This window comes from Gordonia soli NBRC 108243, from assembly GCF_000334455.1.
Classification (GTDB): Bacteria; Actinomycetota; Actinomycetes; order Mycobacteriales; family Mycobacteriaceae; genus Gordonia; species Gordonia soli.
In genome coordinates this window covers 57672-142426 of sequence record NZ_BANX01000025.1, presented here as the reverse complement: position 1 = coordinate 142426, position 84755 = coordinate 57672, and the positions used below count along the sequence as shown (strand labels likewise).

Sequence of the window (84755 nt, the reverse complement as noted above, 5' to 3'; positions counted from 1 at the left end):
GCGGGTGCGGCCGGGGCCGGCCGCCGACCTCGGCGAGAGGTCGGGGCAGCGGCGGCGCCGCCGCGCCGCGCACCCCCGGGCCGACGCCCGTCGAGCCGGTCACGCAGCTGCTCGGCACGTGTCTTGCTGTACGGCACCGGCGTCGGGAGCCGGAACAACCGGCTGAAACGGCCCGGATGGCCGGTTGCCAGTGCGGCCACCGCTTCCGGCTCGTGACGTGCGGCGTTGGCCATCAGGCCGAGCATCGCCAGGATCGTGAGCGTCGAGGTACCGCCCGCGGACAGCAGCGGCAACTGGATGCCGGTCACGGGGAGCAGGCCGACGACGTAGGCGATGTTGATGAATGCCTGCGCGGTGATCAACACGGTGATCGTCGCGGTCATCAGCCGGAGGAACGGGTCGGTGGAGCGGTGCGCGATGCGCAGTCCCACGAACGCGAGGATCGCGAACAGGATCACCACCAACAGTCCACCGATGAGGCCGAGTTCCTCGCCGATGATCGCGAAGATGAAGTCGTTGTGCGCGTTGGGCAGATAGTTCCACTTGGCACTGGACTGACCGAGGCCGACGCCGAACACCCCGCCGTTCGCCAGCGCGTAGGTGGCCTGCCGCGCCTGGTATCCGGCACCCTGCGGATCGTTGATGTTGCCGAGGAAGCTCATCACGCGCTGCGACCGATAACCCTCGACCAGCGCGAGGACGACCGCGATGGCCACGCCGGCGGCGGCGAAGGTGAGGAACACCCGCACCGGGAGACCGGCGAACCACAGCAGCGCGCCGACGATGATCGCGATGGTGATCGTGGTGCTCAGGTTCGGCTCGAGGATGATCAGCACGCAGATGAGGAACGCCACCGGCAGGAGCGGGATCAACAATTCCTTGAGGGAGGCATTGTCGCGTCGGCGCGATGCGAGCAGGTGTGCGCCCCACACGCAGAGCGCCACCTTGACCAGCTCCGAGGGCTGCACGGACAGGCCGGAGATCACGAACCAGCGGCGGGCGCCCTGACTCAGGGTGCCGATGCCGGGGACGAGGACGAGCGCCAGCAGGATCGTGGTGATCACGATCATCGGCGCGGCGGCACGTCGGATCAGACGCACCGGGACACGAAGGGCCAGATAGAACACGACCAGGCCCATGAGGGCGAAGGTCAACTGGGTGGCGAACAACCCGTAGGCCGAACCGTCCTTGGAATAGCCTTCGACCGACGATGCCGACAGCACCATCACCAGACCGAATGCCGTCAGGAGGAAGGCGATGGTGAGGATCAGGTGGAACGACGCCAGCGGTCGGCGCAGGAGGCTGCGCACGCCTTCGAGCGCGGCGGCCGGCCAGGCGGCCAGGTCCGTCTGCACGGCCCGTGCAACCGACGACGCGGGAGTCCGCGTCCGAGCGGTCCGTCCGGTCCGGCTCCGCGATCCGCTGTCGCGGCGGGATCGCGCGGTGCGAGTGGACGATTCGTCATCGTCCTCCCGCTCCTCGCCCCCCGCGGCGTCTTCCCACCCGGCATCATCGTCCCGATCGAGGTCGTCGGGGTCTGAGCCGTCCGCCCTGGTGTCTTCCGCGGTGGCGTCGTCGGCAGTCGAGTCGTCTGCGGTCGATTCGTCTGCGGTCGCGTGGTCCGCGTCGAAACCGTCGCGGCTCACCGGCCCGCCCCCGGCCGCGTCGCGCCGGGCAGTGCGAGCGCGGCGCCCGCGAACGCGTCGCCGCGGGCGCCGTAGCCCGCGAACATGTCGAACGAGGCGGCGGCCGGCGCGAGGAGTACCGCGTCCGGGCGGTCGTCGGCACCGACCGCGAGAGTCCACGCCTCGGCGACCGCTGCGTTCATGACGGATTGCGACGGATTCGTGCGATCCACATCCGTGACCGCGGATGTACCGGTCACAGGCGGGTCGGCGGGCAGCGGTGCTGCCCCCGGAACGGCTACGGCGGTGCGCTGGATCGTCACCCGGCCATCGTCCCCTGTGAACAGTGTGACTGTTGGGACTTCTGGGGCGTGTCGCGCGATCGCGTCGACGATCTGCGTGCGGTCTCGGCCGATTGCGACCACACCGGCGAGGCGATCTCGCGTGCCGATCACAAGGTCGGTGACGTCGGCACCTTTGAGGAGTCCGCCGGCCACCAGCACGACCCGTCGATGGCCCAGGACGGCCGCCTGGGCGGCGTGCGGGTTGGTGGCCTTGGAGTCGTCGACGAACGCGACTCCGTCGATCACCGCGACGACCTCGCCGCGATGAGCGGCCGGCCGGAAGTCGGCCAGGGCGGTACGGATCGCGTCGGCACCGACTCCGATGGCGGCGGCGAGTGCGGCAGCCGCCACGGCGTCGGTGCGACCCGACGGACCCGGCGGATGGATCACCTCGACATCGGCGAGGTCGTCGCCCGCGTCGAAGGCACGGTCGACGATCCGACCGTCGACGATGCCGACCTGGCCCTCTCGAGGTTCCGCGAGCGTGATGCCGACGCGCCGCGCACCGGCCGGCGAGGCGAGTCCGGAGGCGACCTCGTCGTCGAGGCCGACGATCGCGACCTCGCCGCGCAGCGCTCCCGCCTTCGCCTCGGCGTAGGCGGCGAACGTCCCGTGCCAATCGAGATGATCGGGTGCGACGTTCAGCACCACGCCCGCAGCCGGATGCACCGACGGCGCCCAGTGGAGCTGAAACGACGACATCTCGACACACAGCACCTCGACGCGCGGTGTCCGACGGAGGGCATCGAGGACGGGCAGACCGATGTTGCCGCAGGCCAACGCCTCTCGACCGCCGGTGGTGACGATCTGCTCCAGCATCGATGTGGTGGTCGTCTTGCCGTTGGTCCCGGTGACCACCAACCACGTCCGCGGCGGCCCGAGGACGCCCGCGGAGTCGACATGCCAGGCGAGTTCGACCTCACCCCACACCGGCAGCCCGTGCGCCTGCGCCAGCTCGGCCAGCGGGTGGGTGGGTGTGAACCCGGGCGACACGACCACCAGGTCGGTGTCGACGGTCCAAGAGGGATCGTCGGTCAAGGCATCGATCGACACCAGTCGGGCGCCGCGCTCATGCAACGGTGCGACCGGATCATCCGCGACCGGTCGATCCACGGCGGGGCCGTCGGCCGCCGATCCGAATCTGGTGTCGGCGAGGACCACCCGAGCACCCACCGCGAGCAGATGGTCGGCCGCCGACCGGCCGGCCGTGCCCGCACCGGCGACCACGACGGTTGCCGTCGACAGGTCCGGCACGGTGGCGCCCACCGGATCAGCCACTGACCGCGAGGAACTCGCTGTAGAACAGCGAGAGCCCCAGGGCGCAGGCGATCGCGGTCAGCAACCAGAAGCGGATGATGACCGTCGTCTCCGCCCAGCCACCCAGTTCGAAGTGGTGGTGGAACGGGGCCATCCGGAACACGCGGCGTCCGGTGGTCCGGAAGAAGGCGATCTGGATGACCACGGACACGATCTCGGCGACGAAGAGCGCGCCGAGAATGACCGCGAGCAGTTCGGTACGAGTGGTGATCGAGAGTCCGGCGAGCATGCCGCCCAGCGCCAGCGACCCGGTGTCGCCCATGAAGATCTTGGCCGGCGCCGCGTTCCACCAGAGGAATCCGAGACATGCGCCGCCGCCCGCGACGGCGATCAACGCGAGATCGAGCGGATCGCGCACGACGTAGCAGCCAGGCGTGATGTCACCGGCGGCCTTGGGTCCGCCCGCACATGCGTTGCGGTACTGCCAGAAGGTCACCAGCACATAGGAGCCCAACACCATGGCCATCGAGCCGGCAGCCAGACCGTCGAGACCGTCGGTGAAATTGACCGCGTTGGACCACGCGGCGACGACCAGCCAGCAGAACACCACGAATGCGACCGACCCCATCGAGATGGCGTCGATGTCACGGACGTAGGACAGGTGGGTGCTCGACGGTGTGTAGCCGGAGTCGTTGCGGAACTGAAGGACCAGGACACCGAACAGCAGCGCGGCGATGAGCTGACCGATCGACTTGGCCGTCTTGTTCAGCCCGAGGTTGCGGTGCTTGCGGATCTTGATGATGTCGTCGAGGAAGCCGACCACGCCGAGAACGGTCGCGAGGCCGAGAACCAGCAGGCCGGACGCCGACGGTCCGGTGCCGTCGAAGAAGTAGCCCGCGATGTGTGAGCCGCCGTAGCCGGCCCACAGCGCGATGATGATGGCGACGCCGCCCATCGAGGGCGTGCCGCGCTTCGTCTGGTGACTCTGCGGCCCCTCGACCCGGATCTCCTGCCCGAAGCCCTGCCGGGAGAACACCCGGATCAGGACCGGTGTCAGCAGGATCGACACCGCCAGTGCGATCGCCCCCGCGATCAGGATCTGAGTCACCGCTGTATCTTCCCCTTCTCGTCCTGCTCGGTCACATCGGCGTCCGCGCGCCCGCTCGTCGCGTCGGCGTCCGCGTCGCATGAACCGACCGCACCGGACCCGACCTCCCCCGGCCCGATCTCGTGTAGCTCGGCCCCGGACCTGTCCCGGAACGCGTCGGCCAGGACCGCCCGGTCCCCGACCGAGCCGGCGATCAGCACGACGTCACCGCCGCGGGGCAACCACGACTCGTCCGATCCGATGAGCTCCAGAGCCGCACCGATGTCGGCGACCGCCAGGGCCTCGTCGCCCCAGGAGCCCTCCATGACGGCGCCCTGGTAGGTCGCTCGGACCGCGCGAGATGTCCCGATGCACAAGGTCTTGTCGATGGCCAGGCGCACGGCGAGCCGACCGATCCGATCGTGTGCGACGACCGTCGCGTCAGCCGTCGGCGCATCCGGGACCACCAGGTCACCCAGGATCGCGAAGGTACGCGGTCGAGCGCCGCGATCGGCACCGCGCGGCGTCGACGCGAGTTCGGCGACCCGGCGCAGCAGATCACGGATGTCCGCGTCGGTGGCGTCGACGCGCGAACTCAGCACCGTCAGCGCGGTGTGATCCCCCGCCATCACGGCGCTCCCGCCGGGCTCGACCCGCCACCGACCCGCGCAATGATGGCCTCGGCCGCGACCACCCGGTCGTCGAACGGATGCTTGACGCCGTCGATCTCCTGGCCCGTCTCGTGTCCCTTGCCGGCGATCAGCACGATGTCGTCGTCGTCCGCCCACGCGACGGCGGCTGCGATCGCGTCGGCGCGGTCGCCGATCTCCCGGATCTCCTCCGCGGCGGGTGGACGCTCTGCGGCAGGCACCTCGCGGGCACCGGCGAGCACGGCCGCCCGGATGTCGGCCGGGTCCTCGGTCCGCGGGTTGTCGTCGGTCACGATCACCAGGTCGGCGCCCCGTGCCGCGACCGCACCCATCAGCGGTCGCTTGCCGCGGTCGCGGTCGCCTCCGGCGCCGAGGACCACGGCGACCCGCGCACGCGCCTGGGCCCGCAATGTCTCCAGGACCGCTTGCACGGCCGCGGGCTTGTGTGCGTAGTCGACGACGGTCAGGAACGGTTGTCCCTCGTCGATCCGCTGCAGACGTCCGGGCACCGACACCGAGGCGATCGCGTCGACGGCCGTCGTCGTCGGGACACCGGCAGCCACCGCGATGGCCAGCGCGGTGAGCGAGTTGGCCACGTTGTATCGCCCCGGCAACGGCACGCGCAGATCGGCGTGCACGCCACCGGGACCGGTCACGTCCGCGCCTTGCGAGCCGTCGTCGCCGACACGCGACGGTCCGGCTCGCCAGGCCGCGGGGGTGCCCCCGGTGGCCACCGTGATCGGCTCCGACTTCCCGTCGGCGCCGGCGATCGCCGCCATCCGCCGGCCCCAGTCGTCGTCGACGCAGACCACCGAACGAACGGCCTGCGTCGACGATCCGGGCGCGAACAGCTGAGCCTTGGCATCGAAGTAGGCCGCCATCGTCTCGTGGAAATCGAGGTGATCCTGCGACAGGTTGGTGAAGGCGCCGATGGCGTAGTGCGCACCGTCGACACGACCGAGCGCGAGGGCATGGCTGGACACCTCCATCACCACCGCGTCGACACCGTCCTCGAGCATCGCGGCCAGCATCGCCTGGAGAGTCGGTGCCTCCGGGGTGGTCAGGGAGCTGGGTTGGGCGACCCCGTTGATGCGGGTCTCGACCGTCCCGATGAGCCCGACCGAGTGTCCCCCGGCGAGCAGCGCCGCCTCGGTCAGGTAGGCGGTGGTCGTCTTACCCGACGTCCCGGTGATGCCGATGAGCTTCAACCGCTGCGACGGGTAGCCGTAGATGCGGGCGCTCACGCCACCGAGCACGGCCCGCGGATTCGGGTGGACCAGGACCGCGCACGCCGCGTCCGGCGGCAGCACCTCGGACAGCAGGGAACGACCGGCATGGTCGGTGAGGATCGCCGTGGCCCCCGCCGCGATCGCCTGGTCGGCGAACTGGGCGCCGTGCGCACGACCGCCGGGAAGGGCAGCGAAGAGATCGCCCGCCGAGGCCTCCTGAGCCCGCAGGGTGACGCCCTGGACGGCGATGTCGTCGGCGGCGATCCCGATGAGGTCGACGCGGGCCCCCGTGGCTGTGGACAGGACCGACACCGGAGTCGGGTCGACATGGCGGGGGACCAGACGCCCGGTGCGGCGTCGTCCGGTGCCGGATCGGTCGGGACGTGTGGACGCCATGGGTCTCCGCCTCCTCGTCTCGCTCGGTCGCTGGGGTCGGTCGGGTGGGTCACGCACCCGGCCGAAGCCGGTCGAGCCACCGGCCCGGCCGAATGTGCACGGCCGCCCGGTGGGTGGCGCATGCCGGTCAGGTCACCGATTCGACCTGGTCGTCGTCTTCGCACACCGCGACCGGCGACGCCGGGCGGGCATGACCGACCCGCATCGGAACGCACTCACGATACCGTCAGCGCTCGGCTGCTCCCCCGCCGCACACCGGTGATCGTCGACTCACTGGGCCTGCAGTATCAACCTCGGCGTCGGCCTCGCCGACAGCGGCACCCGGTCGCGCTGCAACATCCACGACGCGATGGTGCTGAACAGCGGCGCAGCGGACTGGCCGCCCGAACCGTCGCTGCTGCGCCGCGGGTTGTCGAGCATGATGCCGATCACGTACCGCGGTGAGTCCGACGGCGCGATCCCCGCGAACGTGATGTTGTAGCGCGAATTCGAGTAGCAGCCGCAGGACGGATCGACCTGCTGGGCGGTGCCCGTCTTACCCGACACCTGGTAGCCGGGCACGGCGCCCTTGCTGCCGCTGCCCTGCTGCACCCCGGTCGGGTCGTCCTGGATCACCGCGCGGAACATGTTGCGCACCGTGGTGGCCGTCTGCGGGCTCACCACCCGCACCGGATCGGGCTTCGACGCCTCCTCGACGTCGCGTCCGTCGCGTTGCTCCGACATCAGGATCCGTGGCGGGACGCGCAGCCCGTCGTTGGCGATCGCCTGATACATGCCGGCCATCTGCAACAGGGTCATCGAGAGTCCCTGTCCGATGGGCAGGTTGGCGAACGAACCGCCCGACCATTGACTCAGCGCAGGCACTTCTCCGCCGCTCTCGGCCGGCAGGCCAACGCCGGTGCGGGCACCGAGGCCGAAGGCGGAGACCAGGTCAGCGAACCGCTTCTCCCCGACCTTCTGCGCGAGCATCAGGGTGCCGACGTTGGACGACTTGCCGAAGATGCCGGTGGTGGTGAACGGCTCCACTCCGTGCGCCCACGCGTCGTTGACGGTCACCCCGGACATCTGGATGCTCCCGGGAACGCGATGGACCTGCTCCGGGGTGGTGATCCCGTACTGGATCGCCGCGGCCGCGGTGATGATCTTGTTCACCGAGCCCGGCTCGAACGGCGAGGTGACCGGCCGGTTGCCCAGATCCGAGTCCTTCTGCTCGTCGATCGGCTTGGACGCGTTGAACGTGTTGTCGTTGGCCATCGCCAGGACCTCACCGGAGTGGGCGTCGAGCACGACCGCGGACGCGTTGCGTGCGCCCGACAGTGCCTTGGCCCGCGAGACCTGACTCTGGACGAACCACTGCGCGTCGGAGTCGAGCGTCAACCGCACCGTCGAGCCGTTGATGGCCGGATGGACGTTGCGGGTGCTGCCCGGGATCACCGCGCCGTCGGAGCCGCGGTCGTATGTCTTGGAACCGTTGGTGCCGGCGAGCACCGAGTCCATCGAGGCCTCGAGTCCGATGAGTCCGTTGCCGTCGTAGTTGACGTCGCCGATCACATTGGCCGCCAAGGACCCGCCGGGATAGAGGCGGATGTTCTGCGGGTCGGCACCGACCTCCGGGTAGTCCTCCATGATCTTCGCGGCCACGTCGGAACTGACCGACCGCGCGAGGTAGACGAAGGTGTCCTTGCTCGTCAGCTTCTCGCGGAGATCGTCTTCGCTGATCGAACCGCCCAGAGCCGATGAGACCCCTTTGGCGATGGCATCCAGCCGAATGTTCGCATCCGGGACGGAAGGGTCTTTGCGGTGTGCCTCGTCCAACGACTTGCGAACCGCCTGCGGGAGGAACGTCAATGCGCGCGCCTCGTCGGTGTAGGCCAGTGGCCGGCCGTTACGGTCCAGGATCGCTCCGCGTTTCGCGGTCATCACCTGGGTGTGTTCGCGTTGCTGTGCCGCCTGCGCCGAGATCGACGAGGCCTCGATGGTGTGCACCACCACCATCCGGACGGCGACGGCGACGACCGCGAGGATCACCACCACACCGGCGATGCGGGCGCGGAAGACGAACTTGTGCGGTTGCCGCGGATCCCGCATCGGGGTGAAACCGCCACCGCCGCCATCGGGACGCCCCGACGGCCGCGGGGGGCGGCCGCCGAGACGATGGAAATCGGCACGTGTCATGGTTTCCGATTGTTCCCGTGATCAGCGTGTGGGAGCCGCATTGGCGCCCGGCGAGTTGCCATTCGGCGGAAGGACGTTCGGCGCCGGGCGATTCGGATCGCCCTGACGTGCGGCCCCGGGGGCCACCGACGCACCCGGCGTGGTCCCGTTCGGTGCGGCGACATCGGGCGCCGGCGAGGTCGGAGCTGCCCCGCCGGGATCGATCGAGTCCTGCGGCGCAGCAGAATTGGCTCCACCGGGATCGGCGGCCGCGGAATCTCTCCCGGTACCGCCCGCGCCGGCAGCGGTGCCGTCGTCCGGATCGGCCGGCGCGTCGCCGCCCAGTCCACGCGAGTCGTCCACCTTCGAGGTGTCGATCGACTTCGCCGGATCCGGTTGTGTCGACGGGTTGATCGACCCCATCGCCTTGCCCTCCGCGGGGGTGGGGTCACCGATCATCCGTCCACGACCGTTCGCATCGACCACCATCCGGGCCGGATTCTGCGCCGGGATCATGCCGAGTCGCGAAGCCTTGTCCGACAATTCGGGCGCGGAGTCCCCGGAGTCGAAGGTTCGCTTGAGCGCATCGCGACGGTCGAGGAGCGATTGGTTCTGGTCCCGCTCGATGCCGATGCGGTACGAGTCCTGAGCCGACCGGGTGGACAGCCACAGGCTCAGACCGAGCCCGACGACCAGGAGCGCGATGACGGGGACGACGAACGGGACAGTCGAGACACGCTCGCGCAGAGTCGCTCTACGGACGCCGATCGCCCGGGTCGGACGTTCGGCCACCTGCGGTGCGGACATCGCAGCGCGGTGTTCGCGCTCGATCCGCCGACGCCGCCGGTCGATCGCCCGCTGCGCCGATCGAGAACGCGTCGCGCGATCCCGGTCGACCCGGGTGCGCTCACGCCGGCCGGCGCCCGGTCGGGCTCGGTCGAGGTCCGCATCGTCGAAACCCTCGTCGATGGTCGTGTCGTCGTACACGGTCGTCATGGCCGATCCTCCTCGACGCGTTCGATGGCCCGCACGCGCACCGGCGCGGACCTGGGGTTGAGTGCCAACTCGGCCTCCGTGGGCCGCTCAGCGCCCCGGGTGACGAGGCGGAATCGCGGTGCCGTCCCGGGCAGTTCCACCGGAAGGCCGGCCGGGGAGGTGGAGGTCGTCTGACGAGCGAACTCGCGCTTGACGATCCGATCCTCGAGTGACTGATAGCTCATCACCACGACCCGTCCCCCGACGGCCAACGCCGACAGCGCGGCGGGTAACGCGGCGATCAGTGCGTCCAGTTCGTGGTTGACCTCGATGCGCAGCGCCTGGAAGGTCCGCTTCGCCGGATGACCTCCGGTGCGTCGCGTCGCCGCCGGAATCGAGGCGTACAGCAACTCCACCAGACGTGCGCTGGTGGTGAACGGTTCACGTTCGCGTTCCCGCAGGACCGCCGAGGCGATGCGGCCGGCGAAACGCTCTTCGCCGTACTCCGACAAGACCCGCGCCAACTCACCGTGGGAGTAGGTGTTCAACACATCCGCGGCGGTCAGCTCGTCGTCGGAGTTCATCCGCATGTCCAGCGGGGCGTCGGTGGCGTAGGCGAATCCGCGTGCGGCACGGTCGAGTTGCATCGACGAGACGCCGAGATCGAAGAGGACGCCGTCGACGGAGGTGACGTCGGCGTCGACCAGAACCCGCGGCAACTCGTCGAATCGGGCCTGATGGAAGGAGATCCGGTCACCGTGGGCGCGGAGACGCTCGCGTGCGATGCCCAGGGCCGACTCGTCTCGGTCGACGCCGATCACCCGCGCGGACGGGAAGGTGTCCGCCACAAGCTCGGAGTGACCACCTGCGCCGAGGGTCAGGTCGACGAAGACGGGAGAGTGACGCTCGGCCGAACCGAGTGCAGGAGTGAGTAATTCGATTATGCGATCGGCCATCACCGGGATGTGGCCGTGCGGGCCCGATCGGCGCGGTTCGGCCGATTCGCCGTGCGCCTCCGCACCACCGTCGGCCGGCTGGTCGTCAGGGTCTGCGTTCACCGGCTTCTTCCTCGCACTGCACGACGCGCCGGATTCCTCCACTACGTCACGATGGTCACTCGGATGATTCGGGATGGGCGATCGGCCGCGGAGAGACGTCGGCGCGACGGCCGTCGGGGAAGGAGTCGACACCGCCTCGGCGCATCCGGTGTGGATCGTGGTTCCGCTGCGGCGATGGCGGAGGCGTCCGACGGATCGGGGTCCCGGTCCGGTTGCGCACCTGGCGTTGGGGAAGTACGCCAGGGTCGCACCGGGCCGGGGCCTCGTCCCGTCCGAAGCCCTCGTCACGTCTGCGTCCCGCTCGCTACAGCAGCGCGTCCAGCGCAGCCGAGCCCGCGGCCGAGAAGTTCTCCTCGTGCTCGCTCTGGTATTCGCGCCACCTCTGCGCGTCCCAGATCTCCAGATGATCGAAGGCGCCGATCACCACACACTCCTTGGACAGCTCGGCGTAGTCGCGGTGCCCCGCGGACAACGTCACCCGCCCCTGTCCGTCCGGACGCTGTTCGTCGGCGCTGGCGAAGTAATACCGCTGGTATGCCCGCGCCTCGGGATCGTTGCGCGATGCCGCCATCGTGTTCTCCGCCAACACATCGAACTCCTCGTTCCGATACACCGACAGGCTGCGGTCCTGGCCTCGAGTGACCACCACGCCTCCTGCCACTGCGTCACGGAACTTGGCGGGCAACGTGAGTCGCCCTTTGTCGTCCAACTTGGGCGTGTAGGTGCCGACGAATCGCACGGACATGTCGACACCTCCTGCCCACTGAGAGTGGAGTTCCGGATCTCCTCACCCAGTGCTGCCACTGTACCCCACTTTCCACCACTTTCCACCCTCTGACGCCCCCAGTTCCCCACCGCAGCACATATGTGCAGTTCACAGGGGTGCTGATCCGGAGTTCACCGCCGCCACACGGCGCGTCACGATCGATCATCTGCGATGCCAGAGGGATGTACTTAGACAAAAGTGGCTGGTGAGGCATGCGTATCGGCCACTGTGGGGCGAAGTGGGGATTGCCGTGGGTGACAGTGGGGATCGGGGTGGGTGACCGTGGGGATCGCAGGGGGTGATCGCGCGGAGATGGTGGCCACGTCCCGGCCGACTGGTCCCACTGTGTAGCGGAATGTCGTGCGTCGGACAGACAGAAGGGCCGCACATCGGATGCGATGTGCGGCCCTTCTGTTTGTATGGGTGTGCGAGGAGGGGGCGTCAGGGGCGCTCGGCGACGATCACCGGGCCCGGTCCGATCATTCCTGCTCGAACCGGCGGTTGAACCGCTCCTCCATGCGCTCGGTGAACTTACGCTTCGGCCCGGCCGCCCGCGGCGCCTTGCCACCAGAGGCGGCACCGCCCTTCGCGGCTGCTCGCTCGGCCGAACCGCCGCCCCAGAGCGCGAGGAGGCCGGCGCCGAACATGACCAGGAAGCCGACGAGGCTGATGATCGGGAATCCGCCGATGTGGACGTCGACGATGAGTCCGCCGATCAGCAGTACGAGGCCGAGGACGAACACGGCGACGGCCTGCAACCGCCGACGTCCGTTCGTCTTGCCGAGGCGCCGACGCTTGACGTTCGACGCGAACTTCGGGTCTTCGGCATACAGAGCGCTTTCGATCTGTTCGAGCATGCGCTGCTCGTGCTCCGAGAGTGGCACCGACCCTCCTTCTCCTCCTGATCTGCGGGACATCGCACGGTGGCGAACGCGGAGGTTCGGTGACGGGTGTCGGTGCCCCTGGCCGTCGTATACGGCCGGTCTGCCGTCAATGATACGAGGTGAATCACCCCGCGACCACCATTACCTCCGGTTACGTCGATTACCACCGTGCTGAGAACCGTCGGCACGTGGGCAGCATCACGCGGTTCGGTCGTGCCGAACGGTCTGATGGGCCAACTTGCCCTGCTCATAGGCGATCACGAGGCGCTCGACGAGATCCAGGAACTCGGCGACCTGCCGGCGCAATCCGACGACGGTCTGTTCGTCGACCGAACGAACGAGACCGGACTCGATGTCCATGCGCGTCCGCGACAGCGAAGCGAAACGGCCGGCTCGGTCACCGAGGGCCGGAACCGTCGTCGCGATACGACTCCAGGCGTCGCGTGAGCCGACCCGACGGGCAGGGCGCGTACGCGGCTCGTGGAGTGCGAGTGCCGCACCGGCCCCTCGCAGCGCCGCGAGGTAGTACTGCCGGAACCGCTCGGCGGAGTCCGGGACCCCATCGGCGTTCTCGAACAGGATGTCGGCGCGCTCGAGGAGGTCGCGGCCGCGCTGGACCACGACCGGATCGATGGTGACGGTCGTGTCTGCCATGTCCCCTCCTCGGTTCCCGCCCGGTGCTGGGGCGTCTTCGTGATCAACGCTGCGAGACGGGTGATCATGCCCGATCGCGGCCCGTCAGGGCGCCCGGCCCGGTGACGCACGCTTCCCTCGTCCACCACCGGACCGGACATCGTCGTCGGGGTGGGTCAGAACAGCTTGCGGAGGCTGATTCATCGAACACCCGTTCGACAGATTCAATATAGCTAGCGCAGCGGTCGGGTTCAAGGCGACCGAGGCGGCATCCGAGTGAACGATGCACGGCCACCGGTACGGGTGGTCGCGGGTTCGACGAGAGGACTGGCGTTCGGTGACCATCCGTCTCGTCGACCTGACCGCACAGGATGCCCGCATCTGGCTGGATCCCGCGCTCGACATCTACGTCACCGCGATGGAATACCCGCGCGGTACGGAGATCCACCGGTCGGCGTTGTGGCGCGATCACATCGCCCGGCCGGGCTGGCGCGCGGTGGGTGCCGTCGCAACCGTCGGGCCGGCCGCGCGAACGGCGCCGACCGCCGTCCGCAGGGTCCGCCCGCCGGTGGCGGTCGCCGACGACGAGGTCCTCGTGGGCATTGCCTACGGCTACCGCGGTGGTCGGGACCAGTGGTGGAATCAGCAGCTGCGCACCGGACTCCGGTTGTCGGGATATCCGGCCCACGCCATCGAGGACGTCGCCGACAACTACTTCGAGTTGACCGAGTTGCACGTCCACCCCACCGCGCAGGGCCGCGGCATCGGCCAGTGGCTGCTCACCCGACTCCTCGAGGGACGTGTCGAGCGTCGGGTCCTGCTCTCGACCCCGGAGGTCCCCGGCGAGGAGAACCGCGCATGGTCGCTGTACCGCCGCATGGGCTTCGGTGACGTGTTGCGACACTTCACCTTCACCGGCGACCCGCGACCGTTCGCATTCCTCGGTCGTCCGCTCCCCCTGCAGCCCGCGCCGCAGGCGCCCTCACTGCAACAGCCGCAGGCGCCCTCACCGCAACAGCCGCAGGCGCCCGGCCGGCCGGCCCCGTGGACTCCGGGGGCTGACCCGCGGTGACGCCCGCCGCCCCCGACCGTCGCCACACCCCCACACACCAGGTGTGGGACACCGTGGTGGTCGGCGCCGGTCACAACGGTCTGGTGGCAGCCGCCTACGTCGCGCGCGCCGGACGCTCGGTCCGGGTACTCGAACGCGACACCGTGCCGGGTGGTGCGGTGTCCACGGTCGAGCGCTTCCCCGGCCACCGGGTCGACCGCGGATCGTCGGCGCACCTGATGATCCGGCACTCCCCGATCCCCGACGAGCTGTCACTCGCCGACGGTGGATTGCGCTACCTCGACTGCGATCCGTGGGCGTTCGCACCCGCAACCGAATCGGCGCCACCGATCGTCTTCCGCACGGATCTGGACGCCACCTGTGCGTCCATCGAACGTGCTTGCGGCCCTGCGGATGCCGACGCCTACCGCCGGTTCGTCGACGTCTGGCGGCCACGGGCGCGAGCGGTGATGAATGCCTTCTACGAGCCCGCGACCCCTGGTCGCTTCCTCCGTGTCTTCGCCGGGTTGGGTACAACGGCGTCCACGGCGCGAACGGGCCAGATCGGCCGACGCGCGGGCGAACTGACGTCGGTGACCCAGGACCTGATGTCCTCCGGCGACGCCCTGCTCGACCGGTGGTTCCGGTCGGAGCACCTGAAGGCCGCCCTCGCATGGTTCGGCGCGCAGTCCGGGCCGCCGATGAACGCGCCCGCGACCGCACCGATGGTCGGGTTCGCGGCGCTGATGCACGATATCCCGCCGGGACGGGCGGTAGGCGGTAGCGGCGCTCTGACCACCGCCCTGATCGACCGGATCGAGGCGGCCGGTGGCGAGGTGCACACCGGTTCGCCTGCGACCGCACTCACCCGCTGCGGCGACCACTGGCGCGTTACCACCGGCGAGCCCGACGGCACCGGGAGCGGAACCCACTGTGCGCGGTCGATCGTCGCCGCGTGCCACATCCTGACCACCCTGGACCTGCTGGCAGCGGGCGGGCACGACCGCGACATGGTGGACGCCTGGAGATCGGCGATCATCGTCGGCAACGGGATCGGCATGGCGGTCCGCCTGGGCACCAGCGCGCTCCCCACCTACCGCGACCTCCCCGGCGATCTCCCCGCACACGGTGTCCACTCGGCACTCGGACTGCTCGTCACCGACCGCGCGCAGCTACGCCGGTCGCACGCGGCCGCCGAGGTCGGCGAGCTCCCCGACCGTCCGGCCTGCATCGCGATGAGCTTCTCGGCCCTCGACCCGACCATCTCTCCTCCCGGAACGCACCAGGTCTCGCTCTGGGCGCAGTGGCATCCTCGACGGCTCTCCGAGGGGCGGGACTGGGCCGATCTGGCCACCGAGGCCGGGGACGCGGTCCGCGCCGAACTCGAACGGCACGCCCCCGGCATCACCGCGGCCACCGACCACGTGCACGTCCAGACGCCCGCCGACCTCGAGTCCGAGCTGGGTCTGATCGGCGGCAACATCATGCACGTGGAGATGACCATCGACCAGATGTTCATGTTCCGTCCGCACCCCGACCTCGCCGACGCCCGCATACCCGGCGCCGACGGCGTGGTCCTGGCCGGCGCGTCGGCGCATCCCGGCGGCGGTGTGACCGGCGCCAGTGGTCGGGTCGCGGCGCAGCGGATCCTCGGCCGACGCGGCTTCCGGTCGGCAACACGCGGATGAGCGCGGGCACGGCGCACCCCGGGACACCGGGTCGGATCTGGCACGATGTCGGGGTGCGATCGTTCCCCCGCCGTCTCGGTCCCGTCGTCCTGGTCCTCGCGATGCTGTCCGCATCCTTCTTCCTGACCGGATGTCTGGAGCGCTCGACCACCGTCGGTGACCGGTTCTCGGGCAGCATCATCGTCGCGACGTCCCCGGACAATCCGCGTGGGGCACCGCGCCTGGACGTCCCGGAGTCGATGTCGAGTCGGGTCACGCTCAGCGACTACCGGGTCGGTCCCGGCGACGGCGATTCGACGAGCGGCTCGCCGTCGTCGACCGCGGAGTCGGAGGCACCCTCGGCCGGCGAGTCGGGGGCACCGACCTCGGGTGCCGACGACGCCCAAGGATCATCCGACGATCAGGATGCGGAGGAGCCCGCACGGATCGGCACCCGTGCCAGCTTCACCGACCTCACCGCAGGTCAGTTCAGTCAGCTCGGCGACATCGTCGCGGGAGCCTTCGGCGATTCGTCGATGAGCATGGACCTCACCGCAAAGCGCAGCGGCGACGTCGTGCGCTTCCGCGGGACCGCCGACCTCACCGAGTTGGTCCCCGGTCGCGATTACGTCCAGTTCTCGGTGGTCTTCGACGGCCCGGTGTCGGCGACCAACGGCGACCAGACGGGCGAGTACGCGGTCACGTGGACCCCCGAGCCGCGCAAGCCCTCCGACTTCAGCGCGGACTCCACCTACGCCGACCCGGCCACCGCCGCGGTCGGGAGCTGGACCTGGCTGCTGGCGATCATCTGCGTGGTCGTGATCGCCGTGATCGTGCGACTGGCGTATGTATCCCGGTACCGCGGTCCGCGGCCGGGGCGCCCGCGCGACGGCGGCCGCTCGACACCGAGCAAGCGGGACCCCGTCTCGCGCTGAGTGATCGGCGCGGTCGGCGAGCGGCGAGTCAGGAAGGGGTGGCCACCGGGACCGCCGCGCTGACATCGACACCGAGTCGCTGCAACACCTCGCTGGTCGCCTTGGCGAAGTTGAGGCTGCAGAAGTGCAGGCAGGGTGCACCTTCGGCGATGAGTCGCTCAGCCATCTCCGTCGCGAGGTCGATCCCGACCGCACGCACGGCTGCACGGTCCTCCTCGTCGCCGGGACCGGCAGCCGCCGCGAGACGGGCGTCGACGGACGGCGGGATGACCGAGTTCGACAGCTCGACCATGCGTCGGACACTCGCCAACGATGTGATGGGCATGATGCCCGGGATCAGTGGCTTGGCCGCCTGTTCGGGGTCTGCCGCGGCCAGTCGGTCGCGCAGGCGGAGATAGTGCTCGACATCGAAGAACATCTGGGTGATCGAGTACTCGGCGCCGGCCCGCAGCTTGCCGACAAGGGTCTCGGTGTCGTGGTCGAGGTCGCGGGCACGATGGTGGCCCTCCGGGAACGAGGCCACCCCGACGTGGAAGTCGCCCAGCTCGTCGATGAGCCGCACGAGTTCCTGGGCGTACTCGACGCCCTCGGGGTGGGCATGCCACTCGCCGAGCGGGTCACCGGGCGGGTCACCGCGCAGCGCGAGGATGTTGGTGATGCCTCGGTCGGCGTAGGAGCCGACCAGCGCACGCAACTCGTCTATCGAGTGGTTCACCGCGGTGAGATGGGCGACCGGCAGCAGGGTGGTCTGCTCGGCGAGTTCGCCGGTGATGCGCACGGTGCGGTCACGGGTGGAGCCGCCGGCACCGTAGGTCATCGACACGAAGGCCGGGCCGAGTCGTTCGAACACCCGCACCGCACGCCACAGCCGCATCTCGCCCTCGTCGTCACGAGGCGGGAAGAACTCGACCGAGAAAGGCACCGGACCGCGATGTGGCGCGGACAGCCGGTCCACGATCGACGGCGAGTGGGCAGCGGAGGTCACGGCAACAGCATACGGAGTTGCGCCGGAGCGGATCGGGCTGCACCGGCCGACCTCGCGCCCGCGGATGCGCGCGAGTCCCCTAGCCTGGCTGGGTGACCGCCCCGCACCAGCCGATCACCTCACTCGACGACGTTCCGACCGCTGTCGAGGCGGTGTTGCGCACCGTCTTGGACTCCGCGGTCCCGGCCGCCGGCATGGTCGCGCCGGTCGTCGGCGCCGCCGGAGAAGAGCTACGTGACTTCGTCCTGCAGGGCGGCAAGCGCATCCGGCCGGTCTTCGCCCATGCCGGCTGGCTGGCCGGGGTGTCCTCGCCGCAACGCAGCGGCCCACCGATCGCGGTCGGGGGTTCCACCGGGACGCCGGACGAGACGGACGTGCTGCGGGTCGGCGCAGCACTGGAACTGATCCAGGCCTGCGCGCTGATCCACGACGACATCATCGATCACTCCGACACCCGCCGCGGCCGTCCGACACTGCACCGACGGTTCGAGACCCGACATCGGGCGGCCGGCTGGTCCGGCGATGCCACCGATCACGGCGTTGCGTCGGCGATCCTGGTCGGCGACCTGGCGCTCGCCTGGGCCGACGACCTGGTGCACGGGATCGTGCCAGGGACCGAACCCGGCGCCGGGCGACGGTCACTGCCGGCGACGTCGGCTGCGGTCTGGTCGGCGATGCGGACCGAGGTCCTCGGAGGCCAGCTCCTGGACATCATCACCGAGGCCGACGGCGACGACACGGTCGAGGCCGCCTACCGGGTGATGCGCTTCAAGACCGCTGCATACACGGTCGTCCGGCCGCTGCAGCTCGGCGCGACACTGGCCGGGGCTCCGGAGTCGCTCATCGACGACCTGCGTTCCGCAGGTGAGGATCTCGGCATCGCCTTCCAGCTGCGTGATGATCTGCTGGGGGTGTTCGGCGATCCCGAGCGCACCGGCAAGCCGTCCGGCGACGACCTGGTCGAGGGCAAGCAGACCGTCCTCGTCGCGATCGGACTCGACCGCGCGGCCCGCCGCAACCCCGAACTCGCCGGCCGCCTGCGGACACTGATCGGTCGGCCCCTGACCGACGACGAGGTCGCGACCGCTCGCGGAATCCTCCACGACGTCGGCGCGGTCGACGAGATCGAGACGCGTATCGCGGGTCTGGTCGAGTCCGCCACCGCCACCCTCGACGATGCCGATCTCGGCGCCGACATCCGGGCCCAGCTGGTGGCGCTGGCCACCCGCATCGCACACCGGGAATCGTGAGCCTCGTGCCGCCGTCGGATGACGCGCCCGTCGAGGACGACCGCCAGACCACCCGAGGTGGGGTCATGGGAGGCTCGGCCCGGCTCGACCTGATCGTCGGCGCCGTCGGGTCGGTCCTCGTGGCCATCGGCGCCTTCGGGGTGGCCGACATCCCGCGCGCGCACCCGGTCGCAGCCGATGCCGGATTCGCCTGGATGTCGTATGGGCACGGGAAGACGTTGTCGGCCACGGTGTTCTGGCTCGGCGTCGCGGCGATGGTGATCGCGTGGATACGACTCGGTCGCCGACTCGCCGTCCGCCCGGAACGATCCGACGGACCGGCAACTGAGCATCCGACGACGCCGGCACCATCACTGCGCGCGTTGCGTTGGTGGGCGCTGATGTGGTCGGTGCCGATGCTGGTGACGGTCCCGATCTACAGTCGCGACGTCTATGCGTACCTAGCACAGGCGGCGGTGTTCCGCGCCGGGTTCGACCCGTACGCAGATGGACCGGCGCACTACCCCGGCCCGTTGCTCGACAGCATGGCGCAGGTCTGGGCGACCACCACCGCACCGTACGGACCGTTCTTCATGGCGCTGACCCGCGGCGTCGTCGAGGTGACCGGCGATCATGTGATCCTCGGCGTCATCGCGGTCCGCCTCGTCATGGTGCCCGGACTCCTGTTGGCGCTGTGGGCGATCCCCCGGATCGCCCGGACCTTCGGCGCGTCCGCCCGGATGGGGCTGTGGCTGGTGCTGTTCAACCCGATGGTGGTGATCCACCTCGTCGGAGGGCCGCATGTCGAACTCCTGCTGCTGGGTGTGGTCGTCACCGGCCTCGCCCTGGTGCTCGGGCGCCGACACGTCCTGGGCACCGCGGTCCTCGGTCTGGCCGTCTCGATCAAGGTCACGGCCGGCATCGCGATCCCGTTCGTGGTGTGGATCTGGTTGTCGCACCTCCGCGATCAGCGCACCGCTGCCGACGGCGATCCCGACGCCGCGGCGGCCGCCCACGCAGGGCCGGCCGACGGACAGGCAGCTGTCGGGGTGGCTGGTGGGGAGAAGCCGACCGGGATCTCGACACGCACGGTGGTCGGCGTCTTCGCCGCGGTGACGCTCATCCCCGTGGCGGTGTTCGCCGTCTGCACGGTGGCGCTCGGACTCGGGCTCGGCTGGCTGACCGGCCTGGGTTGGGCCGACCGGATCATCAACTGGTTCACGGTCCCCACGGTCGTCGCGCACGCCGTGACGCTGATCGCGGCACCGTTCACGGCGCTGAACATCCAACCGGTCCTGTCGGTCACCCGGCTCGTCGCGCAGGTGGTGCTCGCCGTCCTGCTGGTGTGGTTGTGGTGGCGGTATCGGCGCGATGCGCGGTCGGCGATGGTCGGGATGGCATGGGCGATGGCCGCGGTGCTGGTCCTCGAGCCGTCGACCCTGCCCTGGTACTACACCTGGTTGCTGGGCGTGTTGGTCGCCTTCACCCTCCCCCCTCGGGTTCGCGCCCTGATCGTCGGGGTGTCGACGTTCATGCTCATCGTGTTCCAGCCGGACGACTCGATCGTGTTCTACAAGGTGCCGGAAACGCTTCTGGCGCTTGCGCTCTCGGTCCTGGCGGCCTGGTCGGTGCTCCGTGTGGATCCGCTGCGGCTACGACGTTCGGTTGCGTGGCTGTGGGGTTCGCGCGCCGATGCGGCGGGTCTCGGAAACGAGAGGGACGGCAGCGCTGCGACCGAGGGCGTCGTCAAACGCTAGCCGTCGGACGCTAGTCGTCGGACGCTAGTCGTCGGAATCAGCCGTCAGGCGGCCGGTCGGGCGTCGGGCGTAGTACACCGGGGTGCCGTGGCGGTGGCGAGGTGACCGTCGGCTCAGAAGGCCTCGGCCTGCGCGCGCCGGATGACCTCGCGAGCGGAGTGCGTGTGCAGGGCCTGAGCGGGATGGATGCCGAGGTCGTCCTGCACCGTGAACAACCACGCGAGGGCGTCGTCCCGACTGAATCCGCCGTCGAGGAGGACGTCGACGAGGCCGTTGAAATGTTTGGTGATGCCGTGGTCGTCGAAGAACAGCGAGGGCACCGCCGGCGCACCGTCCTTGGAGACGGCGAGCAGATGATGGTCGTTGATCAGCGTACGTACCCGGCCCGGAGATACCCGGAGACGAGCCGCGACCTCGTCCACGGTGTATGTGTCGGCGTCGGCGGGCAGGACATTCGGAGACAGTGGCAGCGATCCCACGTCGGTCAGCTTACCGGCTCGGCCGCGCCACCGAAACGCTCCCGCCGGATACGCCGCAACCGTGATGGGGCGCAGCCCCGGGTCGGGTACGGCTCCCCGACACCTCGATCGGTGGACGCGACGGGCGTCGATCCCGCAGACCGGGCGGTGCGGCCGGTAGATTCGGGACTCGTGAACAGTCCTGTCGACGCGGTCCTGGGCACGGTCATCGAGGACCGGTACCGGATCGACGCACCCATCGCACGCGGCGGGATGTCGGCGGTCTATGTCGGCGAGGACCTGCGCCTGGGCCGGTCCGTCGCGGTCAAGGTGATGGATTCGCGCTACAGCGGCGACCCGACCTTCCTGCGGCGCTTCGAGTTCGAGGCACGTGCGGTCGCCGGGCTCAAACACCCGGGACTCGTCGCGGTCTACGACCAGGGCATCGACGGCGGAACCGCCTTCCTCGTCATGGAACTGGTGGAGGGTGGGAGCCTCCGAGAGCTGCTGCGCGAACGCGGACCGATGCCGCCGCATGCGGTCGTCGCGGTCGCCGACCCCGTGCTCGGCGGTCTGGGCACCGCGCACGCCGCCGGTCTGGTGCATCGGGATGTGAAGCCGGAGAACGTGTTGATCTCCGATTCGGGCGAGGTGAAGGTCGCCGACTTCGGGCTGGTGCGCGCCGTCGCCGAAGCCGGGGTCACGTCCGCGAGCGTCATCCTGGGCACAGCGGCATACCTGTCGCCGGAGCAGGTGCAGTCCACACACGCCGACGCACGCAGCGACGTCTATTCGATGGGCGTGATGATGTTCGAGTTGCTCACCGGACGAACACCCTTCCGCGGAGACTCCCCGCTGGCCCTCGCATATCAGCGATTGAGCTTCGACGTCCCGGCACCCGGCGACGTGATCGACGGTGTCCCCGAGGAATTCGACGAGGTCGTGCTGCGTGCGACCGAACGCGACCCGGCCGACCGCTACGCCGACGGCTTCGCGATGCGCGAGGCCCTGCTCGCAGTCGCCGAGGACCTTGATCTGCCGCCGTTCACGGTGCCCGCGCCGCGACGTTCGGCCGAGCGGTCCACCATGGCGCGGATGCGGGCCGAGGATCGGCGGCCGGTCGACACCCCACGCCAGACGCGGGTGCAGACCGATCCGGGTGCTCCCGGCGGTCCAGGGGCCGGCGTCGGCTCGGTCGACGAGCACGACGATCGGTACGACCACGACGGGTTCGGCGACCGCGAGGAGCACGACGGCGGAGGGCGGTACCGGCCACGGCCCGCGTTCGACCGCACGCGGTCGTCCGCGGTGGCGGTGTTCGACGAACCGTCGGGCGGGCGCGTCCGGGCGCTCGTCTGGATTCTCGTCGTCCTGCTGATCGCCGCCGCGGTCGGCGCGGCCGGTTGGTGGGTCGGCGCCACCGTGCTCAGCTGACGACACCCTGGCCTCGCGGATCGTCGGCTACCTCGCCGCGAGGAGTGGCGGGGTCAGCCGCGCAACATCTCCGCGACCAGGAACGCGAGCTCCAACGACTGCTGGGTGTTGAGTCGCGGGTCGCACGCGGTCTCGTACCGCCCGGCCAGGTCGAGATCCGAGATGTCCTGCGCGCCGCCGAGACACTCGGTGACGTCCTCGCCGGTGAGTTCGATGTGCACCCCACCGGGATGCGTGCCGAGTGCGCGATGGACCTCGAAGAATCCCTGCACCTCGTCGACGATCCGGTCGAAGTCACGGGTCTTGTATCCGGTCGACGACTCATGGGTGTTGCCGTGCATCGGATCGCACTGCCAGATCACCTTGTGGCCGGTGGCCTCGACCGCGGACACGATGCCGGGCAGCACCTCCCGGACCTTGCCGTTGCCCATGCGCGCCACCAGCGTGAGTCGGCCCGGGGTGTTGCGTGGGTCGAGCCGCTCGACGTACTCGACAGCCTGTTCGGGTGACGTCGTCGGGCCGATCTTCACGCCGATCGGGTTGTTGATCAGTTCTGCGAACGCGATGTGGGCACCGTCGAGTTGGCGGGTGCGCTCCCCGATCCACAGGAAGTGCGCCGAGAGGTCGTAGAGCACCTGGCTGTCGGGGTCGGCCGGATCGGTGGCGAGGCGGAGCATCGCCCGCTCGTAGTCCAGGACGAGCGCCTCGTGAGAGGCGAAGATCGCCGCACTCTCGAGACTGGAGTCGGTCACCCCGCAGGCATCCATGAAGCGCAGGCCGCGATCGATCTCGGCAGCGAGGGCCTCGTACCGTGCGCCGGCGGGCGAGGTGCGGACGAACTCGCGGTTCCAGACGTGGACCTTGTGCAGGTTCGCCTCCGAGCCGGTCAGCGCGCGCACGAGATTCATCGCCGCAGCCGCGTTCGCGTAGGCGCGGACCAACCGCGACGGGTCGTGTTCACGGACACTCGGATCCGCGGGGAACCCGTTGACCATGTCGCCGCGGTAGGACGGCAGCCCCAGGGCGTCGGTGTCCGACGACCGCGGCTTGGCGTACTGCCCGGCGATCCGGGCGACCTTGACCACCGGCAGACTCGCGCCGTAGGTCAGCACGACGGCCATCTGCAGCAACGTGCGGATGTTGCCCTTGATGTGCGGCTCGGTGTTGTCGGCGAAGGTCTCGGCACAGTCGCCGCCCTGCAGCAGGAAGGCTCGACCATGTGCGACCTCGGCGAGTTGCGCCGACAGCGACTCGACCTCGGCGGGCATGCAGATCGGCGGCACACTCTCCAGGACCGTGCGCATCCGGGCGGCGGCGTCGGCAGGCCAGGACGGCTGCTGCACCGCGGGCCGGCTGAGGGCATCGGCGAAGCGATGCTCGAGCTCGCCCGGCAGGGGCGGGAGCTCCGGGAGGTCGTCGATCGGTACGTCCACGGTCCAATTCACCACGCTCGTCAGCGTAGTCCGGCGGACCGCCGACAGGCCGTGAGGGGCCGCTGACCCGCGCCTTCGGTGGACCGCAGGCGGGATCAGCGGGCAGGACCACCGGGCGCGATCAGCGGGCGGTGGCCTCCTCGATCGCCTGCCACTTGCGGAGATTGTGACGAGCATCGCTGAGCGCGTCGTGGGCATCGCGTGGTGCGGGCGGCAGCGTGGGGCGTCCGGCGGCGTCCCAGTGCTGACGCAGCTCTCGCGTGTATCGCGGGATCACCCGTGGCAACGCGGTCATCGGACCCCACAGTTGGCACAGCACGACGTGGTCATATGCACCCACCCAGGCCCACAGTTCGATGTCGTCACCGTCGGCGGTGAGGAAGTCGAGGAGGTCGTCGCGAATCCGCCGCCGGTCCCGCCACGCAGGCGAGGACGGAGACGGCAGCTTGGGCAGGACGTTGGCCCGGACCCAGTCACCGGCCCGGCCCGGATCGAAGTCGGTGGACACCGCGTAGAATTCACGTCCGTCCTCCGCGACGACACCGATCGAGACCAGATCGATCGTCCGGCCGTCCTCGATAAACTCCGAGTCGTAGAAGAACCGCATACGGCAAGTATTCGTCACCGACGTTCCGGCCGACGGTCCGGGACGCCACCACGGCGCCCTGACCCGGATGCCGATGGCGACGCCCCCGCCGACACCCCGCCCGCCGAGAACCACCACGAGCAGCAAAGAGTGCCGACAATGCAGACACCGCTGGCCGCCGCCGACGCCTGGCTGCACCGTTGGCGTCCCACGGTCCGGGCCCGCGCGCTGATCGGGTTGGCGTTTGCCGTGTCGGCCGCCCTGCAGATCGTGGGGGTGCCGTTCACCTCGAGTTTCGGCACCCGCACACGCATCGACCTCGACGTCTACCGACTCGGCGGGCAGATCTGGCAGCAGGGGCAGAGCCTCTACGCGGACGGGTCGATGCCGTTCACCAGCGACGGCATCTGGCTGCCGTTCACCTATCCCCCGTTCGCCGCGCTCACCTTCGTGCCGCTCGGCGCGATGGGTCTGTTGATCGCGGGGATCGTCATCTCGCTCCTGACCACCGCACTGCTCGTGGTGGTGCTGCACATCGTCATGGGTGTCCTGTCGGTCGGCGACCGCGCGAACCGCTGGTGGCTCGCACTCGCCGTCGCGGCGCCCGCGCTGTGGTCCAACCCGATGTGGATGACACTGGGATTCGGTCAGATCAACGTCATCCTGATGACCTCGATCGTCGTCGACGTCTTCGTCGTCGGCCGCGGTCGGTGGGCGGTGACCGGGCCGCTCCGCGGGGTCCTGATCGGTCTGGCATCGGCGATCAAGCTGACCCCGCTCGTCTTCGTCGGCGTGTTCCTCGCCGCGCGGCGGTGGCGGGCCGCGGTCGTCTCCGTCGCGACCTTCGTCGCGGCCGGCGCGATCGCCTGGATCTGGTTGCCGTCCGACTCGCTCGGGTACTGGACGCACACCCTGTTCCACACCACCCGCATCGGTGATCCGGCGGGACGGATCAACCAGAACCTCAATGCGTTCTGGATTCGCCTGTTGCCCGCCGACGCGACGACCGAGCAGATCATGTGGCTGGTCAGTTCACTCGCGGTCACGGCCCTCGCGATCGTCGCCGTCCTCGCCTGCCGACCGGTCGCGGCCCTCGCCGCCGACGCCACACCCGGTCAACGGGTCGACGCGGTCCTCGCCCTCGCAGTCGTCGCCATCTGGGGGCTGCTCGTCTCACCGACGTCATGGGCACACCACTGGGTCTGGTCCATCCCGATCATCGTGGCGTTGGTGACCGTGGCGGCACGGTCTGCCCAGCGATCAGCGCAGACCGTCTATCTCGCACTTGCGCTGGTCGGCGCGGTCATCTTCACGGTCGGGCCGTTCCAACTGCTCCGTCCGGCCTTTCTCGGTTGGTCGCCGCTCGACCACGTCGTCGGGAACTCGTACACCCTGTGGGGGCTCGCCGTGCTGGTCGCGGTGTGGCGCCTACCGTTCCGCGCCAACGGGCCCGGACGTCGGGACAGCGCACCCGCACTGGCCGACGCCCGTTCCTGAGCGCGCGGCCCGATCCGCCCAGGCGGGCTACGGTGCCGGCGCTCGGTGGGTCCGGCGCTCGGTGGGTCCGGCGCTCGGTGGGTCCGGCGCTCGGTGAGTCCGGCGCTCGGTGAGTCCGGCGCTCGGTGAGTCCGGCGCTCGGTGGGTCCGGCGCTCGGCGTCCTGGCTCAGGCGGCGGGTGCGTCTGTCTCGCGCGTCGCGGGTCCCGACGCGGGCGCATCCTTGAGCGACGCAGCATAGATGTCGACGTACTGCTGGCCGGAGAGCTGCATCAGTTCGTACATGATCTCGTCGGTCACCGCGCGCTCGATGAACCGGTTGCCTTGCATGCCCTCGTACCGCGAGAAGTCCAGCGGCTTGCCGATCTTCACGGTGATCCGGGTCGGTCGTGGGATGGAGGTGCCGGGCGGGTTGAAGGTGTCCGTCCCGATCATCGCCACCGGGATCACCGGCACGCCGGTGTCGAGGGCGACGCGGGCCAGGCCCGTCTTGCCCTTGTACAGGCGACCGTCGGGTGAGCGCGTGCCCTCCGGGTACATGCCCATCAGCTCGCCGGCCTCCAGCTGTCGCCGCGCCGCGGTCAGTGCTCCGGCCGCGGCCTCGGCCCCCGTCCGATCGATGGGGATCTGACCGACCGCCGAGAAGAACCACCGCTGGAACCCGCCCTTGAGGCCGGTACCGGTGAAGTACTCACTCTTCGCCAGGAAGTAGATGCGCCGGGGCACCATCAGCGGCAGGAAGAAGCTGTCCATCACCGCGAGGTGATTGCTGGCGAGGATCGCCGGCCCGCGGTCCGGCAAGTTCTCCAAGCCCTCCACATGCGGACGGCCGGTCAGGCGAAGCAGCGGTCCCAACAGGATGTACTTGAACGTCCAGTACCACATCGAACACTCCGAACTCGCTGCGCGCCTTGGCGTCCCGGTCAGCGACCGGGCCCCGGACCGCCGACGGCGACCGAGGGTTACGACCCTTTCGAGGAGACCTTACCCGCGCCCGACTCTACCCACGCGATTCGACTCACGGCAGTGGATTGACCTCGCGCTCGGCGGCGAGTGCGCCGACCCCGCGGCGGGCGATCTCGGCGGCCCCGATCACGCCCGCGGCCTCACCCAACTGCGTGCCCCGGATGCGGGCGAGCTGTCGATGGCCGGCACCGGTCACCAGTCGCGCGTAGTGCTCGCGGGCTTCGTCCAGGAACAAGCCGGACGCCGCGCCGACACCGCCGGCCAGCACGATCAGATCGGGATCGAAGATGTCGGCGATCATCGCCAGGCCCTGCCCGAGCGATGCGGAGAACTGCGCGAAAGCCGCCACCGCGACCGCGTCCCCGTCCGCGGCCGCACGAGCCACGCGACGGCCGGTGAGCGAGCCCGGGTCGGCGGCCACGTCGGCCGCGAGCTGACTGCGTCCCCAGTCACCGTCCGCGAGGAGTTCGACGACGGTGTCCACGAGAGCCGTTCCACTGCAATACCGTTCCCAGCATCCCTGCTTGCCGCAGGAGCACTGACGGCCGTCGGGGACGATGGTGAGGTGTCCGAGCTCGGGTGCGACCCCGAAGCTGCCACGGTAGATCTCACCGCCCAGCAGCAGGCCGGCACCGATCCCGGTGCCGATCGCGAGGACCAGCGAGTTGCGGCCCCGCGCCGCCGCACCGAACCTCCACTCGGCGACCGCCGCGGCATTCGCGTCGTGTTCGGCGAACACCGGGATACCCACGCGCGCAGTCATCTCGGCAGCCACCGGGGCCTCCCGCCACGGCAGGTGCGGTGCGAATCGGATGACGCTGCGATCGGGGGTCAGGAAACCGGCGATGGCGAGACCGACCGCTGTGGCCGCCCACCGGGAGACCAGTTCTCCGACGAGTCGGTCGAGACAGTGCTCGAGCGCGTTCGCGGTCGGCGGGGTGGCTGCGCGCAGTGTGTCGAGCATCGCCCCGTGCTCGTCGACCACCGCGGCGCGAACGCTGGTTCCGCCGATGTCGATGCCGATGCTGAGGTCGGCCATCAGCGGTCTCCTTCCGGTTCTCCGACAGGAGTGCGGGTGGCGGCACCGACGTCGATGCGGACCGCGATGGGCTCGTAGCGCTGGTCAGGACCGGCCGACTCCCCGGGGCCCGGTGTCGACCGCAGGGCCGTCGCGATCGCCTCGAGCACCGCGATCACCGCTGCGATCAACCGTGCGATGAGATCACCGATCTCGGTGAGCAGAGTCGTGATCTCGCCCGGTACCTCGAGTCCCACCCGCTCGGTTCCGGCGGACGTCGCGGCACGCGGACCGGCGATGAGCCCGGCGAGCTGATCGATCTGCGCTGCCACACCCAACAGGAACTCCCGGATGGGGTCCACGCCGCCCGGACCCGCCTCGTCGGCGCGGCGGCCATCGGTGTGGTCGTCGGATGTCATCGGGTGGCTGCTCCTGTCCGGCTGCGTGTTCAGGCGGGACCGACGACCCCCGCGGGTCGGTCACCACCGACGGCGCCACGGAACGACCGCGACGCCGACACATGCGGTGAACGACGCTACCCGGTCGCCGGTTGCCACGCCATCGGCCCCCGGTGATCCGATCGTCGCGGTCGTGAGCTCGCTAAACGATGGTCGAGCCCGGTCAGCGGGCTCGCGGCCACACGGCCGGGTCCGGCGTGAATCGGACCACCATCACCGTGCCGTCCCAGGTGGCGTCGACCACCCGGCACCGCCGCAACACCGATGGCAAGGTGACCGGTTGCCGGAATCCGCCGACGGTGACGAGCAGGTCGTCGCCGACGCGCCCCAGTCTCAGCGAGCCCGGGTCGGGTAGTCGCTGACGCCAGCGCATCTCGTACTCGCCGTCCGGTCCCGGACCGCCGAGAGAGACCACCGTCGCGGCTGCGGCCCCCTGGGCACGACCGCTGGGGTCGCCGAGCTCGACACCCAGTCGCCGCAGTCGGGCAGCCCGATCGATCGGCTCCGGGATCGGATCGACGATCCGCAGGTCCACACCGGGGGGCAACTCACCGATCGCCGAGACCACCGATGCCTCGGCGCTCTCGGTGCCCTCGGCATCCCCGGTGGCCGAGGCGTCCTGGGTGTCCCGGGCGTCCTGGGTGGCCGACAGGCGGGAGTCGGCAATGGTCGAGGTACGGGCCCCGGTGCCGCGATTGACGATCACCGACCGCAGCGCCAGACCCATCATGTCGATGGTGCCGAGCAGATGCGGGGTCAGGCGCGTCCCGCGGGCGTCGTCGGGCACCACCAGGTGGACGGCGACCGCGTGCGCGTCGGCGAACAACTCAGTCACGTCGTGGCAGTCGCGATCGATGGTGTCGATGGCGGCGGTCAACTGCGCGACCACCGGGCGCTCGGCCGCCGCGGCCAACCGGCGGTGTCGCGGCCAGAGCCGGTTGAACGCCTGCCCGAGCACCGCGCCCGCCCGCAGGAACGTGAAGGGATCGGTACCACCGGAACAGTCCACGATGATCCGCCGCCAGCGTCCGCTGATCGCCTCGTCGCGAATCCGGCGGAGCGCCAGGAAGTCCTCGATCCCGGGCAGTGTGGTCAACTCGCCGGACGCGACCTCGGCCAGCGCCCCCACGCCGGGAATCACCGCGGCGCTCGAGGTCAGGGTCGCGGCCAGCACGTCGGTGAACACCTCCCAGGTGTTCTCCAACAGCTCGAGCCGATCCAGCGCGAGCAGATGCAGGTTCGCCGACACCGCGACCGGCTCGTCCGGTGCCCGGAACACACCCAGCATCTGGGTGGCGGGCGATGTGCGATCGATCGTGATCAGCAACGTGTCGTGTTCGGTACGTGTCACGGGAACGCCGGTCAGCCGCGTCGGAGTCCGTCCACCACCGTCGTTGCGCCGCCTGGTCGCGCGGGCAGGCCCCAGGGCCCCGGCAGCCGCGACGACGGACACGCCGGCGCCTCCGGGCCCGAGCACCAGGTGGATGGGCGTCAGATCGATCAGCCTTCGACTCGCTTCTTCAGATCGTTCAGCGCGGTCTCGGTGATCGCTTTCTCGGCCCGTCGCTTCAACTGGCCGATCATCGGCACCAGGAGGTCGACCATCAGCTCATAGGTCACTTTGGTCGAACCCGGAACCTGTTGGGAGAGAACATATCGACCACGCTGATCGCGTTGCAGATCGCTGCTGACCAACTGCCAGGACACGCCCGCGCCGTCCGCGTCCCACTCATAGGCCAGCACATAGGTGTCCTGCAGCACGCCCGCGTCGAGGACGAAGCGCACCACCCGCGGCCGGCCGTCGGCGCCGGATTCGGTGACCTCCACCTCGCGGGCGGCGGTCACCCACTCGGGATAGTGCTCGAAATCGGCGATCACGGACATGATGTCGGCGGCGTCGGCGTTGACGACGACGGACCGTTCGGTGTGGTCGGCCATCACACACCCACGCCGTCGGCGGTGACCGCTGGGGCGCCCGGGGCCCGGTCACCCTCCGCGCGGTCCTTGACCTCGAACGACATGCGCTTACCCGCCACCCGGCGAGCGTGGTTCAGCGCCGCCAGACGATCCATCCGGGCACGCGGCGCCGACGGCAACGCGTCGGTCGGCTCGGCGTGCATGAAGTAATGCAGCACCACGCCGTCGAGCACCGCCTCGGCCCAGATCTCCATGGTCCCGGTCACCGGCCCGGACACCTGCCAGCGCACGCCCTGCTCATGCCGGTCCTCGACGACCTCCAGGCGCAGGTCCGGCCACCAGCGTCGCCAATTGGCCCGCTCGCCGACCACCTCGGCGACCAGAGCGGGCGCAGCGGCGACGAACGTCTCGTCGGCAACCTGGATGCTCGTCACGCACCTAGCTTCACATACTCCCGCGAAACCTGGATAGGGTCCTCGGCGATACCATCGAGCCAAGGTGCCCCGGCCACGTGAGACGTACCGACATCTGTCGGGCCCACCCCAGATCCACCCGCCCAGGAAAGGGACTGCGATGACCGAGTTCAGTGTGCCGGCCCGGTTCTCGATAGCCGAGGACTCCGATGCCACCGGCATCCTCTTCGGCATCGCCGAGAACACCCCCCAGCGAACCGTGTTCCGCCACAAGGAAGGTGACGATTGGGCCCCGGTGTCGGCGAAGGATGCCGCCGATCGAGTGACCACTCTCGCCAAGGGGCTGATCGCCTCCGGCGTCGGCCCCGGAGACCGGGTGGCGCTGCTCTCCCGAACCCGCCTGGAGTGGTCGCTGCTGGACTTCGCGATCTGGTCGGCCGGCGCGACCACCGTCCCCATCTACGATTCGTCGTCCGGTCCGCAGATCGAATGGATTCTCAGTGATTCCGGGGCCACCACGATCATCGTGGAGGACGATTCGCACCGGAAGGCCTACGAGACCACCTCGGGTCCGTCCAAGGGCGTGCGGTTGTTCCAGATCGACGCCACCGACGGGGCGGGGGCCGTCGACGAACTGATCGCCGCCGGCGCCGACATCCACGACGACGAGGTCGCCAAGCGGCGCACCGCACTGTCGGCCGCCGACCCGGCGACGCTGATCTACACCTCGGGAACAACCGGCCGCCCCAAGGGCTGCATGCTCACCCACGCGAATCTGCTCTCGGAGATCTACGCCGTGCTCGAGGGCAACCTGAGCACATTGCTCGCCCCGGGACGTCGGATGCTGATGTTCCTGCCGATGGCACACGTGCTGGCCCGCGCGATCACCCTGGTCGCGATCGAGGCCGGTGTCGAGGTCGGCTTCACCAGCGACATCCCCAATCTCGTACCGGAATTCGCGGTGTTCAAACCGTCTCTGATCCTCTCGGTGCCCCGGGTGTTCGAGAAGGTCTTCGCCTCAGCACGGCAGAAGGCGCACGACGACGGCAAGGGTCGGATCTTCGACGCCGCCGCCACCACCGCGGTCGAGTACTCCGAAGCACTCGGCACCGACTCCGGACCAGGGATCGTGTTGCGCGCCAAGCATCGCCTGTTCGACGCCCTCGTCTACGGAAAGTTGCGCGCGGCCCTGGGCGGCGACTGCGAGCTGGCGATCTCCGGCGGCGCACCGCTGGGTGCGCGACTCGGGCACTTCTTCCGCGGCATCGGGATCCCGGTGTACGAAGGCTACGGACTGACCGAGACGACCGCTGCATTCGCGGTCAACACCCCCGGCGAACACAAGGTCGGAACCGTCGGCAAGCCGTTGGCGGGCAACTCCGTACGGCTGGGTGAGGACGGCGAGGTGCTGCTGTCGGGCGGCGTCGTGTTCGACGGTTACTGGCAGAATCCGGAGGCCACGGCCTCCGCGCTGGAGGACGGTTGGTTCCACACCGGCGACCTCGGCCGGATCGACGACGAGGGCTTCATCACCATCACCGGGCGCAAGAAGGAATTGATCGTCACCGCGGGCGGCAAGAACGTCTCCCCCGCCGGACTCGAGGACGTCATCCGCGCGAATCCCCTCGTGTCGCAGGCACTCGTCGTCGGCGACAACCAGCCGTTCATCGGCGCGCTGGTCACCATCGATCCCGAGACGTTCCCGGCCTGGAAGAGCCGCAACGGCAGGGCCGACGATGCCACGGTGGCCGATCTGGTCGACGACGCCGATCTGCGCACCGAGATCCAGTCGGCAATCGACGCGGCCAACGAGACGGTCTCGCACGCCGAGGCGATCAAGAAATTCCGGATCCTGCCTGCCGACTTCACCGAGGAGACCGGCGAGATGACGCCGACACTCAAGGTCAAGCGCAACGTGGTGGTCGACAAGTACGCCGACCAGATCTCGGCCATCTACGCCCGCTGAGCCACTGCACGATCAGGGCCCGCCGCGTCCGGCGACTGTCGCTACAGGAGTTGGACGAGGCGGCTCGCGATCGCGCGCCACTGCCACCGCTCGACCGCGAACTCGCGGCCGCGCTCACCCATACGTCGGGCGAGCCTGCGATCGCTGAGGATGTCGATCACCGCGAGGGCGACCGCATCGATGTCGGTGCCGTCCACGACCGTTCCGGTGACTCCCTCGATCACCGTCTCCGGCGCGCCTCCGGACTGCCCGGCCACCACCGGGACGCCGGTCGACGACGCCTCCAGGTAGACGATGCCGAGCCCTTCCACGTCGAGGCCGCGGCCTCGGGTGCGAGACGGCATCGCGAAGACGTCGGCGATGGCGTGATAGGCGGGTAGTTCGTCAGCGGGCACCGAACCGGTGAACACCACGTGATCGGCGACGCCGGTCTCCTCGGCGAGCCGGTGCAGCGTCTCGGCGTACGGACCGCCACCGACGATCACCAGCACTGCGTCGGGGATGCGCATGCGGATGCCCGGCAGGGCCTTGATCAACACGTCCTGGCCCTTGCGCGGGACGAGACGGGACAGGCAGAGCACCGTCGGCCGGTCGCCCAGTTCATGTCGGTCGCGGATGCGTTGTCGGGCAGCAGGGTCCGGCGCGAACCGATCGGTGTCCACACCCGGCGGCAGATGTTCGAGAGCGGCCTGCGCACCGAATGCGGCCGCGAACCGGCCACGGGTGTACCGCGAGACGAAGGTCACCACATCGGTGTGCGCTCCGATGTGCCCGAGGATCTGACGGGCGATCGGCACCATCGACCAACCGACCTCGTGGCCGTGGGTCGAGGCGATCACGCGCCGCGCACCGGCACGCCGCATCACCGGCGCGAGGACCGCCAGCGGTGCGGCTGCACCGAACCACACCGTCTCGATGTCGTGTTCGGCGACTAGACGGGCCGCTCGACGTGCCACCGCGGGGGTGGGCAACATCAGCGTGGTCGGGTGCCGGACGACGGTGTACGGCACGCTGCGATCGAACTCGACATGCGAATCACCACGCCACCTGGGCGCGTACACGACGACCTGCTCGGGCGGCAGAAGGTCGACCAGATTCTGCAGGTACGACTGGATGCCACCGGGGCGCGGCGGGAAGTCGTTGGTCACCAACAGTGTTCGCCGCATCAGCGGACCTGCTCGGTGAGCCACGCGCGCCAGCGCTCGACCAGTTGGGCGCGAGACATCTTCAGCGTGTTGGTGATGGCAGCGTCCTGACGGCCCACATCGTCGGTGCCCGCGACCCCGATGTACAGGCGACGCAGGACGGTCTCGTCGAAACGGTCGGCGACGAAGGCCGCGACCGACCAGGCCGACTGATAGGCGATCGTCGCCTGCTCCGAGTCGACCGCGAAGTCGGCGTCGGTCGGGAACGCGGTCGGCGCCTCGCCCGCGCGGACACGTGCCGCTAGTTGCGGTGCGGCGTCGGCGAACCGGGTGTAGGTGCCACGGCGACCGACGTATTCGGGCACGCCCTCGGTGATCCACAGCGGCGCACCGGGTGCCGTGGCCGTTCGCGCGGCGACATGTGTGAGCTCGTGTCTGAGGACCACACCCAGCGCAGGGGCAGACAGCGTCCCGGCCGCGGGCGTGAGCACCACACGTTGACCGGTGACGGTCCGTGCGGCGCTGTCGAGATCGGCATAGACGGTGGCGGCCGCCGCCGCAGCGACATCCGATCCGAGACTCCGGGTGAGCGCACCGAACTGGTCGTTGTCACCCGTGGCGACGACGACGGCCCGGCGCGGCCACGCATCACCCCAGAACTCGGTCACCGCGTCGACTGCGTTCGGCAACAGGCTTCGCACCCGGGTGACAGTGTCCGCGGTGTCGGGATAGGACGCGATGACCGATGCACCGCCGGCAGTACGAACATCTGCGGCACGGACCCCCGGGAGTTCCCAGAGCTGCACCGGGGGCGGCGCCGCGCCATCGCCCCGGTAGTCGCCGACCACCTTCCAGTCGTCGCCGTAGCGGGCCAGGATCATCGTCGTGGTGGACACGATCTCGGGCTCGTCGATGCCCGGGATCGCCGACCCGCCGAGCGCGTGGTGGATCTCGACGGGCGCGACCCAGGCATCCGAACTGCCCTGCTCGTCGAGTCGCGCCTGGATCTCCGGAGGCACCAGCGGCTCGGTCTCCTGAACGGGTGTCAGGCGATATTCCAGCAACCGCGGACGCAGACGACCACCACGCCGCTCGCCGGCGGAATCGGATTCACCGGCTGCCGGTGGGGCCCCGGTCTGCCCCGCCGTCGACGATGGGCGACCGGTGTCGGCGGGAGCCAGGTTGTCCACCGCGGTCGTCAGGGTCGCCCGGAAGCTCGGGGACGCCGACGGGTCGATCAGGGGGTCGAGACGACGACGGTCACCGTCCCGGATGGCCGGACCGAGCGCGTCGAGCAGTCGCTGGGCCCCCTCGCTGCGACTGACCTCGTAGGCGCTGCTCGGAGTCGCCGACTGAGCGGTGTCCTCGGAGACGGGCGGCGTGTCGGTACATGCGGTCAGCAGCGTCGCCGACACGACGAGAGCCAGGACGGCGGCCACGGTGGACGCACCGCGGAAGCGGTTGCGGGCGATCATGAGTCGACCGCCGAAGCGGCCTGCAGCGGTGTCACCGCGCGATCAGTACCGGCGCGCCGCGTTGTACGGACCGGCCTCGTCGATCGGCACGACCTTCACCGGGACCCCGAAGGTCGACGCATGGACGACGTAACCGTCGCCGACGTACATACCGACATGCGAGGCACCGGAGTAATAGATGATCAGGTCACCCGGTTTGAGGTCGTTGCGGGAGACGGCCTGGCCGCCGCCCAGCTGGGCCTCGCTCGACCGCGGCAGGGTCTTGCCGGCCTGCTTGAACGCCCAGACCATCAGGCCGGAGCAGTCGAACGAGTTCGGCCCGGTGGCGCCCCACACGTAGGGATCGCCGATGCGGGTCAACGCGGCCTGGACCGCGACCAACGCCGCGGAGGTGCCTTTGGGCACCAGACGCGGGTCGAAGTCGAACTTCGGACCGCGGAGGGCAGCGAGTTGCTTGCCTGTCATCGACTGGTAGACGGCGCGGATCTGTACCGCCTGCAGCTGCAGATTCGACTGTTTGGCCTGCAGATCACCTCGGGTGCGCTCGGCAGCAGCGACGGCCTTGGTGGCCGCTGCGGCGGTGCGCTCGGCCGAGTTCTTGGCCGCGATGGTCTTCTTGCGGGTCTCGCGGAGTCCGTTGAGATCCGCAGCCGATTGTCGAGAGATGAGCTCCAGCCCCGACATCTGGTCCAGGAGCGACTGTGGGGAGTCGCTGACCAACACGGCGTAGAGGCGGTTGACCCGGGCACCCTTGTAGCTGGCGCGGACCACGGCATCGACCCGGCGCTGGTAGCTGTCCAGCCGCGACTGGGTCGACGTGAGTGCGCGCTGCGCGTTCGTGGACGCCTTCTTGGCCCCGTCGACGATCGAACGTTGCTTGTCGTACTCGATCTGCGCGTTGTGCATGGCCTCGGCCGACTGCTCGGCATCCTGGCTCAGCTTCTTGTACTTGGTCAGCAACTGATCTGCCGACCGCACCGGCTCGGCCGACGCGTTACCCGCGCCGGAGACCGATGCACCGGGGGCGAGCGCGACGACGAACGCCATCAACCCCGCCGCGGCCATCGCCGGCACCGACCGCACACGTGCGGTCCTGGATGCGGAAACCACGGTGTCACCCACTCCTCTGCCAGGTCACAGCCACCCCCCGACCACCCGGTGGAGGTCGGGTCCCACTCTATGGCCGCCCACCGGGGTCGATGACTGGTTTGGGCGGATCACGCTGGTTCGCGCAATCCGCCCAAACTGGTATTACTTCGTCGCTGTGCGTCGACGCTCAGTAGCGCCGGACGCCCGTCAGCGACCACTCTTTGACGTTGCTCTTGGCCACCGGCGTCCCGTAGGTCGACGAGTGGACGAACTTGCCGTTGCCGACATAGATGCCAGCGTGGCCGCCACCGTTGAAGATGAGCACATCGCCGGGCTTGGCATCCTGGTAGGCAACCGCACGGCCGCCGCCCAGCTGGCCGTAGCTGTCACGCGGGATGTCCTTGCCGGCCTGCTTGTACGACCAGTAGACGAGTCCCGAGCAGTCGAAGGCGTTGGGGCCGGCAGAGCCGTACGAGTAGGGCGAACCGATCTTGCTCTCGGCGGCGCTGACGGCCTTCTCGGCCTGGGTCGGCTGTCCGATACCCGGCAGGGCGCCGCCACCACGGGGTGCGAACTGCTGCGGGATCTGGTCCTGGTTCAGCCCAGGAACCGTGAACTTGCCGAGATTCGGGATCTCGACCGAAGCTCCGGGAGCCTTCGCGGCCGGCTTCGGCGCGGCGGCGTCAGCGGCAGGCTTCTGCGCCTCGGGCTGGAATTCCTTCGGGATCTGCTTCTCGGCGACGCCGGGCAGTTCGAAGGTACCGATGTTGGGCACGTGGACCGGGGCGGCCAGCGCCGGACCCGCGGCGGCGGCGAGCGAGCCGACCGTAATCGACCCAGCGATCACCGCTTTCTTGGCGACCTTGCTGCCGCGGTTGGGCTGTTCCAAACGATGTTTGGCCACGAAGTGCGTTCTCCTTTAGTTCTCCCTACCGCCGACCGAGTTAGCTGTCGGGTTCGGGCCGAGAGAATGGCCCTACGCACGCACCATCGGGTAGAAGGCACGCGAGATTCACCCCAATTCGGATCGCTCCGAAATCTGTGGTTCCCCGGTTCGTCCAGATGGACGATTGAGCGGTGACCGATGCGGACCACTCCGGTTGGAGCGGGACGCTCCGCAAATGTCTCGGAAAGGTTACGAAATCAGATGCGGGTCTGTCCACCACAGCTGGCGGCAGGGTGTGGAGAACTCCGCTCAGCCAGCGCGCAGAACCGACAGATCAGGCCCCCTGCGACCCCTCTGAACTGGACCGATGTTGCTTCTTGCAGATACTGCAGTGGCGTTCGACACCATTGCAGCAGCGCTGAACACATCGATGGCAGAAGCGATCTCGTCGTCGGCCGTGACCATCGGCACAGCGACCGGTGGACGTGCGTCGACCCCATCGTTTCCGCTGTTGAGGGGGTCGAACAACACCTGCATCATGCATCCGTCGCAGGCACGTCGACGGCCCGGGCAGGAGTTGCAGTCGATATACATCTGTGATCTCCATCTCATTTGGGTGGGCGGGCATGTCGGGATGTCCGAGTCGCCGGGATCGGCGACGTCGAGCGTCGTGTCGAGCGAGGCCGACCCGACGGGCAGTTGCTCCGCACTGTCGGCTCGTCATGCCGGCTCCGCGGAGCCGATCTCGACCTGAGGCAGACAGTAGGAGTGGGTACCGACAAACTCGATGCCGCGACCGCGGGTCGAGACAAGATCCCATGCTTCCCGCCTGTCACACCCGACACTGTCGTTGCTTCGAACTAGTGTTCGTCTCGTGCAGCTGACGTTCGCCGATCTCGATGCCGACGGGGCGGAGTTCTCCGATCGCTCCCTGTTCGAGACCACCCTCGTCGTCGTCGACCTCGAGACCACGGGCGGCAGCGCGAAGGCCGATCAGATCACCGAGATCGGGGCGGTGAAGATCCGCGGCGGTGAGGTGATCGGCGAGTTCGCCACCCTCGTCGACCCGGGCTGCCGCATCCCTCCTCAGATCGTCACCCTCACGGGCATCACGCAGGCGATGGTCACCGACGCCCCGCGGATCGCCGAGGTGCTCCCGTCGTTCGTCGAGTTCGCCCGTGGAGCGATCCTGGTGGCGCACAACGCCCGCTTCGACATGGGCTTCCTCCGGCAGAACGCCGCCCGCCTCGGCATCGACTGGCCGTTCACCGCATCGCTGTGCACCGTGGCGATGGCACGCCGCATCCTCGACCGCGACGAGGCTCCGTCGGTCCGGTTGTCGGCGCTGGCCGACCTGTTCGACGTGAGCGTGCGTCCCACACACCGGGCACTCGACGACGCGCGGGCCACCGTCGAGGTGTTCCACCGGCTGCTCGAACGTGTCGGGAACCAGGGCATCACCAGCTACGAGGACCTGACCGGGTTCCTCCCCCGGCGCACCGACCCCCGCTTACGCGCCAAACGACACATCGCCGCGGGTGTCCCCGCCCGGCCCGGCGTCTATCTGTTCCGCGGTCCGTCCGACGAGGTCCTCTATGTCGGGACCGCGGTGGATCTACGCCGGCGCGTGATGTCGTACTTCACCGGGGCAGATCCCCGCCGACGGATGGGCGAGATGGTCGCGCTGGCCACCAGGGTGGACCACATCGAGTGCGCACATGCCCTCGAGGCCGGCGTCCGAGAGCTCCGATTGCTGGGGGCACACGCTCCGGCATACAACCGTCGCTCGACCCAACCGCATCGCGGATGGTGGATCGTGCTGACGGCCGAGCGGTTCCCGCGGTTCAAGGTCACCCGTACCCCGGAGCCCGAGTCGCTCGGCCCCATCGGGAACCGCACGACCGCGACGACCGTCGCCGACCTGATCGCACAGGCGGCCGGCCTTCGCAGTTGCACCATCCGACTCGGGTCCGCCACCCATCACTGGTGCCGGGCCGATGCCGCGGGAGGTCGGCTGATCAGCGGTTGTCACGCCGGATCCGTTCGACCGCAGACCTTCTCGGAGTACCTGCCCCGCGCGGTGGCAGCGCGCGAACTGCTACTCGGCGAGTCGGACCGGCTGATGGGCACGCTCACCGAACGACTGGAGACGTTGTCGGCGGCCCACATGTTCGAATCCGCGGCGCGGCATCGCGACCGGCTGACGACGCTCATCGACGTCGTCTCCCGATGCCAACGGTTGTCGGCGCTGTGTCGGATCGCGGAATTGGTCGTCGCCCGCCCCGACGACCGCGGCGGGTGGGAGCTCGCGGTCCTCCGGCACGGACGGTTGGCGAGTGCGGGCGTCGCGCGACGCGGAGTCGCACCGATGCCGGTCGCCGAAGCGCTCATCGCGTCGGCCGAGACGGTCATCCCGGGCGCCGGCCCGTTGCTCGGGGCGCCTACCGAGGAAGCCGCACTGCTGTACCGGTGGATCACCGAACCCGGAGCGCGGATCGTCGCCTGTACCGATTCCTTCGCCCTGCCCGCAGGCGGTACCGAACGATGGCTGACGTGGTCGGCCGGCGCCCGGCGAGCCCGCGAGATCACTGCACGCGCGAGCTGAGCGGCAGGCCGATCGCGGCGCACTAGGGTGAGACGCATGATCACCGCCATCGTCCTCATCTCCGCCGACGTCCACCAGATCCCGGAGACCGCGCAGGCCGTGGCGGACATCCCGGGGGTGGCCGAGGTCTACTCCTGCGCCGGCGACGTCGACCTCATCGCGAAGATCCGGGTGCGCGGACACGAGGAGATCGCGGATGTGGTGACCGGTCGGATCAACCGCCTGCCCGGCGTGACGCACAGCGCCACCCACATCGCGTTCCGCAGCTACTCCAGTTCCGATGTCGAGGGCGGCTTCTCTATCGGCGAGTGACATCGTCGACTGTGCGCCCGAAAGCGTCGACCGTGCGCCCGAAAACGTCGACCGTGCACTCAAGAACGTCGACCGTGCGCCCGAAAGCGTCGACCGTGCGCCCGAACTCGTTCATCGTGCATCCGCCACGATGATCACCGCACGATCAACGATCCAGCGCGCACGATCAACGATCCAGAGCGCACGATCGACGCGGTACTGCGAATCGGGAGACCGGCCGTCAGAGTGATCCGCTGAGCGCCACCCATCGGTCGAGCACGGATGTGGCCGCTCCCCCGTCGATCGCCTCCGCGGCCCGTCGCGCGCCGTCGGCCAGAGCGTCGCGGAGACCCTGATCGGTCAGTGGCGCGGCCTGTTCGGCGGCGACGATCGCCCCGGCCGCATTCAGCAGTACCGCATCACGGACCGGACCGGTCGCGCCGGCGAACAGACCACGTGCGATCTCGGCGTTGACCGAGGCGTCGCCGCCCTGCAACGCACTGAGTTCCACACGCTCGAACCCGAGATCGCGTGGGTCCACCGACAATCGGGTGACGGTTCCGTCGACGACCTGCCAGACCGTCGATGTCGAGGTGGTGGTGAGTTCGTCGAGTCCGTCGTCACCGCGGACGACGAGGACGGAGTCGCCCCGTTCGGCGAAGGCACGGGCCAGGACGGGCGCGAGATCGTCGAAGGCGCAACCGATCAGACCGCGGGTCGGACGGGCCGGATTGGTCAGCGGCCCGAGGACGTTGAACACCGTCGGGATGCCGATCTCCTTGCGCGGCGGTCCGGTGAACCGGAACGCGGGGTGGAACACCGGCGCAAAGCAGAACCCGATACCCAACTCGGCGACGCAGCGCGCCACGCCCTCGGCGCCGAGGGTGATGGTCACGCCGAGTGCCTCGAGGACGTCCGCGCCACCACTCTTCGACGACGCGGCCCGGTTCCCGTGCTTGACCACCGGGACACCGGCCGCCGCGATGACGATCGACGTCATCGTCGAGATGTTCACGGTGTGCGACCGATCGCCGCCGGTCCCCACGACATCGACAGCGGGCCGGTCGAGTTCGACGAGTGTCGCGTGCGAGAGCATCGCAGACGCCAGGCCCCGCAACTCGGCTGCGGCAGCGCCCTTCATCTTGACGCCGACCCCGAACGCTGCGATCTGGGCGGGTGTCGCGCTGTCGGTCATGATCTCGTTCATCGCCCAGGCCGCCTCGTCGGCGGTCAGGTCGACGCCGTCGGTGACCGTCCCGAGGATCTGGGGCCAGGTGTGCGCGGTCTGCGTGCTGCTCACACCCGAGAACCCTAGTGCGCCGACCGGCCCGGATCCCATTTGCGTCCGGCCGGCCGCGATGAGGAACCCGACCGGCTCAGCGATCGAGCGGCCGCTGCGCCACCTGCCACCCGAGAACCTGGCCCGAATGCCGCGACGCCAGGCTCGCCATCCGCGACCGCTCCTGGGAGAGATGCATCGGGTCGAGGGCCTGTACCCGCGCGAGCGCCACCAGCTCCGTCCCCGACGGTCGGTCCGCGGACCCGAGGTGCGCCGCGGGAGCGGAGTCGACTGCGAGGTATTCGTCGAGCCCGGCCACCTCGATCGCCGCCGCGACCCGATCGGCGGGGATCGCCAGCAGGTGTCGCACGATCACCTGGTCGTCGGGACGCCATTCCGAGCCCTCCAGTACCGACGAACTCGACGCCGCGTGGTCGGACGACTCGGCGACCACCTCGACCGTCTCCGTCAGCTCCAGCGGGGTGTCGGCGACTGCCTTGCGACGGAGCAGCCCCGCCATCCGTTCCCGCCGCCCGGGGCGGACCGGGCGACCGTTCAGATCGCGTCGCGATGGCGTCTCGGAGTGGTCGTCGGAACCCATGTGCCCAGCAAATCACGGCCACGGGACACGCCGGTGAGAGCACCGTCGTGGGCCGCCACCAGGGTCGCCGCAAAAAGTTCCCACGAATTCTGGACCCAAGTGGTCAGCGCTTACTACGAACCGTCATACTTCAGTGGTGACTAGCGCTGTGGGTACCACTGGGACAGCCATCACCTCGCGCGTGCACTCGCTGAATCGGCCCAACATGGTCAGCGTCGGCACAATCGTGTGGTTGTCCAGTGAGTTGATGTTCTTCGCTGGACTGTTCGCGATGTATTTCGTCGCGCGGGCGAACGCCAATCCGGCGGAGGGGTGGCCACCGCCGCCCACCGAGTTGAACCTCTATCTGGCCATCCCGGTCACCACCGTGCTGATCCTGTCCTCGGTGACCTGCCAGATGGGTGTGTTCGCCGCCGAGCGTGGCGATGTCTTCGGCCTGCGCCGGTGGTACATCATCACGTTCCTGATGGGTGCGTTCTTCGTCGCCGGCCAGGGTTACGAGTACTACCACCTGGTGCACGAGGGCACGACGCTGTCGTCCAGCACCTACGGCTCCACCTTCTACATGGCGACCGGCTTCCACGGCCTGCACGTCATCGGTGGTCTCGTCGCATTCATCTTCCTGCTGATCCGCACCAAGCTCTCGAAGTTCACGCCCGCCCAGGCCACCGCGGCGATCGTGGTGTCCTACTACTGGCACTTCGTCGACATCGTCTGGATCGGCCTCTTCGTCACGATCTACTTCATCAGGTAGTGCCCCCGGGCTCGACCTGTCGCACCAGTCCATCCGCTTAGTAGAGAGTCACAGATGAGTTCATCTCCACCGCGACCGTCGGATGGCGACGACGTGGCTACCGGCGAGAACGCCGCAGTGACACCGTCTGCCTCGGCCTCGGCGACCACCGCTCGCAAGGCCCGTTCGCGTCGCAAACTGCGTCGTCGCGCCAGCGGCACCGTCATGTTGCTCGCCGGCCTGCTCTTCGCCGGCGTGCTCGCGTCGGTGCTGACCCCCAAGCCACAGGTCGCCACCGCGGACGAGTCCAACGCCGCGCTGATCACCGACGGCAAGCGGCTGTACGAGACCTCGTGCATCACCTGTCACGGTGCCAACCTGCAGGGTGTGCCCGACCGTGGTCCCGCGCTGATCGGCGTCGGCGACGCGGCGGTCTACTTCCAGGTCTCCACCGGACGTATGCCTGCGGCCCGCGGCGAGGCACAGGCACTGCGCAAGCCGCCGAAGTTCACCAAGGCACAGATCGACCAGCTGGGTGCCTACATCCAGTCGCAGGGCGGTGGCCCGCAGGTGATCTACGAGCGCAACCCCGACGGCAGCGTGAAGAAGGAGAACGGCCTCCCGGTCGTCGCCTCCGACTCGCTGCGTGGTCAGAACCTGGGTCGCGGCAGTGAGCTCTTCCGTCTGAACTGCGCCTCCTGCCACAACTTCACCGGTCGTGGCGGCGCACTCTCCTCGGGCAAGTTCGCGCCCAACCTGGACGGCGTGACCGAGCAGCAGATCTACACGGCGATGCTCACCGGTCCGCAGAACATGCCGAAGTTCTCCAACCGTCAGCTGTCGCTGGACGAGAAGAAGGACATCATCGGCTTCATCAAGTACGTCACCGAGTCCAAGCCGCAGGGTGGCCTGGGTCTCGGCGGCTTCGGCCCGGTCAGCGAGGGCATGGTGATGTGGGTCGTCGGAGTCGTGGCAATCGTCGCCGGCGCTATGTGGATGGGATCGCGAACATGAGTGCAGCCGGCGACAAGGACAACCTGTCCAAGGAAGAACTCGACCAGCTGAGTTCGGAAGAGCTGGTCAAACTCGGCACCAATCTCGACGGTGTCCAGATCATCCATCGCGCCGAGCGGTTCCCGGAGCCGGGTAGCAAGGCCGAGAAGCGCGCCGAGCGCTCGGTTGCCGTGTGGTTCCTCATCGCAGGACTGTCGGCCATCGCGTGCTTCATCATCTTCATCTGGAATCACTGGGAGTTCGCACTCCCCGGTGACGACAACTACTGGCGTTACACGCTGAACACCCCGCTGCTGGGCGTGACCTTCGGACTCGCCGTGCTGGCCATCGGCATCGGCGCGGTGCAGTTCACCAAGAAATTCATCCCGGCCGAGCTGTCGGTGCAGGACCGTCACGACGGCGGCTCCACCGAGGTCGACAAGAAGACGATCGTCGCCGAGCTCGACGACTCGTTGAAGACCTCGACTCTGCCCCGCCGCAAGATGATCATCGGATCGGCGGCATTCGGACTCGGTGCGTTCGCGTTCACCGGTCTGATCGCGGCCCTCGGCGGCATCATCAAGAACCCGTGGGCCGAGCGCGGCAACTCACCGCTGTGGCACACCGGCTGGTCGCCGATCTACAACCCGGCCGGCGATCCGAACGAGACGGTCTTTCTCCGTCGCGACACCGGCAACCCGCTTCAGGTCGCCCTGGTCCGCCCGGAGGACCTCGACGCGGGTGCGATGGAGACTGTCTTCCCGTGGCGTGTCTCCGACGGATTCGGCGAGACCGAGGAGTCCCGTCACAAGTTGATCGAGGGGCTGCGCTACGTCAGCAACCCGGTCATGTTGATCCGACTGCGCACCGAGGACGCCGCGCGGGCGATCAAGCGCAAGGGCCAGGAGAGCTTCAACTACGGCGACTACTTCGCGTACACGAAGGTCTGCAGTCACCTGGGATGCCCGACGTCGCTCTACGAGCAGCGCACCAACCGCATCCTCTGCCCGTGCCACCAGTCGCAGTTCAACGCACTCGAGTACGCCAAGCCGGTCTTCGGTCCGGCTGCGCGAGCCCTGGCGCAACTGCCGATCACGGTGAACAATCAGGGTTACATGGTCGCTGCGGGCGATTTCATCGAGCCCGTCGGACCCGCATTCTGGGAGCGTAAATCATGACCATCGCCGACCGTCTCGGGACGCAAGCCGGAGAGGTGGACTCGCGGTACCACCTCGCGGCCGGCGTGCGCCGACAGATCAACAAGGTCTTCCCGACCCACTGGTCGTTCCTGTTGGGCGAGATCGCCCTCTACAGCTTCATCATCCTGCTGGTCTCGGGCACGTACCTGACCCTGTTCTTCGATCCGTCGATGAGCGAGGTCATCTACGACGGCGCCTACCAGCCGCTCAACGGCGTGATGATGACCAAAGCCTACGAGACCACCCTGAACATCTCGTTCGAGGTGCGCGGCGGCCTGTTCGTCCGCCAGATCCACCACTGGGCCGCCCTGCTGTTCGCGGCCTCGATCATCATCCACATGATGCGCATCTTCTTCACCGGCGCCTTCCGGCGGCCGCGTGAGGCGAACTGGATCATCGGCTGCTTCCTGCTGATCCTGGCGATGTTCGAGGGCTTCTTCGGCTACTCGCTCCCCGACGACCTGCTCTCGGGCACCGGCGTCCGCGCCGCGATGAGCGGCATCGTCCTCGGCATCCCGCTGGTCGGCACCTGGATCCACTGGGCGCTGTTCGGAGGACAGTTCCCGGGCGAGATCATCATCCCGCGCCTGTACATCCTGCACGTGCTGCTGTTCCCGGCGATCATCCTCGCGCTGATCGGCGCTCACCTGGCACTCGTCTGGTACCAGAAGCACACCCAGTTCCCCGGCCCGGGTCGCACCGAGAAGAACGTCGTCGGTGTCCGCATCCTGCCGGTGTTCGCCGTCAAGTCGGGTGCGTTCTTCGCGGTCACCACCGGTGTCCTCGCGATCATGGCCGGCATCTTCCAGATCAACCCGGTCTGGGTGCTCGGTCCGTACAACCCGGCCCACGTGTCCGCGGGCTCCCAGCCAGACATATACATGCAATGGACCGACGGTCTCGCCCGTCTGATGCCTGCGTGGGAGCTGTATCTGGGCAACTACACGATCCCGGCGATCTTCTGGGTCGTCGTGGTCATCACGATCATCTTCGGTCTGATGTTCGCCTATCCGTGGATCGAGAAACGACTCACCGGTGACGACGCGCATCACAACCTGCTGCAGCGTCCGCGTGACGTGCCGGTCCGTACCGGTATCGGTGCGATGGCCCTGTCGTTCTACGTCATCATGACGCTGTCGTGTATGAACGACATCATCGCGCTGAAGTTCCACGTATCGCTCAACGCGACGACCTGGGTCGGACGTATCGGCCTGATCGTCATCCCGCCGCTGGCGTACTTCATCGCCTACCGCTGGGCTCTCTCGCTGCAGCGCAGTGACCGCGCGGTCCTCGAGCACGGCATCGAGACCGGCATCATCAAGCGTCTGCCGCAGGGCGAGTACATCGAGGTCCACCAGCCGCTCGGCCCGGTCGACGACCACGGTCACCCGATCCCGCTCCCCTACGAGGGCGCGGCCATCCCGAAACGGATGAACAAGCTAGGGTCCGCGGGTGCGCCGGGAACCGGGTCGCTCATGGTGGCCGATCCGCCGGAGCAGCAGGAGCGCAACGTCGAGCTCGAGCACGAGAAGCACCTCGAAGAGCGCAAGGCCCTGCAGGAGTTGCAGGCCAAGGGAGGCAATCCCTTCGACTGACTCCTGGTCGGTTGTCCACGAGAACGGCTGTCGTCGCATCTGCGACGGCAGCCGTTCTCGTCTGTCCGGTCGACGATCCCGACCTGGCTCGCACGACCGCCGCCGGGCACCCACGACCTGACCGCGCTGCGATCTGCACTGCGTATCCGACGAGCACCCCGGCCCCGACGTTCTCGGTACCCGACTACGGTTGAGTGATGACGGCACTCCCCCGGCGACTCACCGGACTCCGCCAGATCACCCGCGGCCTGGGCACCCTGGACGCAGAGATCTTCGACTCGATCGCCCGCTCACCGAGCCCCCTCCTGGACGCCACGATGCCGCCCCTCACCCGCGCGGCCGACCACTCGAAACTGTGGATCGGGATCGCGGGCGGCATGGCGCTGACCGGACGGCCGACCGCACAGCGTGCCGCCGTCCGCGGCCTCGGAACCCTGGCGGTGACGAGTCTGGTCACAAATCAGGTGGCCAAACGCATCCGTCGACGCCCCCGACCCGGGGTCACCCTCATCCCGCTCAACCGCCGGGCCCGCCGCCGTCCGACCTCGAACTCGTTGCCTTCCGGACACTCCGCCAGTGCTGCCGCCTTCGCCGTCGCAGTCGGCGCCGAGCACGCACCCACCGGCCTGGTGTTGGGTGGGCTCGCCGGACTGGTCGGTCTGTCACGGGTGGTCACCGGCGCCCACTACCCCGGCGACGTGGTCATCGGTTGGGGCATCGGCGCAGCCATCGCGGTGGTCGGTGCACGGTTGGTCCCGCCGATAACCGTGCCGTCGGTACCGGTGGCCCCGGTGTCGATCGTCGACACCCCGGAGCGCCCGCGCGGCGCCGGGGCGATCGCGGTGATCAACCCGGCATCAGGCGACGGCACCGGCGCACGTATCGGCGACCAGATCCGAAAGCAGCTGCCGGACACCGAGATCATCGAACTCGGGCCCGACGACGACATCGCCGCGACGCTCGAGGCGGCCGCCGAACGGGCCGAGGTCCTCGCGGTGGTGGGCGGCGACGGGACGGTGGCGTGCGCCGCGGCCATCGCCGTCGGTGCCGGCATCCCGCTGGCCGTCTTCCCCGGCGGTACCTTCAACCACTTCGCGAAGGACCTCGGCTGTGCGTCGGCGGACGCGACCATCGCCGCGATCCGAGCCGGTAGCGCACACCGGGTCGATGTGGTGCGTCTGAACGACCAGACCATCATCAACACGGCCAGCATCGGCTCCTATCCGCAGTTCGTGCGTCGACGCACCCGACTCCAGGGGCGTCGTGTCCCGCGACCGCTGGCAACCGCGTACGCGACCATCCAGACGGCACGGCGCAGCGACCCCGTGTCGATCGTCGTCGACGGCAGGCGCATCGAGACCTCGCTCTTCCTCCTGGGCAACTCGCTCTACCGTCCGTCGGGATTCGCTCCGTCTCGCCGACTCCGCCTCGACGACGGGCTGATCGACGTACGCATCCTCGACCGCGGCGGACGATTCGCCACCCTGCGATTGCTCGGCTCGCTGCTGTCCGGCCGGCTGCAGCGGTCGGGTTCGTATCACGAGATGGCAGTACCCGAATTCGAGTTCACCGCCGTCGACGGCCCGACCCTCATCGCCCACGACGGCGAGCTCGGCGAGTACCGGGAGTCGGCCCGCTTCACGGTCGACTATCGGGCGCTCACCGTGTTCGCCCCGTCCCGCTGACAGTCGGGAAGACCTGCACACGCGGATACCCGCACACGCGAACGGCCGCATCCGGATCGGATGCGGCCGTTCGGCGGTCGTCCCGCGGGACGCCGAAAGAGCTTTCTCGTCAGTGCTTCTCAGGTCCGACGTGGTACTCGAACACCAATCCCGCGGCCGATGCGATGATCACCGCGGCGGCGAAGATGGCGAACCAGAAGTTGCCCGTCGCGAAACCGATTGCGAACAGCGCGGCACCGGCGGCGAGCAGCAACGGCCACCAGCTGTGCGGGCTGAAGAAGCCGAGTTCACCGGCCCCGTCCTCGATCTCCGCCTCTTCGTAGTCCTCGGGACGGATCTCGACGCGACGCGCGACGAACCGGAAGTAGGTGCCCGCGATGAGCGTCAGGCCACCGGTGAAGAACATCGCCGTCACACCGGCCCACTCCACGCCGCGGCCGGAGAAGAAGGTGCAGATCGTGTAGATGATGGCCGCGACGAAGAAGAACGCGGTCAGCAGCTCGAAGATCCGGGCTTCGATTTTCATCGATTGGCTCCTACCGTGCAGTTCGGCAAGGACGTGTTGTTGGCGTCACCCAGATCCTTCGGGGTGTCGCCCTTGGTGGCACGACGGGTGTCGAACGGCACCGTGGTCACCGACTGCGGGACCTCGCAGATGTCCTGCAGCGCCTGCGCATTGGTGGCCGACGGATTGTCGCGTCGGTACTGGATGTAGGAGTCGAACTTCTCCGGGCTGACCGCGCGGACCTCGAAGTTCATCATCGAGTGGTACGTGCCGCACATCTCCGCGCACCGTCCGACGAACGCCCCGGCCCGATCGATCGAGTCGATCTGGAATCGGCTGTCGCTGTGGTTCTGCTTCGGGAACGGCAGGACGTCGCGCTTGAACAGGAACTCGGGCACCCAGAACGAGTGGATCACGTCGGCGGACGCGATCTCGAACTCGATGCGCTTGCCGGTCGGGAGCACCAGCACCGGGATCTCCGACGACGAACCGACCGTCTCGACCTGGTTGAACTTGAGGTAGTTGCGGATGTCGTCGTCGCGACCGCCGGCCGGGCCAAGGATCTCGACCTTCTCGCCCTCGTGCTCGCGGTACTGCGGCACCTGCAGATCGAAGGGGCTGCCGTTGCGCTCGAATCCGTTGTAGCGCTCGCCGTCGGCGAGTGCGACCTCGCGGTAGCCGAACTTCCAGTTCCACTGGAACGCGGTCACATCGACCACCACCGACGGATTGTCGGTCTTGGCCTCGACGCGGTTCTGCACCACGACAGTGAAGTAGAAGAGCACGGCGATGATCACGAACGGGATCGCCGTGTAGGTGAGCTCGAGCGGCACGTTGTATGCCGTCTGGCGCGGGAAGACGTCGTCCTGGTTCTTCTTAGCGCGATGGAACGTGATGGTCCAGAAGATCAGCGCCCAGACGATGATGCCCATCACCAGGGCGGCGATGACCGACCAGGTCCACAGGTCACCCATCAGCTTGGCCTGCGGGGTGACGCCCTCCGGCCAACCGAAGCGCATCACGTCACGGGCATCGCAACCGGTCATAACGATCGCACCGACAGCGAGAGCGGCGACAAACCCGACCCGTTTGATCATCCGCGACGAGGTGCCCTCACCCCGCGTCCCGGGCCGTCCACCGTGTGTCAATTTCACGCCTTCCTGCTCGCTCGACGGCGGCACCCATCCACCGGTCGAGTCGCACGCCACATGAGCTGCACGGTGCAATTCTTGCACCTAGTACTACGCAGCGTAGACCAACACGGCGAACCTGTCGGAATTGGGGTTTGCCCTCGGGTGTCGGCCCGTCGACAGGGCCCGTGGGCGGTCGGGGCGAGCGTGCCGGGACACCCGCACCTGGGGCATACTCGGACCCGGCCGGAACCCCCGGTGACTACGGCGTCGATTGCGAAATGGAGCCCTGCCTGTGTGTGGTTTGCTCGGTCTGTTGACCGCGGACGGATCGGCGGCGGCTCACGCCGACGCCATCGCCGCGGCGTCGCACTGCATGCGGCACCGCGGTCCGGACGAACCGGGCACCTGGCACGACGACGACCTCGTGGTCGGGTTCAACCGACTCTCGATCATCGACATCGAGCACTCGCATCAGCCGCTGCGGTGGGGACCACCCGAGGCCCCGGACCGCTACGCACTGGTCTTCAACGGCGAGATCTACAACTACCTGGAGATCCGCGAGGAATTGAGCCGGGACGAGGGAACTGTCTTCGCGACCGAGGGTGACGGCGAGGCGATCGTCGCCGCGTTCCACCACTGGGGTCCGGACGCCGTCCGCCGACTCCGGGGCATGTTCGCCTTCGCCGTCTGGGACACCCAGACCCGATCGCTGTTCCTCGCGCGCGATCCGTTCGGCATCAAGCCGCTCTTCATCGCCACCGGACCGGCCGGCACGGCCTTCGGCAGCGAGAAGAAGAGCCTGTTGGAGTTGCTGGAGGGTCTGCGGCTCGCCGACGACCTCGATCCGCGTGCCATCGAGCACTACACGGTCTTGCAGTACGTCCCGGAGCCCGAGACGCTGCACGCGGCGATCCGCCGGCTGGAGTCGGGCTGCCACGCGACGATCCGTCCCGGCTCGGCGCCGGAGATCCGTCGCTATTTCACTCCCCAGTTCGGCGTCCGGCCGTTCGCGGCCGGATCGGAGCAGAAGCGCTACGACCAGATCGCCGACGTCCTGTCCGACTCGGTCGCCAAGCACATGCGGGCCGACGTCACCGTGGGTTCGTTCCTGTCCGGTGGCATCGACTCGACGGCCATCGCCGCGTTGGCGATCCGGCACAACCCCGACCTGATCACCTTCACCACCGGTTTCGAACGGGACGGGTACTCCGAGGTCGACGTCGCGGCCGAGTCGGCCGAGGCGATCGGGGCGCGCCACATCGTGAAGGTGGTCGGGCCCGAGGAGTTCGTGGCGGCCATCCCCGAGATCGTCTGGTATCTCGACGATCCGGTGGCCGATCCGGCACTGGTGCCGCTCTACTTCGTCGCCAAAGAGGCCCGCAAACACGTCAAGGTGGTGCTGTCCGGCGAGGGTGCCGACGAGTTGTTCGGTGGCTACACCATCTACAAGGAGCCACTCTCCCTGAGCGGCTTCGACAAACTCCCCACCGCTCTGCGTCGTCTCGCCGGCCGGCTGTCCGACCGCATCCCCGAGGGCACCCGCGGCAAGAGCCTGCTCCATCGCGGCTCGCTCACCCTGGAGGAGCGCTACTACGGCAACGCCCGCAGCTTCGACGACGCGCGACTGCGTGCGGTGCTGCGCGACTATCGGCCCGAGTGGACGCACACCGACGTCACGGCGCCCATCTACGCGCGCTCGCAGGGCTGGGATCCGGTGGCCCGTATGCAACACGTCGACCTCTTCACGTGGCTCCGCGGCGACATCCTGGTCAAAGCCGACAAGATGACGATGGCCAACTCGCTGGAGCTACGGGTGCCCTTCCTCGATCCCGAGGTGTTCGCGGTCGCCGAAGGTCTCCCCTTCGACGAGAAGATCTCACACGGGACGACCAAGTACGCACTGCGCAAGGCGCTCGAGCAGATCGTCCCCGCCCATGTGCTGCATCGGAAGAAGCTGGGCTTCCCGGTGCCGATCCGCCACTGGCTCGCAGGTCCGGAGCTCTTCGATTGGGCACACGAAACCATCCGCAACTCGCAGACCGACCACATCTTCGACAAGACCGCCGTACTGGCGATGCTGGACGAACACCGCGCCGGGACCGTCGACAACAGTCGTCGACTGTGGACGTTGCTGGTGTTCATGGTCTGGCATGCGATCTTCGTCGAGAAGACGCTGGCGCCGAGCATCTCCGACCACACCTACCCGGTCCGGCTCTAGACCCGATCGCCGGAAGTGGGCGGGCCCGGCGGCATCTGCCACCGGGCCCTGCTCGTGACGACGTTGCCCCCGTGAAGACGTTGCGCCCGAACGGCGATCGTCGGCGCGGCCGCGCCGCCGGAGACTAGAAGGCGGCGGCCAACTCTGCGGCGGCCTCGTCGCCGTACGCACCGGCCAGCCGGCGCAGCGCATCGTCGCGGTCCCAACTCCAGTCCTGGGTGGAGACCGTCTCGAGCACCAGCACGGCGACCATCGATCCCAGTTGCGCGGCCCGCTCGAACCCGAGCCCCTTGGACAGCGCGGTCAGGAAACCGGCCCGGAAACCGTCGCCGACGCCGGTCGGGTCGACCTTCTCCGTCTCGGGGACGACGTCGACACGGAGACGATCTCCGTCCTTGCCGACGATCTCGACGCCGTCCTTGCCGAGGGTCGTCACGCGGGTTCCGACCAACTCGGCGACCTGCGCATCGGACAGGCCGGTCTTCTGCTTGAGCAGACCCCACTCGTACTCGTTGGTGAACAGGTAGTCGGCGCCCTCGATCAGCGAGCGGGTCTGCTCACCGTCGAGGCGGGCGAGCTGCTGCGACGGGTCCGCGGCAAACGGGACGCCGAGCTCGCGGCATTCCCGGGTGTGGCGGACCATTGCGGCCGGGTCGTCGGCGCCCACCAGCACCAGCTCCGGTCGGCCGATCTCCCCGACGACGCTCGCGAGGGAGATCTCCCTGGCCTCACTCATCGCACCGGCGTAGAAGGTGGCCAGCTGTGCCATCGTCTCGTCGGTGGTGCACATGAAGCGGGCGGTGTGGTGCGTGTCGGAGACGCGGACGCCCCGGGTGTCGACGCCGTGCTCCTCGAGCCACGCACGGTAGTCGGCGAAGTCGGAGCCGACGGAACCGACCAGCGTCGGCGCACCGCCGAGGACACCCATGGCGAAGGCGATGTTGCCGCCGACGCCGCCGCGACGGACCACGAGGTCCTCGACGAGGAAGCTCAGCGAGATGTGTTCGAGATGATCCCCCAGCAGTTGTTCGGAGAACTTGCCCGGGAAGGTCATCAGATGGTCGGTGGCGATGGAACCGCACACAACGATGCTCACTGCAGCGTCAGCCTCTCGAGATGGGTCGTTGGACAGCTGTTCACGCTACCCACGGCTCGAAACGACACCGACCGCACCCCGAGTACGGGATGCGGTCGGTGGGAGATCTACGTCAGTTGAACGAGTCGCCGCAGGCGCAGCTGCCGGTCGCGTTCGGGTTGTCGATCGTGAAGCCCTGCTTCTCGATGGTGTCGACGAAGTCGATGGTGGCTCCGCCGACGTACGGCGCGCTCATCCGGTCGACCGCGAGGGTGACGCCGCCGAAGTCGTCGGTGAGGTCACCGTCGAGGCTGCGATCGTCGAAGAAGAGCTGGTAGCGCAGACCGGCACAACCACCCGGCTGCACGGCGATGCGCAGCGACAGGTCGTCGCGGCCCTCCTGGTCGAGCAGGCCCTTCGCCTTCGCGGCGGCCGCATCGGTCAGGTTGACCCCGGTCGTGGTGGCGGCGCCGGCTTCGTTCTGGACGGTCATCGATGCTCCTCAGTGTTGCTTCTGACTCGGTCGTGCTCTGACGGTCGACTCAGTCGTTGCGCTGACGGTCGTCAGGGGTGGGATGTCGGGTCGTCGGTTCTCCGACGGCGTCGGCATCCCGATGTCCGTGGAACGCGTGCACGTGCGCGCGTCCGTGCGAGTCCAACGGTACTCCTCCACCCGCTATTCCCGCCTGCGAGCCGGGTGCGCGCGCCGGATTCCGACCGGACAGATCTTCCCGACCCGATCGGTTCGCGTACCGGCGCTGGTTCACGAGGTGCCGCGCGCGACCTTCTCCGCGAGGATGGCGAGCTGGTTCTCCGCGTCCGCCATCGCGACCTCGACGGATCCGGCGACGTCGACGACGGCGTGGGCGGACCGGATGCCGGCCTCCGTGATCTCGGCGGCGCCCAAGGTGATTTGCCCGGCCAGCACCACGGTCGGCACCCCGGCTTGCGCCGCGGTCCCGGTGAGGGCGGCCACCACCTTGCCGCGCAGCGTCTGGGAGTCGAATCTGCCCTCCCCGGTGATCACGAGATCGGCACCGGCGACGGTTTTCTGCTGGTCGGTCGCGTCGGCGACCACGGTCGCCCCCGACACCCGCCGACCCCCCAGAGCGAGCAGGGCCGCCCCCAGGCCGCCGGCCGCGCCGGAACCCGGCTCGGCCGACACATCGCGGCCCGCCATCTCCGACAACGTCTGCGACCAGACCGTCATCCGTTGTTCGAGGAGCTCGACCGTCGCCGGATCGGCTCCCTTCTGCGGACCGAAGACCGCCGCTGCGCCGAACTCCCCGAGCAGCGGGTTCTCGACATCCGATGCGACCACCAGCGAGACCGACCGCAGGCGGTCGACCGCGGCCTGCGGACCGCCGAGGGCCTCGACCAGACCCCGGCCACCGTCGGTGGTCGCGCTGCCACCGAGACCGACGACCACCGTGGTGACGCCGGCGGAGAGTGCCGCATCCAGCAGCCGGCCCACGCCGCGGGTGGAAGCTGACATCGCCGTCTCCGAGGTCGGCCGACCGCCGAGTTGATGCAGCCCGCACGCCTGTGCGCATTCGAGGTAGGCCACGGCGTCGCCGCCGCGGTCGTCGAACAACCAGCGGGCGCTCACCCCTGCTCCCAGTGGACCGGACACCTCGGCGACGCGGACCTCTCCGAACCGGTTCGCCAGGACGTCGACGAATCCAGGGCCGCCGTCGGACTGCGGCGCCGCCACGATCTCGTCGCCGGGCCGGGCGACAAGCCACCCACGCCCGATGGCGTGCGCCGCCGTCACCGCCGACAACGTGTCGCCGAACGAATCCGGCGCGATCACCACCCGCATCTTCTTCGCCTCTCCGCTTCGACTGTCACCGACGGTGGACTCACCTGCGCCGGTCCGATACCGACCGCACGCCACGCCGTGCCCGGAGTCGTGAGTATAGGGAGGTCGGCGATTCGCGGCAGCGCGGAATCGCCTACCCTCGACGGTGTGAGGCTGCCATGGAAAAAGGACGAGGACACCGCTGTCGGGGATGCCGACGCGACGGTGACGACCGAGGAAGCCGTGGATTCGGCACCGGCCAAGGGCAGCGCGTACACCGAGGGCAAGGGACGACCGACACCGTCCCGACGTGATGCCGAGGGCCGCAAACGGGGGCCCGTGGCGCCGCCCCCGACGACCCGTTCCGAGGCCCGGGCTCGACGCAAGGAGCTGCGGACATCGCTGTCCCGCGAGGACAAGCAGAAGCTGAACGCCGAGCGCCGCACGCAGCGGCAGGTCCAGCGCGAGAAGATGATGGAGGGCGACGAGCGGTACCTCATGCCGCGCGACAAGGGCCCGGTGCGCCGCTACGCGCGTGATCTCGTCGACTCGCGCCGCAACTTCGCCGGTCTCTTCATGCCGTTCGCCATCGTCCTGATCGTGGTGATGTTCCTGCCCGCGATCGCGGTCTACGCCAACATCGTGCTGCTCGTCTTCGTCGTGTTCATGGCGATCGACGCGGTCATCCTCGGCCGGCTCGTCAACCGCCGCGTGCGCGAACGGTATCCCGACAGTGCCGATCCCGGGTTCCGCCTGGGCTGGTACTCCTTCACGCGCGCGATGCAGCTGCGGAAGATGCGCGCTCCGAAACCGCAGGTGTCGGCTGGCGACGCGGTCTAGCGCGGATGGTCAATCGGGGGACGCGGACACTCGTACTCGGTGGTGTCCGATCCGGGAAGTCTGCGTACGGCGAATCCCTGCTCGCGCCACACCGACGGGTCCGTTACATCGCCACCGGTCCGACGACGAGCACCGACGCCGAGTGGGTGGCACGGGTCGCCGAGCACCGTCGGCGTCGCGACGCGCGATATACGACGATCGAGACCATCGAGGTCGCCGAAGCACTCCGCGCCGAAGCAGACGAAGCATCTCTCGTCGACGACCTGGGCAACTGGCTCGCCGCGACCCTCGACGCGCACGGCGCCTGGGACGATCCGGGCGTCGACCTCGCCGACGCACGATCGGCGCTGGCCGCCGCGGTCGGCGACCACCGCGGCGACCTCGTCCTGATCAGTCCCGAGGTCGGTCTGGCGCCGGTGGCCCCGACACCTGCCGGTCGACGCTTCCAGGACGACCTCGGCGCGCTCAACACCGCGATCGCCGCGGTCTGCGATCGTGTGGTCCTCGTCGTCGCCGGTCGCGTGCTCGAACTGCCCGGTGTCGCAAGCGGTGTCGGCCTCCCGGCGGCGGTTGCGCCAGCGCCGGTCGCGTCAACGACGGTCGCATCGGCGCCGACCACTCCCGACACCATCCCGGCAGATGAGGGCAGCGCGTCCGGACCGACCGCGAGCGCCGTCACCGACACGGCTGCGGGTGACCTCTCCGATCGGCCCGGCGTCGCCGGGACGCCGGCCGCCGGACTGGCACCGCGCCCCATCGACCCGACCGACGCCGAGGTGTTCGCGACACCGACGCCGCCGGACCCGTCGGTGGCCCGTGCGGCGCGCGAGCGCCATGCCGATCTCACCAAGCCGCCGGGCTCGCTCGGCCGGCTCGAGGAACTCGGCATCTGGATCTCGGCCTGCCAAGGTGTCTGTCCTCCGCAGCAGATCGAGAACCCGGCGGTCGTGGTGTTCGCCGGTGACCACGGGGTCGCGGCGGGCGGGGTCTCCGCCTATCCCCCCGAGGTGACCGGGCAGATGGTCGCGACCATCGCGTCGGGCACCGCTGCGGTCAACATCCTGGCCCGACGATCCGGCGCGACCGTGCGCGTCGTCGACATGTCGGTCGACGCCGAGACCGCCCCGGAGATCTCCGGCTACAAGGTGCGGCGCAGCAGCGGCGATCTCCGGGTCACCGATGCGCTGACGCTGGCCGAGGCGCGTAGTGCGCTCGCGGCGGGGCGTGCCATCGCCGACGACCTCGTCGACAGTGGCGCCGACCTGCTCATCGCCGGCGAGATGGGTATCGGGAACACCACGCCGGCAACGGTTCTCATCGGCGCACTGACCCGCCGCGAACCCGTCGAGGTGATCGGGCGCGGCACCGGGATCGACGACGCGGGATGGATTCGCAAGACCGCCGCGATCCGCGACGGGATGCACCGGGTGCGGCCGATCCTCCACGATCCCCTCGCCTTGCTGGCCGCGGTCGCCGGTGCCGACCTCACCGCGATGGCGGGCTTCCTCGCACAGGCCGCGATCCGCCGGACCCCGGTGATCCTCGACGGCGTGGTGGTGACGGCCGCAGCGATGGTCGCCAACGAGCTCGCGCCCGGCGCCACGACGTGGTGGGTGGCCGGACACCGCTCCACCGAACCCGCGCATCAGATCGCACTGGATCATCTCGATCTCGAACCGATCCTCGACCTGTCGTTGCGGCTCGGTGAGGGCAGCGGCGCCCTGCTCGCCCTGCCCGCCGTCGGAGCCGCAGTCGACATCCTGAGCTCCATGTCCACCTTCGCCGAGGCCGGTGTCACCGACTCCGGCTCGCAGCCGGTACCCGCCACCTGACAGCGCGCGTGGTCTCCCCCGTACGTGCCGTGCACGTCGCCCTGTCGTGGTTGACGGTCGTGCCGCTCCCGTACCCCCGGGGCGAGATGGACCGACGGATCGGTGGCGCCGTCATCGCCGCGACCCCGGTCGTCGGTGTGTTGCTCGGCGCGGTGGCCGCGGCCGTCGCGGCCGGCCTCTCGCACACCGATCTCCCGAGCGCGCTGATCGGCGTGCTCCTGATGATCATCCTCGCCGGCGGCACCCGCGGCATGCATCTGGACGGTCTCGCCGACACCGCCGACGGCCTCGGCTGTTACGGCCCACCCCAACGCGTGGCCGAGGTGATGCGCAGTGGGTCGGTGGGTCCGTTCGGCGTCGTCGCCATCGTCGCCGTTCTCGGTGTGCAGTGGACGGGCTTCGCGGCGTTGGTCGACGACCACCGGTACTACGAGATCGCGCTGGCGGTGGCGGTGGGCCGACTGGCCGCGGTCGTCGGCTGTCGCCGGGGCCTGACCCCGGCGCACGCGGACGGCTTCGGTTCGCTGGTCGCCGGGACGCAGCGGGCATCGGTCGCCGTGTGGACGCTGGGCGCCGTCGGCGCGGCCCTCCTCGTCGGCCTCCCGGCGCTCGCCGGTTCGCCTCCATCCGGATCACCGCAGCCGACAACCGGATTCGCAATCGCCGACGCACTCACCGCGGTCGTCGCCGTCCTTGTCGTGGTCGCGGTGGCGTGGCAGGTGACCCGGCACAGTGCCCGCCGGGCCGGCGGGCTCACCGGTGATGTGTTGGGTGCCGTGATCGAGATCGGCACCGCGATCATGCTGATCGGTCTACTGGTCTGAGGCAGTCGGCGAGTAGGCGCCCCGAGGCAACGGTCAGAACCCAGCGACCAGAGGCACCGGCCTGGGTGACGCCCGACGGCTCGCAGACGACGAACGCCGTGTCCGCGCGGGGCGGACACGGCGTTGCGTTCGGTCTCGGTCAGCCGCGGTACAGCTCGGTCATCCACCCGTGGGTGTCGGCGAAGGTGCCACGCTGGATCCCGGTGAGGGTGTCCCGCAGAGCCTGGGTGACCTCTCCGGTGGTGCCGTCGCCGATGGTGTAGTCGTCGACCTCGCCCTTGACCCGACCGACCGGCGTGATGACGGCGGCGGTACCGCAGGCGAAGACCTCGGTGATGTCACCCGAGGCCACACCCTTACGCAGTTCCTCGGTGCTGATCTTGCGCTCTTCGACGGCGAAGCCGGCATCGGCCGCCAGCGCCAGGAGGGAGTCGCGGGTGATCCCCGGCAGCAGGGTCCCGCTGAGTTCCGGTGTCACCAGGCGCGCGTCGGCACCGGACCCGAAGACGAAGCAGAGGTTCATGCCGCCCATCTCCTCGATGAAGCGACGCTCCACGGCATCCAGCCAGACGACCTGGTCGCAGCCCTGCTCGGCGGCCTGCGCCTGGGCGAGCAGCGAGGCGGCGTAGTTGCCACCGGTCTTGGCGGCTCCGGTGCCCCCCGGCGCCGCGCGCACGTATTCGGTGGACAGCCACACGCTGACCGGCTTGACGCCCTTGGCGAAGTAGGCACCGGCCGGCGACGCGATCAACACATAGCGGTACTGGTTGGCCGGGCGCACACCCAGTCCGGGTTCGGTCGCGAACACGAAGGGCCGCAGATAAAGCGACTCCTCACCGCCGGCATCGGGCACCCAGAGGTGGTCGGCGGCGAGCAACGCGCGCAACGACTCGACGAAGTCCTCCGCCGGGAACTCCGGCATCGCCAGACGTAATGCGGAGTTGGCGAGACGTTCGGCGTTCGCCTCCGGTCGGAAGGCCGCGATCGAGCCGTCGGGCTGACGGTAGGCCTTGAGGCCCTCGAAGATCTCCTGGGCGTAGTGCAGCACCATCGCCGACGGGTCGAGCGCCAGCGGCCCGTACGGGGTGACCTTCGCGTCGTGCCAGCCACGGTCTACGTCGTAGTCCACCAGCACCATGTTGTCGGTGAAGTACCGGCCGAAGCCGGGTGCCGAGAGGATCTCGGCACGCCGGGACTCCGACACCGGATGAGGGTGCTCGGTGCGGGTGAACTGCAAGGTCATTGATCAATCGTACCGCCGGGACGCAAACCTCTTTCGGCGCACCACGCGGTCCGACGCGAGGCGATCGGACCCCCGCAGAAGTGTGTGTCCGGCTAGACGTGCGACTCGACGAAGGGCGGGCGCACGACCTCACAGGTCAACGGACGTCCGCGCACGTCCACGACCACCTCGTCGCCGATCGAGACACCCGCATCGGTGTCGATCAGCGCGAGGGCGATCCCCTGCTTGAGCGTCGGCGAGAAGGTGCCCGACGTACAGCGGCCGATGACGGCACCACCTGCTCCGGCGAGCACGTCGCAGTCGGCTCGGGGCACCCCGCGTCCGGTCGCCAGCAAACCCTGCAGACGGCGCGCGGGCCCCTGCTCACGCTCGGCGGTCAACGCCGACCGACCGAAGAACTCCGGCTTCTTCCATCCCACCGCCCAGGACGACCGCGCCTGGACCGGGGTGATGTCGGGGCCGAGTTCGTGGCCGTGCAGCGCGTAGCCCATCTCGGTGCGCAACGTGTCGCGGGCACCAAGGCCTGCGGGCGCACCCCCGGCCGCGGTGACGCCCGCCAACAGGGCATCGAAGACCGGTCCGGTGTCGGCCCAGCGAGGAAGCAACTCGTACCCGTGTTCGCCGGTGTACCCCGTGCGACAAACCCGGATCGGTACCCGCACACCGTCCAGGTCGACGTCCGCGTCGGCGAAGGCCATGTACTCCATGTCGGTGGGCAGACCCAGACCGGCGAGCACCTCGGTGGAGCGCGGACCCTGGACGGCCAGCACCCCGTAGTCGCGATGGAGGTCGGTGACCGTGATGCCGGCGGGCGCAGCAGCCGACAGTGCAGCCACCACGGCAGCGGTGTTTGCCGCGTTGGGCACCAGGAACACCTCGTCGTCGGACACCAGGTAGGTGATCAGATCGTCGATGACGCCGCCGGAGTCGTTGCAGCACAGCGTGTACTGGGCCTTGCCGGGCGTGATCTTCGCGAGATCGTTGGTGAGCGTCGCGTTCACGAGCTCGGCTGCACCGGGACCGGCGACCAGGGCCTTGCCGAGGTGGCTGACGTCGAAGATCCCCACCGCGTTGCGGACCGCGGCGTGCTCGGCGACGGTGCCCTCGTAGGACACCGGCATCTCCCACCCTCCGAACGGGGCGAAGGACGCGCCCAGGGCGGCGTGTCGGTCGGTGATCGGTCCGGCCAGCAGTTCGGTCATGGCGACAACGCTACTGCCCGCGATGCGCTCCGATCCACGGCGATCGGGACTCCGGAGCGCCGCCTGTGCCTGTGGCAGAGTTGACCGGGTGAGCAAGAACGAGAGCGTGAACCGGGTCCGAGGTCCTGAGCTGGAGTTGGCGACCACCGTCGGCAAGAACGACCGGGCCGTGGTCATCGGCCTGATCGCGCCCGAGGAGGACTCGGGCGAGCCCACGCTGGTGATCGGCGACGGATTGCTCGACGACGGCCAGGCAGACGAGATCTCGGCCGCGGTCACCGCACTCGGGGCGCGGGGTTCGCACGGCGAGGTGGTGCGATTCCGAGCGCCGGCATCGTTGCCGTCCGAGATCGTCGTGACCGTCGGACTGGGCGATACCGCCGACGTCGACTCACCAGAACTGCTCCGACAGGCCGCGGGCATCGTGGCCCGCGAGCTCGACGGCATCGACCAGATCGCGACGACGTTGTCGACCGTCGACCTCGGTGCCGCTGCCGAGGGATTCTTCTTGGGCGCCTATCGATTCGACGAGTTCCGCTCCGACAAGTCGCGGCCGCGGAAGTCCCCGCCGACCCGGGTCACCCTCCTCGTCGAGACGAAGGACAAGGACGCCAAGGCCGAACTGGCCCGTGCCGCGGCCGTCGCCGACGCCGTCGCGATCGCCCGCGACTTCGTCAACACCCCGCCGAGCCATCTCTTCCCCGAGGAGTTCGCCGACCGCGCCCGCACGTTGGCTGCCGCGGCCGGCCTCAAGGTCGAGATCCTGGACGACGCCGCACTCGACAAGGCCGGATACGGCGGCATCATCGGCGTCGGCAAAGGCAGTTCCCGACTCCCGCGCCTCGTCCGGCTCGTGCACACCGGCCGCAAGGACTCGCCCTCGGTCGCGCTGGTCGGCAAGGGCATCACCTTCGACACCGGCGGTATCTCGATCAAGCCCGCCGCCAACATGGACCAGATGACCTCGGACATGGGTGGTGCGGCGGCGGTCATCGCGGCGACCATCCTCGCGGCGCGACTCGACCTCCCGGTGTCGGTGACCGCCACCGTCCCGATGGCCGAGAACATGCCGTCGGGAACCGCCCAGCGGCCCGGCGACGTGCTCACCCAATACGGCGGCACCACCGTCGAGGTCCTCAACACCGACGCCGAAGGACGTCTGGTCCTCGCGGACGCCATCGTGCGTGCGTGCGAGGACGAACCCGATTACCTCATCGACACCGCGACACTCACCGGCGCGCAGATGGTCGCGCTGGGCACCCGCACCCCAGGCGTGATGGGCACCGACGAGTTCCGCGACCGCATCGCACGACTGTCCACCGAGATCGGCGAGAACGCCTGGCCGATGCCGCTGCCCACCGAGCTGCGCAGCGACCTGAAGTCCCGGGTCGCCGACCTCGCGAACGTCACCAACCACCGGTGGGGCGGCATGCTCTCCGCGGGTCTCTTCCTGCGCGAGTTCGTCGCCGACGGCGTCAGTTGGGCGCACATCGACATCGCCGGTCCGGCGTTCAACAGCGGAGGCCCGTGGGGGTACACCCCCAAGGGCGGCACCGGGGTGCCGGTCCGCACCATCGCACGCGTCCTGGAGGACATCTCGGCCAACGGATGACCGGTCGGATCCCGGCGCCGGAACTTTGCCGGGCACAGGACGTCTGCACGGGACCGGGCGGGTAGGGTTGTCCCGAGGATGGACGGCCACCCGCCGCCCGCCCGTGCATCGTCGGCGCACACACCGCGGTACACCGAAAACCACACAGACCACCATGTCGAGTTGAGGAGTCAACAACGATGGCCTTCTCCGTCCAGATGCCCGCCCTGGGTGAAAGTGTCACCGAAGGGACAGTCACCCGGTGGCTCAAGGAGGAGGGGGACACCGTCGAGGCCGACGAGCCCTTGCTCGAGGTCTCGACCGACAAGGTCGACACCGAGATCCCCTCGCCCGCCGCAGGTGTGCTGACGAAGATCATCGCGCAGGAGGACGACGTCGTCGAGATCGGCGGCGAACTCGCACTCATCGGTGAGGAGGGCGAGGAAGCCTCGTCCGGAGACTCCTCGGGCGACGACTCTTCCGGTGGCGGCGACTCCGCCGACGCGGGACAGGCACCTGCCGGTGAGGACTCGGCCGGTTCCGAGGACTCCCCGACGCCGGAATCCGAGACTCAGGCCGAGCCTGCGCAGGAGTCCGCACCGGCGGCGAGCTCCGGCGGCGGTTCCGCCGAGGGCACCGACGTGCTGATGCCGGAACTCGGCGAGTCCGTCACCGAGGGCACCGTGACCAGCTGGCTGAAGTCGGTCGGCGACGAGGTCGCTGCGGACGAGCCGCTGCTCGAGGTCTCCACCGACAAGGTCGACACCGAGATCCCTTCTCCGGTGGCCGGCACGCTGCTCGAGATCGTCGCCAACGAGGACGACGTCGTCGAGGTCGGCGGCAAGCTCGCCGTGATCGGTTCGGCCGATGCGGCTCCGGCGAAGTCGGCGCCCGAGCCCGAGCCGACCGAGCAGGCCGAGGCCCCGAAGGAAGAGCCGGCCGAGGAGAAGGCCGCCGAACCGGAGCCCGAGCCCGAGAAGAAGTCCGAGCCCGCCCCGTCGTCGCCCGCGAAGCCTGCTGCCGCCGAACAGAAGTCGAGCTCGCCCGAGGTCAAGGTGGAGAAGGCCGGTTCGGACAGCGGTTCGACCCCGTACGTGACCCCGCTCGTGCGCAAGCTGGCGTCGGAGAACAACGTCGACCTGAACTCGATCACCGGCACCGGTGTCGGTGGCCGCATCCGCAAGCAGGACGTGCTCGCCGCCGCGGAGGCCGCGAAGGCACCGGCCGCCCAGTCCGCCGAGCAGGCACCTGCTGCACCGGCAGCCGCACCGGCCGCATCGGGCCCGGGTCCGGAGGTCCGTCCCGAGCTCGCCGCACTGCGCGGGACCACGCAGAAGATCAACCGGATCCGTCAGATCACCGCCAAGAAGACCCGCGAGTCGTTGCAGGAGAGTGCGCAGCTCACCCAGGTCTTCGAGGTCGACCTGACCAAGATCGTCGCGCTGCGCGCCGCCGCCAAGGCGACCTTCAAGGCCAACGAGGGAGTGAACCTCACCTACCTGCCCTTCATCGCGAAGGCAGTGGTCGAGGCGCTCAAGGTGCACCCGAACGTGAACGCCTCGATCGACGAGGCCGCCAAGGAGATCACCTACTACGGCAAGGTCAACCTCGGCATCGCCGTGGACACCGAGCAGGGACTCCTGTCGCCGGTGATCCACAACGCCGACGACCTGTCGATCGCCGGACTGGCCCGCGCCATCGCCGACATCGCGCAGCGCGCTCGCAGCAACGGCCTCAAGCCGGACGAGTTGGCCGGTGGCACCTTCACCATCACCAACATCGGCAGCCAGGGTGCGCTGTTCGACACCCCGATCCTGGTCCCGCCGCAGGCGGCCATGCTGGGCACGGGTGCGATCGTGAAGCGTCCGGCGGTCATCACCGGCGACGACGGCTCGGACTCCATCGCCATCCGGTCACTGTCCTACCTGCCGCTGACCTACGATCACCGGCTGGTCGACGGTGCCGATGCCGGTCGGTTCCTCACCACCGTCAAGAAGCGACTCGAGCAGGCGGAGTTCGCCGCGGATCTCGGCCTCTAGGCAGCGATGCGCGTCGCCGTCGCGGGCTCGCAGGGACTCATCGGTAACGCACTGGTCGAGTCCCTGCGGGCCGACGGTCACGATGTGGTTCGCCTGGTCCGGCGCGAGTCGCTGTCCGCAGACGAGTTCAGCTGGGCCCCCGAGACTTTCGGCGTGCCGCCGGAGAGTCTCGAAGGTGTCGACGCGGTGGTCGGCCTCGGCGGGGTCGGCGTCGGCGACCAACGCTGGAGCGGTCGCTTCAAACAGGCGCTGCGCGATTCTCGGATCACGCCGACAACCGTGCTGTCCGAAGCGGTCGCGCACGCCGACATCCCGACTTTCGTCAGCGCCAGTGCCACCGGTTTCTACGGCGACACCGGAGAGCATGCGGCCACCGAGTCGGATGCCGCAGGCGACGGGTTCCTCGCCGGGCTGGTCGTCGACTGGGAGTCGGCGGCGCGCGGCGGAGTCGACGAGTCCACCCGTCTCGTCCTCCTCCGCACCGCGCCGGTGCTGGCGCCACGCGGCGGTCTCCTGAGCCGATTGCGCCCCATCTTCAAGCTGGGACTCGGCGGCCCGATCGGCGATGGGCACCAATACTTCTCGTGGATCACCCTGACCGACGAGGTACGCGCGATCCGCTACCTCCTCGACGGCGCAGGGACCGACATCGTCGGGCCGGTGAACCTCACCGCACCCGATCCGGTGCCGTTCCGCGAGTTCACCGCGGAGTTCGGCAGGGCCGTCCACCGCCCCACCATCTTCTCCGTCCCGGCCTTCGCGGCACGCACGGTCGGCGGCGAGATGGCCGAGGAAATGATTCTGGCCAGTCAGCGCGTTGTACCCGAGGTGCTGACCGAGCACGGGTTCACCTTCACCCACCCCGACATCTCCACAGGACTCCGATATGCCACGAACTGATCGTTCGTCACGCGCGAGTTCGACGCCGGTCGAGATCCGACACCTGGGCGTCGTCGACTACGCGACCACCTATGACCTCCAACACCGACTGGCGGCCGAACGCGCGGACGGCACGCTCGACCACGACGTGCTCTTGCTGCTCGAGCATCCGCCGACCTATACCGCGGGCAAGCGCACCGAGGACGCGGACCGTCCGACCAACGGCGCACCCGTCGTCGATGTCGACCGAGGCGGCCGGATCACCTGGCACGGGCCCGGACAACTCGTCGGCTACCCGATCGTCAAGCTGGCCGAGCCGCTGGACGTGGTCGATTACGTCCGCCGTCTCGAGGAGGCCCTCATCCGGGTGTGCGCCGATCTCGGACTGTCCACGACTCGTGTCGACGGCCGTTCCGGTGTGTGGGTGATCGATCAGTCCGGCGAGCGCAAGCTCGGCCAGATCGGTATCCGGGTGGCACGCGGGGTGGCTCTGCACGGCTTCGCGCTCAACGCGGACCCGGATCTGTCGGCGTTCTCTGCGATCGTCCCCTGCGGTATCGCCGACGCGGGTGTCAGTTCACTCACACACGAACTCGGTTGGACGATCACCGTCGCGTCGGTGCTCGCCGCGGTCGGATCTGCGGTGACGAGCGCACTCGACGATCGGATCCCGATGGGCGCCGACGCCTCGCCCCCACGGGAGACCATCTCCTCCGGCGTAGGATCGGAGCAGTGACCGTGCCTCCCGAGACCACCACCCAGTCCCCTGCCCCGGGCACACCGAGCGCGACTCCGACCGCCCCCGACGGTCGCAAGCTCCTCCGCCTCGAGGTCCGTAACGCGCAGACCCCCATCGAGCGCAAACCGAACTGGATCAAGACCCGCGCCACCATGGGCCCGGAGTACACCGAACTCAAGGGTCTGGTGAAGCGCGAAGGCCTGCACACCGTGTGCGAGGAAGCCGGTTGCCCCAACATCTACGAGTGCTGGGAAGACCGCGAGGCCACGTTCTTGATCGGCGGCGAGCAGTGCACCCGCCGATGCGACTTCTGCCAGATCGACACCGGCAAGCCCGCCGACCTCGATCGCGACGAACCGCGACGTGTCGCCGAGAGCGTGCAGGCAATGGGGCTGCGCTACTCGACGATCACCGGCGTCGCCCGTGACGACCTGCCCGACGGCGGTGCCTGGCTCTACGCGGAGACCGTGCGCGCGATCAAGCAACTGAACCCGAACACAGGTGTGGAGCTGCTGATCCCGGACTTCAACGCGAAGCCCGACCAGCTCGCCGAGGTCTTCGGTTCGCGGCCGGAGGTGTTGGCGCACAACGTGGAGACCGTCCCGCGCATCTTCAAGCGCATCCGGCCCGCGTTCCGTTATCAGCGCAGCCTCGACGTGATCACCGCGGCGCGCGACGACGGTCTGGTCACCAAGTCCAACCTGATCCTCGGCATGGGCGAGACGCCGGAGGAAGTCCAGGAGGCCATCGTCGACCTGCACGAAGCCGGCTGCGACATCCTGACGATCACCCAGTACCTGCGCCCCTCGCCGCGACACCATCCCGTCGAGCGGTGGGTCAAGCCGGAGGAGTTCGTCGATCACTCGGAGTTCGCCGAGGAGATCGGTTTCGCAGGTGTGATGGCCGGTCCGCTGGTCCGGTCGTCGTACCGTGCCGGTCGGCTGTACGCCCAGGCGATGGCACGTCACGGACGGCCACTGGCACCCGCGATGGCGCATCTCGCCGATGAGGGCTCGGCCAGCCAGGAGGCCTCGAGCCTGCTGACCCGCCTCGCCCGCTGACCACCGATCAGCGCGACGTAAACTGGGCACATGGCAAAGGCGCAGTCATCCGGAAGCAAAGAGGCGAAGGCCGAGGCGAAAGCTGCTCGGCGTAAGGCCTCCAAGGAGCGGCGCTCCCAACTGTGGCAGGCCTTCCAGATGCAGCGGAAGGAAGACAAGCGGCTGATCCCGTATATGGTCGGCCTCTTCGCGCTGATCGTCGCGGTCTTCGTCGTCATCGGCCTGCTGATCGGCTCGGTCTGGCTGCTCCTTCCGCTCGGCATCGTGCTCGGTCTGCTGGCAGCGTTCATCCTCTTCGGACGTCGCGTGCAGAAGTCGGTGTACACCAAGGCCGACGGCCAGCCGGGAGCTGCGGGCTGGGCGCTGGGCAACATGCGCGGTCAGTGGCGGGTCGCACAGGCCGTCAGCGGCACCGCACACCTCGACGCCATCCACCGCGTCATCGGCAAGCCGGGCGTCATCCTGGTCGCCGAAGGGGCGCCCACCCGGGTTCGCTCGCTGCTCGCGCAGGAGAAGAAGAAGGTCGCCCGCGTCGTCGGGGACACCCCGATCTACGAGATCCAGGTCGGTAACGAGGACGGCCAGATCCCTCTCAGCAAGCTCGAGCGCCATCTCAACAAGCTGCCGCGCAACATCGACGGCAAGCGTATGGACGCGCTCGAGGGGCGGCTGTCCGCGCTGGGCGGCCGGGCTCCCGGTCCCGGGATGCCGAAGGGACCGCTGCCGTCGAACGCCAAGATGCGCAGCATGCAGCGTGCCGCGCGGCGTCGCTGACCGACACTCCGCGGCTCTTCCTCCACATCCGACGGCCGGTTCGCGGTCCGCTGGACCACTGCCCCGCTCGTTGTCCGACGAGCGCCCCGTGATCAGCGCGCCGACGGTCCGCGGGTTCTCCCCCCATCGTGTCGCGGGGCGGGTCCCAGCGTCGCCTCGTACCTCGCCAGCAGCGTACGCAACAGCGCGTTCAGGGTGTCCAGATCGGCCGACGACAGTGTCGCGAACAGGGCTGCCTCGGCATCCGTTCGCCGTCGGGTGGCGGCCCGCCACCGCTCCCGTCCGGCCGCGGTGACGACGATCGGCCGCGAACGACCATCTGCCGCAGACGTATCCGCTTCGACAGAACCGGCTGCGGTGAGCCGTCGCAGGCGCGTCGCCACGGTGCCGGACGTGAGGCCGAGCGTCTGACCCAGTTCGGTCGGGGTGCATCGCCCACCGGCCCGCACGATCACCGACAGAGCTTCGCAATCCCCCAGACTGAGGTCGCAGTCGCTCGCGATGTCCTCCATGGTGGCGCCGAAAAGCCGCGCCAGACGGCCGATGCGTTGCCGCGCCTCCTCCACCGGCCGGTCGACATCGTCCATGACGTCGACCCATTCCGCTATCTCCCGACTCACGGAATCGACCGGCCCCACCCGTTCCGCGGTGTCCGCGGACGGTCGGAGGTCCGAGGTGTCGAGCGGAACCCTCAGATCCACCGCATCGCGCGGGATCCCAAGACCTCGTCGCTCGATCGAGCGCGCCTCAGCGGCACCGTCGATCGCGTCCTGACCACTCACTCACATCTCCCTTGACACTCAAGGTATCGCATTGCTTGAATGTCAAGGTACCTGATGTCGGAGTCTCGTCCGGCGATCTCCGACGACAACAAACGAGAGTGAGGCGTCACCATGGGCGAGGTATGGCTGATCACCGGCACGTCGGCCGGATTCGGACGCGCGATCGCCGAGGTGGCAGCCGAGCGCGGGCACACCGTGGTGGCGACCGCTCGCAATCCGTCGTCCCTCACCGGCTTCGACACCGCACTCGCGCTCGACGTCGGCGATCAGGCATCGATCGACGCAGCCGTCGAGGCGACGCTGAGCCGCCACGGACAGATCGACGTCCTGGTCAACAACGCCGGGTTCGGCCTCATCGGCGCCGTCGAGGAGCTGTCCGACACCGACCTGCGAGACGTGCTGGACACCAACGTGTTCGGCGTCCTCCGCACCACTCGCGCGGTGCTCCCCCACATGCGTGCGCGACGATCGGGGCACATCGTCGCCATGTCGTCCGTCGGCGGTGTCGTCGGGAATCCGGGCCATGCGGCGTACGCGACGTCGAAGTTCGCGCTCGAGGGCCTGTCCGAGGCGCTCGCCGGTGAGGTCGCACCCTGGAACATCGGAGTCACGTTGGTCGAGCCCGGTCCGTTCCGCACCGACTTCGCCGGGCGCTCGATCCGGCATGCGGACCCCATCGCCGACTACGCCGACTCCCCCGCCGGCGCCCTGCGCGCCCGATTCGGTGAGCAGGACGGCAAGCAGCCGAACGACCCACGCCGAGCGGCCGAGATCATCGTCGACGTACTGGCCGAGCCCGAACCGCCGCTGCGACTTCCGCTCGGTCCGGAGGCGATCGAACGGATTCGCACCAAGCTGGCATCCCAGCGCACCGAGCTGGATGCATACGCCGAGCGGGCGGCCGACACCCGTTACCGGTAGTCGACGCCGCACGGGGGTCGACTCGGGAGCGACGGCACCGATTCGCGCAGCGGTGCCACAAACCGGGTCAGACCTCGTCGAGGAAACCGTGCAACAGCGTGGCGCTGCCGTCCACGTGGGTCGCCATGGCTGCACCCGCCGACTCCGCGTCGCCGGTGAGTATCGCGATCACGATGGCCTCGTGCTGCTCGTCGGAATGGGCGATGTTGCGGGTGAGCAGCGGGATCTGGTCCAGCATCCGGTTCAGTCGCATCCGGTTGTCGGCCACCATGCCGACCAGACTCGGGGCCCCGGCAGCCTCCGCGATCGCCAGATGCAGACGAGAATCGAGCCGGCGGTAGTCGGCGTCGGTGGCGCCCCGGAGGTCGGTGAGCCGTGACCAGAGCTGCTCTCGCTCGGCCGCGGTGAAGGTCCGGGTCGCCGCCATCCGCGCCGCGCCCACCTCCAGGATCTCCCGGACCCGCAAGACGTCGTCGATGGCTGCTCGACTGATCGGTTCCTGATCCACCGCCGCCGGCTCGGTGCGCGGTGTGGGCGGCGTCTCGGTGAGGAAGGTCCCGCCGTACCGGCCACGGCGGGAGGTGAGGTAACCCGCCTCGGTGAGCGACTTGATCGACTCGCGCACCGTATCCCGACTCACACCGAGCCGACCCGCGAGCTCACGTTCGGGCGGCAACGACCCACCCGGCGCCACCACGCCCAGTCGGATGATCTGCAGGAGCCGACCGACGGTCTCCTCGAAGGCATTCGCGGGCCGGACCGGGATGAGCAGTGCATCCGACAGCGGGGCCCCGACCGACGCATGCGTCGCCTCGACCTCCTCCGGGCCCGAGTCGGTCCCCACCCTGTCTGCGATCGACTTATCCGCCATCGGCCTGTCCGCTACCGGGTCGACTACAGCGGGGTCACATACGCGGAACTGATCCCGCCGTCGACCAGGAAGGTCGACGCGGTGATGAACGACGCGTCGTCGCTGGCGAGGAAGGCGACCGATGCGGCGAGTTCCTCCGGTTCGGCGAATCGCCCGACGGGCACGTGGATCAGCCGTCGCGCAGCGCGTTCGGGATCCTTGGCGAACAACTCCTCGAGCAACGGGGTGTTCACCGGCCCGGGGCAGAGAGCGTTCACCCGGATGCCCTGGCGGGCGTACTGGACGCCCAGTTCGCGGGACATGGCGAGCACACCACCCTTGGACGCCGTGTACGAGATCTGCGATGTCGCCGAGCCCAGCACCGCCACGAACGAGGCGGTGTTGATGATCGATCCCCGACCGGCCGGGGTCATGTGCCGGAGCGCCGCCTTGCAGGAGTGGTACACCGACGTCAGGTTGACGTCCTGCACGCGCTGCCAGGCGTCGATTCCGGTGACCTCGATGAGGTCGTCCTCGGGCGGCGAGATACCGGCATTGTTGAATGCGATGTCGACGCTGCCGTATCGCTCGGCGGCGGTGTCGAAGAGGGCGTCGACCTGGTCGCCGTCGGCGACGTCCACCGGCACGAACAGACCGTCGAGTTCATCGGCGACCCGCGCACCGGCCTCCGGGTCGAGATCACCGATGACGATGGTGGCGCCCTCGGCGTGCATGCGACGGGCCGAGGCCAGGCCGATGCCGCTGGCACCACCGGTGATCACCGCGACCTTGCCCGCGAGTCGCTGGGTGAGATCGACTGTGTTGCTCATGGTTTCCCTTCGTCGGTGATGCTGCGCCGTCTGCGTGCGATCGTCATGCGTCGGCGACGGCGATGAAGACGTTCTTGGTCTCGGTGAAGGCAAACGGGGCGTCGGGGCCGAGTTCACGGCCGATCCCGGACTGCTTGAAGCCACCGAACGGCGTCGAGTATCGGACCGAGGAGTGCGAGTTCACCGACAGGTTGCCGGCCGCCACCGCCCGCGTGACCCGAAGCGCCCGGGACAGGTTCTCGGTCCAGATCGATCCCGAGAGACCGTAGGGCGTGTCGTTGGCGAGCGCTATCGCCTCGGCCTCGTCGGCGAACGTCTGGACGGTCACCACCGGACCGAAGATCTCGTCGCGGACCGTTCGATCCGACGCCGCCGGGGTCAGCACCGTGGGCGGGAACCAGAAACCAGGTCCCGTCGGGGCACTTCCTCGGAAGGCGACGGGAGCATCGTCGGGTACATAGGACGACACCTTCTCCCAGTGCGCCCGGGAGACCAGGGGTCCCATCTCGGTCGACTCCGCGCGCGGATCGCCCACCGTGACACCGGCGACCGCCGGCTCGAACAACTCCATGAAGCGGTCGTACACGGTGCGCTGCACGAGGATTCGACTCCGGGCGCAGCAGTCCTGACCAGCGTTGTCGAACACCCCGTACGGAGCGGTGGCGGCGGCACGCTCGAGGTCGCTGTCGGCGAAGACGATGTTCGCACTCTTGCCGCCGAGTTCCAGGGTCACCGGGGTGACGCTCTCGGCCGCCCGCTCCATCACCCGGGTGCCGGTCGCGGTCGATCCGGTGAACACGACCTTGCCGACACCGGGATGCGTGATCAGTGCGTCCCCCACGACATCTCCCCGTCCCGGCAGTGTCTGCAACAACCCGTCCGGGAGTCCCGCGCTCACGGCCAGCTCTGCAAGCCGGAGCATCGTCAGCGGCGTCCACTCGGCCGGCTTGACCAGCACTGCGTTGCCGGCGGCGAGTGCGGGCGCGAACGCCCATGCGGCGATCGTCATCGGGAAGTTCCACGGGGTGATCACCCCTATCACCCCGATCGGCTCGGCGAAGGTGATGTCGATGCCTCCGGCAACCGGGATCTGTCTGCCCGACAAGCGCTCCGGGGCCGTCGCGTAGTACTCGAGGACGTCGCGGACGTGCCCGGCCTCCCAGGTCGCCTGCCCGATCGGATGTCCGGAGTTGCTGACCTCGAGGTCGGCGAGCTCGCCCTGATGCGCAGCGACGGTGTCGGCGAAACCCCGAAGCCGTTCAGCTCGCTCGGCCGGTGCAAGGGCCGCCCAGATCCGCTGCGCCGACGTCGCGCGAGCGACCGCCTCGTCGACCGCGGTCGCATCGAGCAGTTCGAGTACCGAGATCGTCTCCTCGGTCGCCGGGTTGACGATGTCGATCGTCGTCACGCATCCACCTCCTGATGGTCGTTCGCGCGGTTGCCCGGGGGTGTCGCCAGGTGTCTGGCAGCGGCGTCGACGACCCCTCGGAACAGTCGGAGGTCGTCGAGCGTCTCCTCCGGATGCCATTGGACGGCCAGCACGAACTGCTCACCCGGCCGCTCGACCGCCTCGATCACTCCCTCCGCGTCGACGGCGGAGACGATTAGATCGTCGGCGACACGATCGATGGCCTGGTGGTGGTAGCACTGCGCCTCGACGGCGTCGCCGAGCAGCGATCCGAGGCGCGTGCCCGCGGTCACGGTGATGCGCGAAGTGGTGAACACGGCGTTGCCCGCCTGGTGGCGCGAGTGTCCGAGTACGTCGGGAAGGTGCTGATGCAGGGTTCCGCCGAGAGCGACGTTGAGCACCTGGGCGCCGCGGCAGATGCCCAGCACCGGGAGTCCGCGTCGCAACGCGGCGTCGAGCAGTCCGAACTCCCATGCGTCGCGATCGGTCCGCGGCTCATCGGTGGTCGGGTGCGCCGACTGTCCGTAACTCGAGGGGTCGAGATCCTTACCGCCGGTGAGGATCAGGGCGTCGAGCCGCGCGACCACGTGCTCGGCGATCGGGGTGTCGACGGGCTGCGGCGGGAGCAGCATCGCGGTACCGCCGGCCCGTGTCACGCCGTCGAAGTAGATCCGCGGCAGAAAGCTGGCGCTGACGTCCCAGACGCCGGTCCGAGCCTGCTCGAGGTAGGTCGTCAGCCCGACGAGCGGCGGCCGGTCAGAGTCGCTCAAACCCTCTCACCCTCTCCCAGTCGGTCACCGCCGCATCGTAGGCGGCGAGTTCGATCGCTGCGTTGTTCCGGTAGTGCTCCACCACGTTCGCGCCGAACGCCGCGGCCGCGAGCTCCGATCCGGCGAAGAGTTCGGCCGCCTCCCGCAGGGTGGTGGGCAGCCGCTCCGCCCCGCCACTGTAGGCATTGCCCGCAGCCGGGTCGGCCAGTGGCAGTTCGCGATCGATGCCGTCGAGGCCGGCCGCGATCAGAGCCGCCACCGCAAGGTACTGGTTCACATCGCCGCCGGGCGCCCGACACTCCACCCGCATCCCCGGGCCGTGACCGACCACACGCAGCGCGCAGGTCCGGTTGTCCATCCCCCACGCCACTGCCGTCGGCGCGAAGCTCCCGTCGACGAAACGCTTGTAGGAGTTGATGTTCGGCGCATAGAAGAGCGTCAGTTCCCGCAGGCTCGCCTGGATGCCCGCGACGAAGTGCCCGAACATCGTCGACATCCCGTGCGGTGCCGATTCGTCGGCGAACACCGCAGCGCCGTCGGCGTCCCGCAAGCTGATGTGGATGTGGCAGCTGTTGCCCTCGCGTTCATCGTATTTCGCCATGAAGGTGAGGCTCTTGCCGTGCTGGTCCGCGATCTCCTTGGCGCCGTTCTTGTAGATCGTGTGGTTGTCGCAGGTGGTGAGGGCGTGGTCATACCGGAACGCGATCTCCTGCTGACCGAGATTGCATTCCCCCTTCACGCCTTCGCAGTAGAGCCCCGCGCCCTCCATCCCGAGCCGGATGTCACGCAGCAGGGGCTCCATGCGGGTGGACGCGAGCATGGCGTAGTCGACGTTGTAGTCGGTCGCAGGTGTCAGATCGTGGTACTTCTTCGCCCACGCCTCGCGATAGGTGTCGTCGAAGACCATGAACTCGAGTTCGGTGCCGACGTAGGGCACCAGCCCACGGTCGGCGAGTCGGTCGATCTGGGCACGGAGGATGGACCGCGGCGCGACGCTGATCGGCGGACCGTCGGTGCCGCTGAGATCGGCCATCACCAACGCGGTACCCGGCAACCAGGGGAGCCGACGCAGGGTCGACTCGTCCGGGGTCATCACCATGTCGCCGTAGCCGGTCTCCCAGCTCGACATCGAGTAGCCGTCGACCGTGTTCATCTCGACATCCACCGCGAGCAGGTAATTGCAACACTCGGCGCCGTGTGCGGCGACCTCCTCGACGAACAGACGGGCCGACACCCGCTTGCCGGTGAGACGCCCCTGCATGTCCGGGAAGGCGACGATGACGGTGTCGATCTCGCCCGCGTCGACCATCGTCTGCAGCTCGATCATGGTCAGCCCACCGGTACCGCCCGCCATCAGCTCTCCTCGTCGCCGGATACCCGTCATCTGGACCCGGCCGCTGTCGGGATGTACTCCGGCGACAGCGGCCGGGCGTGGCCACAGTCAACCATTGGACACCTCGTCACCGCGGTCAGCTCGGCGAATTTAACGGGATTGTTTCCGTCAAAGGTGGGTGAGCCGACCTTTGGAGCCCTATTCTGCCTTAGCAGCGGAGCCATGCCGGGCCCGCGGGGCACGAATGCCCTCAACGGCACCTGCGAGGAGCGACCCATGGCAGAAGACACGTCCGCCGCCGCATCGACGCCCTCTCCGGGCGCATCGAGGATGACCTCGGCCGGTGCCACCTACAGCCAGGCCGAGGCAGGGTACTTCGAGAAGCGCCAGCTCAAGCGGACGGCCGGGTTCTGGGGCATCTGGGGTATCGGCATCGCGGCGGTCATCTCGGGTGACTTCTCGGGCTGGAACTACGGGATCGGCCAGGCCGGATGGGGCGGACTCGGCGTGGCCGCGCTGATCATCGTGATCATGTACTTCGGCATGCTGTTCTCGATCGGTGAGATGTCGGCGGCCATGCCGCACACCGGCGGCGCGTATTCGTTCGCGCGTGCCGCGATGGGCCCGTGGGGCGGCTTCATCACCGGTTTCGCCGAGACCATCGAGTACGTCTTCACGACCGGCGTCGTCGTCTACTTCTCGGCGTCCTACGCGAACGCGATCACCGACGACCTGTTCGGTCTCAGCCTGCCCGCCTGGGTGTGGTGGATCATCCTCTACGCCATATTCATCGCCCTGAACTCGTGGGGCGCCGAGGCGTCCTTCCGGTTCGCGATCATCGTGGCCGTCGTCTCCATCGGCATCCTGGTGCTCTTCGCGATCCTGGCCGTCGCGCACGGCGCGATCGACTTCGGCAAGTTGCTCGACATCGCACCGGACGAGAGCAAGGCGGGTGCGAGCGACTTCTTGCCGTTCGGCGTGATGGGCATCCTGTATGCCCTGCCGTTCGCGATGTGGTTCTTCCTCGGCATCGAGGAACTGCCGTTGGCTGCCGAGGAGGCGCACGAGCCGACCAAGGACATCCCGCGCGCCGGGATCTGGGGACTCGTCACGCTGGTCGGCTGCGCCGCGATCGTGTTCTTCCTCAACCCGGCGGTCACGGGGTCGGCTGCACTGGGCGATTCCGACGAGCCGCTGCTCGACGGTTTCCGATCGTTCCTGCCGTCAGGATGGGCATCGGTGTTGTCGGCCTTCGCGCTGATCGGTCTGCTCGCCAGCCTGCAGGGCATCATGTACGCCTACGGACGCAACCTCTACTCACTCAGTCGGGCGGGCTACTACCCGAAGGTGTTGTCACTGACCGGTTCCCGGCAGACGCCCTATGTGGCCCTGCTGGCCGGGGCGGTCATCGGCTTCGTCGCGTTGCTGGTGATCGAGTACTGGATCTCCGGCGCCGGTGCCATCGTCCTCAACATCGCAGTGTGGGGCGCGGTACTGGCCTACATGCTGCAGATGGTGTCGTTCGTGCTCCTGCGCCGGAAGTTCCCGAAGGCCCGACGCCCCTACCGGAGCCCGGTCGGAATCGCGGGCGCCGTGGTTGCTTTCGTCATCGCCGCGATCACCTTCGTCGGCGTGCTGATCAATCCCGACTACCGGTCCGCGGTGATCGCCATCGTCGTGTTCTACGTGATCGGGCTGCTGGTCTTCGGACTGTACGGACGGCACCGGCTGGTGCTGTCCCCCGAGGAGGAGTACGCGGTCACCGGCGGCCTGCACGGGTTCGACCCGGAGTCAGAAGGACTCGGCGGCACCATCGAGGACGAGATTCTGAAGGGCAAGACCGACTGATGCCCCAACCGCGGGCACGACTCAGCGGGTGCGGACCAGCCCGGTCCCGGTCGCGCGGTCGTGCATCGCCCGCCCGTTGTAGTCGTTGATGAGCGCAGGCACCAGGAACACGATCAACACCTGACGGGCGAGTGCCCGGATGATCCCGACGGCTGCCGGCGGCACCTCTCCCCTGGCCTCTGCCGCGCCGCGCTCGGGACCGTGGTCGACACGCGCGACGCGGAGCCCGACAGCGAACTGTCCCGGTGTGAAACCGAAGAAGGTGATCGAGACGACGCCGATCACGAACCACACGCCCAGCACGGTGGTGCCGATGATCGGGGAACCGAAGTCGACGAACAACAGCGCGATGCCGCCGGACAGGAGCCAGTCGACCATGAGCGCCAGCACGCGCTGCCAACCGCCGGCCAGGGCACCCGGTCCGGACTCGGGCAGGCCCAGGTCCTCGCCGCGGTACTCGACGTCGGGCTGGTTACCTGCTCCGGCCTGCGGTCCGGAGAGCCACGATCCGGTGATTCGTCCCATGTGACCATCGTAGATGTCGCGAATCGGACGTCGCCGACTCGCTGTCGGGGACCCGCTCGCCGGGGCCCACATCACACCTCGACGGGGTTACCGCATACGCCGTGCAGGCGATCGGCAATAGTAGAGGTGTCCCGACGCCGGTCTGTGTAACACAGGAGAAACACGGGCTTGACGCCTGGGCAACCTCGCGTCCATACGGTTCATGGCTGAGGTCCGCTGCTGTAACCCGGTGGCGGCTGAGGCGTGTCAGAGTCCCTGCCACCCGCGAAACAGAGAAGGAGCACCGCACGGTGTACAGCAGTAAAGAAGAACTCCTCGAGGGCATCAAGAAGGAAGGTGTCGAGTACGTCGACATCCGCTTCTGCGACCTGCCCGGTGTGACCCAGCACTTCTCGATCCCCGCATCGGCCTTCGACGAGGACGTCTTCGAAGACGGCCTGGCGTTCGACGGGTCGTCGGTCCGCGGCTTCCAGTCGATCGACGAGTCGGACATGATGCTGCTGCCGGACCCGGCGACCGCGCGCATCGATCCGTTCCGCAAGGCCAAGACGATGAACGTCAGCTTCTTCGTCCACGACCCGTTCACCCGCGAGGCCTACAGCCGCGACCCGCGTAACGTCGCCCGCAAGGCGCAGGACTACCTGGCCTCCACTGGCATCGCCGACACCGCCTTCTTCGGCGCCGAGGCCGAGTTCTACATCTTCGACTCGGTGTCCTTCGACTCCCAGATCAACGGCACCTTCTACGAGATCGAGTCGGAGTCGGGCTGGTGGAACACCGGCTCCCCGACCGATCCCGACGGCAGCCCGAACCTCGGCTACAAGGTCCGCCCCAAGGGTGGTTACTTCCCCGTCGCGCCCTACGACCACTATGTGGACCTGCGTGACGACATCTCGACCAACCTGCAGAACGCCGGGTTCATCCTCGAGCGCGGGCACCACGAGGTCGGCACCGCCGGTCAGGCCGAGATCAACTACAAGTTCAACACGCTGCTGCACGCCGCCGACGACGTCCAGTTGTTCAAGTACATCGTCAAGAACACCGCGTGGCAGCAGGGCAAGTCGGTGACCTTCATGCCGAAGCCGCTCTTCGGCGACAACGGCTCGGGTATGCACACCCACCAGTCGCTGTGGAAGGACGGCAAGCCGCTGTTCCACGACGAGGCCGGTTACGCAGGTCTGTCGGATCTGGCGCGCTACTACATCGGCGGCATCCTGCACCACGCACCGTCGCTGCTGGCGTTCACCAACCCGACCATCAACTCCTACAAGCGACTGGTCCCCGGTTACGAGGCCCCCATCAACCTGGTCTACAGCCAGCGCAACCGGTCGGCCGCCGTCCGCATCCCGATCACCGGCAACAACCCGAAGGCCAAGCGCCTCGAGTTCCGCGCGCCGGACGCCTCGGGCAACCCGTACCTGTCCTTCGCGGCGCAGATGCTCGCCGGACTCGACGGCATCAAGAACAAGATCGAGCCGCACGAGCCCGTCGACAAGGACCTCTACGAGCTCCCGCCGGAGGAAGCCAAGGGCATCCCGCAGGCCCCGACCTCGCTCCCCGCGGTCATCGACCGCCTCGAGCAGGACCACGACTACCTCACCGCAGGTGGCGTGTTCACCGAGGACCTGATCGAGACCTGGATCGCGCTGAAGCGTGAGAACGAGATCGAGCCGGTGCAGATCCGTCCGCACCCGTACGAGTTCTCGCTCTACTACGACGTGTGATCTGACGCGCCACAACCGAACGCCCCGGAGTCCGCTCCGGGGCGTTCGGCGTTGTCGGGGGTTCTGGTCGTCAGCACGGTGTGAGCGGCAGGCCGCGACAATAATCGTCGCGGCTTCTCGCTCACACCGCGGTGGTGACGATGTCCCGCAGTCCCCGGACCGTATGGCAGCTCGTACCCTGGAACGGGGCCGCGCCCTCGCTCCGCCGGATTTCTGACACCTGAGCGAGCCACGCTGTGGAATGCGCACAGCTCAGACCGCTCCGGTGTCACCAGTCCGAGAACCGCGACCTGTGCCCCGACGACCGCCCAACAGAACCGGCACCGACACCCGGACGCCGCGACATCACGCCGGGCGGGACTCCCCGACAGACAGGTCGGCGAACATCGCCTCGTTGTACTCGAAGGCCCGTACGGCCTCGGCCAGCAACCGATCGCGTGCAGCGTCGTCGATGTCCAGCGCATCGAGGCGGTCGCGATAGGAGTCCTTGTAGCGCTTCAGTTTGTCGATGCCGTCGAACCGATAGAAGTTCACCGCGTCGTCACCGAGTCCGTAGTGCAGGCGCATCCGGTGCGCCACCACCTGTCCCCCGCTCAGGTCGCCGAGGTAGCGCGTGTAGTGGTGTGCGACGAACCGGGCAGGATCGTCCCGGGTCGACTCGATCGCGGCCGCGTAGCGTGCGACGGCGGGCAGCGGCCGCAACGCGTCGGGGTCGACCCCCAGCGCCGCGAGGTCGGCGAGCAGGGCGGGTACCCGACGCAGGCGCTCGTCGACCACCGCCCCCGCGATCGGGTCCGTGGCGAGTGCATCGCCGGTGGTCTCCAATGCCTGGTACACGAAGTAAAGCTGCCCGGGCAGCTGGCGGCACGCGTCCAGGTCCGCGCGTCCCGACAGCAGATCGTCGACGAACGTGGCGCTCTCGGCGCGTTCGTGCGCCACCGCGGTCGCGGCGCGCAGACCGGCCGAGATGGAGGTGGACTCGGCGGACGTCGTCATGATGGCACCAGTGTTACCACCACCGAGCGGTGATCGGAACCGCTCAGCGTGAACGTGTGCAGGGAGGTAGCGACGAATCCGCGCACGATGACGTGATCGATGGCGATGAAGGGCCGGTGACCGAGACGATCAGTGGGATAGCTCGGCTGGAATCCGGCACCGGACTGATCCGTCGCGTCCTGGAACCCGTGCCGCAGCAGACCGCGGAATCGGGCGTGATCCCAGGTGGAGTTGAAGTCGCCCGCCGCGATCGCGCGACCGCCAGGCATTGCGGCGAGGTGCGCGTCGAGCTTCTCCATGTCCTCGACCCAGTAGTGCACCTTGCCACGCAACGGTGCTGCCGGATGCAGCGCGAGCATCTGGGTCGCCGGCGCACCGGGCAGATCCGTGCGGGCGGTCAGGTTACGCAACACGGTGTCGGGCACCTCGGCCTGCTCGGTGAGCGGGAACCGACTCAACATCGCCGTCCCGGCCGCGTAGACGCCGGGAATCGCGTGGATGTGCGGCAATTGGGCACCGATGGAACTGCGCCGGACGCGATCCAGTGTCTCGGCGGTCACCTCCTGCAGCGAGAGGAAGTCGACGTCCTCGCTGCGGACACGCTCGGCGAGTTCGTCGATGTCGGCGCCGCCGAACAGGACGTTCGACGACATCACCGTGATCGGCTCACCTCCGGTGGGCGCGGTCCGCGCGATGAACAGCGGGGCCTGGGTGAATGCGACGCCCGCCGTGACGACCAGCGCGATGAGCAACATGAACCACCGTCGGAAAGCTGCGAACAGCAGGATCGCCACGGCGCCGGCGACCAGGGCGAAGGGAACCGCGCTGGTGAGGTACAGCGCCAGATCGCCGCGTGACGGGTAGTAGTGCAACCAGATCGCGAGGCCGGTGGCGGCCACCAAAGCCCATCCGACCATCAAGGTCAGGAACCCGAGAGCTCGGAAGATCATGCGCCGAACACCTTGCGTACCACCGCTTTCGCACGACGGGTGACCCGCAGGTAGTTGTCCAGGAACTCGGGAGCCTGGTCCTCCGGCCATCCGGCCGCGTAGGCGATTGCACGCAGCTGCTTACCCGGACCGGGTAGCTGATCGACCGGCTTGCCACGCACCAGGACCAAGGCATTGCGCGCCTTGGTCGCGGTCAGCCATGCCTCTTTCAACAAGCTCACGTCGCTCTCCGAGAGCAGCTCCGCCGACCCGATGGCATCGAGCGACTCGAGCGTCGAGGTGTTGTGCAGCGTCGGATGACTGTGCGCGTACCGGAGCTGCATCAGCTGGACGGTCCACTCGACGTCGGCGAGCCCACCACGGCCGAGTTTGGTGTGGGTGGCCGGATCCGCCCCGCGCGGAAGACGCTCGGAGTCGACGCGCGCCTTGATCCGACGGATCTCCTTCACCGCATCCGCCGACACCCCGCCCTCGGGGTAGCGGATGCGATCGGCCATGTGCAGGAAGTCGATGCCGAGCTGTTCGTCGCCGGCCACCTGGTGCGCACGCAGGAGCGCCTGGATCTCCCACGGCTGCGCCCACTGCTCGTAATAGGCCGCATACGCTGCGAGAGTGCGCACCACCGGGCCGTTGCGGCCCTCGGGCCGCAAGCCGGTGTCGACCTCCAGCGGCGGGTCGGCACTCGGCGAACCCAGCATGGTGCGGACCTTCTCGGCGATGGTCTGCGACCACCGCACCGCCGCGGACTCGTCGACGTCCGGATTCGGTCGACAGACGAACAGCACGTCCGCATCACTGCCGTAGCCGAGTTCACCACCGCCGAGTCGTCCCATCCCGATCACCGCGATCTGCGCGGGCGCGGGTTCCGACCGTTCCCGCTCGGACTCCGCGATGACCACGGTCAGCGAGGCGTTGAGGACGCCGGCCCATACGCGGGACAGGGCCTCGCAGACGTCCGGGACGTCCATCATGCCGAGGATGTCGGCCGACGCGATGCGCGCGAGTTCGGCGCGCCGATGCGAACGTGCCGCGGCGACGGCACGTTTCAGATCCGGCTGGCGGACCGTGGAGGCGATCAGACCCCGAGCCACATCCGACGGACGGGTGTCGCACAGCTTCGGTCCGTTCGCGCCGTCGGAGTACAGGTGGATCACCTCGGGCGAGCGCATCAGCAGGTCGGCGATGAACTCCGACGTGCCCAGCACCTTCATCAGGCGCTCGGCCACCACACCGTCGTCGCGCAGCAACCGCAGGAACCAGTCCGCATTCGACATCTCGTCGCACAAACGACGGTAGTTCAACAGTCCGGCATCGGGATCCGGTGTGCGGCCGATCCATTCGAGCAACCCCGGCAGGATCAGCAACTGCACCTGGCCGCGGCGGCCCGGTGACGACGCCAGTGCCCGGATGTGGTTGAGCGCGCGGTCAGGCATCGCGTAGCCGAGCGCGGACAGGCGACGTTCGGCCGACGAGTCCGACAGCGTCAACTCGTCGGTGTTGAACCGCGTCGCGGCATCCAGCAGCGGTCGGTAGAAGAGCTTCTCGTGTAGTCGACGCACTCGGAGACTCTGCCGGCGCAATTCCTCACGTAGCACCCCTGGCGCGTCGAGCTCGCCTTCCTGACGGATGTGCGCGGCGCGCGCCAGCCAGCGCATGTTCGCCTCGTCGTCGAACTCCGGCAGCAGATGCGTACGACTCAGCCGCTGCAGTTGCAGTCGGTGTTCCAGCAGCCGGAGGAACTCGTACGACGCAGCGAGATTCGCGCCGTCGTCGCGACCGACGTAACCGCCGGCGGTCAGCGCCCCCAGTGCGTCGACGGTCGACTGCACGCGCAGGGACTCGTCGACCCGACCGTGGACCATCTGCAGGAGCTGCACCGCGAACTCGACGTCGCGCAGGCCGCCGCTGCCCAACTTGAGATTGCGATGCCGCTGATCCTCGGGCACCAGCGACTCGACACGCCGGCGCATCGACTGCACCTCGGGCACGAAGTCCTCGCGCTCGGCGGCATGCCAGATGAGCGGCTCCACGGCATCGATGTACTGCTGGGCGAGGGCGAGGTCGCCGGTCATCGCGCGGGCCTTCAACAGGGCCTGGAACTCCCACGTCTTGGCCCACCGGTTGTAGTAGGCCAGATGCGATTCCAGGGTGCGGGTCAGTGCACCGGCCTTGCCCTCGGGGCGCAGTGCGGCGTCGACCTCGAAGAACGCCATCGAACCGACTCGCATCAACTCACCCGCGATGCGCGCCGAGGTCCCGTCGGCCGGCTCACTGACGAAGACGATGTCGACGTCGCTGACGTAGTTCAGTTCGCGGGCACCGCATTTGCCCATCGCGATGACGGCCAGCCGCACCGACAGCGGGTCGTCACCACACACCTCCGCGATCGCGACGGCCAACGATGCGGTGAGGGCCGCGTCGGCGAGGTCGGACAGGCGTCCGCCGACCTCCGACAGCCACATGACGGGCTCGTCCTCGACCGTCGGGGCGACATCGTGTGCGGCCAACTGGAGGACGAGATCGCGGTAGGCGGTCCGTAGCGCGATGACCGCGGGTGGCCCGGTGACGCCTGCACGATAGATCTTGTCGGGCCGCTCGGGATCTCCGGCACCGGTAGGCCCCGTGGTGTCGGGCTGCGCGTCGACCGCACCCAGCATCCGCCGGTAGACCTCGTCGATGTCCGGGAGTTCGGCGGGCACCAGGAGTCGCCACCCCGACGGCTCGGCGGCCAGGTGGTCGCCGAGGGCGTCGGAGGACCCGAGCACCCCGAAGAGTCGACCGCGGAAACCCTTGTCGGTCCGCAGGAGTTCGTCAATCTCCGACCACTCCTGTGCCGACAGCGCGGCGTGCAGCCGGATCAGGGTGCGGAGCGTCAGATCGGCGTCGGGTGCCCTCGACAACGACCACAGGACGTCGACGCTCTCTTCGTTGGACCACCCGAGGTCGGCGAGGTCGGCGCGCGCCGACGGCTCCAACAGCCCGAGGCGGCCGGCGCTGGGCACGCGGGCGCGCCCCCGTCCAGGAATCGATGTCACACCCAAAAGGTAGCGGGCGCGGGCCAGATGTCACCTGGCGGTGCTCCTACCGGCGTGTACGCGACCGGTCAGCGGCCACCTATACCGTCGAGCGGCGAACCGTCGGCGCCGTCACCGCGGCAAATGGTTACAGCGGCAGGTAGTTGCGGAGCTCGAACGGCGTGACCAGGCTGCGGTAGTTGGTCCACTCGGCCCACTTGTTCCGCAGGAAGTAGTCGAAGACATGCTCGCCGAGGGCCTCGGCGACCAGTTCGGACTTCTCCATCTCGTTCAGCGCATCGGCCAGGCTGCCGGGCAGTTCGCGGTACCCCATCGCCCGACGCTCGGCCGGGGTGAGGGCCCAGACATCGTCCTCGGCCTCGTCGGGCAGGTCGTAGTCCTCCTCGATGCCCTTGAGTCCCGCGGCCAGCAGCACAGCGAAGGTGAGGTACGGGTTGCAGGCCGAGTCGGGGCTGCGGACCTCGATGCGTCGCGACGACGCCTTGTTGGGGGTGTACAGCGGCAACCGCACGAGTGCCGAGCGGTTGGCTCCACCCCAGGTGGCGGCTGTCGGGGCCTCACCGCCGTGGATGAGTCGCTTGTAGCTGTTGACCCACTGGTTGGTGACAGCGCTGATCTCGTGTG

73 protein-coding genes and 1 riboswitch (1 of these 74 only partly in view) are annotated in these 84755 nt (G+C 68.8%); of the genes, 28 read left to right on the top strand and 45 right to left on the bottom strand.

The window, feature by feature from the left end:
- The 11 genes from ftsW to GS4_RS16840 form a co-directional block, all read right to left on the bottom strand.
- The coding region (ftsW, locus tag GS4_RS16895; RefSeq protein ID WP_007622753.1) for a putative lipid II flippase FtsW at nucleotides 1-1646 on the bottom strand (1646 nt) is incomplete at its 3' end.
- The gene (gene murD / locus GS4_RS16890; protein WP_040510840.1) at nucleotides 1643-3247 is read right to left on the bottom strand and encodes a UDP-N-acetylmuramoyl-L-alanine--D-glutamate ligase; all 1605 of its coding nucleotides are present in this window, start codon (nucleotides 3245-3247) and stop codon (nucleotides 1643-1645) included. The genes ftsW and murD, both read right to left, overlap by 4 nt.
- Nucleotides 3240-4334 carry a phospho-N-acetylmuramoyl-pentapeptide-transferase gene (gene mraY / locus GS4_RS16885; protein ID WP_007622750.1) on the bottom strand — a complete coding sequence of 365 codons (1095 nt, stop codon included), beginning with the start codon at nucleotides 4332-4334 and terminating at the stop codon, nucleotides 3240-3242. The genes murD and mraY overlap by 8 nt, the downstream gene beginning before the upstream one ends.
- Entirely contained in the window at nucleotides 4331-4942 is a 612-nt protein-coding gene (locus tag GS4_RS16880; protein WP_007622748.1) for a hypothetical protein, read from the bottom strand. The genes mraY and GS4_RS16880 overlap by 4 nt, the downstream gene beginning before the upstream one ends.
- Nucleotides 4942-6588 (bottom strand): UDP-N-acetylmuramoyl-L-alanyl-D-glutamate--2,6-diaminopimelate ligase, encoded by a 1647-nt coding sequence (locus GS4_RS16875; RefSeq protein WP_007622746.1) that lies wholly within the window; start codon nucleotides 6586-6588, stop codon nucleotides 4942-4944. The genes GS4_RS16880 and GS4_RS16875 overlap by 1 nt, the downstream gene beginning before the upstream one ends.
- A 270-nt stretch (nucleotides 6589-6858) precedes the next feature.
- Nucleotides 6859-8763 carry a peptidoglycan D,D-transpeptidase FtsI family protein gene (locus tag GS4_RS16865; RefSeq protein ID WP_040510837.1) on the bottom strand — a complete coding sequence of 635 codons (1905 nt, stop codon included), beginning with the start codon at nucleotides 8761-8763 and terminating at the stop codon, nucleotides 6859-6861.
- Between the two features lie 21 nt (nucleotides 8764-8784).
- Complete coding sequence (ftsL, locus tag GS4_RS16860) at nucleotides 8785-9738, bottom strand: cell division protein FtsL (RefSeq protein WP_007622742.1); 954 nt, start codon at nucleotides 9736-9738, stop codon at nucleotides 8785-8787.
- Nucleotides 9735-10673, bottom strand: coding sequence for a 16S rRNA (cytosine(1402)-N(4))-methyltransferase RsmH (gene rsmH / locus GS4_RS16855; RefSeq protein WP_040510880.1), 939 nt, complete (start codon nucleotides 10671-10673; stop codon nucleotides 9735-9737). The genes ftsL and rsmH overlap by 4 nt, the downstream gene beginning before the upstream one ends.
- A 406-nt stretch (nucleotides 10674-11079) precedes the next feature.
- The gene (gene mraZ / locus GS4_RS16850) at nucleotides 11080-11520 is read right to left on the bottom strand and encodes a division/cell wall cluster transcriptional repressor MraZ (RefSeq protein ID WP_007622738.1); all 441 of its coding nucleotides are present in this window, start codon (nucleotides 11518-11520) and stop codon (nucleotides 11080-11082) included.
- A 500-nt stretch (nucleotides 11521-12020) separates the two neighbouring features.
- Nucleotides 12021-12425, bottom strand: a complete 405-nt coding sequence (locus tag GS4_RS16845; protein WP_007622736.1) for an SCO2097 family morphological protein — start codon at nucleotides 12423-12425, stop codon at nucleotides 12021-12023.
- A 198-nt stretch (nucleotides 12426-12623) separates the two neighbouring features.
- Nucleotides 12624-13079 carry an SAV_6107 family HEPN domain-containing protein gene (locus tag GS4_RS16840; RefSeq protein ID WP_007622734.1) on the bottom strand — a complete coding sequence of 152 codons (456 nt, stop codon included), beginning with the start codon at nucleotides 13077-13079 and terminating at the stop codon, nucleotides 12624-12626.
- A 316-nt stretch (nucleotides 13080-13395) separates the two neighbouring features.
- Between GS4_RS16840 and GS4_RS16835 the strand changes: the two genes are divergently transcribed.
- Genes GS4_RS16835 through GS4_RS16825 form a run of 3 tightly spaced genes read left to right on the top strand, consistent with a single transcriptional unit; the run spans nucleotide 13396 to nucleotide 16711 of the window.
- Nucleotides 13396-14130 (top strand): GNAT family N-acetyltransferase, encoded by a 735-nt coding sequence (locus GS4_RS16835; protein ID WP_007622731.1) that lies wholly within the window; start codon nucleotides 13396-13398, stop codon nucleotides 14128-14130.
- Nucleotides 14127-15797, top strand: coding sequence for a phytoene desaturase family protein (locus GS4_RS16830; RefSeq protein WP_007622729.1), 1671 nt, complete (start codon nucleotides 14127-14129; stop codon nucleotides 15795-15797). Before GS4_RS16835 ends, GS4_RS16830 begins: the two co-directional genes overlap by 4 nt.
- The gene (locus tag GS4_RS16825; RefSeq protein WP_007622727.1) at nucleotides 15794-16711 is read left to right on the top strand and encodes an LppM family (lipo)protein; all 918 of its coding nucleotides are present in this window, start codon (nucleotides 15794-15796) and stop codon (nucleotides 16709-16711) included. Before GS4_RS16830 ends, GS4_RS16825 begins: the two co-directional genes overlap by 4 nt.
- 28 nt (nucleotides 16712-16739) lie before the next feature.
- Here the strand turns inward: GS4_RS16825 and GS4_RS16820 are convergent, their stop codons facing one another.
- Nucleotides 16740-17696 carry a methylenetetrahydrofolate reductase gene (locus GS4_RS16820; RefSeq protein ID WP_007622725.1) on the bottom strand — a complete coding sequence of 319 codons (957 nt, stop codon included), beginning with the start codon at nucleotides 17694-17696 and terminating at the stop codon, nucleotides 16740-16742.
- Nucleotides 17697-17788: 92 nt separating this feature from the next.
- Here GS4_RS16820 and GS4_RS16815 point away from each other — a divergent pair, with 92 nt between their 5' ends.
- Both GS4_RS16815 and GS4_RS16810 read left to right on the top strand, forming a co-directional pair.
- Nucleotides 17789-18946 carry a polyprenyl synthetase family protein gene (locus tag GS4_RS16815; protein ID WP_007622723.1) on the top strand — a complete coding sequence of 386 codons (1158 nt, stop codon included), beginning with the start codon at nucleotides 17789-17791 and terminating at the stop codon, nucleotides 18944-18946.
- Between the two features lie 65 nt (nucleotides 18947-19011).
- The gene (locus tag GS4_RS16810; protein ID WP_083862754.1) at nucleotides 19012-20682 is read left to right on the top strand and encodes an alpha-(1->6)-mannopyranosyltransferase A; all 1671 of its coding nucleotides are present in this window, start codon (nucleotides 19012-19014) and stop codon (nucleotides 20680-20682) included.
- Nucleotides 20683-20795: 113 nt separating this feature from the next.
- On the opposite strand, the gene GS4_RS16805 is transcribed toward GS4_RS16810, so the two are convergent.
- A complete protein-coding gene (locus GS4_RS16805; RefSeq protein WP_007622719.1) occupies nucleotides 20796-21161 on the bottom strand; it encodes an Rv2175c family DNA-binding protein in 366 nt (121 codons plus the stop codon).
- A 171-nt stretch (nucleotides 21162-21332) separates the two neighbouring features.
- Here GS4_RS16805 and GS4_RS16800 point away from each other — a divergent pair, with 171 nt between their 5' ends.
- On the top strand, nucleotides 21333-22574 hold the full coding sequence (locus GS4_RS16800; protein WP_040510877.1) for a protein kinase domain-containing protein: 1242 nt from the start codon (nucleotides 21333-21335) through the stop codon (nucleotides 22572-22574).
- 53 nt (nucleotides 22575-22627) lie between these two features.
- Here GS4_RS16800 and GS4_RS16795 read toward each other — a convergent pair whose 3' ends face one another.
- Together GS4_RS16795 and GS4_RS16790 are read right to left on the bottom strand one after the other, a co-directional pair.
- Nucleotides 22628-24022, bottom strand: coding sequence for a class II 3-deoxy-7-phosphoheptulonate synthase (locus tag GS4_RS16795; RefSeq protein WP_007622715.1), 1395 nt, complete (start codon nucleotides 24020-24022; stop codon nucleotides 22628-22630).
- 106 nt (nucleotides 24023-24128) lie between these two features.
- Nucleotides 24129-24614 (bottom strand): polyadenylate-specific 3'-exoribonuclease AS, encoded by a 486-nt coding sequence (locus GS4_RS16790; protein WP_007622713.1) that lies wholly within the window; start codon nucleotides 24612-24614, stop codon nucleotides 24129-24131.
- Between the two features lie 138 nt (nucleotides 24615-24752).
- On the opposite strand from GS4_RS16790, the gene GS4_RS16785 reads away from it, so the two are divergent.
- Nucleotides 24753-26090, top strand: a complete 1338-nt coding sequence (locus GS4_RS16785; protein ID WP_007622711.1) for a glycosyltransferase 87 family protein — start codon at nucleotides 24753-24755, stop codon at nucleotides 26088-26090.
- 167 nt (nucleotides 26091-26257) lie between these two features.
- On the opposite strand, the gene GS4_RS16780 is transcribed toward GS4_RS16785, so the two are convergent.
- The 6 genes from GS4_RS16780 to GS4_RS16755 form a co-directional block, all read right to left on the bottom strand.
- A complete protein-coding gene (locus GS4_RS16780; RefSeq protein WP_007622709.1) occupies nucleotides 26258-26974 on the bottom strand; it encodes a lysophospholipid acyltransferase family protein in 717 nt (238 codons plus the stop codon).
- Nucleotides 26975-27107: 133 nt separating this feature from the next.
- Complete coding sequence (locus tag GS4_RS16775) at nucleotides 27108-28094, bottom strand: ROK family protein (RefSeq protein ID WP_007622707.1); 987 nt, start codon at nucleotides 28092-28094, stop codon at nucleotides 27108-27110.
- Nucleotides 28094-28492 carry a hypothetical protein gene (locus GS4_RS16770; RefSeq protein ID WP_007622705.1) on the bottom strand — a complete coding sequence of 133 codons (399 nt, stop codon included), beginning with the start codon at nucleotides 28490-28492 and terminating at the stop codon, nucleotides 28094-28096. Before GS4_RS16770 ends, GS4_RS16775 begins: the two co-directional genes overlap by 1 nt.
- 202 nt (nucleotides 28493-28694) lie before the next feature.
- Nucleotides 28695-30011 carry an ArsA family ATPase gene (locus tag GS4_RS16765; protein ID WP_040510834.1) on the bottom strand — a complete coding sequence of 439 codons (1317 nt, stop codon included), beginning with the start codon at nucleotides 30009-30011 and terminating at the stop codon, nucleotides 28695-28697.
- Between the two features lie 20 nt (nucleotides 30012-30031).
- On the bottom strand, nucleotides 30032-30469 hold the full coding sequence (locus GS4_RS16760) for an SRPBCC family protein (RefSeq protein ID WP_007622703.1): 438 nt from the start codon (nucleotides 30467-30469) through the stop codon (nucleotides 30032-30034).
- On the bottom strand, nucleotides 30469-30882 hold the full coding sequence (locus GS4_RS16755; protein ID WP_007622698.1) for a hypothetical protein: 414 nt from the start codon (nucleotides 30880-30882) through the stop codon (nucleotides 30469-30471). Before GS4_RS16755 ends, GS4_RS16760 begins: the two co-directional genes overlap by 1 nt.
- A 139-nt stretch (nucleotides 30883-31021) precedes the next feature.
- Here GS4_RS16755 and GS4_RS16750 point away from each other — a divergent pair, with 139 nt between their 5' ends.
- Nucleotides 31022-32827, top strand: coding sequence for an AMP-dependent synthetase/ligase (locus tag GS4_RS16750; RefSeq protein ID WP_007622696.1), 1806 nt, complete (start codon nucleotides 31022-31024; stop codon nucleotides 32825-32827).
- A 41-nt stretch (nucleotides 32828-32868) separates the two neighbouring features.
- Here GS4_RS16750 and GS4_RS16745 read toward each other — a convergent pair whose 3' ends face one another.
- From GS4_RS16745 to GS4_RS16730, 4 genes are all read right to left on the bottom strand, one after another.
- Complete coding sequence (locus tag GS4_RS16745) at nucleotides 32869-33993, bottom strand: glycosyltransferase family 4 protein (protein WP_040510833.1); 1125 nt, start codon at nucleotides 33991-33993, stop codon at nucleotides 32869-32871.
- Nucleotides 33993-35447 (bottom strand): hypothetical protein, encoded by a 1455-nt coding sequence (locus GS4_RS16740; RefSeq protein WP_007622692.1) that lies wholly within the window; start codon nucleotides 35445-35447, stop codon nucleotides 33993-33995. Before GS4_RS16740 ends, GS4_RS16745 begins: the two co-directional genes overlap by 1 nt.
- 42 nt (nucleotides 35448-35489) lie before the next feature.
- Entirely contained in the window at nucleotides 35490-36512 is a 1023-nt protein-coding gene (locus GS4_RS16735; protein ID WP_007622690.1) for an NlpC/P60 family protein, read from the bottom strand.
- A gap of 211 nt (nucleotides 36513-36723) precedes the next feature.
- The gene (locus GS4_RS16730; protein ID WP_007622688.1) at nucleotides 36724-37440 is read right to left on the bottom strand and encodes a C40 family peptidase; all 717 of its coding nucleotides are present in this window, start codon (nucleotides 37438-37440) and stop codon (nucleotides 36724-36726) included.
- A gap of 14 nt (nucleotides 37441-37454) precedes the next feature.
- Nucleotides 37455-37623: riboswitch (cyclic di-AMP (ydaO/yuaA leader) on the bottom strand.
- A 673-nt stretch (nucleotides 37624-38296) separates the two neighbouring features.
- Here GS4_RS16730 and GS4_RS16720 point away from each other — a divergent pair.
- Both GS4_RS16720 and GS4_RS16715 read left to right on the top strand, forming a co-directional pair.
- Entirely contained in the window at nucleotides 38297-40027 is a 1731-nt protein-coding gene (locus tag GS4_RS16720; RefSeq protein ID WP_007622684.1) for a DEDD exonuclease domain-containing protein, read from the top strand.
- A 36-nt stretch (nucleotides 40028-40063) separates the two neighbouring features.
- On the top strand, nucleotides 40064-40339 hold the full coding sequence (locus GS4_RS16715) for an Lrp/AsnC family transcriptional regulator (protein ID WP_007622683.1): 276 nt from the start codon (nucleotides 40064-40066) through the stop codon (nucleotides 40337-40339).
- A 220-nt stretch (nucleotides 40340-40559) separates the two neighbouring features.
- Here the strand turns inward: GS4_RS16715 and trpD are convergent, their stop codons facing one another.
- Together trpD and GS4_RS16705 are read right to left on the bottom strand one after the other, a co-directional pair.
- Nucleotides 40560-41657 (bottom strand): anthranilate phosphoribosyltransferase, encoded by a 1098-nt coding sequence (trpD, locus tag GS4_RS16710; RefSeq protein WP_007622681.1) that lies wholly within the window; start codon nucleotides 41655-41657, stop codon nucleotides 40560-40562.
- A 37-nt stretch (nucleotides 41658-41694) separates the two neighbouring features.
- Nucleotides 41695-42198: a hypothetical protein gene (locus GS4_RS16705; protein ID WP_007622679.1), complete on the bottom strand. Its 504-nt coding sequence runs from the start codon at nucleotides 42196-42198 to the stop codon at nucleotides 41695-41697.
- 136 nt (nucleotides 42199-42334) lie between these two features.
- Here GS4_RS16705 and ctaE point away from each other — a divergent pair, with 136 nt between their 5' ends.
- The 5 genes from ctaE (at nucleotide 42335) to GS4_RS16680 (ending at nucleotide 48403) form a co-directional block, all read left to right on the top strand.
- Complete coding sequence (ctaE, locus tag GS4_RS16700) at nucleotides 42335-42952, top strand: aa3-type cytochrome oxidase subunit III (RefSeq protein ID WP_007622677.1); 618 nt, start codon at nucleotides 42335-42337, stop codon at nucleotides 42950-42952.
- Nucleotides 42953-43006: 54 nt separating this feature from the next.
- Nucleotides 43007-43945, top strand: coding sequence for a cytochrome bc1 complex diheme cytochrome c subunit (qcrC, locus tag GS4_RS16695; RefSeq protein ID WP_040510830.1), 939 nt, complete (start codon nucleotides 43007-43009; stop codon nucleotides 43943-43945).
- Nucleotides 43942-45102: a cytochrome bc1 complex Rieske iron-sulfur subunit gene (qcrA, locus tag GS4_RS16690; RefSeq protein WP_007622673.1), complete on the top strand. Its 1161-nt coding sequence runs from the start codon at nucleotides 43942-43944 to the stop codon at nucleotides 45100-45102. The genes qcrC and qcrA overlap by 4 nt, the downstream gene beginning before the upstream one ends.
- Nucleotides 45099-46718 carry a cytochrome bc1 complex cytochrome b subunit gene (gene qcrB / locus GS4_RS16685; protein ID WP_007622671.1) on the top strand — a complete coding sequence of 540 codons (1620 nt, stop codon included), beginning with the start codon at nucleotides 45099-45101 and terminating at the stop codon, nucleotides 46716-46718. The genes qcrA and qcrB overlap by 4 nt, the downstream gene beginning before the upstream one ends.
- A 197-nt stretch (nucleotides 46719-46915) precedes the next feature.
- Nucleotides 46916-48403 (top strand): bifunctional phosphatase PAP2/diacylglycerol kinase family protein, encoded by a 1488-nt coding sequence (locus tag GS4_RS16680; protein WP_007622669.1) that lies wholly within the window; start codon nucleotides 46916-46918, stop codon nucleotides 48401-48403.
- Nucleotides 48404-48512: 109 nt separating this feature from the next.
- On the opposite strand, the gene GS4_RS16675 is transcribed toward GS4_RS16680, so the two are convergent.
- Entirely contained in the window at nucleotides 48513-48929 is a 417-nt protein-coding gene (locus GS4_RS16675; RefSeq protein ID WP_007622661.1) for a cytochrome c oxidase subunit 4, read from the bottom strand.
- The gene (ctaC, locus tag GS4_RS16670; RefSeq protein ID WP_007622660.1) at nucleotides 48926-50062 is read right to left on the bottom strand and encodes an aa3-type cytochrome oxidase subunit II; all 1137 of its coding nucleotides are present in this window, start codon (nucleotides 50060-50062) and stop codon (nucleotides 48926-48928) included. The genes GS4_RS16675 and ctaC overlap by 4 nt, the downstream gene beginning before the upstream one ends.
- A 271-nt stretch (nucleotides 50063-50333) precedes the next feature.
- Here ctaC and asnB point away from each other — a divergent pair, with 271 nt between their 5' ends.
- A complete protein-coding gene (asnB, locus tag GS4_RS16665) occupies nucleotides 50334-52259 on the top strand; it encodes an asparagine synthase (glutamine-hydrolyzing) (RefSeq protein WP_007622658.1) in 1926 nt (641 codons plus the stop codon).
- 124 nt (nucleotides 52260-52383) lie between these two features.
- Here the strand turns inward: asnB and GS4_RS16660 are convergent, their stop codons facing one another.
- From GS4_RS16660 to GS4_RS16650, 3 genes are all read right to left on the bottom strand, one after another.
- Nucleotides 52384-53355, bottom strand: coding sequence for a carbohydrate kinase family protein (locus GS4_RS16660; protein WP_007622656.1), 972 nt, complete (start codon nucleotides 53353-53355; stop codon nucleotides 52384-52386).
- 112 nt (nucleotides 53356-53467) lie between these two features.
- Nucleotides 53468-53827 (bottom strand): HesB/IscA family protein, encoded by a 360-nt coding sequence (locus GS4_RS16655; protein WP_007622654.1) that lies wholly within the window; start codon nucleotides 53825-53827, stop codon nucleotides 53468-53470.
- A 270-nt stretch (nucleotides 53828-54097) separates the two neighbouring features.
- Entirely contained in the window at nucleotides 54098-55156 is a 1059-nt protein-coding gene (locus GS4_RS16650; RefSeq protein ID WP_007622652.1) for a glycerate kinase family protein, read from the bottom strand.
- A 147-nt stretch (nucleotides 55157-55303) separates the two neighbouring features.
- Between GS4_RS16650 and GS4_RS16645 the strand changes: the two genes are divergently transcribed.
- From GS4_RS16645 to GS4_RS16635, 3 genes are read left to right on the top strand one after another with little or no spacing between them, the layout of a single operon-like run.
- Nucleotides 55304-55975 (top strand): DUF3043 domain-containing protein, encoded by a 672-nt coding sequence (locus GS4_RS16645; RefSeq protein WP_007622651.1) that lies wholly within the window; start codon nucleotides 55304-55306, stop codon nucleotides 55973-55975.
- A gap of 5 nt (nucleotides 55976-55980) precedes the next feature.
- Complete coding sequence (gene cobT, locus GS4_RS16640; RefSeq protein ID WP_007622649.1) at nucleotides 55981-57807, top strand: nicotinate-nucleotide--dimethylbenzimidazole phosphoribosyltransferase; 1827 nt, start codon at nucleotides 55981-55983, stop codon at nucleotides 57805-57807.
- 8 nt (nucleotides 57808-57815) lie between these two features.
- The gene (locus GS4_RS16635; protein WP_007622646.1) at nucleotides 57816-58631 is read left to right on the top strand and encodes an adenosylcobinamide-GDP ribazoletransferase; all 816 of its coding nucleotides are present in this window, start codon (nucleotides 57816-57818) and stop codon (nucleotides 58629-58631) included.
- A gap of 139 nt (nucleotides 58632-58770) precedes the next feature.
- Here GS4_RS16635 and GS4_RS16630 read toward each other — a convergent pair whose 3' ends face one another.
- The gene (locus tag GS4_RS16630; protein WP_007622644.1) at nucleotides 58771-59874 is read right to left on the bottom strand and encodes a branched-chain amino acid aminotransferase; all 1104 of its coding nucleotides are present in this window, start codon (nucleotides 59872-59874) and stop codon (nucleotides 58771-58773) included.
- Nucleotides 59875-59966: 92 nt separating this feature from the next.
- A complete protein-coding gene (gcvT, locus tag GS4_RS16625) occupies nucleotides 59967-61076 on the bottom strand; it encodes a glycine cleavage system aminomethyltransferase GcvT (protein ID WP_007622643.1) in 1110 nt (369 codons plus the stop codon).
- Nucleotides 61077-61164: 88 nt separating this feature from the next.
- Between gcvT and GS4_RS16620 the strand changes: the two genes are divergently transcribed.
- The 6 genes from GS4_RS16620 (at nucleotide 61165) to GS4_RS16595 (ending at nucleotide 68159) form a co-directional block, all read left to right on the top strand.
- Nucleotides 61165-62688, top strand: coding sequence for a leucyl aminopeptidase (locus tag GS4_RS16620; RefSeq protein ID WP_007622636.1), 1524 nt, complete (start codon nucleotides 61165-61167; stop codon nucleotides 62686-62688).
- A gap of 179 nt (nucleotides 62689-62867) precedes the next feature.
- On the top strand, nucleotides 62868-64706 hold the full coding sequence (gene sucB / locus GS4_RS16615; protein WP_007622635.1) for a 2-oxoglutarate dehydrogenase, E2 component, dihydrolipoamide succinyltransferase: 1839 nt from the start codon (nucleotides 62868-62870) through the stop codon (nucleotides 64704-64706).
- Nucleotides 64707-64712: 6 nt separating this feature from the next.
- Complete coding sequence (locus GS4_RS16610) at nucleotides 64713-65606, top strand: TIGR01777 family oxidoreductase (RefSeq protein ID WP_007622634.1); 894 nt, start codon at nucleotides 64713-64715, stop codon at nucleotides 65604-65606.
- A complete protein-coding gene (gene lipB, locus GS4_RS16605) occupies nucleotides 65593-66321 on the top strand; it encodes a lipoyl(octanoyl) transferase LipB (RefSeq protein ID WP_007622633.1) in 729 nt (242 codons plus the stop codon). Before GS4_RS16610 ends, lipB begins: the two co-directional genes overlap by 14 nt.
- Complete coding sequence (gene lipA / locus GS4_RS16600) at nucleotides 66318-67385, top strand: lipoyl synthase (RefSeq protein ID WP_007622632.1); 1068 nt, start codon at nucleotides 66318-66320, stop codon at nucleotides 67383-67385. Before lipB ends, lipA begins: the two co-directional genes overlap by 4 nt.
- A gap of 30 nt (nucleotides 67386-67415) precedes the next feature.
- The gene (locus tag GS4_RS16595) at nucleotides 67416-68159 is read left to right on the top strand and encodes a DUF4191 domain-containing protein (protein ID WP_007622631.1); all 744 of its coding nucleotides are present in this window, start codon (nucleotides 67416-67418) and stop codon (nucleotides 68157-68159) included.
- 92 nt (nucleotides 68160-68251) lie between these two features.
- On the opposite strand, the gene GS4_RS16590 is transcribed toward GS4_RS16595, so the two are convergent.
- Complete coding sequence (locus tag GS4_RS16590; RefSeq protein WP_007622630.1) at nucleotides 68252-68941, bottom strand: MarR family winged helix-turn-helix transcriptional regulator; 690 nt, start codon at nucleotides 68939-68941, stop codon at nucleotides 68252-68254.
- Between the two features lie 111 nt (nucleotides 68942-69052).
- Between GS4_RS16590 and GS4_RS16585 the strand changes: the two genes are divergently transcribed.
- Entirely contained in the window at nucleotides 69053-69862 is an 810-nt protein-coding gene (locus GS4_RS16585) for an oxidoreductase (protein WP_007622623.1), read from the top strand.
- A 67-nt stretch (nucleotides 69863-69929) separates the two neighbouring features.
- On the opposite strand, the gene GS4_RS16580 is transcribed toward GS4_RS16585, so the two are convergent.
- Genes GS4_RS16580 through GS4_RS16560 form a run of 5 tightly spaced genes read right to left on the bottom strand, consistent with a single transcriptional unit; the run spans nucleotide 69930 to nucleotide 75074 of the window.
- Entirely contained in the window at nucleotides 69930-70733 is an 804-nt protein-coding gene (locus GS4_RS16580) for a FadR/GntR family transcriptional regulator (protein ID WP_007622621.1), read from the bottom strand.
- A gap of 23 nt (nucleotides 70734-70756) precedes the next feature.
- Nucleotides 70757-71542 carry a 3-oxoacyl-ACP reductase gene (locus tag GS4_RS16575; protein ID WP_007622620.1) on the bottom strand — a complete coding sequence of 262 codons (786 nt, stop codon included), beginning with the start codon at nucleotides 71540-71542 and terminating at the stop codon, nucleotides 70757-70759.
- A gap of 43 nt (nucleotides 71543-71585) precedes the next feature.
- Nucleotides 71586-72950 carry an aldehyde dehydrogenase family protein gene (locus GS4_RS16570; RefSeq protein WP_007622619.1) on the bottom strand — a complete coding sequence of 455 codons (1365 nt, stop codon included), beginning with the start codon at nucleotides 72948-72950 and terminating at the stop codon, nucleotides 71586-71588.
- On the bottom strand, nucleotides 72947-73720 hold the full coding sequence (locus tag GS4_RS16565; protein WP_007622618.1) for a gamma-glutamyl-gamma-aminobutyrate hydrolase family protein: 774 nt from the start codon (nucleotides 73718-73720) through the stop codon (nucleotides 72947-72949). The genes GS4_RS16570 and GS4_RS16565 overlap by 4 nt, the downstream gene beginning before the upstream one ends.
- A complete protein-coding gene (locus tag GS4_RS16560; RefSeq protein WP_007622615.1) occupies nucleotides 73707-75074 on the bottom strand; it encodes a glutamine synthetase family protein in 1368 nt (455 codons plus the stop codon). The genes GS4_RS16565 and GS4_RS16560 overlap by 14 nt, the downstream gene beginning before the upstream one ends.
- Before the next feature lie 255 nt (nucleotides 75075-75329).
- Here GS4_RS16560 and GS4_RS16555 point away from each other — a divergent pair, with 255 nt between their 5' ends.
- Nucleotides 75330-76901 (top strand): amino acid permease, encoded by a 1572-nt coding sequence (locus GS4_RS16555; RefSeq protein ID WP_083862752.1) that lies wholly within the window; start codon nucleotides 75330-75332, stop codon nucleotides 76899-76901.
- A gap of 21 nt (nucleotides 76902-76922) precedes the next feature.
- Here GS4_RS16555 and GS4_RS16550 read toward each other — a convergent pair whose 3' ends face one another.
- Entirely contained in the window at nucleotides 76923-77426 is a 504-nt protein-coding gene (locus GS4_RS16550; protein ID WP_007622594.1) for an RDD family protein, read from the bottom strand.
- 290 nt (nucleotides 77427-77716) lie between these two features.
- Here GS4_RS16550 and glnA (GS4_RS16545) point away from each other — a divergent pair, with 290 nt between their 5' ends.
- Nucleotides 77717-79150: a type I glutamate--ammonia ligase gene (gene glnA / locus GS4_RS16545; protein ID WP_007622592.1), complete on the top strand. Its 1434-nt coding sequence runs from the start codon at nucleotides 77717-77719 to the stop codon at nucleotides 79148-79150.
- Between the two features lie 345 nt (nucleotides 79151-79495).
- Here glnA (GS4_RS16545) and GS4_RS16540 read toward each other — a convergent pair whose 3' ends face one another.
- From GS4_RS16540 to glnA (GS4_RS16525), 4 genes are all read right to left on the bottom strand, one after another.
- Complete coding sequence (locus GS4_RS16540) at nucleotides 79496-80146, bottom strand: biliverdin-producing heme oxygenase (protein WP_007622591.1); 651 nt, start codon at nucleotides 80144-80146, stop codon at nucleotides 79496-79498.
- Nucleotides 80143-81096 (bottom strand): endonuclease/exonuclease/phosphatase family protein, encoded by a 954-nt coding sequence (locus GS4_RS16535; RefSeq protein WP_007622590.1) that lies wholly within the window; start codon nucleotides 81094-81096, stop codon nucleotides 80143-80145. The genes GS4_RS16540 and GS4_RS16535 overlap by 4 nt, the downstream gene beginning before the upstream one ends.
- Nucleotides 81093-84131 carry a bifunctional [glutamine synthetase] adenylyltransferase/[glutamine synthetase]-adenylyl-L-tyrosine phosphorylase gene (locus tag GS4_RS16530; protein WP_174344026.1) on the bottom strand — a complete coding sequence of 1013 codons (3039 nt, stop codon included), beginning with the start codon at nucleotides 84129-84131 and terminating at the stop codon, nucleotides 81093-81095. Before GS4_RS16530 ends, GS4_RS16535 begins: the two co-directional genes overlap by 4 nt.
- Nucleotides 84132-84258: 127 nt before the next feature.
- Nucleotides 84259-84755: the final stretch of a type I glutamate--ammonia ligase gene (gene glnA / locus GS4_RS16525; RefSeq protein WP_040510828.1), read on the bottom strand. The gene runs 844 nt beyond the window's last position; the window shows 497 of its 1341 coding nt (coding positions 845-1341); its start codon lies beyond the right edge, outside the window; the stop codon is at nucleotides 84259-84261.

What these genes read in the sequence shown, in the direction of transcription:
- qcrB (WP_007622671.1), top strand. Translation starts at nt 45,099, where the DNA reads ATGACCATCGCCGACCGTCTCGGGACGCAAGCCGGAGAGGTGGACTCG.
- GS4_RS16780 (WP_007622709.1), bottom strand. Translation starts at nt 26,974, where the DNA reads ATGTGGTACTGGACGTTCAAGTACATCCTGTTGGGACCGCTGCTTCGC.
- cobT (WP_007622649.1), top strand. Translation starts at nt 55,981, where the DNA reads ATGGTCAATCGGGGGACGCGGACACTCGTACTCGGTGGTGTCCGATCC.
- GS4_RS16705 (WP_007622679.1), bottom strand. Translation starts at nt 42,198, where the DNA reads ATGGGTTCCGACGACCACTCCGAGACGCCATCGCGACGCGATCTGAAC.
- GS4_RS16775 (WP_007622707.1), bottom strand. Translation starts at nt 28,094, where the DNA reads ATGGCCGACCTCAGCATCGGCATCGACATCGGCGGAACCAGCGTTCGC.
- ftsL (WP_007622742.1), bottom strand. Translation starts at nt 9,738, where the DNA reads ATGACGACCGTGTACGACGACACGACCATCGACGAGGGTTTCGACGAT.
- GS4_RS16875 (WP_007622746.1), bottom strand. Translation starts at nt 6,588, where the DNA reads ATGGCGTCCACACGTCCCGACCGATCCGGCACCGGACGACGCCGCACC.
- qcrC (WP_040510830.1), top strand. Translation starts at nt 43,007, where the DNA reads ATGAGTTCATCTCCACCGCGACCGTCGGATGGCGACGACGTGGCTACC.
- GS4_RS16745 (WP_040510833.1), bottom strand. Translation starts at nt 33,993, where the DNA reads ATGCGGCGAACACTGTTGGTGACCAACGACTTCCCGCCGCGCCCCGGT.
- trpD (WP_007622681.1), bottom strand. Translation starts at nt 41,657, where the DNA reads ATGGGATCCGGGCCGGTCGGCGCACTAGGGTTCTCGGGTGTGAGCAGC.
- GS4_RS16790 (WP_007622713.1), bottom strand. Translation starts at nt 24,614, where the DNA reads ATGCGGTTCTTCTACGACTCGGAGTTTATCGAGGACGGCCGGACGATC.
- GS4_RS16880 (WP_007622748.1), bottom strand. Translation starts at nt 4,942, where the DNA reads ATGGCGGGGGATCACACCGCGCTGACGGTGCTGAGTTCGCGCGTCGAC.
- GS4_RS16650 (WP_007622652.1), bottom strand. Translation starts at nt 55,156, where the DNA reads ATGCGGGTGGTGATCGCGCCGGATTCGTTCGGCGACACGTTGTCGGCG.
- GS4_RS16810 (WP_083862754.1), top strand. Translation starts at nt 19,012, where the DNA reads ATGGGAGGCTCGGCCCGGCTCGACCTGATCGTCGGCGCCGTCGGGTCG.
- GS4_RS16715 (WP_007622683.1), top strand. Translation starts at nt 40,064, where the DNA reads ATGATCACCGCCATCGTCCTCATCTCCGCCGACGTCCACCAGATCCCG.
- GS4_RS16675 (WP_007622661.1), bottom strand. Translation starts at nt 48,929, where the DNA reads ATGAAAATCGAAGCCCGGATCTTCGAGCTGCTGACCGCGTTCTTCTTC.
- GS4_RS16770 (WP_007622705.1), bottom strand. Translation starts at nt 28,492, where the DNA reads ATGACATCCGACGACCACACCGATGGCCGCCGCGCCGACGAGGCGGGT.
- GS4_RS16575 (WP_007622620.1), bottom strand. Translation starts at nt 71,542, where the DNA reads ATGAGCAACACAGTCGATCTCACCCAGCGACTCGCGGGCAAGGTCGCG.
- GS4_RS16560 (WP_007622615.1), bottom strand. Translation starts at nt 75,074, where the DNA reads ATGGCGGGCGGTACCGGTGGGCTGACCATGATCGAGCTGCAGACGATG.
- GS4_RS16750 (WP_007622696.1), top strand. Translation starts at nt 31,022, where the DNA reads ATGACCGAGTTCAGTGTGCCGGCCCGGTTCTCGATAGCCGAGGACTCC.
- sucB (WP_007622635.1), top strand. Translation starts at nt 62,868, where the DNA reads ATGGCCTTCTCCGTCCAGATGCCCGCCCTGGGTGAAAGTGTCACCGAA.
- GS4_RS16680 (WP_007622669.1), top strand. Translation starts at nt 46,916, where the DNA reads ATGACGGCACTCCCCCGGCGACTCACCGGACTCCGCCAGATCACCCGC.
- GS4_RS16655 (WP_007622654.1), bottom strand. Translation starts at nt 53,827, where the DNA reads ATGACCGTCCAGAACGAAGCCGGCGCCGCCACCACGACCGGGGTCAAC.
- GS4_RS16610 (WP_007622634.1), top strand. Translation starts at nt 64,713, where the DNA reads ATGCGCGTCGCCGTCGCGGGCTCGCAGGGACTCATCGGTAACGCACTG.
- rsmH (WP_040510880.1), bottom strand. Translation starts at nt 10,673, where the DNA reads ATGGCCGATCGCATAATCGAATTACTCACTCCTGCACTCGGTTCGGCC.
- GS4_RS16760 (WP_007622703.1), bottom strand. Translation starts at nt 30,469, where the DNA reads ATGGCCGACCACACCGAACGGTCCGTCGTCGTCAACGCCGACGCCGCC.
- GS4_RS16630 (WP_007622644.1), bottom strand. Translation starts at nt 59,874, where the DNA reads ATGACCTTGCAGTTCACCCGCACCGAGCACCCTCATCCGGTGTCGGAG.
- GS4_RS16580 (WP_007622621.1), bottom strand. Translation starts at nt 70,733, where the DNA reads ATGGCGGATAAGTCGATCGCAGACAGGGTGGGGACCGACTCGGGCCCG.
- GS4_RS16735 (WP_007622690.1), bottom strand. Translation starts at nt 36,512, where the DNA reads ATGGCCGCGGCGGGGTTGATGGCGTTCGTCGTCGCGCTCGCCCCCGGT.
- GS4_RS16785 (WP_007622711.1), top strand. Translation starts at nt 24,753, where the DNA reads ATGCAGACACCGCTGGCCGCCGCCGACGCCTGGCTGCACCGTTGGCGT.
- qcrA (WP_007622673.1), top strand. Translation starts at nt 43,942, where the DNA reads ATGAGTGCAGCCGGCGACAAGGACAACCTGTCCAAGGAAGAACTCGAC.
- GS4_RS16535 (WP_007622590.1), bottom strand. Translation starts at nt 81,096, where the DNA reads ATGATCTTCCGAGCTCTCGGGTTCCTGACCTTGATGGTCGGATGGGCT.
- GS4_RS16865 (WP_040510837.1), bottom strand. Translation starts at nt 8,763, where the DNA reads ATGACACGTGCCGATTTCCATCGTCTCGGCGGCCGCCCCCCGCGGCCG.
- GS4_RS16540 (WP_007622591.1), bottom strand. Translation starts at nt 80,146, where the DNA reads ATGACGACGTCCGCCGAGTCCACCTCCATCTCGGCCGGTCTGCGCGCC.
- GS4_RS16840 (WP_007622734.1), bottom strand. Translation starts at nt 13,079, where the DNA reads ATGGCAGACACGACCGTCACCATCGATCCGGTCGTGGTCCAGCGCGGC.
- GS4_RS16555 (WP_083862752.1), top strand. Translation starts at nt 75,330, where the DNA reads ATGGCAGAAGACACGTCCGCCGCCGCATCGACGCCCTCTCCGGGCGCA.
- GS4_RS16740 (WP_007622692.1), bottom strand. Translation starts at nt 35,447, where the DNA reads ATGATCGCCCGCAACCGCTTCCGCGGTGCGTCCACCGTGGCCGCCGTC.
- GS4_RS16550 (WP_007622594.1), bottom strand. Translation starts at nt 77,426, where the DNA reads ATGGGACGAATCACCGGATCGTGGCTCTCCGGACCGCAGGCCGGAGCA.
- lipB (WP_007622633.1), top strand. Translation starts at nt 65,593, where the DNA reads ATGCCACGAACTGATCGTTCGTCACGCGCGAGTTCGACGCCGGTCGAG.
- mraZ (WP_007622738.1), bottom strand. Translation starts at nt 11,520, where the DNA reads ATGTCCGTGCGATTCGTCGGCACCTACACGCCCAAGTTGGACGACAAA.
- GS4_RS16595 (WP_007622631.1), top strand. Translation starts at nt 67,416, where the DNA reads ATGGCAAAGGCGCAGTCATCCGGAAGCAAAGAGGCGAAGGCCGAGGCG.
- GS4_RS16585 (WP_007622623.1), top strand. Translation starts at nt 69,053, where the DNA reads ATGGGCGAGGTATGGCTGATCACCGGCACGTCGGCCGGATTCGGACGC.
- GS4_RS16825 (WP_007622727.1), top strand. Translation starts at nt 15,794, where the DNA reads ATGAGCGCGGGCACGGCGCACCCCGGGACACCGGGTCGGATCTGGCAC.
- gcvT (WP_007622643.1), bottom strand. Translation starts at nt 61,076, where the DNA reads ATGACCGAACTGCTGGCCGGACCGATCACCGACCGACACGCCGCCCTG.